This window comes from cyanobacterium endosymbiont of Epithemia clementina EcSB (assembly GCF_029919255.1).
GTDB lineage: Bacteria > Cyanobacteriota > Cyanobacteriia > Cyanobacteriales > Microcystaceae > Rippkaea.
This window is the reverse complement of the sequence record NZ_CP123991.1, coordinates 1,845,490-1,960,832: the sequence shown is the minus strand read 5'-3', so window position 1 is coordinate 1,960,832 and position 115,343 is coordinate 1,845,490. Positions and strand designations below refer to the sequence as shown.

Below are 115,343 nucleotides of genomic sequence, written 5' to 3'. Positions count from 1 at the left end.
TTTTAGCTTTTCTTTTCAAGAAGAACAACTATTTTCTATTACATAAACTCAATAAAAAAAGTATTCCAACTACTAGTCATAAATAGTTTTTTTATCGAGTTTTTATAGGGAATATTAAGTTTTAAACTTTTTTTTAAAAAACTACTAAAACATCGAAAGAAAACTAAATAATTTGTCTAATTACTTTAATTATTTCATGTTTATTCCTTAACTAAGAATAGCCAATAAATTTACGTTAGTTTACTTTACTAAAACAGGTATTAATGGTTATATTATTAATACTTAAAATTTACCGGATAAAGTCAATTTATATTTAACTTGATTCAATAAACAAGTTCATAACTTTCTCTTAGCTAGAAACAGTTCACGCTGTCATGAGACAAATTGTTAAACATCTCGGATAAACGATTAGCAGTAATAATAGACTATCTTTTCATCTTCTCTGAAACGACTAATAAGAAATTGATTAAACAAAGACTTCAAAATATTAATTTACGCTTTAAAGTTAACTAGTAAATTTTAGTTACTAACTTCTAGCTTATTATCATTAAGTCTTTGAATAAGGGAAGAGATTTCTCCCAACTAAAGAATAATAGAGGTTCTTAAAATAATAGGAGTCTAATCAACTAATGATAATGGCAGTAACACCAACAAAAACTGGATTGCTTTTTAACCCAATAGAATATGAGTCTTTTGATAATTCTTATCTAAGTCTACGCTAGTGTATCGGTTGCTAATTTTTATATTTCGGATCAGGATAATCAGTCATTTTAAGATTTAGATTTTATATAAAATGACAGTACTTATAGTATAGTTAAATTTTATTGTGGTTATCAAGGCTGCGACCAAAGTAAAAAGAAAAGATATTGCCATAAGGTTTTGACTTCTTAAACCATCAATGTTCGACTTTGATAACTACGATAGCGATAATAAGCAGCACAAGCTCCTTCTGAGGATACCATCGGTGCGCCTAACGGATGTTCTGGGGCGCATTCTTTCCCAAAGGCAGGACAATGCTGGGGTTTTTTACGGCCTTGCATGATTTCCCCACTAATACAAATCGAAGAGACATAAGAGGGTTTGGTTAAAAGTAACTCCTCTTCTCGGCATTCTAAAGCAAACCGTTTCAAGGCGTCAAAACTAGCGTATTTTTCCCGCAAACCTAAGCCACTTTTATTAATCTCCCCAATACCTCGCCATTGACGGGTAACTACCTCAAATACTTCTTGAATAATTTGTTTTGCTATAGAATTACCTTGTTGCTCCACGGAACGGACATACTGATTTTCACAGTATGCTTGTCCTGACTCTAACTGTTGCAGACATAGATAAATTCCTTGGAGAACATCAACGGGTTCAAACCCTGTTATTACAATAGGAACGCCGTATTTTTGGGCAATGGGATTATATTCTTCATATCCCATTACTGTGCAAACATGACCGGCGGCTAAAAATCCTTGTACTTGGGATTGAGGTGACCCTAAAATAGTTTCCATGGCGGGGGGGACCAGGACATGAGACACTAATAAAGAAAGATTGGTTATTGCGCGTTGTTCAGCTTGATAAACAACCATGGCGGTCGCAGGGGCAGTGGTTTCAAACCCGACAGCAAAAAAGACCACCTGTTTGTTAGGATTTTCCTCGGAAAGTTTAAGACAATCCAAAGGAGAATACACGATGCGAACATCGCCCCCCCTTGCTTTGATGGTAAGCAAATCTTCATCGGTTCCAGGGACTCGTAACATATCCCCAAAGGAACAGAAAATTACATCTTGAAGAGCAGCAATTTTTAAGGCAGAATCAATTAATTGAATAGGGGTTACACATACTGGACAACCTGGTCCATGAATCAAAGTAATTTTTGAGGGTAAAAGTTCATCAATTCCATATTTCACAATAGAATGGGTTTGTCCACCACAGATTTCCATTATCTTCCAATCTTTGGTGGTTATCTGGGCAATTTTCCTGGAAAATTGTTGAGCTAAGTTAGCATCGCGGTATTCGTCAACAAATTTCATAGTTGATTAATTTAATGATGAGTGAGATTTGAATAACATTCTTTAATTTTTTTTAAAGCCATATACATCTCCTATGCTAGTCAAAACTTCTGTAAACGTTGAATAAATTTAGTTTTTCTTTAGAAATTAAGTATTAAAGTTTAGTTGAATAACTAAATTTCATTATTTACAATTCGCCAAAAAATTATGGTAACTTCTGTAGCTATTTATACATCTGATTTAACCTTTTATAACTCAAGAACATCTTGAATTATATTTTTCTTCTTTATGAATTTTTTTAAAAAAAACGAATCTTTTTCTTAAGTACATGGTTAATTTAATTGATTTGATAGGTCAGGTTATCTATACTTTTAATTAAAAATTATTTTCAAATAAACATGAACAGAAAAAAAATAGATGGTAAAATCAATTAACTATAGTGGATAAATAGAAAATATTCTGATAACTTATTATATCCTGAGCTCGTTAATCTTCTGATTAACGAGTTTATGTCTATTGTTAATTAGAGCTTAAATAAGTCTATTTTCCCCAAAAAAGATATAAATATAGTATCTTAGCTATCTTTATAGCTAAGATACTATATTAAACGCAATTTTTAAACCTAATTTAATACTTCAAATATCAAGTAATAAACGATATAAAAATTAACGGCTTACTATCTTATGTGTTTTTAACAAAGCACATATACAAATAAGATCAAATTAATTGAAAAGATCTTAAATAGCGATAGTGGAGTAATTGAATAAGAAATAGAAACAATTTTTAAAGATTTAAATTAAGAATTACACATAAGAATGCCTCAGCTATTGAAACGGCTGGCAATTGATAAAGACTTTCTAATTAAAGAATAAGAAAGTTATTATTTAGTGTTAGTAAAATTAGATAAATAAATAAATTTATAAATGATAGCAATGAGAAAATATAAGAAAATAGTAGAACAACTAGAAGTTTGAGGGAAAGAGGTGTTTACAAAAAGAAAAGAAGTTAGTATAGAGCTTTGGAAATTTTGTAATAATGTTATAAATTCATGCCACAAGCTAAATTAATAATAAATAAATTTTATAGAATGAAAAAAATTAATCTTTGACCATATAGTCAGAAATAAGTTCTTAAACAAGAAGATAGAAAATTTAAAATTGCTAGCTTGAAAAAATAGCAATTTTAAATAAGACAAAATTTGCTATTATCGGGGATATATAAAATATAAGTAGCAAACAAAAATACAAATTAAACTAAGTGTATAAAACTCAGTCAGTATTCTTCAAAATGCTCTAATATAAATAGTAATTTATAACAGGTTTTTAAAAAAAATAGACTAAATTTAAGGACTATTAGAGTTAGTTAATTAGTTTAATAAATCTTATTTATTAGAGCTAGATGCTAAACAATTGTAAATTAGACGTCAGATTGGAAAATCATTGCCTATATGAATTTATCAACAACTCAGGGAACTGTAGAAAGTATTGATAATAAGTTGAGAAAGTCATAAAAACAATAAAATTCATAGAAAAAAACTATATTTGTATTTCCATATTATCTTAATATCAATAAAAACTATCGATCAAAATTAGAACAATATTTGTAAGCCCAATAATTTCCAAATTATAGAACTATGAATAAACCTATTAATTTAGTATATAAATTTAGTAACAGATGAATATAATTATAGCTAGTCTATCCACTCTTATTAGAGTGGATAGACTAGCTATAATTATGAAGATTTATTTTTAATCTTTGATTTGGTTACTTAACTTTGTTATTCAGGTCAATCCGGTCAACTCTCGTATCAAAGATACGTACCATCAATATCCTATTAGAACCAATATTTAGTCTCTTATACTCTTTTACTCTTTCATTTATAAAGTAGTGACGACATCATAGACAAAAGTTTTTTGTGGAAGAAAAAAAGTTACGATAAAACAGTTAGCGGTAATCCTATTTTATATGCGAGTATGTACACATCTTTAGCGTAGGAATTAGTCAGAAAAAGAGATAGATTAAATGGAATTTAAGGTTAACGCCCCTAAGTAATAGTCATTAACTAATTAATTTTAAATGCTTGTTGCGGTCTAAGTTCTTTTCAATTCTTGAAACGTGTAGGAAGAATCCCCTCTGTACTCATCTCCCATGAAACGAGTACAAAATCTTTATGCGCCTAACCCCTAATATTTTGAATTGAGTTGAGGTGTTGAATATGAAAATTTCAGGAAAAACAGTAATAGTCACAGGGGCTTTCCGTAGGATTAGACGAGTGGGCCCTCTTGAATTGGCTTGCCATGATTTCAGACGTCTATTATTGGTAGTCCGCAATGCCAAACTTAAACTTACTACTGTCAATCAAAACTATTAGTCAAGCCTGATAAGAATAAAGTTCTTTTTTGATAACTCGATTATCTCAAATTGACAATGAATTGGCTATCAATTTAATGGAAACCCATGGCATTACTCGGTTTGTAGCCCGATGTATGACCCAATAAAATTTTCGAGCGAGTTTAATAGGAAAAATTGCCGCCCCACCATCGCAACTCATCTGAAAACTAAATTGACTCTTTCGGGCTTTACTTAAGCCTTATGAGAATAACTAGTTCCCTATAATGTCCGAGTGGTTGTTTTGCCTCCTTCTCTCACCTATGCGGATATGGTCGGAAAGTTAAAAGGTTTTGCTCGATCAAACCTATCTTCTTCTATGACATTGTCCAAACTTTAGTTAAAGAACCCCAAAAAGACTAACCCAAAATTCTTGGTGGGTATAGTAAAGTGACTTAGCAGTCTGGTGTCAACGGTTAGCCCTTGGCTAACAGAAAGAAGTACCATCATAGCCGCCCCTGTATCTCGGTCACCGCTAGTACGATTAGTTGAAACCTTTGGAACCGACGAAGTAACAAGAACCGATTGATTTGTAATTACACTTTCTTAATTCCCAAGTAAATCCTGAAAAGGATAGTTTCAATGAAATAGAGGATTAATTTCCTTAAACTACATAAGTTTATGATTTTGTTAAGTGCGTATACAATAAAAATAAGTTGTCTAGTAATTAACTTTTGCCCTAGTCTCTGGCAATGACTCTACATAATTATTAAGGTCATAAAGGTTTTTTTAAGAAAGAGAACTACACCGTTGGTGATATCATCACTACATTGCGAGGTAACCCAAATCCCTGAAAAACTATAAATAACTGTAAAAAAGACTCGATTATTGGAGATAAACTTTGATAGGATCAAAAGATTTTATATTTATTATTTTTAAAATTTTTAAGTCAAGTTAAATAATCGAAGTTCATGAGTAAATTGGACAACTATTGAAGTTATCCAATACTCTTCTAAGCTTTCCGAGAATAATACTCAACTACCAACAATTCATTAATTTGTAAAGCTATCCATTCCCGTTCGATAATTCCATTGACTTTTCCTGTCAAGGTATTTTTATCAAAATCTAAATGACTTGGAAGGTTGGCCAGACCAGGGTATTCCATATTCGCCTCTACTAGGCGACGAGAACGATCCTGATTACGAACTGAGATTACTTCCCCAGGACGGCACTGATAACTAGGGATATCAACAACTTTGCCATTAACGGTAACATGACCGTGAGAGACTAACTGACGGGCTCCTGGAATTGTTCCCGCCATCCCTAAGCGAAACACTGTATTATCAAGGCGCATTTCTAGCAATTCTAGAAGTTTTTGACCGGTAGAACCTGTAGCTTGACGAGCTTTTTTTACATAGCGTACTAGTTGACCTTCTGTTACGCCATAGTTAAAGCGCAGTTTTTGTTTTTCTTCGAGACGAATAGCGTATTCTGAACGCTTTCTACGTCCTTGTCCGTGTTGCCCTGGGGGATAAGCACGACGGGGGGTTTTGCGACTTAAGCCAGGGAGTTCTCCTAGTCGTCGTACAACTCTTAAGCGAGGTCCTCTATAACGAGACATATAACAGATTTTCTCCTAAAATACATAGTTACTCCAAAACTGTCATTATACACGATTTCTAGTGATTTTTGGGAGTTAGGAATTAACATTGAGGTAGTCAAGAGTTTAGTTAACCATAAAGATTAATTTTTTAAAACAACTCTACTTTTTAATCTAAAACTAGTATTCTTGAAATTTAACTAAGTTTATAGTACTAAATTTCATTAGATTTTTAAAGTTTCATTTAACTCCTATTAAAGTGTATTTTTTTGTTGTTATAATTCTAAAATTAGCACTTAAATTAGTCATTGTTTAAAACAATTATTATGTGTCATATTTAAACTAGTTAATAGATTAAGTCTATTAACTAGTCACAGAATTTTAACTATCAAACTGTAACTAAACCTGTTCATTTAGGCTCAGATAAGTGCATATTTTATTATCATAAATAGTTTCTGTTCTATTTTTTTTATAACTATTATGGATAGCAATAATACTATTGACGTACAAAAAACAACAGAAAAAGTTAGTACTATCCTTGTGATTAATGCGCAGACTAAAGACATTTCTTACGATTTCTTTTAAAAGAAAAGTAAAAATATAGTTTCTAATAAAAATGAATATAGCAGAACTATTTTACATTAATTGGGACTCAGTGCATGATATAAATATGGCTATTTTAAAATAGCTATTCCTTGATTTTGCTCACCATAAATAAATGTAATAAACCAATAAAATTAATATTATTTTGGACAATTTTAAAACATTTATAGTTGCTTGATTATAACATTTTAAAAAGCTTGTACTTAATTACCATTAAACAATGTTTAAATATTTTTTTACTTAAAAAGCTGAATATTTACCTTAAATTGGGCTAAAAATGCATACACTATGATAATTATCATAAATTCTGAGCAGAACTGAGATAATCATGTTTACCAATTTATGCGCCGCAATAACGAAAGGTATAATAAGCGGTTGTCACGCGAAAGTAAATATTAGGTATGATAAGGTGAAGAGCAAATTGTTGTCCATCAAAAGTTAAAGTTTTTCTACAAAAGATAGACCAATGCACTTAGTTTCTATCTCATCAATTTGTTCAGATGTAAAGGTCGTGAGATTCAAATTATCTCTTAAATTCCCGTAGTTAACTCTAAAAAGTTGTCTAGTTATCCTCCATTGTGTCGCAAGTCTTGCTATTCCTCTTCTGGCAATGTCAGAGACAATTTGAATCTATTTAGACAGGGGAAACATATCAGAGTAGAGATAATTACCGATTAAAACTGCTGGCTCATTTTTTTACTTCAGCATGGGGTTCTCCATTTTATAAAAAAGTTACTAGGTTATTCAGATTGTGAATTATCGGAAGAACCCAGCCTGATACATAAAAAGTGTAATTATAAATACTCCAAAGTTAAAAACTAAAAATAGTAATTTTATTAAATGAGTAATATCTATATATTTTGGAAATTTTAATCTTGACTAGAACTATTAATTTCTAAAGATAACTCATAAATTTGACGACGGTTAAAAGAGGTTAATTGTGCCAGATGACGACTCGCTTGTGATCGCGTCATTCCTCCGTCTAACAATTGTCTTAATTCTTTCTTTAATTGTTCTTCAGTTAATATTAAGTTGGAGGTTGCCTGACATCCTGCTATAATTAAGGTAAATTCCCCTTTCAGATGTCGTGAATCTTGAAAACGGTTGATTGCTTCCCCTAGGATTCCTCGCCATAATTCTTCATATAATTTCGTTAATTCTCTAGCTACTGTAATTAAACGATTTTCTCCGAAAACTGCCCTTAAATCGGTCAAAGTTTGTAATAGACGATGGGGGGACTCGTAAAAAATTAGGGTACGAGTTTCCGTCTTCAAAGACGTTAAACGATCGCCCCTAATTTTGCTTTTCGTGGAAAGAAACCCTTCAAAAACAAACCGATCCGTAGGTAGACCCGAAACAGATAGGGCTATGATGGCAGCATTCGCCCCGGAAATCGGAATAGTAGCAATATTTTTATCAATACAAGCTTTAATTAATTCATACCCTGGATCAGAAATACCTGGCATTCCTGCGTCAGTGACTAAAGCAATAGTTTTTTCGCGTTGTAGATAGCTAATTAACTCATCTTGACGAGACAATCGATTATGTTGGTGATAACTTATCTGGGGAGTGTTAATTTGGAAATAATGTAGGAGTTTTCCTGTGTGACGGGTATCTTCTGCGGCGATCAAATTCACTGATTTTAGAATACGAATCGCCCTTAAGGTCATATCTTCCAAATTACCAATGGGGGTTCCGACAACATAAAGGGTTCCTGTTTGTAGGATTTCATTGCTCATTTTTACAACTCATGAATGGATTATTTATCGGTTTAACAACCCTAGATTTAATTTATCTTACCGATCACTTTCCCCACAGTAATGAAAAAATTGTAGCCATTGATGAAACAATTTCTGCGGGTGGACCAGCAACGAATGCGGCTATCACTTTTAGATATTTTGGTAATCGAGCCACCTTATTAAGTGTGATTGGAAATCATCCCATTAGTCAATTAATTTATGCTGAATTAAACGAGTATTCAGTCAAGGTTTTTGATCTGAATCCCTATCAACAAAACCCTTTATCTACTTCTTCAATTATTGTTAACCAAACGACAGGAGAACGGGCTGTTGTCTCGATAAATGCTACCAAATCTACAGCCATTATTAATAATGAACTTTTTTTGGAAAAATTACAGGATGTTGATGTTATCTTAGTAGACGGGCATCAAATATCTACGAGTATTATGATTGCCAAAGAAGCGCAACGGTTAAAAATTCCCGTTGTTTTAGATGGAGGAAGCTGGAAATCTGGATTACCAAAAGTTCTTCCTTACGTAAATTATGCGATTTGCTCTGACAATTTTTATCCCCCTAATTGTCTTAGTTCTCTCGATGTATTTAACTATTTAAAATGGTTTAAAATTCCTTATATTGCTATTACTAAAGGAGCAAATCCAGTTCAATATTGGACTAACGAGGAATCAGGAAATATTAAAGTGTCAAAAATCAAAGCGGTTGATACATTAGGAGCTGGAGATATTTTTCATGGAGCTTTTTGTCATTTTATTCTAAAACACAATTTTAAGGATTCTATAGCAGAAGCTTCTCAAGTTGCCTCCATTGCTTGTCAGTATTTCGGAACTCGTCAATGGATGTCTAAAATAGTTAATGATTAATAGTTGTTTAATTGAGATTCAAACTTATCTCTTTAATTTAAATGTTCTTAACAACTATTATTTTTTTTACAGTCGTTGTTTGTTGTCATATCTTGTAGTTATAATCTTATCTTTATGGTGTGAGATAAAAAATCCTTCTAGAGTTGAAGAAAGGGAAACAAAGGGGCGTTTCTCCTACTTAGAGGGAATTACCATGAAGAGAATTTTCAATATATTGATGGGCATGATGGCTCTGGTTTGCGTGACTACCATAGCGAACGCTCAAACTGTTCGCCAATTGAATTTAGAAGAGAGAGCTGCTAACCCAAATTTAGGGTACGATAGTCCCTACCAGTCAGGGACTATTGTTGGAATTATTTCAGGGCCTTATGGTAGTGTTTTATTTGTAAAGCTTGAGGATAATACAAAATTGAGATTTCATCATCCAGGGACATCAATTGATCGAGGTGATCGCATTCTTGTTTTTAAGAAAAATGGTGAGTATTTTCTCCTTGAATCAGCAACTCCAGAATAAACAAGAGATGAGCTAAAATTTTTTGTTAGATGTGTTCTCGCTAAGAATGTAGTCAAAAGGGGACTGAGTTATCACGTACTTTTTTCAGGAATTAAATAACTGTCATTAATGCTTTTTGGAGCATAGCACAGATAAACTATAGCATAGTGCAATGCACTATGTATTGTGCTAAGAACATTGATAAGCTTATCAATGCCTTCTAGGGTAAACATTACCTAGCTTAGGATAATACCTTCATCTTTCTTAAGACTACCCTATTCAAGGGAACAGTCAGTCTATTGTTGCAATCTTGGGTTTATGGTCTCTCAAAGAGATGAAATTTAAAAGATATAAAATAAAAATTTTAAAAAAGTCTAAGGAAGTAGCATTTTAAATAAACAACAGCAAATTTGCCGTACCGGCTACCGACTAAACTTACTACACTAGCTTAAGCTAATGAAACTTGAAAACTAATGAGCTCAATAATGCTAAAAGCGATATTAAATCTGATAGTAAAAACTGTATTTTTTTAAAAGGGTTAAATTTCTTTTTCACTTCTTTATAAATCTTACTAACCATAGAGAGTTTTTTCTGTTGTTTTTTAAGCAATTATTGGTTAAGTTTTTTTTAAAAAAATGACAAAAGAATCATGGCTTATCTAGCCTAACGTATACTAAATTAGTAGCTAATGACTTTCAGAATTCTTATTTTAATTGAATTTTCTAAACTCCAGAAACTCAATTCTTACCAAAATTAAGTTTTCGTAATCTTGGAAACTTTACAAAGCAAAACTTTTAACTTTTGTTTATTACGCTGTTATCACAGCCAGTCTAGAAGAACTAAAATAATTAAAGTTAATTACTACGTAAAGCTCTTAAGAAGGTTGATTTAAATTTCTTTTTGGACCTATTACTCTGAATCTTGCCATCTTCCTTTTCTAGGTATACCTTTCTAAGGATATCAGTAAAATTACTCTATATAGTTAAAAACAAATGTTTGGCTTGATTTCAGGGATTACTTAAATATTAATACTGATTCGTTCATAAAAAATAACACCACACAATCTCATGTTTGGAGAATACTCAAAATTTATTTGAACCCTTCTCGACAGATGACATTGAACCTTATTTTCAATACACTTTATATATAAATAGGCTTTTATCTTTCAATAATACCGCCTCCTAATACAATTTCCCCATCATATAAAACTGCTGCTTGACCTGGAGTAATCCCAAATTGAGGCTCATAAAAGACTAATTTGATACGATGATTATCCAAAGGAACAACATCAACTGGAACTGCAGGAGAACGATAGCGAATTTGAGTTTCTACCTGAATAGGAGAAGAGGGTTCAGGAATTGAAATCCAATTCATTCTATTTACAATACAATCAGAACATCCTGCATTGCCACGATTAGCAACAATAACCCGGTTTGTTACGGGATCGAGTTTTATTACATATAAGGGCTCAGTTGCAGCAATGCCTAAGCCTTTACGTTGTCCAACAGTATAGTGATGAACTCCTTGATGTTTTCCTAATACTTTGCCGTCGAGACTAACAATATCCCCCTCTTTTTGAGTAATACGTTGATCCAAAAAAGTTTTCATAGATCCATAAGCTTCAATTAAACATAAATCTTGACTTTCAGGTTTACTTGCGGTTTTCAAATTGAATTCATTAGCAATTTTTCTGGTTTCTTCCTTGGTTTGATTTCCCAAAGGAAAAATAGTTCCCGCTAACATTTCTTGGGAAAGATCATAGAGGAAGTAAGACTGATCTTTATTACAATCAACTGCTCGTAATAATTGATAGCGCTGATTAACTTCATCGTAGCGAACACGTGCATAATGACCAGTGGCGATGCGATTGCACTCTAATTTTTGTTTAGCATATTCTAACATAGGGCCAAATTTGATCACCTTATTACATTTGGAACAGGGAAGAGGCGTTATCCCTGACTCATAACCTGACACTAAATAATCGACAATATTAGCTTGAAATACATCACGACTATCAACAATATGGTGGGGAATACTCAACTGTTCGCAAATTAAAGCTGCATCTACCATTCCCTCTGAACAACATTGTCCTTTCCCTTTCATTAACCATAGGGTTAACCCAATAACTTCATAACCTTGATGCTGAAGACTAGCAGCCGCAACAGAACTATCAACACCCCCTGACAAACCGACTAGAACTTTTTCCATTACACTTTTGTTTCTCGTAACCTTACTTTATTTAGGATAACTCATCACCTATGACTGTTGGCTTATGAACTTTGATTGTTATTCGATAAATCTAGCTTAAGAGTGAATGTTTAACATTAAGTACTAGAGACGAAGTCTGTATCAGAAGAGTATTAATTATAATGATTATGGCTATTCTAGACTGAGTATAAAAAATAAGTAGAGAATAAACTCCCAAACTCCTATTTTTACGGTGTTCTATAACTCTGAAAACTTAATTAAAAACTCTCCTTTATATAAGAATCAAGTTTTTAGTATCTTGGAAACTTTGCCAAGCAAGACTTCTAGTCTAGAAGAGTCATGACTTTAAGATTATCTTAAAAATTAGAAGTTTTAAAATATTAATAGCATAGAGCACTTTTTTCTTAAAAAAGTTATTGGTTCCCTAGATTAGGTGTAGTTTAATAATAAAAAAATCAATGTAAGTCTAGATTGTTTCTCGTACATTAATACATCAAGTATTCCACTTTATGAATAAAGAAAAAATATTTTTACTATCTAAATTGGTAAAAATAAGCAATATATTTGTACAGCATGACCTCAAAAGTATTAAGCCAGACAGAATTAATATGAAATTATTTATGTACTCGAACAGAACATTAATTAAGTACTTCATTGCTATATATAGCAATGAAGTACTTAATATGGATAAATAAATTTTGATTAAGAATGGTGATAATACTTAGATACAGAAAAAAAAGATATAAAAAATACAGGTATAACTAATGCTAAACTTTTTTTTAAAAAAAACTAAAAAATCTAACAAATAAGATAGATCCAAAATGGAAAAAGATAGATGTATTTATATCAAGATATCGAGCGATAAAATATTCAATAAATATAAGAAATATATATTAAATAATCTTTAATATTGTCTTAAGAGTTATTTAAACAATAATGTAGAGCAATTGATGAGATTGTAGCTTATTTTAAAAATTTACTCTCCCAATGGATACTAGGAAATATAAATCAGAAGATTAAGTTAATTAGAAGACAAGTTTATAGCTAAACTAACTTTGATAATCTTAGAAGAAGAGTTCTATTAATCTGACATTTTCTTCATTAACTATATTACCCTCGATCTAAGAGAGTAAAATTGTAAAATGTTTGATAAAAAATCAGAAATAATAGCGCATCAATTCAAGATTTCCTCAAAAGTGCGATCTCTAAAGGCGCACTGATGAAGGTGAACGCAACCTTAAAGACTAGCCCGAAATTCCCTCTGTCCATTATGATCCAAAGGAATGAAGCCGGAGCAAATAGCCGGATAATTCCTTAAGCTTAACTCTTAGGTGTTTTTTTCTTACCATAACTCTATGGATTTTTCTAGTAACATTGCCAGTCAACTGAATGCCGAAACAATTCTGCCAGAAGGAATTGTTATCATTACTCTCCTCTTTATTTTAGTAGGAGACCTCATTTTTGGTCGTAGTTCGAGAACATGGCTACCATATGCTGCCATGGTTGGGTTATTTGCTTCGCTTGTCGCCCTTTGTTTTGCTTGGGATACTGCTACTCCCATCGGTTTCTTTGGGTCATTCAACGGAGATAACCTCAGTATTGTTTTTCGGGCTATTATTGCCCTGTCTACTTTAGTGACTGTTTTGATGTCAGTTCGTTACGTCGAACAAACAAGGACATCTTTGGCTGAATTTATCGCCATCATGTTAACGGCTACCGTAGGAGGAATGTTCTTATGTGGGGCGAATGAGTTGGTGATGATTTTTATTTCCCTAGAAATGTTAAGTATCTCCTCTTACCTAATGACAGGGTACATGAAACGGGACCCTCGTTCCAATGAAGCAGCTTTGAAATATCTTTTAATTGGGGCTTCTAGTTCAGCTATTTTTCTATATGGGGTTTCTCTTCTCTATGGTTTATCCGGGGGAGAAACTATCCTCAATGCGATCGCTGCTAACATTACCAATGTCGGTGGAGAACAGTCTTTAGGGATAATCATTGCCTTAGTCTTTGTCATTGCCGGAATTGCCTTTAAAATTTCTGCGGTTCCTTTTCATCAATGGACTCCTGATGTTTATGAAGGTTCTCCTACTCCCGTTGTTGCCTTTCTTTCTGTGGGTTCTAAGACCGCAGGATTTGCCCTTGCGATTCGTCTGTTAGTGACTACTTTTACTGTGGTTGAAGAACAATGGCATTTTATCTTTACCGCTTTAGCTATCCTCAGTATGTTATTGGGAAATATGGTAGCTTTAACCCAAACCAGTATGAAGCGGATGTTAGCCTATTCTTCCATTGGCCAAGCCGGTTTTGTCATGATTGGCTTAGTCTCAGGTACTGATAAAGGATACTCTAGCATGGTCTTTTATTTGCTAGTCTATCTATTCATGAACTTGGGGGCATTTACAGGAGTTATCCTCTTTTCCCTACGAACTGGAACTGATAAAATCAGCGAATATGCCGGGCTTTATCAAAAAGATCCCTTACTCACTTTAGGGTTAAGTATTTGTTTACTCTCCTTAGGTGGAATTCCTCCGTTAGCTGGCTTTTTTGGAAAAATTTACATTTTTTGGGCAGGTTGGCAAGCAGAACTTTATGGGTTAGTTATCCTCGCTTTAGTCGCCAGTGTAATTTCCATCTATTACTACATTCGCGTAGTGAAAATGATGGTAGTAAAAGAACCTCAAGAAATGTCCGATGCCGTAAAAAATTATCCCAAAATTTGCTGGAATTTATCGGGGATGCGTCCCCTACAAGTGGGGTTAGTTTTAAGTGTGATTGTCACTTCTTTGGCTGGAATTTTAGCGAATCCTTTGTTAACGTTGGTTGATAATTCGGTAACTAGTACCCCGATTTTACAATCGGCCATTGTCCATAACCAAATCTCTCAACTTGAAACTACACCAAATTTAACTCACCAATAATTGCCTGTAGCAGGTGGGGTGGGCAATGCCCACCTTATCACTATGACCCTCTGGATTATCTCTATTCTGAATAGAAGTCCACAATTTTATTTTTTTTACTATATTTTCTTTACCATATTTAAGTTATTTCCAAAGGTCTTTATCTAATGAAAAGCTTTTTATGGGTAAATTTGACTGGTGTTTTTCAATTCGAAGACTATAGCTAACCTGTTTAGCAAATTATCGCGGATTAGCATTAAAAACCAAGTGATCTGGGATAAATTTTCTCGATAGGAACTTCGAGATAACTATTAGTTAAGGTTTCAATATCTGTTAGTATTCAGGCGTAATTTTTTATAATTTATTGTTATGGATTTTGTTGATTTTTATTTGTTTTAAAACGGTGGTAGCATTGTTAGTTTTAATTGATAAAGATATAGAATTTTTTTTATCTACAACTGGTTTATATAACCTAGTTTCTAGGACTACTGAAGTTGAAAAAAATCAAGAAATTTGAGTATATTTGAAGATATTGGCTGCTTGTCTTTCTATGGTTGACTCAATGATCGAGTTTACCTTTAACGTTTCTGAGCTAAAGTGTAGCGTTTATAACTCTTGTGAGGTAGACTCTAATGTGTTTGTCTACGCCCATTTTCTAAGAATAAAGAGCCATAGTCTTTCATCCATGGCGAAACTGTTATTAAAGTTGGCAACAGGTGATACGCAAAAAAACTACCGTTGATTAAAACTTAAATAAACTGTATTGAGTCAGAATTAAGAGAAATCTTTACACTGAAATACTATAGCAAAAAACGACTAACCAACTACTAATAAGGATAAACAACGAATGAAAAAGCTCTATGAAGGAAAAGCTAAGATTATTTATACTACCAGCGATCCCGAAATTCTTCTTACTCAATTTAAAGATGATGTAACGGCTTTTAATTCCTCGAAACGAGGAATAATACCGGGAAAAGGAGAAATAAACTGTCAAATTTCTTCAGCTTTATTCAAATGGCTAGAATCTAAGAATATTGCTACCCATTTTATTGATCAGCCTGCTCATCGTGAAATGCGCGTCCGTGCGGTCAAAATTGTCCCGATTGAAGTAGTTGTTAGAAATATTGCTGCGGGAAGTCTCTGCCGACAAACAGGCCTAATCGAAGGTAAAATTTTATCCTTTCCTCTGGTGGAATTTTATTTAAAAAACGATGAACTTGGAGATCCATTATTGACCCGCGATCGCCTACTGCTCCTGGAATTAGCTTCCCAAAAACAACTTGAACAACTTCAGTCTATAGCCTTAAAAATCAATCAATATTTGACAGAGTTTTTTGCTAGTTGCCAGATTACCTTAGTAGATTTCAAATTAGAATTTGGGTTAGATTCTCAAGGAAACCTCCTCCTAGCTGATGAAATCAGTCCTGATACCTGTCGATTGTGGGATCAACAAACAAAAAATCTCCGAGATAGAGTTTTGGATAAAGATCGATTTCGGCACGACTTAGGAAAAGTGGAAGCAGCCTATCAGCAAGTTCAACAAAGGGTTTTAGAAAAATTAGGTATCAGATAATGTCCCTGACATTGGAACCTTTGCCAGTAGCTCTGGTCACTAGATTCGATAATTTAGCTCGGTTGCTTAGGCACTCTGTCAGCTATTATGAGTCAATAACAAAAATATAAATACAATAAACAACGCTGTAGCTTGATTGGGTGTGTGGAAGTGTCAAACGAGATTAAAAAATTACGGTTATCTCCTATAGTGGTAGTCCCTTTCGTGACTGCCACTGTGTTAAACTTAGCCCAGTCTATTAGGGGAGAGACTATAGTCCCTTTAACTGAAACAACTATTGGAGAGGAGAATCCAGAGACTATGGTGAACATGATGGACTTACAGTCCATCATGCTGGGGGAAGCTGCACTAGCACCTACGTCGGTTTCTATATTAGAAGACGTGACAGAAACTGATGTAACCTTTCTGACAGATTTAAAGGCTAATTATTTAGCTGTTTCCCAGGAAACTCCGGTATTAATAATACCTGTAACCTCAGAAGATTTAGACTTTCAGATTTCATCAGCCTTAGAACAGGGAACTCCCTTGGTTTCCAAGTTGAAAAAGGTGATTGCGGCAGATTTAACTTCTTCAACGGATACTCAAGGGCAAATTGAAGTATCTGAGATAGAGTTACCAGAAACAGAAAAATTACCAACTTCAGAGGAAATACCAACTCCTATTAAACCGTCCTCGTCAGATAGTCCTTTAATTGAAGAAATATCGGGGGAAGAACCCAGAGTTTTAGTGGTAGAAGTTTTAGTTAGTGGCGTTGATGAGGACCTAGGAAATCTAGTTTATAACACTATTCAAACTACTCCAGGACGAACAGCCACTCGCTCCCAGCTGCAAGAAGATGTTAATGTAATTTATGCCACCGGATTCTTTTCCAATGTTAAAGTTACCCCTGTCGATACACCTTTAGGGGTACGCGTTACCTTCGATTTGCAACCTAACCCAACTCTGAGTGAAGTCGTCGTAGACACAGGCACAGATGAGGAAGCTCGAGCATTACCGCCCGAAATTGCTGAGGATATTTTTAAGCCTCAGTATGGGACAATTCTTAACCTACGAGAATTACAAAACGGCATCCAAAAACTTAATGAATGGTATTCCAAACAGGGCTATGATCTAGCCCAGGTTATTGGTTCTCCTAAAGTTGGGGATGATGGAATTGTAACCCTAGTGGTATCTGAAGGGATAATTCAAGACGTACAAGTGAGATTTTTCGACGCAGAAGATGAACCCATTAATGGTCGAACACGCCCTTTTATTGTGACTCGTGAGATGCAACTTGAACCAGGGAATGTTTTTAACCGCAGAATCGCTCAAACTGATTTGCAAAGAGTCTTTAGTTTAGGGTTGTTTGAAGATGTCAGAATTTCTTTTAGTCCTGGGGAAGATCCACGAGAGGTTATTGTTAATATTGATGTGGTAGAAGGAAATACCGGCTCTCTGGCTGCGGGAGCTGGGATTAGTTCCACTAGCGGACTGTTTGGAACAGTCAGTTATCAAGAGCAAAACCTAGGAGGAAATAACCAAACTATCGGGGGTGAGGTTCAAATTGGAGAACGGGAACTACTCTTCGATGTCAATTTTACCGATCCCTGGATTGCCGGTGATCCTTTTCGTACTGCTTATACGGTTAATGGATTTCGTAGACGGACTATTTCTCTAGTCTTTGATGGAGATGATTCTTCAATTAGAACCCTCAACGACTTTGATAGTCCACGGGTGGTTCGCACTGGGGGTGGGGTAACTTTTGTGCGGCCTTTGGCGGACAACCCCTTCAGTGTACCCGATTGGCGAACCTCCCTAGGTTTCAACTATCAACGGATTCAAGTGGAAAATGGGGATGGTGATATTGCGCCTTGGTCAGCCCCTCTCAATGGTTTTCCCTCTCAACCCTTGGCCTTTAGTGATGAGGGAAAGGATGACCTGTTTACTATCAGTTTTGGAGTTTCTCAAGACTTTCGTAATAATCCTTTACGTCCTACGAGCGGTCATCTTCTGCGCTTGGGAGTTGAACAAACTATACCCGTAGGTTCAGGCAGTATTTTCTTTACAAGATTACGAGGAAGCTATAGTCACTATATCCCTGTAGATTTTATTGATTTAGGTTTTATTGAGGAAGATCAACCAAAACCTCAAGCATTGGCCTTTAATTTCCAAGCAGGAACAGTTTTCGAGGATTTGCCTCCTTATGAAGCCTTTGTCATTGGGGGAAGTAACTCAGTACGTGGTTACGATGAAGGAGAATTAGGAAATGGACGTAGTTATTTCCAAGCAACAGCAGAATACCGCTTTCCTGTCATTCCAGCAGTCGGGGCAGCTCTCTTTATTGACTATGGGACAACGATTAAGTCTCAACGCTCAGTAAGAGGCTTTCCAGGTACAATTCGAGGATTGCCTAGTGATGGTTATGGTTACGGCCTTGGTGTTCGCATTCAATCGCCAGTTGGACCAATTCGAGTTGACTATGGGGTTAATAATGAGGGAGATTCCCGCCTTCACTTTGGTATTGGGGAGAGGTTTTAATGAAAAACTAGATTTTATTCTTTTTCTTATTTGTCCCTCTATTTTTTTGAATTGCTTCCAATTACTTTAATTAGAGGACAAAATCGTCGCCTTTATTCGGTGAAAGTTAAACAACTTGCTTTTCGGATTTATAGAGTTTTTCTTCTTCAGAATGTCTAATAAAACTCTTCCAATTTATTTATGTAAATTCCGATTAAAAACTAACAATTTATTTTATAAACGGTTGATACTTCGTCATTTTTTCACTAAAGTAAATCTAATATAAATAATTATTAGCAAGAGAATATAATCTCTTCTAAAAATCAAATATATAAACACAATTAAACGATATAAGAACTGGTTAAAATCTCGAATAATTACTCGTATCTATTTAAATAGATTAGAATATATAGAGCAACTTTTTTATATTTAGTTAGCTACACTACGATTAATTATAATTCAAAAAAACATGAATTAAGAATGAATGACAGGCTTATTTATTCAAATAGTTCAAGAAAAACTCAAGTAACCTCAACTGCTTTTTCCATTAATAGAAAGATTCTTTTTTAGAAATTACCCTGTTTGACTTGTTAGGAGATAGAGGGTATGCCATTTCTAGTGTGGATGTATTGAAATAAACTCCATGCTTTCAAGATGTCCATGAAGAAGGACTATGAGAAAAAGAATTAGCCGTTAAGACAGCTTCTATTCTCCGTGTTTACTCACATCAGGATTAACGGTCTCACAAGTAGCTGAGGTATTAGAATTAGATATGAACTAAGTGAGAGATTTGAACAAACAAGAATTTTAGGATGGCCTATTTTTAGGATGGCCTGTTCTTTATACCTTGATAGTGGTGAGGGTAATTATGAGTTCTACGGTTAAAGAAGTTATTACAGTATCGGGAGTTGGGTTACATTCTGGAGTGAAAACTCAGGTAAGTATTTTACCTGCACAATCGGGAGAAGGTCGCTATTTTGTGAGGGTAGATTTACCAGAAAATCCTATAATTCGTGCTGAGGTAGCTTCAGTTAGTCAGACGACTTTATCAACAGAATTAGGTCAAGGAAAGGTAGCCATTCGTACGGTTGAACATCTTCTATCCACGTTAATCGCCATTGGGGTCAAAGATGCCCGTATTGAAATTGATGGGCCAGAAGTCCCATTGTTGGATGGCTCTGCTCAAGAATGGTTTAAAGCGATGATTCAAGGAGGTGTTAGTCCTTCTTCATTGTCCGCAGGTTCTCCTTTATTAGAACCGATTTGGATTAGGGATGGAGATGCTTTTGTGGCTGTTTTACCTGCGTCTGAGACTCGTTTCACCTATGGAATTGATTTTCCTTACTCTCCTATTGGCAATCAATGGTATAGTTGGAACCCTAGTATAGAATCTTTTGAAAAGGCAATCGCCCCTGCTAGAACTTTCGGTTTTGCTGATCAAATTGAAAAACTACAAAAGGCAGGTTTAATTCAGGGAGGGAGTTTAGAAAATGCCTTGGTCTGTGATCACGAAAAATGGTTAAATCTCCCTTTGAGATTTGAGAATGAACCTGCCCGTCATAAATTATTAGATTTAATTGGGGATTTAAGTTTATTAGGAACTATTCCTCAAGGACATTTTTTAGCCTACAAAGCAAGTCATAAGCTTCATGTTCAATTGGCTATGGCGATACAAAAAAAGTTGAATTCTTAAGAGTGAACATTGATTAACCTGATAAATAATCAGAGACTCGATTTATATTAATGTTTTAATAACTTAACTATTTACGAGAAAAGCAAAAAAGTCTACCATAGGAGAAGAGTGGGGTTATCGTCAGGTCTAAGTTTGTTTCTAACTGTCACTAGTACTCTGTCTTGTTCGACTATGACCCGTCATCATACAGTTCGCATCAACCATCGTCAAGAAGGAAAAGAATACACCTTAGAAGTTCCCAATAATAACTACATTCTTCATAGCGTCGAAGAACAAGGTAATCAATTACCTTGTTTGTGTAGAAATGGGGCTTATACTACCTGTGCTGTACGTATTCTATCAGGAGAAGTCTATCAACCTGAAGCTGTAGGATTATCTCCAGAATTGAAAGACAAAGGTTATGCTCTGTTGTGTGTTAGTTATGCTCGATCTAGCTTAGAAATAGAAACTCAAAATGAGGATGAAGTTTATGAGATTCAATTTGGACAACATTTTAGGAGGGTGAAAAAGAAATTTAAAATTTTTATGGATGATGATTAAATTAATAGATTATATGTAATCATATCCTCAATTATTGGAGAGAAATCAATATTTTTAAAACCAGCTTTAAGATTTCGTTTTATAACGAGATTTATCCATTATTGAATTATCAATGGTTTATTGTTAACTATCAGTCATGTACAAACCAGTTCAAAACGAATTAGAAATACTCTTAGATGTTGCCACAGAAGCGGTGATGACTGCTGGAATCATTTTACAAGATCTTTGGGGTAAATTAGAAAAAATTGAGGAAAAAAGTCGTCCTGGAGATTTAGTTACCGAAGCTGATAAAACAGCGGAATTAGCTATCTTAAATGTTCTACGTCGTCGAGTTCCTCAACATCAAATTTTAGCTGAAGAATCTGGTCTTTTAGGAGTAGCTAAAAGTAATTATCTTTGGGTAATTGATCCCCTTGATGGAACCACCAATTATGCCCATGGCTATCCTATCTACGCCGTATCTGTCGGATTATTGATAGAGGGAATTCCCCAAGTGGGAGCCATTTATAATCCCTTTAAGAACGAATTATTTAGAGCTGCTAAAGGATTAGGATCTACTCTTAATTATCGTCCTATTCGAGTTTCCAAAACTACAGAATTAAGTAATAGTTTACTAGTCACAGGATTTGCTTATGATCGCCAAGAAACTCAAGATACTAACTATCCTGAATTTTGTTACTTAACTCATATTACTCAAGGAGTGCGCCGTGCAGGATCAGCTGCCCTTGACTTAGCCAATGTAGCTTGTGGCCGCCTCGATGGGTATTGGGAAAAAGGATTAAGTCCTTGGGATATTAGCGCAGGGATTGTCATTTTAGAAGAAGCAGGAGGAAAAATCTCTGCTTATGATGAGAGTGCGTTAATCCTTAAATCAGGGAAATTATTAGCTACTAACGGGCATATCCATCATGTTTTGAGTCAAGCTTTAGATAAAGCATTGCCCTGGCTACAGAATTTTTATCAAGTAAAATCACTATAGTCGAGCGCTAGGTGATCCTAGTTATACAGCTAGAAATTTGGTGTTTGAAGACACAGTAGAGATGATAACGACATAAGAAAAAAGAAAAGTTTCAGTCACTGAAGGGGTGGGCTTAAAATTTGGCGTAAGCCTTCCTATTTAACAAGGACTATTTAAATATGATCTCATCTACCACTATTACTATACAATTCTTGGGCTTCCGATAGATGTGGATATCAAGTAAATTTCCCAACGTTACCTGAAAGTTGCTTTTTGTCTTCATTTTAATACCTGTAAGGGGAAAATAGAAAACAGGAAGAAACTAGAGAATAACTTGTTATAACAATAAGTTAATCCTGCCTAGAAAACCCCCTCAAAAGGCCAGCTTGAATGGTCTGGATTTAGCCGGAGATGCTGAGCTATATTACTTTAGGCGCTAAAACTGCCTACAAATTATTTCAGGTTACAGTGACTCAAAACACTCATTGAATTTATCTAAAAGTTAATTAAATCCTTAATTTATGAACAGTATAAGGACTTGGCTCAAGCATTGGTAAACACTGTAAACTTGATGAATTGAATTTAGTTTATCTAAATAATGAATGCGGCAAGGGAAAAAACTAGAATTAAACCTTCTCCTGAACTGCCTAAACCTAAATTTGATCTAGAAGACCCTAAACAACAGCTATAGATTGAAAAAACTTTTGTTTCCGTTGTTTATTCTGTCATTAGACGGGCGCGTTGACATCTTGAGCGCCAAGAATATAATGTCCCAAGCCATTATAGAATTACGAGAAGCCCTGAAAACTGAACCAAATAATTCAGTATGTCATGAAGCACTCGGATTAGCTTCTTTTGAAGAAAATTGACTCACCATGACTAGGGTTCATATCAATAAAGCTCCGCAAGGAAACTCTAAACACCTGGTGGTTATTTAAGCTAAAAAATCTCTTGATCAACTAATGAGCAATGACAAACACAAATCTTCTGATAAATCAATTGAGGGAAAACTGTTTAGCTCTTTGTTCGGGAAAAAGAAGTAGTTTATACTCCACTGGTAAAAGGCAATCCTAAGCTAGGCTAAAAGACAGAACTTTAACCTCCCCTTTTTGGGGCAAAACAATACAAAGCAATAGGCGAAAGAAAACCATGATTCATCAACCACCTGCAGGAGCAAGAGACTTACTTCCTCTCGAAGTCGTACAAAAGGCTTGGATTAATGATCTTCTTCAACAAGTCTTTGGACAATGGGGATATCAACGTGTTGTCACTTCCACCATTGAATGGTTAGAAACATTGATGGCCGGAGGAGCTATTGATCCTTCAACGGTTATTCAACTACAGGATAGTTCTACAGGGCAATTAGGATTGCGGCCAGAACTAACTGCCTCGATTGCCAGAACTGCTGTTACTCGCATGGCTGATACCACTTATCCTCAACGCCTCTGTTATCGTGCTAATGTTTTTCGGGATCCTCCGGTTGGTCATCACGGAAAACAATTAGAGTTTTATCAAGCAGGGGTAGAATTGCTTTTTTCGGGAGGAGTGTTAGCGGATGCGGAAATTTTATTATTAGTCGCTGATTGTCTCGAACAGTTAGGAATTCCCCATTGGCATCTCATTTTAGGAGAAGCTAGTCTCACGCGATCACTTCTTGAACCCTTTCCAGGTTCCCTCAAAAGTCAAGTGCGTCAATGTTTAGCTCAACTTGACTATGTCACCCTAGAAAATCTTGACTACCCTTCTGTTGACTTACAACAACGAGGAAAATTATTGTTTGATTTACGGGGAACTCCTGCTCAGGTACTCCAAAAAGTTGTCCAATTAGAGTTGGATAAGGCTGGACAAAAAAGTGTTAATAATCTAAGAGCCTTGGTCGAACTAATTGAAACAAGCTGGTCAAAACCCTTTCCATTTACCTTAGATTTAAGTTTAATTCAAACCTTTGATTACTATACAGGAATTGTGTTTAAAGCTATTGGAAAAAACAACAACCAATTACAAATTTTAGGTCAGGGTGGACGCTATGACAAACTTCTTGGGGTTTACCATCCTCAGCAAACATCAGCTCCAGGTATTGGATTTTCTTTCAATCTTGAAGACATATACACTTGTTTATTAACCACTGCTATTTTGCCGCAAACTCCTCCTCTAATTGATTCCCTCGTGATTGCTCAAACTTCTCGGACTCAATCAATGGCCTTGAGTTATGCTCAACAACTTAGACAATCATCAGAAAAGTTAAGGGTAGCCCTAGAATTGGGAGGACGTTCTCCCGAAGAAATTCGTAATTATGCGTTGAAAAATCACATCAAAACTCTCGTTTGGATGACCGAAAAAGGAGAAGTAAACATTGAAACTCTGAACAATTAAACTGAAAATAAACTCTTATTTCTGTGATTACTTTTTAAGTCTAAAATCAGAAATAAACTACTAAATACATCATATTTACCCAAAAAACTCGTCCAAATGTTAGCTAAACGAATTTTACCTTGTCTCGATGTTAGTGCCGGTCGCGTGGTCAAAGGTGTTAATTTTCTTAATCTCCAAGATGCTGGAGATCCTGTGGAATTAGCAAAAGTCTACAATGATGCTGGGGCTGATGAATTAGTCTTTCTCGATATTACTGCCACTCATGAGGGACGAGACACCATTATTGATGTCGTTTATCGTACTGCCGAAGCCATTTTCATCCCTTTAACCGTTGGGGGTGGCATTCAAACCCTAGAAAACATCAAAAATCTGTTAAGGGCCGGAGCTGATAAAATTAGTATTAACTCCGCCGCTGTTCGTAAACCTGATTTTATCAACCGTGCTAGTGATCGCTTTGGTAAACAGTGTATCGTAGTTGCTATTGATGCTAGACGGCGCAAATATCCTGATAATGACGGCTGGGAAGTCTATGTGCGAGGAGGACGGGAAAGTACAGGGATAGATGCCATCGAGTGGGCACAAAACGCGGAAAAACGGGGTGCAGGGGAATTGTTAATAACCAGTATGGATGCGGATGGAACTCAGGCTGGATATGATCTGGAATTAACTCGCACTATCGCTGAACTAGTAGAAATTCCAGTAATTGCCTCTGGAGGAGCGGGAAATTGTAGACATATCTATGAATCCTTCTCTAAAGGTCGTGCTGAAGCAGCTTTATTAGCTTCTTTACTCCATTGCGGTAAGTTGTCCATTGGTGAAGTCAAAGAATACTTACGTGATCGCCAAGTTCCTGTTAGAATTACATAAATACTACTGAACTGAAACAAAATTGTTAGTTAAGATTAGCCGAGTCTTAAAACTTATAAAAATTATGGAAGAATGTTAAAAACTTAGATTCGGATGATAAAAGCAGATGACTATTTTTTTTGTTAAGGAAAATAAAGATATTGTCGCGGCTCAAGGAGCTAACCTCAGAGAAAAGGCTCTACAAAACCAGATTGATCTCTAAAGGGAAAACTCATTAATTGTGGGGGCTATAGTCAATGTGGGACTTGTATCGTAGAAATTGTTGAAGGGGTAGAAAATTGGTCACCACGAACAGATTTTGAAAAGTGTGCACTTAAGAAAAAGCCCGATAATTATCACTTATCCTGTCAAACATTGGTTAATGAACCAGTTTAACTTGAAACTAAACCCTGCATATGTAAAGATTAGAGTTTATCGTTTATTAAAAATTGATAATACTTTTAATTAATAGTCTAAAAAAACAGACGAAATAGGAAAATATTCAGAAAAAACTAACAAATCAGGAAAATATAGTAAACTTGAAAGCAAACAAAAGTTTAAGTTAGATCGTTATTTTTTGCTCAAAAAATAACGATCTAACTTAAATAAAAATAGCCAAATTATAGAATAATAATATTACAGAATAATATATAAGTTGTATGTATAACAAATAAGAAATAACCAGAAAAAACTTACAAATATTAGGAAATTTTAAACTAGAATAATAAGCATTAAGGTGAAAAACTAGAAAATATTTTTGAAAATAGAAGGGTGTATTGAATTAAATATGGCTTTAGCTGTATTTAATTTTTGAAAAAACATCCATATGGTTATACGACTAGAGTAAGAAAATGCTATTATTAAAAATAAAAAAAGAAATAGAGTCAGTTATGTTTTTTGAATGGTAATTTTGATTATCTAAATATTTAGATAAGTTAAAATATAGTTTTATTTAACGCTTAGTGATTTCCAAATTTAATAACTTAATTATGAACAGAAAATTTCATTATTTCGGTATATAAAACCAGGTTTTATATAGGGTAAATTTTTATAAAAATTGTAGAAAAAAGTGGATATTAACTATAGTATCTTTCACTTAAATCTCCAGATTTTAAAACAATTTAGAATTGGCAGTTTATATATAACAACCTAGATAAAATAATACTCTTTAAAAGAAAAAATTCTTTTTAATAATACCTAGGGTTCTGCCTTACTGCTCCAAAATCAAAAATCTTTATCGGTTGCTGTCAATAAAATTTTGATAAATAAAATATGATGATTTTTAACTCAATTAACTAAATTTATCTTGATGGATAAAGTTTAAAAATTGTTGAATATTCTTATTGATCGGCGTAAAAGGGTTACTGATAAATAGACTAGTAAAGGAAATAGTGTCGTTAGTATTTAAAAGCTTAATAGATATTTCACCGTGAACTGCTTTTATCCTACATAACCAACTTCAAGACGTTTTAACATAGCTTTCCTAGCTTGTTCTGCAAGAGAATCATTAAGAGGGTCTAAGGAAATTTCGGCTTGATATTTTTCTTGTAAAGCCGTTTGAATTAACCAGTCAGCAACAAAAGGATTTTTAGGTAACAAAGGCCCGTGGCAATAAGTAGCGATCACATGACGATAAAAAGCTCCTTCATAACCATCTTCTCCGTTATTCCCATACCCTTTAATCACTCTTCCTAATGGTTCAACTTTTCCTAAATAAGTCCGCCCTCCATGATTCTCAAACCCGATGATAATCGGAGGTTTTCCTAATTGTTTTCTTAAAGCTTCTGCTAGGGGACTAGGAGTGATTTCAAAGACAACATCACCAACACAACGAGATACATTTAATCCGGGATGTTTACTAACTAAATCTAGTAACCCTAACCCCTCAATGCGTCGTCCTAAAGCAGGTTCATAGTAATGGCCTAAAAGTTGAGGAGAACCGCAGGTAAACACTCCAGGGGTTCCTTCTTCAATTTTATCTTTAAAAGCCTCAGCTTTAGCCCCTTGCAAATCTCGCATCACAATCTCTTGTTGACGATCTTGGGCCCCACCTCCGACAATGATATCGATTTCTTTAAACATCGAGGCTTCTGTTTGCTGAGTTATAGGGACGATAGTAACATTGAGTCCACGCCATTGACAACGACGTTGAAGACAGATGACATTACCTCGATCACCATAGGTACTCATTAAAGTGGGATATAGCCAACCAATCCGTAATTCTTGAGTTTGAAACATAGTTTAAGCCAGAAGTTATCAGAACATTTTATCTTAGTTCTCTGAGCCTATCCACTTTTGAGTTTATTCCTTGCACTCTCTCTTGATTTTTAATAAGACAAGTTAACTAACCGTGATCAAATTAAACTCAGATCTGTTCTAACCAGTCATAAATTTGATCTAATTCTTTAAGATTTACTAATCTATACTGCCATAGGACCATTGGGGGCTCTTAAGTTTGTTCAACGTTCAGTTGAACAACAGCAATTTAATTCTTAGAAAGAGCTAAGTCTTTATCCAACAAAAGTAATAATTGTTTATAATGTGGTATTTGACATCGTCTTTTCTGATTTTTTATGTAGGTTTCATCTTTGAGTTTTAATTGTTCCTTGATCGTTGAGGATGATTATGTCCTAAGAGTGGTAACGACTGATTAAATTTTCACTTTGTAGTCTACCGTGATCGTTATGTCAACATTGAGGCAAAATATAGTTAATCGTTAGGGAATGTTCTTCCTCAAGAGCAAACTCTTTATATGTTAGGAAGCTAATGAAAATAACTAACATGTAGAAATATGTACGCGTGGCTACGTTTACTCGTTCCTTATTTATCAACTCTAGATGGATAAAAATCCTAAAAGCTTCTTTGAGTTTTTTCGTATTATTCTTACTCACACCATCTATCCACTGAACTTTCCATTACGGGATAGGACTTAATTTTACTTAAGGTAGACTAGTATTTTGGTCGACTTTGTCCTTTATTTGAGGAGATATTACATCTACGAATCGTCGACTTAAGGATTTATTCTTCGAGATAGAAGGAATGAGTAGTAAGACATAAATCAACAACACTATGTTAAGAACTATTAAGGCAGTGGATAAATTGCCAACTCGTACTGAAAGAATGAGAAAATACTCTAGCATGAGAAGCTCAAACAAAGCTCAAAACTAATAGAGACATTAGTTAGCATAAATTTGACACTAATTTTTAACTTTGTTAAACAAGATTAAGACTTTTCTGTTTAGCTTCCCGCAGGGAAAGAAAAATAAGCGCAATATTGCGGTCTCAGGGTGAAAGCTACTCAGTACTTAACGACTAAGCTAGACTAAAACTAGTCTAATAGACACTTGGAAACACGCCAAGAAATTAAAGGGCGAACCTTATTACTCTCGCTGATGGGTACACGCGTACGTAGGTTGTGTCTGGCAATCAACAATGCTAAAAAATTCGAAACAGAAAAAAAGTTTTTCTGATGATTAAAAAGCTATACATTCACAGCCCATGGACAGTCGGTAGTGACGAGTATGGAAATATCTTGACGGAAGTAGATAAATAGCAACATTTTTTTTCTATCTAGAAGAGTTCAGTGAAACAGTAACATCCTATGCTAAGCCAAAAAGGTCTGTGCAGTGTGCTTGCGCGACTCCTAAGGAAGAGTATTTCTAGAGGAATGTCAAAAAGAAGTGAAAAATTCAATATGAATATGATCGCCTGATTCAATACCTAATTGTGCAGCACGTCCCCCCCGTAATTCAATCACCATATCGATATCGGTGTTAAGAATAGGTCCGTAGGTAGAACAGAGGTCTTCTTGACAAGGGGGAACATTAGTTACCACCTGTTTGACTTCTCCATCGAATAGGAAAATCATGTCTAGGGACAGGTTAACATTCTTCATCCAAAATCTTACCGGCCTTGCAGGCTCAAAAACAAAGAGCATTCCTCGATTATCTGCTAAAGACTCCCGATACATCAATCCGATGCTTTGTTGTTCTGGAGTTTGAGCAACTTCTAATTCAATCACTTGTCCATTGATCATTGCCTTTGCTTCCACAGGGAGACTTTGACCTTGGGTTTGGGCAATGATTTCCAATGTCTTCTCAACCTCACTAGACTGGGATTGAGTCCGCTCTGGTAAAGAATATCCAAAAGATGAAATAGCAATAATAACAGTTGAGGTTAAGGAAATCGATAATTTCATTGTAAGTCCCATCTTACGTCAGTGTTTATCAACAATTACAGTTAAAGATTAAGACAAGAAATACAAAGTAGGATTTTTCCCCTTGTCTCCCTTTTTTCTGACTATCCTTCTCGTAGAACATAGCCAACACCGCGAACAGTGTGGATCAATCGTTTTTGATTTTTAATCTCTATTTTTAAGCGTAAATAACGAATATAAACTTCGATTACATTAGATTCGCCTTGAAAATCATATCCCCAAACATTTTCCAAAATTTTATCTCGTGTTAATATTTCTTTAGGATGAGACATGAGGTATTTAAGTAATTCAAATTCCTTCATCGTCAAATCAATGGCTATTTCATTAATAAAAAGTTGGCGGTTATTCAAATTCAATATTAAATTATCAAATTGAAGTCTTTCAGTAACTGTTTCACTAGTAGTTAAATAAAAATGGACTAACCTAAGCAGGTTTTCAGTATGATAAGCTGTTAATATATAGTCGTCGGCTCCTGCCTCTAAACAAGCCACTCTTTCTTCAACGCTTTCTTGATCAAGCACCATAATAATCAATACTCGGTTTTGAACCTTTCTCAACTGACGGCACAAAGTCAATCCAGCTTTTTTTGAGCGGTGACGATCAATAACTATCATAGCCGGTTGTTGCTTTTTGACTTCGAGTAGAGCTTGATGAGCGTCGGATACAATCACTGGAGTGTAACCAATTTCTATTAGATCAGCTTTTGCGCGTTGATTAAAGGATTCGTCAAGTTGTACTAATAAAATGCAAGAATTCATAGTAGTAGAGGTAATTACACTCATAAGTAATACCGTTCTCATGAAAAACAGTTAGTTTAAGTTATTTATTTGGGAAAAATTCCGTTACTACTCGATCTTGAGCATTGCCGCTGACAACAATTTTGTTATCATGTATAGTGCCTACAGCTTTTTCCCCAGTTAAATTAAAGTCAGGATTGGTTTGTTCGTAAATGACATTTCCCAAGGCTTCGATGATCTGAGTGTCAACATTCCAGGTAAGATCGTTTGAATATAGTTTGGCGGCATTAGCGGTGCTATTGCCTTGAACACCACCTCGAAGATAAGCAATACTATTAGTGAGATCGACCTCAGCTTGATTACCAGTGACGATAACTCCCTGTTGATAGTGAATTAATTTGACGGGTCTGCTAGAGGTTACTTGACGCACTTCGTATTTCCAAATAAATTCGTTGGTTGCTACTTGTACCGGAGGTTTAATTGATTTGAATTCAATATTGTCTTTAACAATGATCTGTTTGGTGTTGAGATGAACTTCAGCACGGTTAGCAACTAGTTTGTCGGTGACGATTTTATCTTGGAAACGAACTATGTTAAGTAAACGATCACCAATTACCTTTTGTTCAGGAATCTTCCAGAGTAGATGTTCTGTTTTCAGTTGCATTCGAGGCTTTTTTGAGGTAGCAATAATATTGCCTATAAATTCAAGTTTCTGCTGAGTAGCATAATATTTACCCTCCTTGGCAGAAGCCGTAAATTGAGGATGGGAACCCCGCAAGTTTTTTCGTATCATGAGGACAGATTCCCTGGGTCTCCACTCTACTTCTTCACTCTGTATTACCGCATCGTTGCGAGGATCAACCGCAACAATGTTTTCTTTGAGATAAATTTCTTGCCCATCTCGATCAATTTCTCCCTGGTCAGCTTTAATGCGAAGGACAATTTTCCCGTCTTGGAAAATATTGCCTTTTACGGCAGTTAATTGAGCCTTCTTACGATCAGGACTGTAGACGGCCTCATCTACTTGAATTTTCCAAAGCATTTCTCCTTTTGCATTAGATTGTTCTAAGGTCGCGTTGTTGAGAATTAATTGACTTTCTATATTAGTAGCTTTCTGCTGTGGGTTATCAGAACTGTTCTGAGATTGATCGTTTCCTTGACAGGCAGTGATAGCTGAGAGGAGAAACAGCACTCCGACTGTTAAAACCCAATTGGGTTGGAGATGCTGCTTCTGAAGAAAATTTGAGCTATCCATTTGGTTGAAGTTATTTGAGTCTGACTTACTTACCTTATCTTGGTTTATTGCTATCTAACATCCCAACCCCCGAAAAACTACCATAGGACATGTTCGGTTTGGGAGTTTTTTGAATATCTTCTTTGATTTGGTCGAGATCAATATAACGATCAGCGACATTAATCAAACTATCACTAGTCATTGAACGCAAGCTAACAACTTCGATGCGCGCTCCTCGATAGCTAACGGAATCAGCTGCATAGGCTAAGTCTCCATCGCCACTGACGATTACGGAGGTATCATAGGCTCCAACTAAAGCCATAAGATCAACTGCAATTTCTACGTCTAAGTTAGCTTTTTTTGAGCCGTCGGGTAATTGAACCAGGTCTTTAGCGATTACTCGATAACCATTACGACGCATCCACAATAAAAACCCCTGTTGTTTTTCGTTGGTGCGATCAACTCCGGTATAGAAGAAAGCTCTTAATAACCGAGATCCTCCTGTCAGACGACACAGTAACTTTGTATAGTCAATTTCAATTCCTAATTGAAGAGCAGCATAAAATAAATTAGAGCCATCAATAAAAATCGCAACACGTCCTCTATTTTCTAATACCTGTTCTGGCGTAAATATAGAATCGTCTTCAAATTCTTCAAACATTTGTCTTATTCCTGGTTGATTATGGAGAAGGTATGGTTTATGAAATGGGTTTGTTATTTCTGGCTTATATTTCATGGGATTTGTAAATTGGTAAAAGGTGTAATGGCAACATTGTTTCCCTAGCACCCGGTTTAGCCAGATTTAGGTAGATTCTTCCTCGGGAAGGTTAAGCCTAACAAAAATAGGTTGGGGTTTAGTTAAGGTTTGACTAACTTCAATTTTTCCCCACTGACTATGTTGAGTAAAGGGAGCATTTTGATGGACGTGATTGCCATCATTAAAATCAACAGATAACCCCAATTGTTGGTAGATGTTATTACTTAAATTGGGAATTATTGGGGACAATAAGTAAGCACTCAGGCGGACTGATTCTAACACAGCAGCTAGAATAGTTTCGACTTCCGCCTGTTTTCCTTGTTTGAATAAACTCCAGGGAGCTCGTTCATCAATGAATTTATTACTTGCCCGAATTAGACCAAAAATTTCCTCACAAACCTGATTAAACTTGATGGTTTCATAGGCTTGAGTTACTCTTAGCCCCAAATTTTCACCAGTGACTTTTAAGGGATAGTCTAAAGGAAAATTAGCTACTCGAGGAATTACCCCTTTACAGTATTTTCTGGTCATCCCAAGAGTTCGGTTGAGCAAATTTCCTAAATCATTAGCTAAATCAGCATTAAGAACATTAACAAAACGGGTTTCACTGAAGTCTCCATCTCGTCCACATTCAATTTCTTTGAGAAAATAGTAACGTACAGCATCGGAGCCATAACGGTTTACTAAATCAAAAGGATTAAGTGTATTACCTAAACTTTTACTCATTTTTTGACCATCTTTAGTCAGAAATCCATGACTAAAAATTTTTTTAGGTAAAGGTAATTTAGCTGACATCAACATGGCTGGCCAATATACTGTATGGAAGCGCAAAATATCCTTCCCAATTAAGTGAAGATTAATAGGCCACCATTGAGATAAGGCGTTCTCTAGGGTCGGTTCCTGATCAGAATCAAGTAAAGCAGTCACATATCCTAGAAGGGCATCAAACCAAACATAAATGGTATGATTAACATCGATTGGGACAGGAAAACCCCAGTCAACATTAACACGGGAAATTGAGAAATCTTGCAACCCTTGATTAACAAACTTCAAGATTTCATTTCGGCGAGTTTCTGGTTCAATGAATTCATGATGTTCTTCATAAAAGGTTTCGAGAGCTTCTTGATATTTGGACAAACGAAAGAAATAGTTTTCTTCGTCACGCCATTCAGCTTTTTTATTGGGATGAAGAGGACAACACTCGTCTTCTCGTAATTCCCGTTTTTCTTTGAATTCCTCGCAAGGAACACAATACCATCCCTGTTGTCGAGCTAGATAAATGTCGTCATTATCGTAGACCCGTTGGAAAAATTCCTTGACGATCGCTTCATGACGTTGACTAGTAGTGCGGCTAAAGCAATCATATTGAATGTTCAGCTTTTGCCACAGATCTTTAAAACTTGCCACAACCTCATCGCAATGTTGTTGCGGATCAAGTCTTCTTTCTACTGCAGTGCGCTGGATTTTCTGTCCATGTTCGTCAGTTCCCGTGATGAACAGGACAGAGTAACCTTTAAGTCGTTTAAAGCGTGCTATGACATCAGCCACCATAGTTGTATAGGCGCTCCCCATGTGAGGCACGTTGTTAACGTAATATAAAGGAGTCGTCAAGGAAAATGTTTGTGGCTTTGTCTTGTCTGTGATCATTTAAACTTACACTATAAAAATAAACGGCATTTACTTATACCATTGACATATTTTTCTTACCGTTATGTTTATCCTCACTCGGAATTTAGTTGTTGGTTATTTGTATCACTTTTAGTTCTAACCTAATAGAGGACTCTCTATAAATAAAAATAACCTTAAGCTAAAATTTTATAGACAATTTTTCTGTTTTTTCAGAATCTAGTCTACTTTAAGAGCTACCTTGTTAATCTTTCTCTAAGCTAACGTAATTTATCGTAATAGTTTCTTAGATTTTTCTGAAAATAATTAAGACTTTTTGTTGATATCTTGAGAACTAATAATTTTTATCAAGTCAAATTGGTTGACTCCATTTACCTAAATTATTATTTTTTGCTTTATGTTTGAAAATTTTTTAATAACCAGTCAAATTTAAATAAGTACAAGATTTTAGTAGAAAATAAATAATCCGATAATTTTCATAAAAGTTATATGCTGCTAAACTTAGGAATTAATTAGTTGCTGCTTAGACTGAGAAGGTTACTTTTACAAGATTTAGAGAGATATCTTCGGTTTTAGTCACTGACAATCCATCTCCTGCCATTATCAACAAACCTGGTAGATTTAATGCTAGGTAAGATTCCTTATAAATACTTTGCGGATGACTATAACGCCATCGACGAATTAAACCAGAGAGAAGCTATTCTTAATAGTTTTTCGACCACTGTAGCGTTATCTCTTCCTCAATAAGGAGGACTCAATTTGAGCACAGTGTGTAAGATGATGGCAAACTTTTTTGGAAAAATTCCTTTTTTGTGATTGCAAGCTATCGACGCTAAGGAAAGATAGTTGAGAAGCAACTCTTCCGGTTCAGGAATTGAACTTCTGTCGTCAAGTAACGCTGACACAGTTATGGGAGGGTAATAACTCACCTGGTCAAGACTATACTTTAAGGGGAAGAGAAAAGGAAAGTGATGGCTGAGTTTTCAAGTTAAATTAAGGATTAGAGAATGGTAGTGGTTAAAATTCAACTATTTCCGTAAATATGGGGCTTATTTTCTATAAATAAGCATCTCAAACGATTTTAATTACCCGTGTTTGAGTATGAACTTCTAAGTCTCAGGCTAAATGCTTAGCAATATTAGGATTAATTTCATGACCCCGATAACAAGGTTGTTGAGTAACAGTTAATTGTTTTGAGCATTCCGCGATGACATGGTTTTGCAATTATTGATTAACCAAAAGTTGAAATTGTAGGTGACTGGTTAAAAATTGTGCCCTACTATTGAAAACCTCTTGACAAGAGGGAAAATGAGTAATTTTACAAGTAGCTAAACGTCCTCCAATTCCTCGCCCTTGATCTAAAAAGTAATATCAATTCCCTGGCGTTGTAGGACTGTCCCCATCGTTAACCGTACAATACCAGACTATAAGGCGTAATTGTAGTCGTTTGTTGGTTAACTTTATGAATTAATTCTATCTAGCACTAATCAGGTTGTGCCTTAGAAATATTTTTGAGGATATTTGCTTTTAGGATAAAAAATTCCTGATCGCTATTATCTTCGATCAGGAATTTTTTTTGCAATGAAAAATTTTGCTTAAAATTTAAGAAGTAGCCTGACGTTCTTTGACTTCAGCGATAACTTCTTCAGCCACATTATTAGGACAAGGTGCATAGTGAGAAAACTCCATAGAGAATTGGCCCCGGCCTGAAGTCATTGTACGTAAGTCTCCAATATAGCCAAACATCTCACTTAAGGGGACATTGGACTTGATTCTAGCTCCCATAGGAGTTGAATTTTGAGACTTAATCATTCCTCGACGACGGTTAAGATCACCGATCACATCTCCCATATAATCTTCAGGGGTAAACACATCCACATTCATAATGGGTTCGAGGAGTTGGGGACCTGCTTTAGGAATGGATTGACGATAACCGGCTCGTGCAGCAATTTCAAAAGCGATCGCAGAGGAATCAACAGGATGGAACCCACCATCGGTTAATCTTACTTTAAGATCCACACAGGGGAACCCAGCTAAAACCCCTTTACTAATACTATTTTCAAATCCTTTCTGGACTGCAGGCCAAAATTCTCTGGGAACGTTGCCTCCAGTTACCTTAGACTCGAAAGAAAAACCGCTACCAGGTTCTCCGGGTTCAATAACATAGTCAATCTTCGCGAATTGACCCGAACCCCCAGATTGTTTCTTGTGGATATAGGTATCATTGATAGTTTTAGTAATAGACTCGCGGTAAGCGACTTGGGGTTTACCCACTTCAACTTCAACTCCATGGGTTCGTTTAAGGATGTCCACCTTAATGTCGAGGTGGAGTTCTCCCATCCCTTTCATAATAACTTCGCCGCTTTCTTTATCTGTTTCCACATAGAATGATGGGTCTTCTTGAACCATTTTGCTGAGTGCCATCCCCATTTTTTCGTTCTCTCCTTTCTTTTTGGGAGTGACAGAAACGGAAATGACGGGGTCAGGGAAGACCATAGGTTCCAAAGTAGCTGGAAACTGAGGATCACACAGTGTATGACCTGTTTGGACGTTTTTCATCCCTACAATTGCCACAATATCCCCGGCCTGTGCACTTTCAATTTCTTCACGGGAATTAGCGTGCATTTCCACCAAACGGCTAACCCTTTCGCTTTTTCCCGTGGCGGTGTTGAGTACGGTGTCTCCTTTGGAAAGGGTTCCAGAATATAAACGGGTGAAGGTGAGTGCGCCAAAACGATCATCCATGATCTTAAAGGCTAAAGCCCGTAGAGGTTTATTGGGATCGACAATAGCAAATTTCCCTGTTTCGTTACCTTCGAGATCAACCTCGGGTTGAGGTTTAAGTTCGGTAGGGTTGGGGAGATAGTCGACTACAGCATCAAGAACTAACTGTACCCCTTTATTTTTGAAGGAGGAACCGCAGTAGCTGGGAAAAAAAGCGAGCTCACGGGTTCCTTTACGGATACAGGCCTTAATTTCATCGATAGTCAGTTCTTCCCCTTCGAGATATTTTTCCATGATCTCGTCATCTTGTTCAACGGCCATTTCGATCAACTGTTCGCGGTAAAAGGTGACTTGATCAGCCATATCGGCGGGAACTTCTTTAATTTCATAATTCATCGGATCTCCCGAATTGTCCCAAATCCAAGCCTTTTCAGTTAGTAGATCAACAACTCCACAGAATTCGCTTTCTATCCCAATGGGTAGCACCATAATTAAGGGTTTAGCTACCAGGATATCTTCAACTTGCTTTATAACTGAAAAGAAATCGGCCCCCGTACGATCAAGTTTATTAACGTAAATAATTCGAGCGACTTTGGAGTCGTTAGCATAACGCCAATTGGTTTCTGACTGTGGTTCTACTCCGCCTGAGGCACAGAATACCCCAATTCCCCCATCAAGTACCTTGAGAGAGCGATAGACTTCAATAGTAAAGTCAACGTGACCTGGAGTATCAATAATATTTAGTTGGTGATCTTTCCAAAAACAACTGGTAGCGGCAGATTGAATCGTGATTCCACGCTCCTGCTCCTGTTCCATGAAGTCTGTGGTGGCCGCGCCTTCATGAACCTCACCGATTTTGTGAATTTTTCCGGTTAGTTTGAGAATTCTTTCGGTGGTGGTAGTTTTTCCTGCATCGACGTGAGCGAAGATGCCAATGTTACGGTAACGAGTTAGGTCTTTGTTCATACTAGGTCTACAGGGTTGAGGTCTCACAAATGGTATTTAAGGGAAAATCGGCGTTTCCCTCATAGCCAGCACAGGAGGCTGGAACTAAACCACTCGGAGCGTTACACATTTGAGTGACGTCTATGACGACACCAAATAATTGTTAGGCAATTTTACACTTAAATCACAGTGAAAGTTTGTTTCCTTCTCTAGTTGTTGTGACTATGTTCAAATTCATAGACATAAATGTCGACCCAGCTTTTTGAGTAGGTAATCCACAGTTACTAAAATAACTGCTCCAGCGATCGCCACCTGAAAACTCTAAGGAGGAGTAGTACTGAACACAAAATGGGCTTGGCCAATGGCTTGTTTAGAAACCTTTAGAGCGACTTTACGGGAGTTAAACAGCAATTCTAATAAGGAAACAAGTCTTTGCACTAAATATAAGCGGCAAGAAAGGTGTAATTAATATTTTTTAGTTCATTAAGCACAGAAACTACAGTCCTGGATAGAGCTTTTGTTTATCTAACTCAGGTGGGGGAATTTCAGTATGAGTAGGAGTTTCACATTGACAAAAAAGATAAAGTATTAATATTTTGTAGTAAGTTCTAAAAAGGCAAATTTTTACGAACCAATACGCAAATTTTCTGCCACTAGAGTTAAAATGCAGAGGTTTTATTGTTTATCTGAATAAGGTGGGTATTGCCCACCCGACCATTAGGATAATAATTCCCGGACATCAGCCACTTTTCCGTTAATTGCTGCAGCTACTACCATTGCTGGACTCATTAACAATGTTCGTCCAATAGATGAGCCCTGACGGCCTTTAAAGTTACGGTTAGAGGAGGAGGCACTGATTTGATCTCCTTTTAATTTATCAGGATTCATGGCCAAACACATCGAACATCCAGCCTCGCGCCATTCAAATCCAGCTTCAACAAAGATTTTATCAAGACCTTCAGCTTCTGCCTGGAGTTTCACCCGTTCTGAACCTGGAACTACAAAAGCTTTTACCCCTGGAGAAACCTGGCATCCTTGGGCGAACTTGGCTGCTTCTCTTAAGTCGCTAATACGACCATTAGTGCAACTTCCAATAAAGCAAACATCCACCTTAGTACCTTTGATGGGGGTTCCTGGGGAAAGTTGCATATACTGATAAGCTTCTTGGGCTATCGCGCGATCACTATCGGGTAAACTTTCAAGGGTAGGAATCTCTTCATTAACTCCAATTCCTTGACTAGGGGTAATTCCCCAAGTAATCGTGGGCTCAATCTCCGCAGCGTCAAATACCACAATATCATCATAGACTACATCCTTATCAGATCGGATACTTTCCCACCATTGTACTGCCTTATTCCAATTGTTTCCTGTGGGGGCAAAGTCTCGTCCGTTAAGGTAGTCAAAGGTCACCTGATCTGGGTTTACATAGCCACATCTAGCCCCCCCTTCAATAGACATATTACACACTGTCATTCTTTCTTCCATGGACATTACCTCAAAGGTAGTTCCGGCGTATTCGTAGGCGTAACCCACCCCTCCTTTAACTCCCAATTTACGGATAATATGGAGGATCACATCTTTAGCGTATACTCCAGATTTTAAGGTCCCGTTAACCTCAATTTTGCGGACTTTTAGTTTAGACAGAGCTAGAGTTTGGGAAGCTAAGATATCCCTAACTTGAGAGGTTCCCACTCCAAAGGCAATCGCCCCAAAAGCCCCGTGGGTGGAAGTATGAGAGTCCCCACAGGCAATGGTCATCCCTGGTTGGGTCAACCCTTGTTCCGGTGCGATAACATGGACAATTCCTTGATTTCCTGAGCCAATACCATAGAAGGGAATGCCGTTCTCTTTAGCGTTGGTTTCTAACGCTTGAATCATCTCTTCGGCCAGATAGTCAGCGAAGGGACGAGATTGATTTTCTGTCGGGACAATGTGATCTACGGTGGCGACAGTGCGATCACGATACAATACTTCCAGCCCTCTTTCGCGCAACATAGCGAATGCCTGAGGACTTGTGACTTCATGAATTAGATGGAGTCCAATAAAAAGTTGGGTTTGTCCTGAGGGTAAAATTTTGACGGTGTGGGCATCCCAAACCTTGTCGAATAGGGTTCCTTGACTCATGTAGGTATAGGTATAGGTATACTAATCTTCTGAAAATACATCGTTTACATATTATTCGTGTATAATAGCGTTTTTTTGTCTTTAAAGCTGATCTTTTTTTTCTAGTCAAATATTGAGTTTAACCTTTTTTATAGTAAGGGTTAGTCTCTTTTTCAAAAAATTCTATTTAGAGTCTTTGATATTGGAGTAATATGCTACTTTGTCAAAAAAAGCTGAACACAATTAACTCATAAATATGCTCCTGACTGTAAATAAAGATATTTAGAACCAACTCTTAGTTAAATTTCACTCTAACATCCCCTATATTATTCTGATATATCAGAATAATATAGGGGATGTTAATCTTATTTAGTTAACTTTCGTAACGCTACCCACAGTTTACTTCCTAATCTTTCCAGCCAGGAAATAATCATGTCAAGCCATCCTAAGATATTCTCTAAGGGATGTTTAACATACCCAGTAGACTCAGCTTCGGTTTCAATACAATTTGGGAGTATTTCCTTAAGATTATCTTGAGGTTTTGCTTGTTTTAAGGCGGTATAAGTAGACGAGATTCTACCAATAAAATTCTGTTTTATTTTAACATCAGAGACAGATGTAGCAAAAGGTTTAAGCTTCTTATTTTTCTTGTTTACTTTCTGCTTACTCTGACGTTTAAAAGGTACTTTTATGTCTTCTTTGAAAAATTTGGCTGAGTCAGTTTCTCCTTTGAAAGCTTGCGGTAAAGCCATAGGTAAATTAGTTGACTTTTTGGATGAATTAGAAGTTGTTTTTTTAACATAAAGATCATCCCAAGATAACCAGAGATCATCGGTGTCTTCATTAGTATTGATATTAGTGAATTCAGCTTGATGTAAACAAAAATTGGAAGATGAAAAATGAGAATTAATAGTTTTAATAGATTGCTTTGTCTTTAATTGAAAACTAGAAGTTTTCTGTCCAAGAAGGTAATCAATGGCAACTAAAATCAATCTTCTAATTTGAAAAGGATTGTTTGTCTCTTTTGTTAGAGATCTGTTTATCCATTTCTGTAGTTTCTTTTCATTCTTATTGACTATTTTTGCATTATAGTTAATGGTGTTATTTTGAAATAATTCAGGTTTATTTTGTAGAGACAATGACCTTCTTAACAAACTATTTTCACAGACATTAATCGATTGATTAGTTTCAGGTAATAATTGTTTTGATTGAGAATGTCTGTGAAAATAGTTTGTTGCCCTTTGAATAACGTTTTTCAGGTATTTAACATCTAAATTAGATGATTGTTTCACTACACTGCTGACTGGCTGATGCTCAATTCTAACTTTTAAAAAAGATTCCCCAAATAGATTAAGTCTTGTTGCCATTGGACTTGTTTGCATCCATCGCATTCCTTGCCAAAACCAGCGTACTGGAGGTAGGACATTTTGGGGGTTAGTGGAAAAGCTAGAGATTAAACCAGGAGTTTTGCGAGATTGAGTTAGTTTGAAGCGACGATCATACCAATAGTTAGCAGTTTCTACCTGAATAAGCTTTTGAAGAATTTTTTGTTGACTAGGGGAAAGAAGATCAACAGTCTGATTGTTTGATTTAACTAACACTAGATAACAGCTATCTAAAACACTAGCAATTCCTTGAATTGTGAACTTCCGAGTCAAATTATCGCTGTCAGTTTCTGTCTGTGTGACTTCCTCCCCCAATAGGAATTTAGAAGAGGCTAACCAAGGTTCAATTTCTTGTAAAACTTTATTCAAAGGACGATCACTATTCAAGGGAAGGGAATAAATCTTCTCAGAAGATAAGGAAATTCGTTCGACAGTTTGTCCCAATTGCCGTCGAACTGTTCGGCCTGCTTGCACAAACAAGTACAATGGGTAGACAAGAATTTGCGTTCCCCACTCAGCCGTAACCCTTAAGTGTCGGACAACACGGCTTAGATGGTCGCGTAACTCTAAAGACTGACGATTCACGAAATTGAAAAGTTTACTTTTATATGGACGACTGGGGGAAGAAGGCATAGGCATTTTGAGTCGCTAACCTCAGCTGCTTTTTCATTATGCCTGAAAGTTGCGGCAAAGGAACTCTGTTCAACCAGAATTTGATTAGTATTTATGCACATGAGAGAAAATCTAGAGGCAATTGTTAATTAATTAAGCACTAGTTTTAGGAACTTCTGTCGGTTCAATCAAGGTTACCTCTAGGTTCAACATAATACTTTTGTATAGCCATCCTGCTAATATTGCTCCCACAATAGGTGCGACCTAAAACAACAGTAATTACGAGATCAAGGCAGGGTTGCGGCAAAATAAAGCTACCCGGCGTCCTAGGTTAACGGAGATATTTGTTAAACGAATGTTGATTAGATCGATTAGAACGAGAGCTAACTTATATAGTGGGAGGAGCAAATCTAGCCAAGGCGAGGCGACAAGTTGCACCTAAAATAATGATGACTCTTCTAGACCAGCCGTGGCAAAATCATAACAAACACAAACAGAAAAGAGACTCCCGAAAAATCTTCACTGTGAATTAACTACCAAAGTTAGAGTATTCTTAATACTTTATTAAAAGACAAGGAAGATTGATTGGCAATATTCTTTCTGATTGCTCTGTTACTCAATCGTTAAATTTTTTACAATGCTGCGAGGATTAGCCCACAACATCTTAATATGACTATCTTCTTCGCTCTCAGAAGAACCAATAAAACCATGATTATAGGAGAGATAAAACTTGCCCTACCTCTGCTTCTTAGGCAACCGTATTAATCAATGCCGAGTTATATTTTTGACTTTAATAGCTTTAAATTGAGTACTTTTGATGTATTTAGCTATTTATTTACGTTTGTACGCTTGTTTGTTCTTCGGTGATCATGCCAATCGACGTTTCCGTTACCGTTAACCCATAGGCTTTGGCATAATATTGAAAGGCATAATGGGTAGTAATTAACTTCCGTTTTTTTGCTTAAAATATACTAATTTGCCAATATATTTAACTATATAAAACATCTTAAATTTGCCGTCAATATCGCGATTTTTTGGTGAAAAATTCTTTGATCTTCGGGAGAAGATTCTACTAATTTATCCCGAACTACTTCCACTATTTTTACCGCATTTTTAGCATCTCTTCGCCCATACATGGAGATCAGGTTCTCGCTGTCCTTGATACTCAAAACCTAAGGGAATAATCACCTCCCCAACAGCCACTTGTTTACCTTGAATTCCTGGAATCTTTGCAATTTTAATCAATTTAATTAATCCAGATCCAACATTGTAACCGTTATACAAAATTATATCTACTCTTTGAGTTTTCTTTTTGGAGTAAACTACGATTTTAATTTCAATTCTTCGATTAATTTTTCAAAAAAGTCTCACTAAATTATCCCAGATTTTAATAAATTTTTTGGTCTCTAGTTAAGAGTATGCATAACTTTATTCTGTCGTAATAACTTCAATACTTAAATGTTCCAGTTTAGTTAAACACTCGCTCACTTCTTCAAACGCCCCTCCTAATTCTTATAAACGAAAAATAAATAAGTAGTTTGGTGTTTTTTCTTAGCGATCTTTAATTAAGTTCTGTAATTATTGCGCTGACCTAAGTTTTGATAAATCCGCTCCACTTCTACTCCTAAAATTGACTAATCAGATAAAGATAGATAATGATTTCCATAAAGTAAGAGTAAATTTGTCGTGTTATCTCTGTTTTCCAGAAGTTGGATTTCTATTCAGTGAAGGATTTTTAGGTGAATAAGATGAGGAGCGTGTTGATGAATTTGTATGTAATTGTTGGCGACCATTACGAATTACATTAAGCATACTGTTAAGTTCTTGTTCTAGTTGTGTGAGCACCCCATCAGTATAATTATCAGCATCCTCCTGAAGTTTTTGAGATTCTGCAAAACTTTGCTGACGTAATTTTTGCATTTCCGCCGTTGTTAATTGGCGTAACTGTTCCATTTCTGCTACAGTTTGTTTCTGTATTGTCTCACAGTCTTGCTGAACCTGTTGCCGTAGTTGATTGGCTTCTTGTTGTGCTTGTTGGATGATCCGTGTCTCATCCAAAATTTGCGCTGCTTGTTGCTTAGCTGATTGAATAACCTGTTGTGCGTAAGCTTCTGCTTCTGTTAAGAGTTGCTCTTCTTGATCGAGAACCATTAAAGCTTGGCGAATTGACTCAGGAAGTTTATCTCCAATGAGATCGAGTTGATCGATTAATTTTGCTTCATCAATCATTGTCCATCGTGTTAAAGGAATATGAAAACTTTCGTAAATCATTTCCTGAAGGCGAGCAAGTTCTTGTTGAATATCAAAATCAACTTCTCGGCGATTGGTCATAGCCTTATTTTGATGGTTGACCGTTTCATTACGGGATGATGGATTTCGGCGTAGCATAGAGATTAGGTTAATAGACTCTCAAAAAGTATAAATTATGATTGACTTTCACGATAGTACCGATAAATATCTCTAGCTACATTTCCAGGAACTAAATGGGAGATAGATCCGCCAAATTGTGCAATTTCTTTAAAATTACTACTGCTTAAGAAACTATATTCAGTGGTTGTCGCTAAAAAGACGGTTTCTATTTCTTCGGAAAGTGTTTTATTGATGTGGGGCATTTGGAGTTCTTTCTCAAAGTCTGATAAAACTCTTAACCCTCTTAACAAAACCCCAGCGCTCATTACGAATTACATTCATTACGAATTACATTAAGCATACTGTTAAGTTCTTGTTCTAGCTGTGTGAGCACCCCATCAGTATAACTATCGGCATCCTCCTGAAGTTTTTGAGATTTTGCAAAACTTTGCTGACATAATTTTTGCATTTCCGCCGTTGTTAATTGGCGTAACTGTTCCATTTCTGCTACAGTTTGTTTCTGTATTGTCTCACAGTCTTGCTGAACCTGTTGCCGTAGTTGATTGGCTTCTTGTTGTGCTTGTTGGATGATCCGTGTCTCATCCAAAATTTGCGCTGCTTGTTGCTTAGCTGATTGAATAACCTGTTGTGCGTAAGCTTCTGCTTCTGTTAAGAGTTGCTCTTCTTGATCGAGAACCATTAAAGCTTGGCGAATTGACTCAGGAAGTTTATCTCCAATGAGATCGAGTTGATCGATTAATTTTGCTTCATCAATCATTGTCCATCGTGTTAAAGGAATATGAAAACTTTCGTAAATCATTTCCTGAAGGCGAGCAAGTTCTTGTTGAATATCAAAATCAACTTCTCGGCGATTGGTCATAACCTTATTTTGATGGTTGACCGTTTCATTACGGGATGATGAATTTCGGCGTAGCATAGAGAGTAGCCTAGAGATTAGGTTAATAGACTCTCAAAAACAGTAAATTATGATTGACTTTCACGATAGTACCGATAAATATCTCTAGCTACATTTTCAGGAACTAAATGGGAGATAGATCCGCCAAATTGTGCAATTTCTTTAACATTACTACTACTTAAGAAACTATATTCAGTGGTTGTCGCTAAAAAGACGGTTTCTATTTCTTCGGAAAGTGTTTTATTGGTGTGGGCCATTTGGAGTTCTTTCTCAAAATCTGATAAAACTCTTAACCCTCTTAACAAAACCCCAGCGCTACGTAATCTAGCATAGTCTACTGTGAGTCCAGTAAAACTATCAACTCTAACATTAGTTAAATGTTTGGTGCATTCACGAATTTGTTCAACGCGCTTTTCTACAGAAAATAACGGATGTTTATTCGGGTTGCATAACACAGCAACAATAATTTGCTCAAACAACTTTCCCCCCCGTTCAATAATGTCAAGATGACCAAGGGTAATGGGATCAAAACTGCCAGGATAAATTGCAATCACGAGATTTAGTTAATAAGAGAAATTAGGTCATTTCTTTGCCTAAAACTTCCCTTGATTAAGGTATGTAAGTCTAAGATACAATAAAAACATAATCTGATATGTAAAGCTTTAGAAGCTTAACTGTCTCAGCAACAAGTTGCTGAGACAGTTAAGTAGAGCTCGCTTCAGGTTGAGTGGTGATTAATGTACCAATGGCATTGGTATAGAGGATAACCGTTTAAACAACATTGACGAATAAAACCAGCAACAAAACTATCCCCTACTCTTTTTTACATTTACTCCAAAAGCATCTACTTTATCTATGAGTCTCTCTCAAATAATATTTACAGTTTTTTCTCTCTGCTGTGACCAATATCCCTGAGACTTGAGATAATTGTTGGGCAATTCCCTTGAAATTGTCTGTGCTAAATAGCCATTAAATGTCTTTATCTAAACGTTTAATGATATCAATCGGCCTACTGTAATAAGTTTTTAATCAGAAACATTGCCCTCCCTAAATTGAGCTAGAACACAGGTCACCAGTTGATATTAACAGGATCTTTATTTTTCGAAATATATGAAATATATGTTTTTTCAGCTAGATGAATGGGTCGGTCCTGATGTTCCCACAACCAAAGAAAAAGCACAAGCTACATTCTCCGGTGCGTTCCCAGGATAGAGAATCTAGAATACGACCTTGTCTATGGTTTTATCTATTGACAAGACAGTCAAAGAATATTTCTTCTAAACAAAAGACTTTGTCATACATAATTGGTAATTGAGATAGATAATGGAGGGTTTAAAATTCACCTAAGTTCTAACTTTTTTTCTAGCTTAAAAAAAAACTCCCCTTAACCTTGATGGTTAACGGAAGTTTCTGGTCTAATGAAATTCTTAATTGAGAGATTTTATTACTAAAATAAATAACCCAATTAATTAGTAAGCTCCGTTATTTCTAGGGAAAATAACAACTTCAATGGTTTTAACCATCACCCAAAGATCCATTAACCAATTGCGGTAGTTTACATAGTAGACATCGATTTGAACCCGTTGGGGATAAGGGATATCATTGCGCCCTGAAACTTGCCATAAACCCGTAATTCCAGGACGAATTGTCAGAACCTTATCAATACGATTCCCGTATTTACAGAGTTCTTCAGGAACTAAAGGTCGCGGACCGACGACACTCATATTCCCCTTGAGAACATTCCAGAATTGAGGAAATTCATCTAAGCTAGTTAAACGCAAAAATTTTCCAATCCAAGTAATTCGTGGATCGTCTCTAAGTTTAAAGTTATTTTCAAACTCAGCCCGCATCTGAGGGGAGTTGGCCATCATCGACTCTAGAACCTCATCAGCATTATGAACCATAGTTCGGAATTTAATACAACCGAACTTCTTAAAATTTTTACCAGCCCTCTCCTGGATATAAAAAATGGGGCCAGGAGAACTGACAGCGATTAATAACCCTAAAATCAGATAGAGCGGAGAAAAGAAAATCAAGACAAAGAGAGAAAAACTAATATCAAAGACTCGCTTGGTAACATCTCCATCTAATAAAGTCTGTGACCATGACCTTTGATATCTTCTTTGGGACAACGAGGGAGTTAAACCCCGTCTCATCAAAGCTTGTAAAGCTTTGACAGAGATAAATTGGCTGTTAGCAGTCATCTTACTCCTTCACATCACATCACATCACACCACACATTCCCGATCATAAAGCCAGACGACCTAAATTATGGCAATTCTGCTCATAAAAATCGGGAATTTTTCTCAGAACTTTTTTGGACAAAGTCCTTCTCACAATCTTTTAAAAACGCTAAATAAGACATTTCAAAGATTTTCGGAGTAAATTTAGCTGCCTGTAGACGACAGCTTTCCGATTTAATCAGATGTTGAAACTCTTGAAAAGTTTCAACGGTTTTAACTAAATTTCCTGAAGTCTGGGAAGAAAAAAGGATTCCTGTTCCCTTTTGGGGATCTTGACGAATATCGAGCACTGTTTCTAGCGCACCACCTCCTCCATAAGCAATAACCGGGGTTCCACAAGCTTGGGCTTCGACTAGGGCAATTCCAAAGTCTTCACAAGCAGCATATACAAAGGCTTTTGCCTTAGCCATATATTGCTCAACTACCTGATTAGGTTGATTCCCTAATACCTTAATGTTGGACTTAGCCAATTGGCGAATTAAGGGAAGATCAGGACCGTCACCAATAATAACTAAAGGATAACCCAATTGATTAAATGCCCGCACTATTAATGAAATCTTTTTATAACTTACCAATCGGGAAACGCTCAGATAAAAATCTTCTTTGTGGGGAGTAAAATCAAACCGTTCAAGGTTTACAGGAGGATAAATAACTTTTGCTTGTCGACGATAGCAACGCCAGATTCGACGTGCCGTGTGATGAGAATTAGCAATAAAGTAATCAACTCGATTGGCACTGGCCACATCCCATTGACGCAAACGATGTAAAAGATAGCGGGTCATAAGACCGGCAATTCCTTTACCGGCAGGAGAATTTTGCAAATAATCAAAGGTTAAGTCCCAAGCATAGCGCATTGGAGTATGACAGTAACAAACATGAAGTTGGTTAGGACTGGTTAGAATTCCTTTTGCTACTGCATGGGACGATGACAAAATAACATCATAGTTTCGCAGATCAAACTGTTCTATAGCAATCGGCAACAAGGGTAGATATTTTTGGACTCCATTACGCGCTAGGGGAAAATGTTGTAGAAAAGTAGACCCTATTGAGCGTCCGTAAAGATAGCTTTGGGGATTAGTAGATTCAAAATCAATTAGGGCATACAGATCCGCTTTGATGTGCTGTAAAATTTCTTCAACAACCAACTCTGACCCACCCGTTGCTTTGGGGGTCAACCATTCGTGAACTAGGGCATATTTCATAACTGTTATCCCTTTTCTTGGGTAAGGTCACAAAGGTCGTTAAGAGAAGATAAGACGAGTTTCAGGTTGTTCCATCAGTGAAAAGACGGAAGATCCCTTGGAGCGATCGCAAGTTACTGAGTCGATCGCTATCGTTTCTAAAAAGAAGGAACGGTTAACTCAATCTGCTAGAATTCATCAGCTTCTTGATAGCTATTAATTGATTCTGAATCATTATCCCGCTTGGACCCTAATAGTTCTAGTCGATCTACTACAATTACTGGACTAGAACGATTCGCTCCAGTATTGCGATCAGTCCAGGTTTCAATGATTAATTCTCCTTGAATGCCAATTAATGCTCCTTTTCTTACGTAGTTGGCTGCTATTTCGGCTGGTTTATTCCAAATTTTGAGTCTAAACCAGTCTGGCACATCAGTCCTACCACTACGACGACTAACTGCCAAAGAAAGTTCACATAAAACTTTTCCTGAGTCAAAATACTTGACCTGTGGATCAGCACCTGCACGACCCACTAAATTAACGACGTTTAACCCCATTTATCTGTTAACTTTAACCAGTAATTTAGTGTAAAAATACCTTTATTGTAGAGGAAAATTGTCTTGATGACTTTAATTGACCTAAATTCAAACTGATGATCATTACCATTATGGAAAAAGTTTAGAGTCAAACTATGATTTATAAACAATCAACAATTAAGAAACGAATTCATAAGATCAATAATAAGCAAGGGGAAAGACAGATAAATTATGCTTACAATTTGAGTGTTTATCACTATAAATTCGTTAATTCAGCTAGACTTACCATTGAGAAAGGTAATTGCGATTCCATTGATATTCTTAACTCTGGGGTCATTTTAAATTAGTCAGTCGGTCATTTAATATAAGAGGTGTAACTCAAAATGCGAAAACTTGGTTTTTTTAGTCGTTTTTCTCTATCAAGAGATATGGGGATAGATTTAGGGACGGCCAATACCCTTATCTATGTTTCTGGTAAAGGGGTGGTACTTGAAGAACCATCAGTAGTTGCTATTGATCAAGAGCGCAAAATTCCTTTAGCAGTTGGGGAAGAAGCCAAAAAGATGCTAGGTCGTACTCCAGGAAATGTAATAGCTGTGCGTCCCCTGCGCGACGGTGTTATCGCCGACTTTTTAAGTGCTATGATCATGCTCAAAGAATTTATTAATCGCGCCCATGAGGGGAGTCCCTTAGGAAATCCAAGAATGGTGATTGGAATTCCCAGTGGTATTACCGACGTGGAGCGTCGCGCAGTAATCGATGCCGCTAGAGAGGCTGGAGCTAGAGATGTGGGTTTAATAGAAGAACCGGTTGCAGCTGCCCTTGGTGCTGGTTTACCTGTTACCGAAGCTACGGGCAATATGATTGTTGACATTGGAGGGGGAACTACAGAAGTAGCGGTTTTAAGTTTACAAGGACGGGTGCTTAGCGAATCTGTTCGGGTGGCAGGAGATGAACTTACCGAGTCTATCATTAACTATATGAAAAAAGTTCATAATCTCGTGATAGGGGAACGTACTGCCGAAGAAATTAAAATTCGTTTAGCATCAGCCTATCCACTACAACATGAAGATGAACCCATTATGGAAGTTCGTGGGTTACATCTAATGTCTGGCCTACCAAGAACCATAACAGTTAAAGGTGAAGAAATTAGAGAAAGTATGGCTGAACCTTTAGCAGTTATTGTCGATGCAGTGAAAAGGACTTTAGAAAGGACTCCCCCAGAATTAGCAGCGGACATTATTGATCGAGGAATTATGTTAGCTGGTGGAGGAGCTTTACTCAGAGGTCTTGATACTCTTCTAAGCCATGAAACTGGTATTGTTACTCATGTAGCTGAAGATGCTCTACGCTGTGTTGTGAAGGGAACTGGAGAAGTTCTCAAAAACCCCAAAATCTTAGATCGAGTTTTGAGTGAAAGCTCTCGTCTAATTTAATAAACAACTTCTTCTTATAATAAACAACTTCTTCTTAGGTAATTGCAAGCAATAATATGCTAATAGTGAGGCGTTGGTATGCTCGATATGGCTCAAAATTGACATGGGCAGTGATAGCCTTAGGAATCGGTTGGTTTTTTCGACAAACACAGGGTGCACCTATACTAGAACTATATTATTGGCTTAGTCGTCCTTTTGAGCCAGCCCCCCCTGTGTTATTACAAGAGCGACTCACTAACGCCCGGATCCAAGAGTTGGAAATGCGTTTGGCTGAACTAGAACGACAAAATCAACAGCTACAAAAACTCCTGGGATACTTTGAGACACAATCTCAATCAGTAATCACTGCTCCTATTATTGGGCGTAGCACAGACGATTGGTGGAAACAAGTGATTTTAGGTCGAGGAAGTCGAGATGGAATTGAAGTTGGTTTTATTGTTACCGGTATTGGAGGTATCATTGGTCGGGTGGTGGATGTTACTCTCCATACCAGCCGAGTTTTATTGATCAGCGATCCCACGAGTCGGGTGGGAGCTACGGTGAGTCGTAGTCGCACCATGGGGTTAGTGGAAGGGAAAGGCTCTCGAATAGTAGTGATGCGATTTTTTGAGAAAGTTCCCAAGGTCCATCCTGGTGACACTATTACTACTTCTCCAGTGAGTCGTCTTTTTCCAGGAGGTTTACCTATTGGACGGGTTGAGTCAGTGAATCTCGAAAGTAGTCCAGCTCCTCAGGCAACAATTAAATTAACGGCTCCAATTAATGATTTAGAATGGGCAATTGTCTATCCTTTTGACAGCAAATGATGTCTTGGTTTCGCTATTATTTTATAAATATTTTGGTGATTGGCGGGTCTATGACCCTATGTTTATTACTGTCTCCTACTCGTTTGCCTGGGACAGAGTTGTTGGGCATTGGTACTAATTGGGTGCTAATTTGGGTGGTAATTTGGAGTATCAATCGGACTGTTTTTCAAGGGGTAATGGCAGGACTGTTATTAGGATTGATTCAAGATGGATTGACAGGAGCTTATCCTTCCCATGTTTTTGGTCTAGTCTTAGTAGGATTTTTGACAGCTCGTTTACAAAAACAACGCTATCTTCAAGAAGACTTTATTTCGATTGCATTGATTGTTTTTGTTATGGTTATTGTAGTAGAAACTGTTACAGCAATTCAATATTTTGTGGGTAAAATACGTACTTTAGAAGAAATTAGTAGAGACTATCAACAGTTAGTTTTGTCCTCAGCAATTTTGAGTAGTTTATGGGCTCCTGTGTTCTATTATCCTCTGAATTCCTGGTGGGAAAAAGCTCCTCATAAAACTCAATATAAAGTAAACAGCAAAAAATAAAAATTAAAGCTTTTCTAGACTAAGAGAAAAAAATTAATAGCTAATAACTCTTATGATTTTAACTACAAGACTAATCGTGATAACTCCAATAACTCGATAGTTATACGATTGGTCTTTTATATGATTAGCTTTTTTAAACTTTAGGAATTTATTTTATAAAGCAAAGCTTTCAACTTTTATTTATTAAGATTTTGTCGCAGCACAACAATATTAGGACAGTTTTTAAATCAGAAGATAACTAATCAAATATTCCAGTGAGCGTTATCAGTTATGCTAGACCTTGTAGTTATAATTTACGTCAAAAAGCAGCTAGAAAAGTACAAAAAAACACAACTATGAAGGCTATAGTTTATTTCAATTTAGTTATAAAACTGTTAACTTATGCTTAAAAAGCAGTAAAATAAGCATAATCTAATACAGAAGTTACTCATAAATAAATAAAGAAGATATTTTAAAATAAAAGATTCATAAAAGTTAAAGTTATTTTTTTATAAAAATGATGTTATAAATCGAATAAAAATGACTAACCTATGGAGGAATAATATTACTAAATAGAATCTAAGTTAGACGCACTAAAAATAGAGAATAGTCAGAAACAAAACTTATAGGTGTCAAGAAATAAACAAGCTAAAATGAGAAACATAAAAAAACGGAAGTATTTTTGTAGATAAAGTTCCATTACCATACAAAGAAAATCATCCATATGGATATAATCCTATAGTAAAAAAATACTGTTTTCAAATGAAAACAGGTGAAGTTATGACCATTGTAATCGGTTCTTCTTGGTCAGGATATAGAACCTTTAAAGAATTTAATACATTACAGGTCCCGATTGCAAATAAGTATTTTGTAATCTAGTAGGCTATAAATCATCTTGTGGAACTTATGCCCTGAATAATGATTGTTATGGACTATTTTTTTACATACATGTAAAGGATAAATTAGAGAAACTAGTTTCAGCTAAACTACTCTAATAGAAGTTTTTCATCAAGCTCACAGTGGTGCATACAAAATTTTTGAAGGCTTAGTTAAATGAGTCCAAGATTCTGTGGAGTAGCTATTAGTAGTTTAAACCACATTAAATCATAAACGAATACGATAAATTATTAGTTTTTTAGTTAACTCAAGGCAATACAGTCCATTTGAAAAAGTTTCATCGGCAAGGACAAGGACTTAAAGTAGTTCCTCCTCATCGACAGAAGATGAAGTAAAATTCAGTGAAACTGATTGGTAAAATTTTACTTTTTAGGCTTTCTTGAATTGAAACGGTTAACGACCAACTTAAAAATATATCTCTATCTCGCATTGAATATTTGAGACATCGAAATTTTGGGAAGCATTTAAAATTGTTTTCTTTAACTTTTTGCTTGATTCTGGCAAAAAGGTAGTTTGGCCTTGTCTTCTGCTATTTTTTAAAACCCATTGTAGTCTTGATTATTGGCAGTTACTATTTTAGATAATCGTTAACCTAGTTTTATTTTGACTTAGATATTGAGAATAGCAACCGTGTTTTTAAATCTTGTTTAACTCAAGTTTTGTAGGGGATCTTAGACAAATTACAGTTTTTTGAGTAATTTATCTCTTATTTTTTTCTGTAATGCATTAAGATGTTTGTTTTGTGTATTATACTACGCTGATGTATTATACAAGTCTCTTACAATTGACTTGACAAACACTCTTTTAAAACTTATTTTTTAAAAGTTATTCGTCTACAATAACCAATCAACTCCTAGAAAAATATCCTTACATGACAGGACTACTTAGTTTTTTAGTCCTATAAGTTGGATCTGATAGTTGTTGTTTAAATTATATTAAATCTCTAACAAAATAACTATAGTTGACTTTAAGGATCTGATTGAATCAATCTAACTGTTATTTATTTTAAAATAAAATTATTTGGTTAATTTAATTTATAGAAATTCAAAAACTACGTTTATAAATTAAATTTGATATATAAACATAGTTTAACAGATCTACAACAAAAAAAATAAAAATTGGAACAGTAGATTAGTTAGTTACGTATTTTTTATACTAAAAAAATAAGAGTTGTTTCAGACGATATTCTACTCTATCTTTAAGAACTCTTAATTTAATAAACAGTCTAAGAGATTTGTAATCTTGTTATATTAGTTATGATTAATAGATAATTTATATCTTTCTTCAAAATGACAACTTAGCAGAATCGTTAATTATTTTATTGGATGATCTATCACATGACTAAGTTGATAGATGATTATGTCGCTGATATAATCATCTATCAACTTAATTAAATAGACATTAATGATTGTTCTCTAATGTAGATTCAAATCAAACTATTCAAAACAAACGAATTTTCGTTATTTTTGATCTTATTTTTTAGTTTAAAATTGAAAATTACTCAACGGTTACACTTTTAGCTAAATTACGAGGTTGGTCTACATCTAGCCCCCGTCTAGCAGCAATATGATAGGCTAGTAATTGTAAGGGAATAACTGTAATTATCGGAGATAATAATTCATCAACATGGGGAACAAATAGCAAATCATCAAATGTTGATCGCACTTCATCATTATCAATAGGTGTTACCCCAATTAACCTTGCATCTCTTGCCTTTGCCTCTTGTGCATTGGATATGATTTTATCATAAACTAGCCCTGGCATTGCGATCGCCACGACTGGAACCTTAGAATCTAATAAGGCAATAGGGCCATGTTTCATCTCTCCTGCAGGATATCCTGCAGCATGAATATAACTGATTTCTTTTAATTTCAAAGACCCTTCTAAGGCAATAGGAAAATTAATGCTACGTCCTAAAAATATAAAGTCTTTAGTGTCAGCAAATTCGTGAGCTAATTCTTCAATTTTCTTCTCTTGTTTTTCTAAAATAATCTCAATTTGAGACGGCAATTCTCGTAAGCCCTCAATTAAGGTATTAATCTTATCTACTGTTAAATAATGTTTATGATGGGCTAAGTGAATAGCTAAGAAATAAAATCCCATTAATTGAGCCGTAAAACTTTTAGTGGCCGCTACTCCAATTTCAATACCCGCTTGGGTATTTATGATACGATCTACCATATGGGCTAGGGTACTTTCAGGACGGTTTGTAATCCCTAGAATTCGCGCTTCATAGGGATAAACTAACCCAATGCGTCGTTGTTTTTCCATTTCTAATGCGGCTAAAGTATCAGCCGTTTCCCCTGACTGGGTAACACCAATAGTTAAGGTATTTGCCATCATCGGCGCAGGAGAATAACGGAATTCTGAGGCATACTGTACCATCGTCGGAATTCCCGCAATTTGTTCGAGTAGATACTTTCCAACTAAACTAGCATTCCAACTAGTTCCACAAGCAACAATTTGAATATAATCGACGTTATCGCACAATTCAGATGCTAATCCTAAATCAATGGGACTTAAATCGTCACCATTTTGGGCATACCAATCATTGTGTAAATAGGTTTCTAAACAACTTCTAACCACCGAGGGTTGTTCATAAATTTCCTTTAACATAAAGTGGCGAAACCCTTGTTTTTCCACCGTGGTTGCTGTCCAGTCAAGGGTTCTAGGAAGTTTTTTTAGGCGTTGTAAGGTGGAATCGTAGACTTCTACGCCAAGAGGAGTTAAACGGGCAATTTCCCCATTTTCCATCGACAAAACCGCATGAGTATGAGGAACTAGGGCAGTGACATCAGAAGCACAGAAAAATTCCCCTTGACCAAAGCCAATAATGAGGGGAGCTTGATTTCGCGCCACAATCAATTCATCGGGATAGTCTGCACAAATAACCGCAATTGCAAAAGACCCTTTGAGACGATGAATCGTTTTTTGAACAGCAATAAGTAAATTATCATAGTCCGAAGTTTGAGGGAGAAATTGAGCAATTAAATGAGGGATAACTTCTGTGTCAGTTTCGGAGAGAAATTCATAACCCTGAGCGATCAATTCTTCACGTAAATCTCGATAATTTTCAATAATGCCATTTTGCACTACAGCTATCTGCTTGGTTGCATCCATGTGAGGATGGGCATTATATTCTTCAGGTTTACCATGAGTCGCCCAACGGGTGTGGCCAATGCCAACTTGGGAGGGGTTAACATCCCGTTCTAATTTTTCACGTAGATTGTACAATTTTCCCTTAGCTCGTACACAGTGAATGTTGCCTTCTAGAAGAGTAGCTATTCCTGCTGAGTCATAACCTCGATATTCTAATCTTTCTAAACCGCCCATTAAAATATCCGTTGCGGTTTGAGTTCCGATATAGCCAACGATTCCACACATAAGTTTAAACTAGAAATTGATTAATCCTATCAATTATCAGTGATTAAGTTGATTATGACTATTGATTTTTTAGAGGTTGTTAGAGGTTAATAAACCTTAACTTTTACGTTCACTCACAAATTAGAAGTCATTCGACTAAATTATTAATGTTTTAATAAACGCACCGAACTAAGGTCGTGTTTGCTGTATATCTAGTTTGATGACATTTTAAGGGAAAAAATAACTAAAATCCTAATATCTAACTAAGATTTATCTAGATATTGTCATTAATTGAATTTTCTTCTTTTCGCTTAAAAGAATTTCTTTCGGAATACCGCGCTCAGATTATCATTGAACCAAATATTCCTTTAGGCTAGATTATGATGGGCATTAGTGTTTAAAAATTTTAAAAATTATCGGTTTCTGAACGGGGGGGGGTTACCGAGCCTGCGGGGTTCAAAAAGAGATTTCCCGCAGCATCATTGGGATAAATACAATTAATTTCTGGTTTGGTCTCAAGAGAACCTGTAAACCCAAAAGTATTCATCCGATTTTTACAGTCTCTTACCTGTTCCCCTGTAATCAACTTTTGTTGTTCAAGTAAACTCATATTAGCGCGACGCAATACACATCCTGGTTGCATTGCTGGTTGAGTGACAAAGACACTGAAAGGGTTAAGGGTAATAAAAACCCGCATATCAGTGACAATAGCACTAGCTCCAAATTGAACGCAAAGTTCAGCGTCAGGCACACTTTTGTCAATGACCTCCCGTGAGGCAACATTTTGGGGGTCAAAACTTGCGGTGGAACTAACTCCAATACCAACGCCAATTCCTAAGATAAAAATTCCTCCTAATAAGGCGATATTAGCGTAATTAAATTTGGAATTAGAAGGTTCTGGAGAAGAATAACGAGGCGGTCTAGAACGGGGATTATAATCGCGAGGTCTACGTGTCATAGAAATTATGATAATTTCTTGTTCAGAAAAACTAACTAAAAGAGACATCATGAAATCAGACACAGGCTTTGATCACTTGATCGTATTCCAACATGAACGGACATGATGATTTTAAAATGACTTAAACTAGAGCTAGATTAAAGATAAATGTTCTCTAGTTAAAGATCGCTCATTGTTTATGATAACTAAAAAGAACCTCTTGTTTTTACTATTGTTATTTATCCCCTTCTCTTTTGCAGCTAATTATTTTCATTGGGGCTCTAAAGTAGTTTTTATCACTGCTGCTTTAGCCATTGTTCCGTTAGCTGCTTTTATGGGGGAAGTAACTGAGGCGATCGCAGTAGTTACTGGTCCAAATTTAGGAGGATTACTCAACGCCACTTTTGGCAATGCCACTGAGCTTATTCTAGCATTAATTGCCCTAAAAGAGGGATTAATTAGTGTGGTTAAAGCCACCATTACAGGCTCAATTATTGGTAATTTATTGCTAGTCGTAGGCTTTGCCATGTTATTCGGGGGACTTCGCTACAAAGAACAGGAATTTCAACCTGTGGCTGCCCGATTAAATGCGTCTTCAATGAATTTAGCAATAGTTGCTATTCTCTTACCGACAGCAGTTCAATATACTTCCACAGGAATTGAAGAACAAACCCTACAAAATCTTTCAGTTGCTGTAGCTATCGTTTTAATTATTGTTTATATTTTAACTCTAATTTTCTCCATGAAAACCCATGTCTATCTTTATAATGTGGGAATGCTGGAAATGGAAGATAGAGACTTATCAAAATCTAGTGATAAAGACTTCAAAAAAGTTAATGTAGGACGGTGGTGGTTTCTCTTATTGTTAATAACTCTTGGGGTTGCTATTGAATCGGAATTATTAGTTAATTCCCTAGAAGAAGCTACAGAATCTTTAGGACTGACCCCTTTATTTACTGGGGTTATACTACTTCCTATTGTGGGGAACGCGGCAGAACATGCTACGGCAGTGACGGTTGCAATTAGAAATAAGATGGATTTATCTATGGCTGTTGCAGTAGGTTCAAGCTTACAAATTGCCCTATTTGTTGCTCCAGTGTTGGTAATTTCAGGATGGATTTCAGGGCAACCGATGGATCTTGGTTTTAATCCTTTTGAATTGGTAGCTGTTGCTGTTGCCGTTTTAATTACTAATTCTATTAGTTCTGATGGTCGCTCTAATTGGTTAGAAGGTACCCTGTTATTAGCCACTTATATAGTAATTGGATTAGCGTTTTATTTCTATCCTGTGATTGATGGATTTTAAACTTGGAAGAACACGAACTAATTAAGAACGAACAACATTGTCTGGGACTCCTACTATAGCGCCGAAAGGAACAAAAATCTAAGTAGAAGTTTGATATCTCAATAAAGTTACCAACGCCACTACATGTGATTGGGGCTAGTAGCGACTCAAAAAAAGTTGGTCTTGATAGGAGGCTTGGTAATAGGGAAACTCTTGCAGAAGCGATCACTCGCACTGTTTCAAGAATTTCCTTCTAGAAAAGCTCGATTCCCTAAACTCCGACGTAGTTAAGTAAGCTAGCTAATAAAGGGGTGGCTATCATAAAAGATAAAAAATGGATAAAAATGACTATAAAAACCGTAAGTTACCCTAAAGCTCCGGCTACTTTATACCTAACAAATGATGTGATTATGACAAAAAAATCAGGAAAAAATTGAGAGATAGCCAATCCATTAATAGACTTAATGGAAGTTAACTAACGAAATTGATTCACCACATTCAGTTTTAGAGCTTGTAGAACTTACAAATGACGCTTACAACGACTAACCCCGTTTCAACTTTGCTCCTAATTCCCACTTAATTCGATTTAAAATAGAGGACTGATCTAAAGATGATAGGATGCTTTTAACCACTGTTTTTGGACCTTCAGGCCCCCAGGAAGCTCCATTGGCTAAATAACGTTTTGTTACTTGTCCAATAGCATAACACGACACTCCTGCAACACCCCCTTGAGTAATAGCCACAGAAACATAGGGAAGCAAAGAAATACCTCCCGTGATCGGTGTAGCCAGTCCTAATAAACTCTTAAGAGAACTCAAGCCAAAAGAAGCTACAAATTCACTTCCCGTAATACCCCCCATACTTACTCCAATTTTTTGCAGCAAAGCGATTGCTCCTTGTTGAGTCATATCTACTCCATACAATCGAGACAAGGCCAAAATCATTGCTACATCCACCACTGCCCCCGTCAATAAATCGACCACCGTCACAGGGTTAAGAGCAATCGCCACAGCTTTAGCCATAACTGCCTTCTGAATTAATTGATTAGCCGCCTCTTCCCGAATTATCAGCTTTCGTTCCACAATTTGTTCATTGACTTCTGAGGCATACAGCATTGTATTTAGGGCTACCAGAGACTTTCCCTCTCGATATAAAATTTCAAGAATTTTCAATTTAAGGGCTTCAACTTGCGGTTTTCCTCGCCTCCGTTGCTGTTTTAAGCTCCCTTCTTGATTCCTTATCATTTCTGTCACTAAAGGAGAAGCAGCCACCATCACAATTTCATCGGGAGATAACAACTCTTTCACCCTATCATCCCGAATTTTTTGATAAATTGCCAGGCGATCAGCTTCAGGGTACTGATCAATTTTGTTAAAGGCTAAAATCATCGGTTTTCCCACTTCCCGTAATTGACACAGGGTCTCATATTCCACATTAGTCATATCTCCGGCAATAATAAATAAGATTAAATCTACCTGCCTAGCTATCTCATGGGCTAATGCTTCACGGGTTTGACCGCCTACTTCATCAATTCCAGGAGTATCAATTAACTGTATTCGGGAATTTCCCCACCCTGACAATTCCAGTCTTTGAACTCCCTCATGGGTGTCATCGGAGTTTAATTGCCAGTTAGCATTATTAACAGTTTTTGTCACCCCATGTAAGGGACCTGTTTCAAAAATCTCTTGACCTAGGAGGGAGTTTAAAACGGAAGACTTTCCCCGTCCCACCATACCAAAAGCAGCTATTTGTACCACAGACTGCTCTAATCTTTCTAACATTGCCATTAGATGATTTAATTCAGTTTCTAATCCCACTTGTTCAGATATGGTTAAGTCGAGATGATTAACTAGTCCTCTCATTGTATTTTGAGCTTTTTTGTAGTTAATTTCCTCCTGAATCGCTTTAAAACCAAGAATTGTTTGATCTAAGTCATCAGAATTCCAATAATTGTCAAAGTTGGGTTGAGACATTGTGGTTAGAACAGTTGGAGTCAAGAATTTACCATTTCCTTATTCCATTATGATTGACTAAATTTCCGATTGAGGTAAATTATTTAAGTTTGCTAGATTCAGTCCCATTGCTTAAACCTAAGAGGGATTTCTGTTTCTATTACAGGATAGATTAACAACTTGTCCTGAAGAACCCACCAGTCAAATCAGCTAAAGTGAATGGCACAATCAGCCAGACAATCACCCCTGGGGTCCTATTTTCTTGTAGGGTGGGCAAAAGTGTGGTCCATACATAATTAACCAAAATAGCTATTGTATTTATCTATCTCAGGGTCTATTAATTCGTTATATTTGTCTTTTTAGGAATTTGATTTAATCTTAAAATATCATCTACAGTTGTACAATAATTTTCTAATCCAAAGGTTGCTGGAGTTACAGGAGCCTTATAAACAAAATGGCGATAGTTAATTGAGAAGTGATCCCAATCCTCCATCCGTAATCGAAAAATAGTAATAAAGAAATTTATTAGGGCGATATTTAAAGGAATGCGAAAATAAATTCTCTTATTAAGGTAAGTACAAATTTGAGTAATGGCTTCATCAACTGTAATTACTTTATTTCCTAATACTAACTGTTTAATCCTAGACCCGCTAGGGGGATGATTAACTAAATATTTAATAACTTGAGCGATGTCTTTAGCATGAATATAATGAAAACTTCCATCTGCTTTAAACCAACGAATTAAGTCAATCCATTTGACGACATCAGAAAATCCCCCAGATAAATGGGAAAAGGGTTTATTTTCTTCGCCTCCAAACACCAAAGTAGGGAATACAGTAGTAATTTTATCAGCAATAGGTAAGTCAATAAGTTTAGTATAACAGATGTATTTAGTGCTAATATAGTTAGTACCCAATTTCCCTGCTTCGGCGAGAGGCTGGTTATTGTGATCTAAAATACTCGCGGTAGAAAAATAAATAATTTGTTCACATATTTCGAGATCAAATGAGTTAATTAATTCCAACATTTTAACAACATTAATCTCATAAGATTCTTTAATGCCTCCCCAACTGGTTGCAGCTAAAATAGCAACATTAATAGTTTTTAGTAATTCCTTGAATTGACCAACACTTTCTAAATCTCCTATTAAAAGATGAATATTGGGACGAGCTTTGTAATCAATTTGTAGTTTTTCAGGGTTTCTGACTAACAAAAAAAGCTCATGAGCCGTTTCTTGGATCAAAGCTTCTGTCATATAATGACCAATACAACCACTCGCACCTGTCAAAAAAATTCGTTTCATTTGTATCATTTTATGATCGACCGTTAATCTCGAGGGAAAAGAAATCTACAATCTCCCTCACCCGTGTCGATTGATTTCGACACTCCCACAAATAAGACTGAGTGACATCTCCGCTAGACCGAATCGACAAACATTAAACATTTTAGTTTAAAATCAACCGACTGCCCTACAGCAAACTGTACTCTTTTTTCAGAGTGTTTAATAGCCAGAATTAGCGTGCTAACCAGACCAGCCATTACTGTTGCCCTATTCAAACGGGTATACCAGCCCCAGGGGACTATCTATCTTGGAAAACGTCTAAGAACAAACCCGCCAGCTATCTATAATTACAGAACCTTATGAATTTTCGGGTAAGAAACACTGATAAACACCTTGAGTGCACAACCGTATTTCGATGGTAGCACAGTTTTTACTCCGCCTAAAGACAGTCAAACTAAACCCCGTGACTAGAGTATGTAGACTTTGTTTATGGAAACTTTAATAGAGGATAAACAAATTTACTAATTAGACTGGAACAGCTGATAACTGATCGACTTGCTTAGCGGTTTCAAAGAAGTAACGCACATTATCTTCAGGGGTTCCCACCAAAACGCCATGGCCTAAATTCAGAATATGGCCAACTTTTCCGGCTTTACGAACTGTATCAAGGATACGACTATGGATAAATTCCTTAGAGCCAAATAAAACCCCAGGATCAATATTGCCCTGTACCTTCATATTAGACCCTAAGCGTTGTCTGGCTTCAGCCATATCCACAGTCCAATCTATACTGACCATATCTACCCTCGACTTTACCATTCGTTCGAGAACTCCTGCACTGCCGCTAACGTAAAGAATGAGAGGCGTATTAGGATGGGTTTGTTTTACTTGACGTACTATTTGCTGTTGATAGGGGAGGGCGAACACTTCATAATCTTGGGGGGTTAATTGTCCTGCCCAAGAATCAAACATTTGTACTATTTGCGCTCCACAGTCGATTTGATAACGAATATAGATAGCGATCACATCAGCTATTTTACTCAAGAATTGATGGAGGATAGACGGTTCAGAAAAAGCCATAGCCTTGATGATGGTATAACTTTTAGAACTTTTTCCTTCAATGGCATAAGCGGCTAAAGTCCAAGGCCCACCTACAAATCCCAAAACCGTTGATTGATTACCCACTTCTTGCCGTAGGGCCTGCAAAATAGTTTTAATAAAGGGGAGAGAGGTTTCAGGATCAAAAGGATGGAGGTTATCAATCTGTTGTTGAGTCCGAATTGGAGAATTAATCATCGGTCCCTTACTTTCAGGAATCTCGAAGAGAATACCCAATCCAGGAAGAGGGGTTAAAATATCAGAGAACATGATGACCCCATCAGGTTGAAATGCTCGCCAGGGTTGTAGAGAAATTTCAATCGCTAACTCAGCATTTTCTGATCTATCACGAAAACTAGGATATTTATCCCGTAAATCTCGATAAACTTTCATATAACGTCCTGCCTGCCGCATCATCCAGACAGGGGGACGTTCCAACACCTCGCCCCGCACTGCACGGAGCAAATACGGGATTTCTGTTGCTTGAGTCATCGTAGCTTCTCTAATAATTTTGGTGCACCTGTCAGCTTATCATCCAAGGGTGAAGTCTCTGTAGTGACGATTCACGAATATTTATTTTTAAATTGATTGGCTCTCCTGGATTAGCTGTGATAGGATCACGGTGATAGATAACTGATAACAATAAAAGACCAAAAGTCTCTTATTCTAAATCTTCCAAAATTATAACGACTTAACTTTTATATAAAGTTAAGTTTAAGTTTTCGAAGTAACAGTGTGCACTCAGGATAATTAAGTTAAGAAATGATTAGCTGCTGATTTGTGATGCACAGTATAGAAGAACTAACTTGTCCTTGGTTTGTGTATACTTTTTACCTCTAACATTTTCTGTCAATTGTCTTACGAAGTTAGTTGTTGTAACTATTGATTATTTTTACTCACAAAAATATCTTACTTTATTAGTAACTACATAATTGATATGCATCTAAATAAAATAAGAAAGTTTGCAATACTAGCAAAAAATATCTTACGAAAAAAGTCTGTTAATGTATTTTTAGGTATTCTTCTTATTTGTCTGATTACATTACCTGTTAAAGCTCAAGCTTTTGTTTTTCCTGATTTGATCAATACCAATAATTGGTTGCCTCAGTCCGAAAAGAATGCTGAGGTATCTGTTTGTATTAGACTGGATGGAATTTGTCTGTTTCAAGTAACTTCACAACTAGAGAATGTTTCTGAACGAGTTAGTCTTATTCAAGACCGCTTAAAAGAAATTAGTCATCTTTACTTTTCCCAAGAGGATCCCGAGGCGATAATTGAAAGGAAAACGATAAACAATCTTCCTAATATTAATGTAACTATTGATGGACAAGAAATTCGCCTGATGACTGTTACAACTTTAGATGTGAAGAATGAAGGCGTTGACATAGCAACGAAAGCTAACTTTATAATTGAGCAATTAGAACAGGGATTGAAACGTGGTAAGAAAGAGAGAGAAAGCATTTACTTGATTAAAAGAGGGCTTATCTCGGCGGCTATTGTGGGATTATTACTGATTATTAATTCTCTTCTATCTCGCCTAATAAAACAGTTAAGTTCTTCTAAAGATAGAGTTTCCAAATATAGAAGTAGTCAGCCAATTTCTACTCTTTTAATCCGGCGAGAACAATGGAATATTAAAGAAGTTCAATACCGACTTTTGCAGATTACTCAAGGGGGAATATGGTTAGCCGGAATTTTAATAATGATCGGACTATTCCCCTATACACGTATTGGAAAGATATGGCTGATTGCTTTTTTGAGAATCCCAATTAGAATAGGAATAGTCAGTTTAGTTACTTATTTAGTAATTCGTATAAGTTATGCTTTCATTGATAAATTCAGTTCTATTTTATTCAATCAAGATTTATTAGCTAAAGTCGAATCGGATCAAAGATTACACTTACGATTGACAACAATTTCTCTTGTTGCTCGCAGTATTATTACTATTATTTTAATGGTAATAGGAATTATTGTTGCTTTGTCAGCAATTGGAATTAATATTGCTCCCTTATTAGCAGGGGTTGGTATTTTGGGGGTAGGTGTTTCTTTAGCATCTCAAAACTTAATTAGAGATGCAATTAATGGTTTTTTTATTATTATTGAAGATCAATATGCAATAGGGGATGTTATTGAAGTTGGAGCTTTTTCTGGGTTGGTAGAAAATATTAATTTAAGAATTACTCAACTTCGTGATCCAGCAGGAAGATTGGTTACTGTTCCTAATAGTGAAGTTAGAATTGTTGCTAATCTTTCTAGTAAGTGGTCTAGGGCTGATTTAATGATACCAGTTGCTTATGAAACGGATATAGATCAAGCATTGAAGGTAGTTTGTGAAGTTGCTCAAGAGATGACTCAAGATAAATTTTGGAAAACCGATATTTTAGATAATCCTGAGATTTTAGGAGTAGATAATTTTGAAGAATGGGGATTGATTATTCGGGTTTGGATTAAAACCAGACCCCTTAAACAATGGAATGTTTCGCGGGAGTTTCGCCGTCGTTTAAAAGTAGCTTTTGATAGCCAAGGTCTACCCCTTCCTATACGTCAACAAAAACTTTGGTTGACTCATGATTCTTCTGATAAAAATAGTCGTCCACCTGCTTAGTTAAAGTTCAACCAATGATCTTATTTTTACATGAAGTTTTATGTATTAACTTAGACTACGCTGGACTAAACGTTTTCACTGCTCTTAAATGTACGCCTTTTAGTATTTTTTCTAAAGCTAACAATAACTTCTAATTGCCCTTCAACCACTCCAGTAATTCTCAATTTTTTAGTAAAAAGATTTAATACTTTCTTTTAAAATTAGCGTTTTTTGATAAAAATCTGAATAGAACTACCAGAAACTGGATATGAAATGCCACATGCCAAATGTTAAAGAAATTATATTAACAATAATTTAAGAATAAATTGTCAATATTCGCTATTTTTAATGTTTTCTGCTACACTTTAACTTCGTTGTTCCCTACAATAACAAATCAAAGAAATGTAATCAGTTTCTTGGTAAGGTGAATTTAACCTATCAAAAATTAGATTTTTTAAAGTAAAAGCACAAGGAATACTTATCTCAGAACATAGGTGAGCAATATTAACCTAAACAGTCGAATTTATTTGACAGGATATTATAGTGATCGATTTATCCATTCTAGAAAATTAACACTTGGCGTAATTTCTTAATACATAACTATTAAAGTAAACCAATCAGCAGAAACGCTTGAACAGAGTCCAATCATCTATCATTAATAATTACCGTTATCGTTAATTTTTTAGGTCCTAATGGTAATACTTATGTACAGTAGATTTCGAATTAATCAGACTATCATTAACCTCTTGACCATCAAAGTTGTTGGAAAACATTATTAGCTATCAGTCAAAGCCCAGCTTAAAAAAATTCACCTTAACAAAAAGTGATTATCTCTAAGCTATTACACACAACACTAAGTGACTAACCCAGAAACGGTTTTTGCAACAGGGATTGAATTTAGCCCCGCCACAAAAACTATTCGCCTCAAAAGGCGAGATTTTAAAAGCGACCAATACAACTTTTAAAATTGAATTAAAGGAATTCGTCGTGTCGGACGTTCCACATCTCCTAAATGGGAATCATGTTCTTCTAAGGTGACATCGAGAGCTTCTGTTTTAGCTTCATAGACAGTTTGATCAAATTGATATCGAGTCAGTTCTCCACGGGGTTCCTCAGTAGCTGCATATTGCCCGCCAACACCCCCTAACCATTCTTCGTGGGTTTTTGACTCAGTCCCGTCTAAATCTTGAATGGTTCCAGTATGAATTTCGAGGGGTTTAGGGTCGGTAATAATCTCCTCTTGAGCAAATGCAGATATGGAACTTGATATTGTCCCCATTCCTAAAACAAGTATCCCCATGCAAATTTTGATTGAGTGAGTTAAACTCTTACAAAGATTCATATTTTTTACCTAATGTCTATAAAAAACTCCTCAGCGACTTTACTCGCCTAACTCCTCAAGATATTTCTTGTAAACACCACACCTAAATAAGATTCCTAAGTTTAACAGCCTCTGTATCTCTCAACTTTAGAATAAAAAGCAATCAAGGAGGCTGCTATCAAAGTCCTTCAAACACCTTCATTGTCCTCGACAATAAATTGCAGATCTATTAAGAGAAACAAAAACTTTCCATTTTTTTTCTTAGGGGTTATGCAATAGGGACAAAGACAAATCCGAGGGGAATTTTGTGTACCAAGTGTCCTTACCCCCATGTTTTTACAGATTCTGTTAACCTCCTTAAGGAGATTAACTAGTAGCTTCTGGGGGCTTTTAATTGGCTGGTTTAATGCTTCCGCTTGAAGATGAGTGAGTGTTTTGTGCTGCTTCCATAGGGGTAAACTCAATATGATCGAGCAAAGTAGTCAAAAATACAAGAAGTAAAAATGGTAAGGATAATACTAAAATAAGTCCCGCCATGGCTAAAGCATAAATTTGACGAGTGTTACTCCACAAGCCTAGAGTACCAACTAAGGTGAGGACAATAACAATTAACCAAACAATAATCTGACCGTAAATGTCCTCAAGGGTACACACCACACGATAATTTTGAAATTCTTTATCCATTATTGAAGTCCGGTGCAAATCTTTTCCTGATGTTCTACTCCACGTTAGTGCGAGGATTTGGATTGAGCTTACTATTTAAAGATTTTTATAAAATCTTGCAATATCCCTTTACAATTTTCAATTTATATGTTCAGAGAACATGACTTATATTGCTAATGCTTTCAAGTTAAAAACAAAAGTTAATTTTGATAGTTGTCTAAGATCAATTCTGATGAAATTCAGGATTTTTAGAGAAAATCCTCAAATGTCATAATAGGCTATAAAGCGAAAGCTAATGATAAATGCTGGGAGGTTGTTTTTTTTATGCCAGGAGACTCAATTATCGAAAATCGGGACTATACTCTGATTATCGACAGAAGTGCCAGTATGGCCACCTCTGATGACCCCAATGGCAAGACCCGTTGGGAAATTGCCCAGGGGCCTACTTACGCCTTGGCTAAGAAATGTGAAGAAGTCGATCCTGATGGGATTACGGTTTATGTTTTCTCCGGTCGTTTCAGAAGATACGACAACGTGACCTCAGATAAGGTTACTAAAATTTATGCAGAAAACGAACCGATGGGACAAACGAACTTGGCTACAGTGCTCCAAAATGGACTTGATAACTATTTTGAGCGTAAAGCGGCAGGTAAAACCCAACCTAATGGGGAAACTTTTTTTGTCATCACCGATGGGGAACCTACTGATCGCAAAGCGGTTATTCGAGTCATTATCGAGGCATCCAAGAAAATTGATCGTGGGGAAGAATTAGCGATCTCTCTAATTCAAGTTGGTCGTGATAAGAAAGTAACCACATTTTTCAAGGCGTTAGATGATGAACTAGAAAAAGCAGGGGCTAAGTTTGATATTGTCAATACAGTAACGTTGGATGATATGAAAGATATGTCCTTAAATGATGTGCTACTTAATGCCATCATCAATTAGACTATTTGAGTTTAAAATAAAGAGTTCATCATTAGTATAGAAATTTTATAAATAATGATGAACTCTTTTCGCGAGGGAAATAAAAAAAATAAGGAGTTTCTAAACTAAAATTATTAAATTAATAGCTAATAACTTCCAAACTGTGTTTTATAACTAAAAAAAATTTACTTTTATCAAAATAAAGTTTCTTCAATTTTGGGTACTTTGTAGACAAATACTTTCAGCTTTTTTATTATTACTTTGCCACAGTTAGGCTAGAAGAACAAAAATTAATTTTGTAGCAATTGAACTTTTCATCAATAACTGAAAAAGAGACGCGATTACTCGAGTCTCCTATTTTATTTTTAAAGTTGCTTGAAACTGATTACAGTTGAGGGACAAACTTTTCCTTTTCAGGAATTTCAGTATATTCAGCCACAATTTGTCTAAACTCTTCACCATCAATGGTTTCTTTTTCGATTAACAATTCTACCAAGCGATCAATCACTTCGCGGTTATCTCGAATGATTTGCCTTGCTAATTGATGTCCCTCCTTAGCAAGAGTCCGAATTTGATGATCAATCCGCATGGCCACCTCCTCAGAATATTCTGAACGGTTCATCAACCCACCTCCGAGGAATACCTCCCCAGAAGAACTCTCCAAGGAGATAGGTCCTAAGTCACTCATTCCAAAACGAGTCACCATTTGCCGTGCCATCTCGGAAACCTGCTGTAAATCGCCACCAGCACCAGTGGTTGTTTCATCATAGCCAAAAACCTCTTCTTCGGCTGCACGACCTCCTAAGGCTCCTGCAATACGCGCCATGAGCTGTGCTTTGCTGGTTAACCCTTGTTCTTCCCCAGGGGTAAACCAGGTCAACCCTTGCGCTTGACCACGGGGGATCAAAGTAACTTTCTGAACGGGATCATGGTCTTTAACTAAAGTTCCGACAATCGCATGACCCACTTCATGGTAGGCAATGAGTCGTTTACTCTTACTATCGACGAGGGGGGTTCCCTCCATCCCAGCTACGACGCGATCAACTGCATCGTCAATTTCTAACAAGGTAATTGCTTCCTTACGACGACGGGCAGTTAAAATGGCAGCTTCATTGAGTAAGTTGGCTAAATCTGCCCCACTAAACCCAGGGGTACGACGGGCAATCGCCTCAATAGACACATCGGGATCGAGTTTCTTATTGCGGGCGTGAACTTCTAGGATTTCAATTCGCCCTTTGAAGTCAGGGGCATCTACAATGACCTGACGGTCAAAACGACCTGGACGCATCAAGGCAGAGTCAAGGACATCAGGACGGTTGGTGGCTGCAATGATAATAATCCCTGTATTGCCTTCAAACCCGTCCATTTCCGTTAGCAATTGGTTTAGAGTTTGTTCCCGTTCATCGTTACCACCACCGATACCTGCACCCCGTTGACGACCAACAGCATCAATTTCATCAATAAAGATTAAACAAGGGGCATTTTCTTTCGCTTTTTTGAATAAATCACGGACGCGAGAAGCACCTACTCCTACGAACATTTCCACAAATTCTGAACCAGAAATGCTGAAGAAAGGAACTCCTGCTTCACCTGCGATCGCTTTTGCCAACAGAGTTTTACCAGTTCCAGGAGGTCCAATTAGGAGAACTCCTTTTGGAATTCGTGCGCCGACTGCGGTAAACCGTTCAGGTTGTTTAAGGAAAGTAACAACCTCTTGTAATTCTTCTTTAGCTTCGTCGATACCGGCTACATCATCGAACATTATGTCGGTTTTAGCTTCCATTTGGAAACGAGCACGGGATTTTCCAAAGCTCATCGCCTGACCTGGGCCTCCTGGCAAATTATTAGACCTACGGAAGAGAAAGAATAATGCTCCAATCAAGAGAATGGGAAACAGTAAGTTTCCTAAAAATCCCCATAAAGCCCCTTCATTACGAACTGGATGGGATTCGATGTCAACCTCTGCTTTCCTTAATTTGGCTATCAAATCAGGAGCATTAACGGGCAAATCCACCCGTGATCGCTGTACTTGATTTTCTAATTCAGGATCAACCGCTTGAACAATTGCAGTTCTCCCTCCTTCATAAAGGTCAACTCCAAGAATACGATCCGAATCTAGATATTCTAAGAATCTTCCGTAGGTCATCCGAGCATTAGCGGTATTGCTCCCCATAATGGTCCCGAAGGGAAAAAATGCCCCTTGCCAAAGAAAAAATCCTACTACTAAAAGGGGTAGACTCCAGAGCAATAGGGTTCTCCAAGAAATTTTCATAGGTTAATGTTTCTCTTAATGGTTAATCAAAAAAATTGCGTCAGTCACCAGTGTAATATTCCACTTTTATCAAGTTGTCTGACATAAATAATGTTAATGTTTGTAAAATGTTAATTAATTTTAACTAAATTTAACGTAATTCTCAGATTTTTGACAACTGTAGTTGGAACAAAGGAAGAAAGTAGAAGTTAAAAGTTAGAGTTTTTTCTTCTCACTCCCTCTCCTACTTTCCCCCTCTCCTCTCACTTAATTTTTCTTATCCTTATCTGCTTGAGCTTTTGAGGCAGTTAAAATGTCCCAGGCAGCTCTAGCAGCTTCGTTAAGGCGATCACCAAAACTGGTGACTTCTGTGACAATCGAATCCCAGTCTTTTTCAATTTCTGTCTGAATTTGCTTTATGGCATCTTCAATTTGTTCGGGTTCAAATAGTTGCCGACGCTCAATATCTTGGCGGGCTTTACGAACTGCTTCTAAATAGTTATCGATGGCAAATTCTCCTGCTTTTTGCACTTCAGCAAAGGCTTTAGTTTTAATAGCTTGAATTAACGCTTCTGTTTCATCTTTTATTGGTCGGTTAGGGGATTTATTTGAGGTTGTCTGGTCAGCTTTAATGATTTCAACATCTACCTGTTCAATAGCATTTTCTCGGGAAACATTGGGTTGGGTTGTCATTATAATTTCCCCTCCTATGGGTTAGAGTAAAAAAATTGAGTAAGTTACCCAAAATATAGGTTAACTTTGTCACCATTACCATTCTACGTAAATTTTAGATCCTAATAAGGATGGGTTAAAAATCAATTAGTGAAGAATTGACTCGAAAACGAACTAATTTACTAACAATGACTCACAAGCCTGGTTGCTGTCCATTGGTAATTCCCGATCTTAAGTTTTCTAACCGTTGTTAGGCACAGGCTAAAGTCTTAGGACTTTTAGTTAATCACACTAAACCTACATCAACTTCAAATTCTCTACTGTGCAAAACTAAAATTCAAATCACACCCAATACTATGTACAGAGCAGGAATTTCGTTATAACTAATAGGTTACGCCTAATGAGCAGCCAAGTTCATGCAATCACTGCAATCGTTTTTGAAGAATTTTATTCTTATCTAACTTAGGGATTTGGAGTTAGAAGTTGGTAATTAATAAAATTAGATCTAACTTATTTAAAGTATTCTACCATCAACTCATCATTTGTGAGCAACTTTTTATCTTAAGTAGATTTAAATAAATATAAGAAAAAAATATATCTCTAAAATTGAATAATCAGAGTTTAACTAAAATTGCTTTAGCTGTTTATGGGTAAACTTAACTAAAGGGAAAATAGTTTAATGAATTTACTTTTTTTAAATAAAAAACTTATTTACGTACGTTGAATGGACTTTTATATAAAATTATTTGCTTTTTATTAAATCTGTATTTAGGCTATAAATTAGCATGGCAAATAAATATATTTTGCATTGTGTTAGCCTAGTTTTACTTGAAAAACTTAACATATGCCTATTGATTTTTATATTTTTTTTGTTAGAAGTATTTTTTGACTTTATCTATTTATTGATCTAGAAATCACGAAATTAACCTTTTTAAGTTTGATTTTATTTTATTTTGTAATATTACTTTAATATTCTGATTTATATATATCTATCAATCACTCTAATTTATAGACCAAACCATATTTTTATAAAAAAAATAACTTTATCTTGTTATCGTATTTTGAATAAAATAGTCTTTCCTGATCTGCAGGGAAGACTATTTTACTTTTATCTCTTTTTTAAAAGTTTTAGATAATTGTTATCTGTTATATTTTTTTTCTTTTCTGAAAGCTATTCAAGATATTTTATATTTTATTCAGTTTAAGTTCTCTTTTTTTAACTTTTTAAAAACTCCTATAATCATTTTCTTCCTCAAATAATCTATCTAGAAATTGCTTTTCTTCTTGTATTCTTGTATTTTCCAAAAGTTTAACCGAGTCTGCAATTTCTTTAATTTTCGCGTCTCTTATATTTAAATATAATACTTATGTTCTTGCCCTTGTTTGTATCACGATGACTTACTCTAGTGAGATCTTGTTTAAGAATTAACTCTTCACTTAAATCGGTGGTCACATAACGGGCAGTTACCCCAATAATCTCTACTCCTATTTCATAAGAACCATGTTAAGGGTTAGCCCTCGCAATTACAGATAAATTAATTAACACTAATAATTCTTGGAAATTCAGTAATAAACCATAGGAGTTTCATTTGTATATTTTTGTCCAAAAAATAAGTTAATATGCTATTTTTAGCGTAGTTGTAATTGTCTTAGTTCTCATTTTATTTTATTTATTTATTTTTTTGAATAAAATAAATAAATAAACGCTAAATTATAAGCTATTACCGAATATTTTAGTATTATTGCTAATAATCAAAGAAAGATCAGCACTAATTTCTTTAACATGCTATCTCCATAATCAATCAAGTAAACAAACATCTTAGCGGCTGACCTAAAGAGTAAGGCGAGAAATAGTATAAAAAAATGAATTTGCAGAACAACATCTTACACTAATTTAGTAATAGAAGTAAACGCAAAATAAATTTATAATATCATAGGCAAAATTAAATCTGTCAAGTTGCCATATCTAGTAAAGTAAGAAATAAGCCAGCTTAAAAATCTGTATGTTGTCTGCGTAAATAACATTACCAGCATTTCTATAAATAGAATTGGCAAATGTAGAAACTAATCTTTATTGATTATGAGAATAAATCAGTAGAGTTATTGTAATCAAACAAAACTAAAAGATTGAGAATGACTTGCCCGAATAGAAAACTGATTAAGATAAACTAGAGGTTGACTCGGATCAAAAGGTCGCCCATCTATAAAAGCGGTAGTCGGTTCAGATTTCATTGATTCACTAGGAATTTTAATATTTAAGACTTTAGCTACTTCTTTGTAGAGAGAAATAGGATAAATTCGATCTAAGATTCTATCAGCATCTTTTGGATAACTAGTGGTTTCTAGTTGATTCCAACGAATCATTTGGGTTAGCAACCATACAGCATGAGAACGCCAAGGATAATTAGCATGATCGGGAATTTTAAGATATGGGGTATCTTGATAGTGAAAAATAGTAAAGTCGGGGATCTCTATTAATTTACTGTTAGGGGCGTTGTTGGTGTAAGCATACTGTCCATTTAAAGTTGGTTCAATTAAAGTCTTATCCAAGTTTAAATATTGACTTTGAGCTAATATTTCAGTCATTTCTCTGTGATGACGCTGATGATCGCAATATTGACAGGATTCTAATAACGCAGCCATTAAAGATCGTGCAGTAGCAGGATATTTTCTCACCCAACCATCCATAGCGGCTAAAATCTTATTAGGATGTCCTCGCCAAATTTCTCGACTAATGTTGAGAATGAATCCTGTGTTTTCAGTAATTGCAGAGCGCGTCCATGGCGCTGAAATACTATAGCCTTCTATCATTTGCGCTTGTAATTTATAGTTCAGTTGGTTGGCCTGGAATTCTAACAATCTTACCTCACGGTCAGGATCAACTCCCATAGCTGCTAACCAATAACGCAATAAATAGGCATCCATCGAAATTGGAGAGTCTATAGCGAAACGAGTATGGCCACTACCTCGAATATATCGGCGAAAACTTCTTTCAAAATCCCCAAAATCATTATAATCTAGGGAAGGACGTAAGCCTTGTTCCCAAGCTTTCTTAGTAAGGGTAATGGCACTACCGTTTAGATTAAGATTCATCAGGGAAATCAGGGAAGCTTTTTGTTTCCCTAACTGTGCAGACATTGGTAAGGCAAAGGGAGCTTGTGCGGCATCTAATTGCCAGCTTAATAAGCCTTTTTCGATTGCTTCCCAGGAGGCTTGACGTTTGAGGGTAACTTTTAAGCCATAACGCTCAAAATAACCCTTTTCTTGGGCAATAATCAAGGGAGCAGCATCGGTAGTCGGAACAAACCCTAGAATTAGCTTAGTTTTTTCCAATGAGCCAAATTTATTGTTGGGATTCAATGAAGTTTCTGACGAACGAAGGAAATCTAGATTACCTTGAGCGCAAGCAGTTATTCCTAAACTAGCCGTTCCTAGGCTGCTATATTTAATGAATTGACGACGCTTCATAATGAAGGTTAATCGGAGTAATCTAAAGTTTTCAGTGAATATTAAGGTAACATCTCTTTAGTTATTTTTCATCTGCTCTACAATTCTTCTATGTATCCTTACAATACTACAATCGGGTTATTTAGATAATCACCAAAATCAGTCTAATTATTCTAGAAATATTTCCCTGATTTATAAATTGATTTTTGATCAAAATCTTCTCTATTTTACTTACTTTCATTATAATAAGTCTCTATTTATTTAATAATCACAAACTCTAATGAGTAGAAGATAATGATTAGAAGCCATTTTTCTTGAAAATCGTCCTAAAATACCATAATTGTTAGTAAAATTAGGACATAACCATCAACAGTGCTTTATTTAAAACTAATGGTTAATAGAGCGATAGAAAACTTAATAATTGTTAGCTCAGGTCCAGCCGGTTACACCACATTAATTTACGCTGGACGGGCTAAATTAAGACCTATTCTTTTTGAATGTTTGAAAGTGGGAGGCAGTCGTGATAGACAACTAATGACCACCACAAAAGTAGAGAAATTTACAGGGTTTTCTGAAAGCATTACCTTTCCTGAATTAATGGAACAGATGAGGGCAAAACAAAACGTTTGAGAACTCAATGTTATACCGAAGATGTAGTAGAAATCTATTTAAGTCAGCGTCTCTTCAAGGTGCGTTCGACCGAACGAAAAATATTAACTCATACTCTAATCGTTATGACAGGGAAAATCGTTAAACGCTTAGAAATTAGTGATGAAGATAAGTTTTGAGGTCGGGCAATTTATGCCTGTGCTATCTGTAATAGAGCAACCCCGATGTTTAGAAATCAAGAACTAACAATTGTGGGAGGTAGAGATACCGCAGCAGAAGAAACTCTTTATTTAACTAAGTACAGCTCATTGATTCATATCCTAGTCCGTCGAAAGGAAATGCAGGCTAGTGAAACTCTGCAAAATCAAGTTTTCAACCATTCAAATATTATCATTCTCTGGAATAGAGAAGTAGTGGGCGTCATCCCTAGTGATTCTAAACTCGAAGGGCTAATAATTCGTAACAATCAGACGGTAGAAACAGAAAAATAAAAGATTAGAGGGTTATTTTATACTATCTGTCATACCTCCAATACAGACTTACTTAAAGGACAGTTAGAGTTCAATGATGCTGGTTTTTTGTTAAAACAGGAATAGTGCAAACCAATATTAAAAGGGTTTATGGGACCGGAGACGTACAAGATCATGAATATCGTCAAGCAGTTACCGCCGCCAAAACATATTGTATGACGGCATTAATTACACAACGATGGCTATCAGCGTATAACCTAATTCAAGAAGATGAGATAACCCCCAAAACGCAAGAAGAACAATATCCAAAAGAATCAGCTTTTGTTACTCATACAGCAGAGACTTTTAATATTAACGATACTCGTCATATGGGAGTATATACCATACGAAAATTATTCCATAAAAGCGAATACTTAATTGTGGTTAAATATATTTCTCCTAACTGAAGGAGATGTCATAGTCATATTTATAAAAACAATTTTAAATAAGTTTTTTTATGAATATGAAAAAACAATACATTCTATTGGAATTGATATTGCGGTCAATCCTAAAATTGCTCAAAGCGCTCAGACAATCGGGACTACTAATGTTCATTTTTTAAAATTTTAAGAATTCCTTGAACACATCGATAAAATCAGACAAAAAGGCAGTATTTAAAAGTTGTTATTTATTAACAACAACTTTTAAATAACTTTAATATTAAAGATATTTTTTTTAGATAAAATACTGATATGCCAATAATTATAACTTTTCTTAGTGGAATATTGATGGGATTATCAACTGCTCCTATGTCGGCTTTTTACTTAGCATGGTTTGCATTAATTCCTTTATGGGTTTTTACCATAAAAACTCATAAAGGAATTAATATTTTTGAGAAAAAATTAACTATAAAATCTTTTCTTTTTGATAAGAAAACTTGGATTGCTTTATTTTGGGGACTGGGTTATCATGGATTAAGTTTATTTTGGATTATGGGAATTCATCCTATGACTTGGATGAAATTTTCATGGGTTGCTAGTTTTTTAATTGCTATTATTTGTTGGCTATTTATTACCCTTTGGGGAGCTATATTGGTTGCTACTTGGTCATTAACTATTAGGTTTTTTGATTGTCTAGAATATAGAAATATTTATTTTAAAAAAACTTTAATTAGTTCTTGTTTAAGAGTTATTTTTGGTGTCGCAATCTGGTGTTTATTGGAGTCAATATGGAGTCAAGGACCTTTATGGTGGACTTCTCTCTCCTACACCCAAAGTCCCGACAATTTAGCTATTCTACAACTTAGTCAATTTTCAGGATTTTCAACTGTAACTGCTACTATTGTTGCTGTTAATGGATTAATCGCAGAAGGAATTATTTTACGGGCAAATCAATCTCAATTCAGAAAAGTTACATCACAAAAAAAATCTATTTGGCTTAGGTTAAATCAATATAATAATCATTCTTTTACTCTTTTTTTAATGTCAACTATAGTTTTATTTATTTTGCATTTTACAGGATTAGTTTTATATAATTTGCCAGTTTTAAAATCAGAAAAAGATGCTATAAAAATAGGTATTATTCAAGGTAATATTCCCAACACAATAAAACTTTATCCTGAGGGGTTACAAAAAGCTACTGATCGTTATACAAATGGTTATAAACTATTAGCTTATAAGGGAGCTGATTTAATCATTACGCCAGAAACTGCCTTACCATTTAACTGGAATGATATTGTAATTAATAGTCCTTTATATTCAGAAATATTGACACATAAAGTCCCTGTTTTACTGGGAGCATTTGGCAGGCGAAACAACAGCTATACTAATAGCCTATTTTCGGTGACAGGAGAAGGAAAAATATTAAGCCGTTTTGATAAAGTAAAATTGGTTCCATTGGGAGAATATATCCCTTTTGAATCTATTTTAGGTAAAGTTATTGATCGACTTTCTCCTTTAGACAGTCATTTAAAAGCAGGAAATAACAATCAAATTTTTAAGACTCCTTTTGGTCAAGCAATTGTAGGGATTTGCTATGAATCAGCTTTTAGTGAACATTTTCGTCGTCAAGCAAAAATAGGTGGAGAATTTATAATTACAGCCTCTAATAATGCCCATTATAGTGAAGCAATGCCTGCGCAACATCATGCTCAAGATATAATTAGAGCCATTGAAACAGGTAAATGGATGGCAAGAGTAACTAATACTGGATATTCTGGCATTGTTAATCCTCGTGGTCAAACTTTATGGATATCTGATATTAATACTTATCAATTACATCAGGAAAAAATTTATCGTAGTAACAGCTGCACTCTATATGTCCAATGGGGAGACTGGTTAACTAAAGTACTATTATTACTGGGGATAATATTGTTGTATTTTAAGATTAAATAATGATAATTAAACTTAAAGGATAATCGGTACAAATAAACACTAATTTTTATACATAATTACAACAATTTTTGAGTTTATTGATGATCTAGAGCAAAGCTTACATTAATAGTGTTGCTAAATAAGGTGGATATTTTTGTTTGGGCAAAGTTTTATCATTTAATATAGATGGCTTAAATTGATTTTTGAATTCTAACTACCATTTACCACTTTGTAGTAGGAAGCATGACTTAATATTTTAAATTAAATAATCAACTAATACTCGACCTTTCAGCAAAAAACTAAAAAAATATGTAAACGATGTGTTAAGGATAACCAATAAGGTTAAATACTCAGACAATGTCTGTTTCAATTCAAGATCAAAATAGTAAAGATGTTGTATTTTTTTTTAATCTATACGGATATTTTATTAGATTGACTTGATATTAGAATTAGCAGTTAATTCATTTGTTATAACCTTCGATACTAATTTCCTAAAAGTTATTAATTTTGTAAAAAAAGGTAATTCTATGAGTATATTTTAATTTTTAAAATGGTAATTAATACTTAGCTCAGGAGAACATAAGAACAATTAATCGCTAATATTATAGCCATAGAAGTTAGTTTATTTATGTTAAGTGATTCTCAATAGAAGATTTGAAGTTTTTTTAAAATTATTACTAGTGCTAAACCGCACTTTTTCTAGAAAAAGAGTAAATTTACTTAAAAAGAAAAGTTATATTTATTGTAACGTACCTAAATTAATCTAGATTTAGATGCTTTTCAGAGTATTATTGATGATGAAATGATGATTAAAGTGGGAAATTAAAGAGTAAGAAGTTAACCCATCATAAATTTTTTGATAAAGCTATTATGTTTTCACGGAAAAAGTATACACTTTGACAAAAAGATATTATAGGATCCTAAGTAAGATAAGTTAGTAGACTTAGGAATGTAAAAGGGACAAAAGTAAAGACTTTAAAATTATTAGACAAATCTCACGGGATGAACAATTGATGATCATCCTGAATCAGTTGCTAATTTAATTAATAAAGTTTACATAACTACTACTTTTAATTCAACTAAATATAGCAAAAATTATTTACCTATTTTTACTGTAGAAAATCTAGAAAGTAGTAGTCCTTTTAAGACAATTATTTTCTGTTAAAAAAATGCTATTTTTGACAGTACTATATTTCTCTACTTTTACAAACAAAATACATCCTATAATCCAGAAATTTTATTAATTCTAAAATTTTTTGCTTTGTTAAACAATCAAAGCTTTAATTGTTTAACAAAGCAAAAAATTCTCAATAGCTCAATAAGAAGAAGGAATCAGAGAGAATAGTGAAATACATAATTTGGAATAAAAAATATTGATATAGTTAATAAATATTGTTCTGGGTTGACAGTTAAATTATCTTTTTTAGATATAGGATATAGTTAAGTATTTGAATACTCATCAAGTTATATAAAATATAATTATGATCGTTGTCACTCTTACATAAAGGTCATAATCTTAAATGAATTTGCAGGTTTCGGCTATCTGGATGACCCTGGTGTTGAACGTTGTTACAATGACGGGATGTAGTAACCCATCAGGGACTCAAAGCAAGACTAAAGAAATTTTAGATATTACGGTAAGTATTGTTCCCCAGAAATATTTTGTCAGGAAAATTGGAGGTGAGCGCGTCAAGATTAATGTTATGGTAAAATCTGGGGCCGATTTCCATAACTATGAACCAAAACCAGAACAATTACAAGCTTTGAGTCATGCTGAAGCTTACATTACTATCGGTATCCCGTTTGAAAGAGCGTGGATAGATAAGATTTCAGGGGCAAATACTCAATTGCGAATTATCGACTCAGCTAAAGGAATAAAACGCCTCCCGATGATAGACCATGATCACCATGAACATCACCATGATAAATCAAAATCAGAAAACGCGACAGAAACCTTAGATCCCCATATTTGGCTATCTCCAACATTAGCCAAGATTCAGGCTAAGAATATTTATCAAGGATTAACCAGACTTGATCCTAGTTATCAGGTAAAGTATTTAGAGAATCTAGAAATATTTCTACAAGAAATTGAGCAGTTAAGTAGTCAAATAAAAGAAAATCTCAGCCAAATAAAAAATAGAAAGTTTATTGTATTTCATCCGGCTTGGGGTTACTTTGCGAATGAGTATAACTTGACTCAAATACCTGTAGAAGTCGGAGGTCAAGGACCAAGCCCAGCTGAGTTAGGTAAATTAGTTAAGGAAGCTAAAAAAGAAAAAATAAAGGTTATTTTTGCTCAGCCAGAATTAAATACTAATCCTGCTACAATTATTGCAAAAGAAATTAATGGAGAAGTTTTATTAATTAGTCCCTTGGAACCTAATTGGTCAGAAAATTTACTGAAAGTTTCTGAAACTCTTTCTAATGTTTTAGATTAAATTTATCAAAAACTACCACCAATTTGACTTTATGTCTACTGAAGTTATTAGTCTGAATCATGTCTGGGTAAAATATAATCAAACTCCTGTCTTAGAGGATATTAATTTTACAGTTTATGAAGGGGATTTTATCGGGTTAATTGGTCCAAATGGAGGGGGAAAGACAACCTTATTAAAACTAATATTAGGATTGATTTCTCCTTACCAAGGGAATGTTAGAATTATGGGAAAGCGAGTCTGCTCTGGACGACAATATATAGGTTATGTTCCTCAAGTCTTAGAATTTGATCGAGAGTTTCCCGTCAGGGTTGCTGATGTTGTCAGGATGGGACGGTTAGGAAAACGTCGTCTATTACACAGATACAATGCTAAAGACGAAGCCATTGTCAATCATAGTTTAGAAAAAGTAGGAATAGTCGAATTGCGCAATCGTCCCATTGGTCAACTATCGGGAGGTCAACGTCAACGGGTTTATATTGCCCGCGCTTTAGCTTCAGAACCTCGCATTTTGCTGTTGGATGAACCTACTGCAAGTGTTGATTACAAAATAAAGGGCAGTATTTATGAGTTACTCAAAGATATTAATCAATACATTACAATTTTGTTGATATCTCATGATATAGGGGAAGTTTCTACCTATGTTAAAACTATAGGTTCTCTCAACCGTCGTCTGCTTTATCACGGTGAGAACCAGCTTACCAATGATCTTATTGAACGGACTTATCAATGTCCTATTGACTTAATTGCCCATAGAGTCCCCAATCAGATTCTTCCTCAACATTCTTGCTCCCTTTACAGTAATGATTGAAAATATTTTTGAGTTATTTCAATTTGAATTCATGCGTAATGCTCTTTTAGTAGGGGTATTAGTTAGTATTGCTTGTGGTATCGTCGGTACACTTGTGGTTGTTAACCGTATTGTATTTATCAGTGGAGGAATTGCCCACGCAGCCTATGGCGGTATTGGGTTAGGTTATTTTTATGGCTTTAATCCTATTGTCGGGGCGATTATTTTTGCGTTGATGGCAGCTTTAGGAATGGGATGGATAGCCCGAAAAACTGAGCAAAGGGCGGATACTTTGATTGGTGTCATGTGGGCGGTTGGTATGGCAATTGGGATTATTTTAGTGGATTTAACCCCAGGTTACAAAGCAGATGTAATGAGTTACTTATTTGGGAGTATCCTAACAGTATCCAAAGCAAATCTACTAATAATAGCAGGTCTAAATACTATTATTATTTTAATAGTAACTATGTTTTATAAGGAATTATTAGCCATTTCTTTTGACCGTGTTTTTGCATTAACTCGTGATCTTCCTGCGGATACTCTTTATCTAATATTAGTTGCCATGATCGCTTTAACGGTGGTAATGGTAATGCAGATTGTTGGATTGATTATGGTAATTGCATTATTAACAATTCCGGCAGCAATTGCAGAGCAATTTCTGCAAGATCTTAAACAAATAATGATAGTTGCAATTATCCTAGGAGGAATTTTTACTACCCTGGGACTGGGTCTATCTTATAGTTTTAATTTAACCTCTGGGGCAACTATTATTCTAATATCTGGAATTACTTATTTACTCAGTTTAGTCATTAAACAATATAATAAAATCAAGTTAACTTAAAATACAGATAAGAAATGATTATTCTTTATTTTAATTTTAATTAAGTTAAGGTTTTACCAGAATAAAAACTAATTATTACAGGTATTTATTAACAAACATTCGATGATATTTTCAAAGAATTGAGAGAACATCTCGGTTCTCATATCTACTTACAGCACAGGATTTCAGAAGTTATGACTCCATTACCAGAACATGAAGTGGGCAAGGTGATTCTGAGTGATATGGTTAAGATTATTTTCGAAGAATTAAATACGAACTGTGAGATCTTTGTTTCAACGACATCTTATTAAGAGTTAGAAAATATTAAAAATGAGCAGTTGTCAAATTGCTATCTACGTATTAGATACATCAAAAAGTCTAATATATTCAGTATACTACTAGTCCAGTTTTTGTTAATTTATCTATCCATAAAAAGTATTTTTTTGGTACTAAATACTACTTTTTTAAAAAATTAAAATAGGTAGAACAATAAATTAAATTAAAAGCATCAACTGATATATCTGCGAATAAGAGTGATTTATTATAAAATCTATAAAGATAAAATTATTTGGACATTTTTTAGATGAGATTTTCTTACATTTTCTTTGTTCCTTGGTTATTGAGTATATTTAGCACAGTAACTTTTACCCTTGCAGCTTCTGTTCACGGAGCCGAGACGATATATTTATTATATAATGCCATTAATCTCTCAGTGAGGGTTAAATCCTTAGAGAAATTTGCTCAAGAAGGAAAAATAGATAAGAACTTGGCATTCTATTTAGATATTGTCGGGGCGACAGAAGAAGAAAAAGTCTTATTTCGGGAAGCATTAATGACTCCCGTAGAAGTTGATCCCGTATTATTATCTCGCTTTCTTCGCACTGATGAAGGGGAACGTCTCATGGATTATTTTGGAGACATTATTAACATTCAAGGAGGGCGTAATGGCAAATATCCCCTGAGAGGTTCATTAGTCCAAGCAGCCTTTGAACCTGAAGGCTTAAGCTTAATTAATGTTCTCAAAAAACTCCCCGTCAATATGCAAATTGATATCAAAAAAACCTTACGTTTATCTCGACAGATTGAGGTAATTGTTAAGGGTACTTATTTGTTTAGTGAAGCGGTAGTTAACTTGTCAGAAATTGAAGCCCAAAACGCTGCGCCCATCAATTTTTTTCAATTGAATGATATACGAGAACCAGGCCCTTTCGAAGTGGAAAAACCTAAACGTTGGATTTTGCGAAATAAAAAGCGCAATATAAAATGGGGAGGACAAAAATTTTATGTTGATGTCTATCGACCCCAAACAGAACGTGAGGGTAAAACCCCAGTAGTGATTATTTCTCATGGGTTAAGTTCTAGCCCCGAAGATTTTGCTAAACGAGCTGAACATTTGGCTTCTTATGGTTATGTGGTCGCCCTTCCCCAACATCCAGGGAGTGATATTCAACATCTTCAAGACTTATTAGAAGGTTATGCTGGGGAAATATTTTATCTTGATGAATTTTTAAATCGTCCCCTAGATATTAGTCAGACTTTAGATGAATTAGAACGGCGTAATATTACTGAGTTTGGTGGAAAACTGAACTTAGAAAATGTAGGAGTTTTTGGTCATTCTTTTGGAGGTTATACAGCTTTAGCTTTAGCAGGAGCGACCCTGGATTTTAAAGGACTTGAAAAAGATTGTAATATAGAATTGGGTAAGTTAAATACAGCGTTATTACTTCAATGTCGAGCTTTAAAATTAGAGCGAAAAGATTATAATTTTCGAGATAAACGAATACAAGCAGTTTATGCAATTAATCCCGTTAACGCTAGTATTTTTGGAGAACAAGGATTAAGTAACATTATAATTCCAACTTTTATTGGTGCTGGAAATTATGACCCAGCCACGCCTTTTGTCTTTGAACAGGCTCGATCTTTTCCCTGGTTAACAACTGAAAACCGCTATCTTTTATTGCAAGAAGGTCAAGCTCATGTTGATTTTTCTCAACTTGATGCAGGGTTAACAGATATGATTAAAACTCTTCCTAATTTAACCTTACCAAGTCCAGTTTTACTTGATAATTATACGAATGCAACGATGTTAGCCTTTTTTGAAATTTATATTGTCAATAATCAAAATTACAAACCTTATCTTCAATCCTCTTATGTTAACCATATCAGTCAAAAACAAAACTTTCCTGCTCATTTAATCTCGGGAGATTCTACAGAAGGATTACGTAAGTTTATTAAACAGTATAGATTAGATGACTTAGATATCAATTGAAATTAGTTGAGTAAAGTCAAAAAATTTATCCATTTTCCCAAGCTGTGGAACAACTAGGTATTAGATTGAAGAAATTATCGCCTATTTATTTTCTTCAAAGAAGAATAAAAAGAATATTAGAAGGTATCAATAATAAATTGAAATGGATTAAAAGGAAAGCTTATGGCTCATGGATTCAGAAATTTTGTTGATTTTCAACTCTGAAATTTCTTGATTTGACATTTCACTAGTTAATTTTATATTATAAGTCTCTTCTCAGTTAACCCATTGTTGTTTTTTAAAAGAGTCTTCTAACTAATTGATATAGAGAGCGTCCATAACTATAGAAAAAATATTGAGGTGACAAGTTATCCCCCGCTTTTGATAAGTATAAATCCTCATTAATATCCATTAATTTTCTTAAAATTGTTTCTTAACTGAGATAACCCCTCCTCCTCAGCTAGGGATAAATAAAATATATAAACCTTTGACCAGGTAAATATATCCATCGATCTCGAAGTGAATAATCATGTTCTTCTAACTACATTGCAGCCTCTGTCCCTCCACAGACTGCAATGTAGTTACATAGGTTATCAATTGGTAGTTGAAGATGAAGCGATCTTTTTCGGATTAATTGATGGGCTCTTTCTTTGATAAGATTGATTGAGTAGCGAACATTGGGTTTAATTATTTTCAACATAACTTACTTCCTTTCCTATATAATGTTCGGGCAGATCGACTGGTTAAAGCAATGGGGAGTAGATACCAAGATGGAAGGAATTTGTAAGGAAGAAAGCCATTCAATTCCAATGTATATTCATCGACAAGTACATAGGGCTATTGAAAAAATTTTAATGATAAAAGGATTTAATTTTAGATAGAATCAAATAAGGGCGGAGAAAAATTCAAATTCTCATATTAGTTTCCAATCGGGTTATACATTTCTTTAAATCCATAACTTTTTATTTTAATTCGATTACCAAAATAGAAAGACATTTAAATATAGGATCACTCTATCTGATAATCTCCCCTTCCACGACTTGGGGACTAGTTTTAGGAAATAATTCGGGTACAGACGGATTAGGAAGTTTTGTTCTTGAGACAGGCAAAAGACTTCCATAGTAACCGATACGGGTTCCAATATTAGTGATATCTATTCTTAACGATCTCTGGGAATTGGCAACAATCTCTGGTAATATTTGTGACTAATAAATTAATCATCTATCCTCTTACAAGGAGTATACAGACTTTAGTAAGACAATGATTGAATGTGCAATCAAAACTCGTAAACTTACCTAAAATTTAGCCTAAGAGACTGTTCGTAAAATTATTCTAGCGACCAAACTGTAACGCATCAGGATCCACGACTAGTGGATCCTGATGCGTTACAGTTTGATGAAAATCCTATTTTTGTTTATTTTCCAAATTCTTTAGTCAGACCATTAAAGGGAAGAGAAATACAGTTTTCCATCTGTTCATACAATATTTGGCTGTCAATATTTTGACCAATTAATACGATTTGATTTTTGGGCTCTCCTTTCCATTCATCATCTTCTAGGGTAAATCGTTTACCACTAAGGTGGAATATGTGACGTTTAGGACTTTCATCAAACCACAAAATACCTTTAGCACGAAAGACATTCTCAGGTAGTTGATTGTCTAGAAAGTACTGAAATTTACGAACTGAAAAAGGTTTATCACTTTCGAAAGAAATAGATATAAATCCATCGTTGTCTAAATGGTTAGAATGATCATGGTGGTGATGTTCGTCTTCGTGTTCGTGATTTTTTTTTCCTTCTTTAGAATCAAAATATTTACTAGAATCAAATAACCCCACACTTAGAATTAAAGGTAAGGGGACTTCAGACCTTTGAGTGCGTATAATTCTAGCCGCTTCTTTCATATCTCGAATCCGAATTTCTAGAGCATCTACATCTGATTTATCTACCAAATCTGTCTTATTGAGAAGAATAATATCTCCGTAAGCAATTTGACTGTAGGCAGCTTGAGAATTGAATAAATCTAGACTAAAATTAGAACAATCTACTGTTGTAATAATAGAGTCTAAGAGGGTCATATCCCTTAACTCTGTTCCTAAAAATGTTAGAGCAACTGGTAAAGGATCAGCTACTCCGGTAGTTTCAACGATTAAGTAATCAACCTTTTCAGGACGTTCTAAAACTTTATAAACTGCTTGAACTAGATCTTCATTGATAGTACAACAAACACAACCATTACTCAGTTCTACCATATTATCTTCAGTAGTAACAATGAGTTCATTGTCAATGCCAATTTCGCCAAATTCATTTACAAGAACTGCAGTTTTTAACCCTTCTTGATTGGTCAGAATATAGTTAAGAAGAGTTGTTTTTCCACTACCGAGGAATCCTGTAATAATAGTAACCGGTAAGCCATGTTTGGTTATATTCATGACTTCGGGAGTTCCTGACTGTTTATCAATTATCTGCATAATCTTCTCCGTTTGCGAAACTTTAGGGCAAAGATAGCTACGCTAAAGGTATTCATGCTAAAGGTATAAAGTCAACTATAATAAGATTTGCTGCTTTCACCAATGCTCTATCTTCGTGAGTAGTTCTATGGCTTTTTTGATCAATTTTTTTATTAGTGAGACTAGTCACTTATATCAGTCTAACTCCCCCTGCAACTCCTGAGCAATTCCCTATAGCTAAAACGGGTTAGTTCCATTTTGGGTAGGAGTCATATTATGTTGATTTCTCAATCGATTTATCCAAGTTATCATTTGTTCCTTGTTCTTGGTTGCTTATAACAAAAATACTGTGAAAATTCTATTCACTGAATATTTCTTACAACTGCTTTGATATCTTCCACTTCGACAGCGATCACCCTATTATGTTTAATACAACGCCAAGTAGTTATTTGTTAGGGACTATAAAGTTGTTAAGAACATTATCTAAAAGAGACAATATTATTGAATCCGAATTTAACCTTGGGCACGACCAAATTCTCCCTATCAATTACCAGACAAGTCGATATTATAAACGGATGCTCCATAATCCATGACCCTATCGCAACACACATTTTTAAACTCTCAATCCAAAATGCCCCTTATTGAGGCATTAAGAACATTAATATCTCAAAAAAATGTAGCTTTTCATGCACCTGGTCATAAACAGGGGCATGGAATACCACAATCTTTAGAAAAGTTACTAGGAAAAACTGTATTTACTGCTGACTTACCAGAATTGCCCGAATTAGATAATTTGTTTGCCCCATCAGGAGTGATCAAAAAAGCGCAGGAATTAGCAGCAGAGGCATTTGGGGCAGAAAATACTTGGTTTTTAGTAAATGGTTCAACTTGTGGTATTATTGCAGCAATTTTAGCTACTTGTAACCCAGGAGATAAGATTATTTTACCCCGTAATATTCACCAATCAGCAATAACGGGGTTAATTATATCGGGGGCAGTTCCGGTTTTTCTTAATCCTTATTATGATCCCCTTTGGGATCTTTCTTATAGCATTACTCCAAATGCCTTAAAACAGGTGTTAGAAGAAAATTCTGATGTTAAGGCAGTTATGATAGTTTACCCCACCTACCATGGTATTTGTGGCGATATAAAAGTGATCGCAGATATAACCCATCGTCAGGGAATTCCTTTGCTGGTCGATGAGGCTCATGGGGGTCATTTTACCTTTCATCAAGACTTGCCGCCTTGTGCTTTATCCATGGGAGCAGATTTAACCGTACAATCGACCCATAAGGTATTAGGAGCGATGACTCAGGCTTCTATGTTACATCTTCAAGGTACACGCATTGATCCCCAAAGAATTAGTCGTGCGTTACAGTTAATTGAGTCTACAAGTCCGAGTTATTTATTGTTAGCATCTTTGGATGCAGCCAGACAACAAATGGCATTATATGGAAAAGAATTATTGGATAAAACTATTGAATTTGCTAACAAAGCTAGGCAGCAATTAAGTCATATTCAAGGCTTATCTATTCTAGATTTAAAAGAACCTTTTTGCAGTTTTTATTACTTGGATACTACGCGATTAACAGTGAATATTACAGCTTTGGGATTAAGTGGCTTTGAAGTCGATAAAATTCTCCATCAACAATTAGGAATAACGGCAGAATTACCGATGTTACGTCATTTAGCATTTATTATTTCTATGGGGAATACAACAGATGATATCACTAAACTAATAGCAGCTTTCCAAATCCTAAGTAACTCGTATTTTTCTCCCCATTCTCCCATCTCCTCATTCCCCCATCTCCCCATTCCCCCATCTCCCCATTCCCCCATCTCCCCTCGTGAAACTTTTTTCGCTGCGACAAAAATGGTTGATTTTAACTATAGTCTTGGCAGAATTAGTGGAGATTTAATTTGTACTTATCCTCCAGGAATTCCTATTTTAATGCCAGGGGAAAAAATTACCGATCAGACCTTAGAATATTTAAAAACAGTGTTAGCTCTAGGAGCTAGTGTTACTGGCTGTAGCGATTCGAGCTTACAAAAATTAAAAGTATTGGTTTAATGGAAAACATCAATTAAAGATGTTACAATCAGAGACTCGGTAAAATAATCTTGGCTTTTCTAAACTAGCTATGAAGACATTACAATCAAGTCAAAAACTGAAAGTCTTATTCTACAAGGGCTCTAAGATCTCAGAAACTTGATTTTTAGAAAAATCAAGTTTCTGGAGTTAAAGAACACACTCAAAATTAAGACTTCAGAAAATCATTGACTACTATTATACTTCATTCTAGAAAATCCATAGTTTTATCTTTTCTATTGAACAATTAAAAACCGCTTATGATTTGGCCGTTTAAACCTAGACCAACTAAACAAATTGCCCGTATTGAAGTTAATGGTGCTATTGCCTCAGAAACCCGTAAAAATGTTTTGAAAGCTTTAAAAATCGTTAAAGAAAAAAAATTCCCTGCTTTACTTCTACGAATTGATTCCCCAGGGGGGACAGTAGCAGATTCTCAAGAGATTTACGAAGCGCTCAAAAAATTAAGAGAAAAAGTCAAAGTAGTAGCAAGTTTTGGTAATATTTCTGCTTCTGGGGGCGTTTATATTGGAGTAGGCGCAGAGTATATTGTTGCTAACCCAGGAACTATTACTGGGAGCATTGGAGTTATTTTGCGAGGAAATAACCTTGAACGGTTCCTCGATAAAGTTGGGGTTTCTTTTAAAGTAATTAAATCTGGTCCTTATAAAGACATTCTTTCTTTTGATCGGGAATTAACTGCAGAAGAACAGACCATTCTTCAAGAAATGATTGATGTGAGTTATCAACAATTTGTCAATACCGTTGCTCAAGGTCGTAATTTAGATGTAGAGAAAGTTAAAAGTTTTGCTGATGGACGCATTTTTACCGGACAACAGGCCTTAGAATTAGGAGTGGTTGATCGCCTAGGAACTGAAGAAGATGCCCGTCGCTGGGCGGCTGAATTGGCGGGACTCAATCCCGATCAAGCCCAATGTTATACCATTGAAGAACCTAAATCTCTATGGAATCGAGTTTTATCTCAGAATAAAAGCAAATCTGGGTTAAAAGTAGCAATAGATTGGGTTAAGTTTGAGTTAATGACCAATGGCCAACCATTATGGTTATATCGACCTTAAACTCTAATGTTAAGCAAAAGTTGTTGGAGGGATTTGATTGTGAATTGCAAAGTGCGGGGCATTCGAGGAGCAACCACAGTATCAGACAATACCAAGGAAGCGATAAAGGATGCTGTAACCGAATTGCTTGAGGAGATTGAAATCCGCAACCAACTTGATCCCGAAGACATAGTTAGTGCGACCTTTACCACTACCAAAGACCTTGATGCCATTTTTCCCGCAGCGATCGCCCGTCAACGTCCGCATTGGGATAATGTTCCTTTATTAGATCTGCAACAAATGCACGTGGAAGGAAGCTTACAAAGATGTATTCGGGTGTTAATTCACTTCAATACCCCAAAGCCTCAAGTAGAAATCTATCATTCTTATTTACGAGATGCTCGTAACCTTCGCCCCGACTGGCATTTTATGAAATTGGGATAATGTTCCTTGTTCGTCACGTAACGGCTACTTTTAACTTTTCCAATTGAAAGGTAACGGTTTAAGCTATTAACATCAATGGGTATGAGCCTCATGTTGTCCTAGAGCAGTATAGGTTGGACGTTTTGTGTTTTTTTTTGAAAAACTCTAAGGTCCGGTTAAACCTCTTGTTAAAGAAATCACGAAAGAGCAGCCAGTGGTATTTTTTTGTAGTGCAGGCTATTCGCCTATTTGAATAGAAAATTGCTATTGCAAGTCGAAGATAAAAAGATAAGAGTTATCATTTGTTTAGATACACAGTAAAGACAGTTATACCATCCGTTTAAGAAGCTCTCATCCCTTAAAATTAGCTCATAAAACAGAATTTAATGGGGGAATTCCAAAATTTTGAGGTCGCAAACAGGATTAGCATTAATATCAAACTGGTCAACTTATTTTAAGTTCATGATGAGGTAAAATCAAGGTAATAGACATGAGACAAACAACAGTTACACAACAACAGGAGCAAATTGCCTATCCTAATTTACCTCTAGCAGTATATCGAGAATTAGCGGCTCATTTGCAACAAATCGAGGGAGTAACCACTGAGTTAATTCCTCAACAGTCAGAACAGTTTGATTATGCTCAGAGTCAAGTGGAAACCTTACTAATTCAGTATCCAAGTTCCCTTGATATCCTAGAAAAACACCAGATACAAATAATTTTAGACTATTATGCTAAAATTCATGGAGCCTATGAGCGGAGGTAGTTAAATCGTTAGTTTTAAACATTTTTTACTCCTTATTGAATTAAAAACATTAAACTAAATTAGTCAAATATTAACTAATAGCTTTTAGTTGATAACTAAAGTCTTTTTTGGGTACTATAATTAGCAACAGATTCCACCAAACCTAGAGCAATAAAATTAGTTAGTAGGGCGGATCTACCATAACTTAACCAGGGCAGAGGAATCCCCGTAATAGGAGCTAAACCTACCGTCATGCAGATATTAACGACAACTTGAAATGCGATCATTGATAACATTCCAACAGCCAATAAAGAACCGAAGTTTTCTTTAGCCTGACAGGCAATAATTACTAAGCGAAAACAAATTAACCAAAAGGCAAATAAAACACAAATACTGCCAATAAAACCAAACTCTTCTCCGACTGCCGCGAAAATAAAATCCGTATGTTGTTCAGGAATAAAATTTAGTTGAGTTTGAGTTCCCTGATGCAGTCCCCGTCCCCATAATTCTCCCGAACCAATAGCAATGCGGGACTGAATTAACTGATAACCCCCACCGAGGGGATTTTTTTCTGGTTCTAAAAAAAGAGTTAGGCGATCTTTTTGGTAGTCTTGAAGTAATCTCCATAACACACCACTTAATTGCCCTGCTACTATATTAATAGCGACCGCTCCCATGGCAAAGGCAAAACGCAAGGGTAAAGTAAACCAAGCAATTGAACCCATGATCACTGTCCAAATAATCCAACCTAGGGGCAAGACGTTGACTAACATCGCAGAAACCAGGGGAGATAGAATTAAAATGAGCCATCCTGGGTGCATATTTGCCCAATATAACATTCCCAAAGTAATTGCTGTAAAAACTAATCCTGTCCCTAAATCTGGTTGTAACATTATCAGCACCCAAGGAACTGCCATTACCGCAAAAATTCTTAAGACGGCTGGGATTGTTGTGGCTTGTTTTTCATGTAACAGGGCCCCTAAGGTAATAATCAGACCGACTTTAGCAAATTCTGAAGGTTGAATATTAAAGCTACCAATACTAATCCAACTTTGCGCCCCATTAGCCGCTACTCCAATGATAATCACCGCAATAAGAGAAATATTGGTGATAGCGTAGGTTACCCAATGCAACTGTATAAGAGGTTCATATCTCCAGCGAGCTAAAGTAAAAGTGATCACTAACCCTATTATCCCAAAAATCCAATGTTGCCACCAATCTACCGATCCTTCTAGAAGTTCGGTACTGCGGATCATCAACCCTCCTAAACTGGTTAAACCCACAATTAAAAACATCAATAGCCAATCAACTTGGGCTAGGTTATACAACCACAAAGGTAAACGTCGTCTTTTAGCAAGTCTAGGCATCATTCAGGACAACTCCTCATTTAAAATAGTTTCTTAACTTAGGTTAAAGTAGCTACCGATACCTTAGCAGCAATTTGTTTAGCGGTTGCGGTTAATGCTTTAGCAGAAACCGATTCAGGGGCAGCTACAACAATGGGAATTCCTTGATCTCCTCCTTCACGTAAAGCAATTTCGAAGGGGATACAACCAAGTAAGGGAACATTTAATTCTATGGAAGCCTTTTGACCCCCACCCGAACCAAAGAGATCGTAAGTGCGATCAGGTAAGTCAGGGGGAATAAAATAGCTCATGTTTTCCACCAGTCCCAACACATTAACCCCTAATTGTTGGAACATTTTTAGCCCACGACGAGCATCTGCCAGGGATACGGTTTGAGGAGTGGTAACAATGACAACACCCGCCATAGGAACTGCTTGAGCGAGAGTTAATTGAACGTCTCCAGTTCCTGGGGGCATATCTACCACTAAATAATCTAAGGCTCCCCAATTGAATTGATAGAGAAATTGACGAATAATGCCATTTAGCATTGGACCACGCCAGATAACTGGTTGATCAGGGTCAATTAAAAAGCCCATGGACACTATTTTTATCCCATAATTAAGGACAGGCTCTAGGACTTCCCTGTGGTCCCCCTGTTCTACCTTAAACCGTGCGTTGGCTAATCCTAACATAATCGGAGTATTGGGACCGTAAATGTCAGCATCGAGTAAGCCGACTTTAGCTCCCGTTTGGGCCAAAGCAACAGCTATATTTACTGCAACAGTGCTTTTCCCCACACCTCCTTTACCACTCGAAATAGCGATGATATTTTTGGTTCCAGCGACAGATTGTTGACTGGGTAACACTTTTTGTTGAGGGGTTTCGGCGGTTACTTTTACTTCAACAGTTTTCACCCCTGGTAATTGTTTAACGGCTTTTTGACAATCTTCAACGATAAATTCTCTTAAAGGACAAGCAGGAGTAGTCAAGACTAGGGTAAAACTGACTTGGGAGCCATCAATGACTACATTACGAATCATATTTAAGTCTACTAAGCTCTTTTGGAGTTCAGGGTCTTGAACTGGACGTAAGACTTCTAAAACCGATTGAGTATCGAACATTGTAATTTTTAAGTTCTCCTTGTAAGCTAATGTTAAGGATTTTTTATACTGCACCTGCACCTATGAAAATGTTAACGGTTTTGGGGACACAGATGTTTGATGGTAAGTAGGTGAGCTTAAATAAGTAGAGCTTGAAAGCACTAGTCAAAAAGAAAAAATCTTGCCAGGGTTAAAATAAGAGCAAATATGTTTGACTTAAAAAACAAGAATATTCAAGTAAAGAATGAGAAACAAATAAACAAGGTGTGTAAAATTTTACCAGTCTTCTCAAAAATGCACCAATTAGATAAAGTGGCAATTGATAATAGTTTTTTTGAACACTCATGGGGTACAACGATTATAAAAATTAGTTGATTGATGTAAAAAAGTTATCGAAGCACCTAGGCTAGATATTCGATTAGAAGAAATTATTACCTATTTTAACCAAGTAACAGTATAAGGTATCAATAGTAAATTGAAGTTGATTGAAACGAGAGCTTATGAATTTATAAATTACGTCAATTTTTATCTCTAAAGTTTCCTAATTTGGCTTACTAGTTAGTTTTATATCACAAGTTTCGCATAGTCAGATTAGCTAAATATCATCTCTTCGTTTAAGGGTCTTTCTAAGAAGAGGAGTAAAGAAGAACTTTTAGTTAAATAAAGAAGATGCATATGAATTAGCCATAGCAGTCATAGGAGCAATCGAATCACATTCAGGACAAAAGAGTTTTGGAAGTTATTAACTAGTAATTTACTCTACTCTGACTATGAAGAGCTCGTATTTCTTCCGCAATCAGTGTTAAAATATCAGTAATTGATCGAAAAAAGACATGACATTGGCTCAATTATTCTAAAAATTTAGTTAAATTCCCTTTTCTTTAGATAGAACAAATACATTTCCTTCATTCCCTCTCCCTACTCGAAGATCATCATCTAAATAAGTAATTTCTAACCATCCCTTTTGTTCTTGACTTTCGATACTAAAGTCTAAAGGAAAAAACTTTTTTCCTGCTTCAATGTCTTTAATTAATTGGGTAGGTGATCGATATCCTAATAACCTTTGGGGACCAATAATATAACGTTCAAACTTAACATTAATTCGCCTGTCAGAGACGACTTCAAACTTAGCTATAACACTCACTAATCCTTCTAAAAAAGGTACTCCAATAATTTCAGCAATATTGTAAAGTTTCCCATCAGCCATGCGAAGACATTGATAAATTTGTCCTAATTGCAATATGGGAAGGCGGTCAAGTCCTAAAATTCCTTTACTTGTGGTATAGAGTAACCTCCAATTCCCATCGAGGAATTCTTTTGCTTCTAGCGTTTGAGGGATGGGGTTATGATCTTCAAGTTGTTCTAAGGCCGAGAGAACTCTTACCCGATCCATTTCCGTTGCTAATAACCCTCGATTTTTGCCGGCGATCGTTTCTAACAGTCTTGCTTTCTCATTCATTCTTAAATGTTTCCTCTAATTAATTCTTGGTAGGAAGTCATATATTTTTAACTAAAAACTTCTTTCACTGTCTTTTTAGAGTTACTTTTCAAGAGTTTATTTATCCTGGGGAGGTAAGTCAAACAACACTTGAGTCATATATTTATTAGCCCATTTTTCACCAAAAGCTTTTTCTAGAAGCCGACGGGTTTTATCATTTTGTTGTTGCTTTGTGCAATAGTAATGCTGTCCGGCTAAATTAGACATTTGCTGTTTATTAGAAACAGTTTTAGAATCCATCGCAGTTTGACAGTGAATTTTCAAAAATTCAGTCACACGAGACAAGAATTGAGTTTCTTCTTCTAGGTCAGTTGGACGGATAAATAAACAATAGTCAGAGAAAATATCGCCCCATTCGGGTAATCCACGAGATTCAGAAAACTCCAAAACTGGTGATTGGGATAGGGCTTGGTGGTATTCTGAAGAAAGAGTCAGTTCTTGGTTAGCAGGAGATAAATCTGCGATTGCCGCAATTACTCTTCTAGGACTTGCTACGATATCACAACCGAACATAGGTAGGGAATAAATCGGATGAGGAAACATCACACAATGAAGAATATCCAATTCCTGTCCTACTTTTGCCAATTCTAAATGGAGTTTACGGAACTGAGGAGTTTGATAGCATTGATTTTCAATCACCACTTTTTTACCTCCGAGTTTTCCTTCCACATGTCCTAACCCATCAGGTAATTCATAGGAGACTAGGGGTAGATACTGTTCCCAATGAAATTGGATGATATCAGCGAGTAGTCGTATCAAGGGGTTGAGTTGAGAGCGAACAGAAACAGGTGAAGTGTCTAACATACCGCTTACTAGCTACAATTTTCGGATCATTGGCGAGGAGTGCTACACAAGATAAAATTTGTCCAAGCAATTCTCCACTAGCATCAAACTCAATTGTTGCAGTCTAGGCTATTCTAGCATTATGTTAAGAAATTAATTCAGTGTTATCCTTTAAACTTCGGTGTTTTTCTAGCATAGAATATTACTAGTAATTTATTGATCAAACCGAATTAATTGTTGTAGTATCTGGAGTTGATATGTTTGGATTAGGATGGACGGAAGTAGTGGTTATTGTCGGTGTTGCTTTATTAATTTTTGGTCCTAAAAAAATTCCCGAAATTGGATCTAATTTGGGAAAAACTCTACGGGAATTTAAAGATGAAATCAATTCTTCCGAGGATGAGTATTTTGATGATAAAAATTAAGTGTTACTGTCAACAAATAAATATTAGCTACCGCAGTTATGGGCTAATCTTAAGAAGTTAACTAAAATAAATCTCCTAATACTAGATTAATCTTAATAAGAGATAGCTCCTCTAGATTTAAGAATGATATATAAATCATCAAAATTTATATATCATTCTTAAATCTAGAGGAGTAAAAAACATTGATAAATTAGTCTTTATCGTCATTTAGACAAACTAGTGTGACCCTGCTTGCATTAACATCCGTTAAGAACGATTACGGCGTTACTTACTAAAGTGCAACAGTTAACTTCCCCACGCCCCATCAAAATAGATAGCACAGTCGATGGAAGTTAACCAAGAGAAATTAGAAGAGAAAGTTGTCAATTTAACCACCTCCTTAAGTCAAGAAAATACAAAGAAGCGAAATCAAGAAAGTGACTAGCTATATCCTGTCCATTGAACTCACTGCCGACAAAACTGAAGAAGTTGGCAGTGAGTTCAATTGATATCAATGGACAAGTTAAAAAACAATTAGGTTTTCGTATGGTCTCCACCATCAATACAGACTTGGTGGTGATTGAAACGGAATTTGAAAGCTAGATCAATAAATTTATTCTCACCTTTAACAAAAATTTGTTAAGAGAAACTATCGGAGTAGATTTTCCCAATACTGAAGTCATTGAAGATCTTACTCAAATTATTATCAATCATAGTGGCTGCCGACGACTTTATTTGTGTCGGGAGGTACTTGAGTTCTACTCTGAAAACTGAGATTCTCCCTAACAGATTTCAAACCGATTAGCAACAAATTCAGAAGGTAAATTGTTTGTTTGAACGCATTGTTAAGACAGAGGTGCGATCAGAGTCGAGTCTTGATAAGGTAAATGTGGTGATTGTGGAAACACAATTCCAGAAAGCGACTAAAGGATTTTTTTTCATTTTTGATGAAAATAGCTGTATTGTCGGGATACATCTCACTAAATAATCAGATTTCTCTATTATTGGACAGACCTAACCCATGCTAAACAAACCTGAAGTTCTCATTGAAGCCATCACCGCTAGAGAGATTTTAGACTCCCGTGGTCGCCCTACCATTGAAGCAGAAGTGTTTCTCGAAACAGGTGCATTTGGTATCGCACAAGTCCCTAGTGGGGCATCAACAGGGAGTTTTGAAGCCCACGAATTACGGGATGATGACCCTAACCGCTATGGCGGTAAAGGGGTACTCAACGCTGTTCGCAATGTTAAAGAAAAAATTGCGCCCCAATTGTTGAATACTAATGCCTTCGATCAAACTTCTGTTGACCAGAAAATGATTGATCGTGATGGGTCTTCTAATAAAAAAGAATTGGGAGCTAATGCTATTCTCTCAGTTTCTTTAGCGACGGCTAAAGCAGCAGCGGCTGAATTACAGATACCTCTTTATCGCTATTTAGGAGGTCCTTTAGCCAATGTTATCCCCATCCCCATGATGAATGTCCTTAACGGGGGCTCCCATGCAGATAATAATGTTGACTTCCAAGAATTTATGGTGATGCCCATTGGGGCCGACTCCTTTAAGGAAGGGTTGCGTTGGGGGGCTGAAGTCTTCGCGACCCTGAGAAAAGTTCTCAAAGAGCGTAACTTGTTGTCTGGCGTGGGGGATGAAGGGGGCTATGCTCCCGACCTTCAGTCTAATCAAGAAGCCTTAGATTTGCTAATTGAAGCCATTGAACGGGCAGGGTATAAACCTGGAGAACAAATGGCTTTGGCCATGGATGTGGCTTCAAATGAGTTCTACAAAGATGGACAATATATCTATGATGGGTCAGCCCATTCTTCCCAGGAATTCATTAAGTATTTGGCTAAATTAGTGGATCAATATCCTATTATCTCCATTGAAGATGGCTTACAAGAAGAAGACTGGGATAATTGGAAACTTTATACTGAGTCTTTGGGTTCTCGCATTCAATTAGTGGGGGATGATTTGTTTGTTACTAACCCAACTCGTTTACAGAAGGGAATTGATATGGGAGTTGCTAATTCTATTTTGATTAAACTCAATCAAATTGGAACGCTGACTGAAACCTTAGAAACTATTGCCTTAGCTACTCGTAAACAGTATAGTTCAGTGATTAGTCACCGTTCAGGAGAAACCTCAGACACTACTATTGCTGACTTAGCTGTAGCCACTCGCGCTGGACAGATTAAGACCGGTTCTTTGTGTCGCAGTGAACGGGTTGCTAAGTATAACCGATTATTACGCATTGAAGAAGAGTTAGGTGATCGCGCCCTTTATGCGCCTAAGGTTGGTTTAGGACCTCAATAAGGACTTAAATTACTTAGGGTTTGATTGATTTATTTTGCCCACCTTGAAAGGTGGGTTTGTTCTTTTTATAAGTTTTTATATTCAAAAGACATACACAAAAAATAGATCTAACGTAGAACCACGAACTTATAAAAACTCATAAAACTATTTAGGTGCGTTACGGCATCAAAAAAAGGAAAGAAATTCCCCAAAAAAACTGCATTTAGCTGAACTTACCCTACTTAATGTTTTGCTTAGGTTAGGTCTGCTGATTCCTCACCCAGGTAGTTAATTAGCTTTACGTGACGCAGGAGGAGCCGGAGGCGCAAATTCAGCCTTAGGAGTGGGACTGGGCCTTCTAGTAGCACTAGGGGCAGCAAGAGGGTTAGAAACAGGGGGTTTAGTTTGGGACGTAGCTGCTGTCTGTGGAAGAGGAGTTGATAGAGTAACTGAGCTTTTTTTTGTTTGAGATGGAACTGCTTGTTGAGAACGAGTGTCGACGCGCTGACGGCGAATTACGGTTTGTTTTCTGCGACGGGTACTGGGCATAGACCTTGAACGCGATGATCCAGACTGTGTAGCCACTGTATATGATTTCTTTTCCGGGCTAATGGGTTCGGCTTTAATGGTTGGTTTACGTCCTTTTATATTGGGAACAAAAGGAAAAGACTCAATGGGGGTACTTTTGACGGCTTCCTCCATAAATTCTTTCCAAATAACCGCAGCCGTGGTGCTTGATCCCCTGGTGGGACGGTTATTATCGTTCCCTAACCACACTCCCGCTGTTAATTGGGGAATATAGCCAATAAACCATAAATCTCTGGCTTTATCAGAGGTTCCAGTTTTTCCTGCTACTGGTCGCTTTCCTAATTGAGCAGAGGTTCCAGTTCCCCCAGTTACTACCCCTTGTAGCATAGAAGTCATAATGGCAGTGGTATCGGAGTCGATCACTTCTTTGGGAGGAAATTTAGCTTGATATAGAATCTGCCCGTGGCGATCAAGAACGCGATCAATGCCGTAGGCGCGTTGATGGATACCAAGGTTGGCTAACGTTCCATAAGCACTAGTTAATTCAAGTAAATTAACTTCCCAGGCTCCCAATGCCAGGGAATAGGTTGGTTTTAACTCCGATTCAATACCCATTTTTTTTGCAACTTCAATGATAGGGTTCCATCCCACTTTCACCAATGCTTGAACCGCTACCACGTTTAATGAAGAGGCGAGAGCTTTGCGGATGGAAACGGGAACACCGCTATAGCGATAACCATAATTCTCTGGTCGATAACCATCCACCACGTAGGGAGAGTTTTGGAAGGTTTGGTCAGGCGAAAGTCCGGCAGCGATCGCGGTAGCATAAACAAAAGTTTTAAAGGTAGACCCTGGTTGACGTTGAGCTTGAGTAACTCGATTATATTGATGATTTTTATAGTCTTTTCCCCCAACCATCGCTTTAATTTGTCCGTTACGAGGATCAACTGCTGTCAATGCTGCTTGTTTAAACCCTTGCCATCGACCATATTCTGTTACGGCCTTTTCAATAGCGGCTTCTGCAGCTTCTTGCCATTGATGATTGAGGGTGGTTTCTACCACAATCCCCCCCTGTTGCAGCACCTCTTTAGAGATATATTTCGGCAGTTGAAGTTGAATATAATCGGTAAAATAAGGAGCTTTTCGTTGTAGCCGTTTGGGTTTACTGGGTTTTAAGACAATGGGCTCAGCAATTGCTTCTTTTACTTGGGAAGCACTAATAAAGCCTTTATTTTCCATTCTTTGTAGTACGAGATTTCGACGTTCTATAGTGGCTGTCTTGTTCTGAATAGGAGAATAAACACTGGGGGCAGGGACAATTCCTGCTAGGGTAGCCGCTTCAGCTACAGTTAGTTGGTCGATAGGTTTACTAAAATAGACCCAAGCTGCATCGGCAACCCCATAAGCTCCCGATCCTAAATAAACCAAATTGAGATAACGTTCTAAGATTTGGTCTTTAGTCACTTTTCTTTCTATTTTCTGAGCCAAGCGCATTTCCTTAATTTTTCGGATTATGCTGATTTCCTGGTTCAAGAAAACAATCCGTGCTAGTTGTTGAGTTATTGTGCTTCCTCCTTCCACTACTTCTCCCGCCAGTAAGTTAGAAAAAGCTGCACGAACAACCCCATGTATATCAACCCCTCGATGGTTCTTAAAGCGATGATCTTCACTAGCAATAAATGCTTGAATAACGAAGTCAGGAATCTCCCAAATTTTTAGGTTTTCATGAGTAACTGGCCCTACTTCTTTAAGAACAATCCCATCAGATGATTTAATGATTAAGGTTTTAGGAGGAGCATAGGTAAGGACTTCTTCAACTGGTTCCGTGATGCTACTTTCAAGTTGATAGATGCCATATCCTAGGGCAATCACACCACTACTGGCTCCGAGTCCTATCCCAAACAACAGATAAAATTTTGGATTATGGCTTATGGAGACAATTCGTTTAACAGAATTAATAGAGGTTTGGGACACCTCTTGACATAAGTTAACCAGTCGAGGCAAGGTCTTAGAGATTTTTATTGAGAAACTGATTTTAGGTTGTTTTTTATCTTGACAAGACTCGATGTCATCAGAGTCATTACCTAGATTTTGATTTATCTTTTCAAGGTTTTTTGATTTTGAGTGCAGAATTTGATCTATTTTCTCTCTAAACTTTGACCCTAACTGATTAAACACGCCTACTCCTCACCAAATCTTAATAACGGTGTGATATATCTAGATGATACATAATTTTTTGTTTAATGGATAAGTTATTGTAATTCGTTTCAATCTATTGAGTTTAATTATAATTTTATTTCCTATCTATTAAATTTATATGCATCTATTTTATAGATGATTGTTTTAACTTTTTTAGGCTAGCTGTAAAAAAATCATAGTAAATAAAAGCTAAAAATCTTGGTTTTTCAAACTTTTAATAATACGAGAATTACTTTTCTAAAAGTAAAGTTTTTGGAGTCATTGAATATAGTTATAATAGAAATTACTAGAAATATTGCCTGCTAATTTAGTTAATTTAGTTTAAAAGGGCTATTATGGCTATTGTCTTTATAGCTCTATCAAAAAAATAAACATTATTAACGAGAGTTTTAAAATTGTTTTTAATTTAGTTTAAAGTTAATATTTTTAGACTCATAGAGTTACTTTATCAAAATTTTGGCGGTACCAATCAATAGTATTTTTTAACCCTTGTTTAAATTTAACTTGTGCTTTAAATCCAAATTTTTCTTGTGCACGAGCAGTATCTAAACAACGACGAGGTTGCCCATTTGGTTTATCTATTTGCCAAACGATGTTTCCTTTAAATTCCATTAATTCACAGATTAATTTAACTAAATTATAAATAGATATTTCGTGATTTGTTCCTAAGTTAACAGGGTCTGGATCACTGTATAATTGAGTTCCCATCACAATTCCTCTGGCCGCATCTGTTGAGTATAGAAATTCTCTTGTAGGAGAACCATCACCCCAAACAGGAAGGGTTTTATCTCCTCGTCGTTGGGCTTCATATACCTTACGGATCAAAGCAGGGATAACATGGGAACTATGAGGATCAAAATTATCTTCAGGTCCATATAAATTAACTGGAAGCAAATAAATTCCATTAAATGCATATTGCAAGCGATAGGATTGAAGTTGAACTAATAAGGCCTTTTTAGCAAAACCATAGGGAGCGTTAGTTTCTTCGGGGTATCCATTCCAAAGATCATCTTCTTTGAAAGGAACAGGTGTGAACTTTGGGTAAGCACAAATTGTTCCGACACAGATAAACTTTTCTATTCCTGCTTCATAAGCAGCGTGAATTAATTGGGTTCCCATCATCAAATTATCGTAATATAATTCGGCTGGTTTTTCTCTATTTAAGCCAATTCCTCCCACATGGGCAGCCAAATGAATAATAATATCGTGTTGATTAGCTACACGTCGACAATTTTTCAAAATCCGTAAGTCACAGTCTTGAGAACGGGGAATAGCAATTCTCTGAGCATTAGCCCCTGCTTGGACTAATTGCTTGACGACTTGTTTGCCCAAAAATCCAGCACCGCCTGTAACTAAGATTCGCTTATTTGTTAAATCTAACATTAGTCAATATTACCTAATATTTTACTTATTCAATTATTAACAATTTAAGGTTTAAAATCGAGGGTAGGGAGATATTGGTTGTTATCTAAATAGGATGACAGATAAATAGTGTGGCCAACATTTTGTTTTTTTATTCAGGATTTATAATTAAGGCTCAAGATTTATCATAGAAGCTATAAAGCGCTTACCATGAGTTTATAGCAGTATAAACATTACTATGAGATGGATAGCGCATAAGCATACAAAATTTGGAGCGAATTCAGTTACCACGAATATATCATTAGTCCACGGTTAAGCTTGTGGCTCGGCGAATATAAGCATTATCTTTAACTAGCAATGTTCCGTTTTTGGGGGTTTCATTGGGGCGACGAAGTCCCAAAACCGCTAAGTCTGCCTCTACCATCAAATGGACTAATTCTTCGAAGGTGACAGACGGTTCCCACTCCAATTTTGTTTTGGCTTTAGTTGGATCCCCGAGAAGTATATCGACTTCGGCCGGACGAAGATAACGTTCATCGAAAGCAACGTAATCTTCCCAGTTGAGGTGGACGTAACTAAAGGCAAGATCGAGGAATTCTCGAATAGAATGAGTTTTTCCTGTGGCTATAACATAATCATCTGGTTGTTCTTGTTGGAGCATTAACCACATGGCTTTAACATAGTCTTTAGCGTAGCCCCAATCCCGCTTAGAGTAGAGATTTCCCAAAAAGAGTTCTTTCTGAGTTCCGGCGATAATACGGGCGATCGCTCTGGTAATCTTTCGGGTAACGAAGGTTTCTCCGCGACGGGGGGATTCATGGTTGAATAAAATTCCATTACAGGCAAATAAGTTGTAAGATTCTCGATAATTTACCGTTTGCCAATGAGCGTAAACTTTGGCACATGCGTAGGGACTACAAGGATAAAATGGGGTAGTTTCTTTTTGGGGAATCTCTTGAACCTTTCCAAACATTTCTGATGAGCCTGCTTGGTAAAAACGTACTTCAATTCCTGTGCGGTGTTGGTAGTCTCGAATCGCTTCTAGAAGTCGCAAAGTCCCCATTCCCACTGAGTCTACAGTATATTCTGGAGAATCAAAACTGACCCGGACGTGAGATTGTGCTCCTAAATTATAGATCTCAATAGGTTTTACTTCTTCTAAAATTCGACGCAGGGTGGTACCATCAGTTAAATCTCCATAATGGAGGAATAATTTTGCCTGAGGATTATGAAGATCAATGTACATATGATCGATGCGATCAGTATTAAAAGTTGAAGTTCGTCGAATAATCCCGTGAACTTCGTATCCTTGTTTTAATAAAAACTCACTTAGATAAGAACCATCTTGTCCAGTGATGCCTGTGATTAGGGCGCGTTTAGGTTGAGTCATAGGTAGATGATTATATATTTTTTAAGTTCAAAATTAAGTTATCATCAATTATACGCATCGCTTTAATTTTTGTCTTTTTTATAAGAAAAAACTACGAACTATAGATTTCTTAGCTTTTCAGGTTCTAAAGTTTCCATGAAATAAGAGCCAGTCAATCTTTTCAAAAAGAGATTTAAATATACCCACTTACTTTGATTCAGAAATATTCTTTTATTTCATAGCTTTTTCAATAAAAACTAGATTCAGTAAGATTCTTTGAGAAGTCCATTACGAGAGATTCAGTTTTGATTTGACAACAAGAAGGACAGAAAATTATGGAGTGTTATATGATACATAGTCATAGTACTTTATGAAAAGATGTATGCGAACTGAAACCGACAGTATAGGAGCTATTGATGTCCCAGATGATTGTTACTGGGGAGCGCAAACTCAGCGCTCACTCCATTATTTTGCTATTGGTAATGATATTATGCCTCCAGAAATGATTAGGGCTTTTGGTATTTTGAAAAAGGCGGCGGCTAAAGTTAATTGTGATTTAGGAAAATTGCCCTTTGAGAAATTTGTATTAATTACACAAGCCGCAGATGAAGTCATTGCAGGAGATCTTTATTCTCACTTTCCTTTGAGTATTTGGCAGACAGGAAGTGGCACCCAAACTAACATGAATACAAATGAAGTGATTGCAAACCGAGGGATTGAATTAGCGGGAGGTATTTTGGGGAGTAAAGACCCTATTCATCCCAATGATCATGTTAATATGTCCCAGTCTTCTAATGATACTTTTCCAACAGCGATGCACATTGCTGCGGTGGAGAAAATTAAGTATAATTTGTTGCCAATGGTTATCAAATTAAGGGATGCTTTAACAACAAAAAAAAAGGAATTTGATGACATTATAAAAATTGGTCGAACCCATCTTATGGATGCAGTTCCTTTAAGCTTAGGACAGGAATTTTCAGGCTACATTTCCCAACTTGATAAAAATCTTGATCGTCTTCAACGAATTTTACCTGATCTCTATGAATTAGCCATCGGGGGAACGGCAGTTGGGACTGGGTTAAATACTCACCCAGATTTTGCTCAACGGGTGGCGGATGAAATCGCTCAATTAACCAATTTACCTTTTGTTTCTTCTCCCAATAAATTTGCAGCTTTAGCCGCCCATGATGCTATTGTGATGACTAGTGGAGCCATTAAAACTTTAGCAGGTTCTTTGATGAAAATTGCTAATGATATTCGCTGGTTAGCATCGGGTCCTCGTTGTGGTTTAGGAGAATTAATATTACCGACAAATGAACCGGGGTCTTCAATTATGCCAGGGAAAGTTAACCCCACGCAATGTGAGGCAATGACAATGGTTTGTGTACAAGTAATAGGTAATGATTCAGCTATAGGAATAGCAGGAAGTCAGGGAAATTTTGAACTAAATGTTTTTAAACCTATATTGATTTTTAATCTTCTCAATTCTATTCGGTTATTAGCCGATGTTTGTTCCTCTTTTACAGACCATTTAGTTTTGGGTATTAAACCTAACAGGGAACAAATTGAGGTTTATTTAAACAATTCTTTAATGTTAGTAACTTCTCTAAATCCTCATATTGGCTATGATAATGCAGCAAAAGTCGCCAAGAAAGCTTATCTTGATCAGATGACTTTAAAGGAAGCCTGTATTAGTTTAGGGTTTCTCTCTGCTGAAGAATTTGATTTTTTAGTTAGTCCTGAAGACATGGTTTATCCTGTAGAGGATAAACCATAAACTATTATGTCTATGTCTAAATCTGACAGTCTAAATAAAGTCCAAGAACTGATCGCTAATATCTGCAAACAAAAATGGTAAAATCAGGCAACGAGTTTTACTGTTAGAAAAAGAAAAATTACATCAAACTAATCCCTGTATTAATACTGGTATTCTTATAATTATTAATACAGGAATTCAAGAAAACTCATGTAAATTAAGCTGTATAAGCTTCTACAAAGTAGTCAAATTTAGAATAAACTGCACTATGTTGATAACTATTAAGCAAGTAGGTAAACTGTCAACTCGTACTCATAGAATTAAAGAATGCGCTAGCATAAGAAGCTTAAATAAAGTTCAAAATTAATAGATACATTAGTTAACGTAAATTTGACACTAATTTTAACCGGTTAAATAAAGTTTAGACTATTTTGTTCAGTGTTTAGTTAGTTAATTTCTTTAGATTTTCGAGGCTAATTTATATTTATTTTTTAACATCCTACTGGCTCATTTTTTTCTTATTACTTGCCAATTGTTAACCTTGAAAAGTCTCTAAATATAGTCCATATTAAAACCATTTATTTATAAGAAGCAACTTATTTTTCATCTTGACCATTTTCTTTCGGTCTGTTCTATTACTTTTTATTTTTTCTTTAGATCAACTAACTGATGGATTCCCGTAGATTAAAATCTGATTTATTTAAATATTTTCAACAGATTTCTCCCAAGGATTCGCAGAGTATCGAATAATTCTATTCATCCAAGTCTGTTCCATAGCTCAATAATTATTCGTATACACTGAGTAATTATCAAGAACAACTCCCTTACCTATTTCTTTGTGCAGTATTTTTTAGCTTCATCTATTTTTCTATCTATAATTTTTGTGCTTTTTTGTTTTTTTATAGGACATTGATCAATTCCTATTATCACTTTTATTCTTTCCCATTTCTAGCTTTTTTTTGATAATTTTACCGATTCTTCCAGAATTTAATTTTACTTCTATCTTTTTAAGAAAAAATTTAGATAATTGTTTGCTATCATGAGCTATTTCATCATTTTATTGAATTTCCTCAAAATACTTAGTATCTTCTTGCTTTCGAGTTCTTTATTTTTCACTTATCAGAAAACATTAAAATCCTTCTCTGCCTAGACTAATCCATCTATAAATTGCACTTTGTGATAATTTTACCTAGTGTGCAATTTCTTTAACTTTTTATCTTCTTGAGTCTAAACATAATATTTCTGCTATTGTTCTTGTTCTGGAAGAAATTTTCGGATTGCGAGTCAACTTTGATAGTTTTTACTCTTTTAATTCTATTAGCTGAATTTTTAGGCAGGCTGGGATTTAGCAATCATTTTTTTATCACTTTTTTATTTTTTACTTATTTAAATTAACTTACTTGACTTAAATCAAATCTTTTCCTACCCCTACTTTAAACACACTAGTTAATCAGATACGATATTTTTCTTGGAGAAATTAAATTAATTCGAGATAAAAAGTCCATTATTATTTCTATGGAAAATCTGATTGTATTAGTGGAATATTAGATTGTCAGGTAAGTACGGCATATTTCTGCTCAAGGTAATACTTGAATCGGTTCAATTGGAGTATTTTAAATTTTATTGGATATTTGAGAGTTTACTAAAAAAATGGTCTTATTCAGAAGACGGTTAAAACTGCACAGTTTGCCGATTTAGAAAAAGTAACTGGTCCAAAAGCTAAGCAACAATTAAGAATTTATCAGCGATCTGTCAAGTGAGTTTATGGTTTTTCTCGGAAAAGCTGCGGGACAAGCTGATCTGGGAGTAGAATAGGACTGTGAACTCACGTAAATCCCCAAAAAAGAGACTTAAAAGCCTTACTATTGAATAGTACCTTGGATGATAGTTCGATTAAATCAGCAACTTTCCTTGATTTATCAAGGGCAGAATTGGTAAGATTTGAATGAAGATCTAGCCATCCTCAGTAGCATCAATAACTTTAAAAGTATTTATTATCGTACTCTCTTTATAATTGGGAATTACGTTGGAAGCAGAAGAGAAGAGTTACAATACATTCTACTTATCCCTTAATATCTATCCTCTTCTTTTGCCTCTGCCTAAAAAATGTATCTCAAAACCCTACATTTACATAATTTTCGGAATTATTTTGAGCAATCGGTTAAATTTGATCAACAAAAAACTATTTTGTTAGGAAATAATGCCCAAGGAAAGTCCAATATCCTTGAAGCAGTGGAATTATTAGCCACTCTCAAAAGTCATCGAACAAACCGCGACAGCGATTTAATTTTTGAAGGAAAGAATATGGGGCAAATTTTGGGAAATGTTGAACGGACCTACGGTAAATCGGACCTCGGCATTATCCTGCGTTCTCCAGGAAGACGAACTTTAACTCTGAATCAGGAAAATCTACGCCGCCATCTGGAATTTTTGGGAAGTATTAACGCGGTAGGGTTTTCGTCCTTAGACTTAGACTTAGTTAGAGGTTCACCTGATACTCGTCGAAGTTGGCTAGATACTCTATTAGTTCAACTAGAACCGGTCTATACTTACATATTACACGAATACTATCAAGTTTTACGTCAACGCAATGCCCTACTAAAAAAATTACGAAAAAAAGTCGCCAAACAGGAAACATCCGCTGATTTAGAGTTCGAGATATCTCAATTGCACCTTTGGGATCGGCAGTTAGTAGAGACGGGTTCACGGGTAACAAGGCGAAGGGCTAGAGTAATAGAAAGATTAACCTCTTTAGCTCAAACTTGGCATAAAAATATTAGTGGAGGACAAGAAACCTTAGAAATAACCTATTTACCTAATATTTTCTGTGATTCAGATGATTCAATTCAAGTGAAACAAGCATTCCTTGATAGAATGGAACAGCGTCGCATTGCAGAACAACAATTAGGGACAAGCTTAGTAGGACCTCATCGAGATGATGTGAGATTTACAATTAACCAAACTCCTGCTAAATCTTCTGGTTCCCAAGGACAACAACGGACTCTTGTTTTATCTTTAAAATTGTCCGAACTTCAATTGATTGAAGAGGTGATAGGAGAACCGCCATTATTATTACTCGATGATGTATTAGCTGAACTTGATCCGAATCGACAAAACCAACTATTAGAAGTCATTCAAGGGCGATTTCAAACCCTGATTACGACTACTTATTTACATTCTTTTAATGCTCAGTGGTTACAATCTTCCCAAATTCTTAAGGTAAAAGCTGGCAAAATTAATCTTTGTTAAAGACTAATTTAGTAAATATTTTAAGATAGTTAAATTATCAATGGATGCTCTCAAATTTCTTAAATTATGTTAAGAATAACCCTCTTGCATATCTTACAGTTTTCACCCTCTCCGACTTCTCTCCCCTCTTCTTCTATTAAGATTTGTAAGATTTAATCTATTTACCCCGTTTCTAGTATGACAGCCTGATATATATAGTAAGAATATAGATAGGTCACATCAACTTGACTGAAGAATACGCTCTACATCAACAGTTAGCCTGCGGCTGCTTTTATTTAGGAGAAGTAATATGACGAATCAAATAGTTTATGAGATTGCCGCATTGATGCTTGTTTTAGGAGCTTCTTGGGTGAACTATTCGCAACTTCGTCGTAATAGCATGAAACGGGAATTAGAACTCGTTGACAAACAGAAAGAGATCAACCAAGAGAAAGAAACTCTACATGAACAGCTAACTTGTGCTGTCATGTCCAATAAAACGTTAACTCATGATCAAGAGCAAATTCAGCATCAACTTGATGAAGTCTCTTGTCAACTTACTAATTTGAAAGAGACTGTTAGTCAAATAGAATTCGACAAGAGTAATTTAACTAGTAATTTAAAGAAAAAACAGCAAGAAATTACCGCTTTAACAAAAGATTTAGATAAACATAAAGAAAAACTTATATCTTTGGAAAAGGATCTTAAAGAATCAGAAAGATTAAAACACAAGTTACAAATTGAGCAACAAGAGCAAGTTTCTTCTCTTCAACAGCAACTTGAGAGTTTGCGTCGAGAAAAGAATCATACATTCAATACATTACAAAAAGAATTAGAGAAAATTGCTACTTTACAACAACAAGTAGATAGTTTTACTCAAGAAAAGAAAAAACTTGAAGAGATTCTCGATAAAGGAAATCAACGAACAGTTTCTTTAGAAAGGCAACTTCAGGGATTAGCCCGAGAAAAAGATACTATACAAGCTGATTTACAACAAAGGATAGATAGTTTAACTCAAGAGAAAAGAATTTTTGAAGAAACTATAATCAAAGAACGTGAACAACTCGCTACTTTGCAAAAGCAAGTTAAAGAAAAAGAAGTTTTAGAAGTTACCCTGCAACAAAGGATAGATAGTCTAACTCAAGAGAAAGAAATTTTTGAAGAAACTATAACCAAAGAACGTGAACAACTCGCTACTTTACAAAAGCAAGCTAAAGAAAAAGAAGCTTTAGAAGCTACCTTGCAACAAAGAATAGATAGTCTAACTCAAGAGAAAGAAACTTTTGAAGAAACTATAACCAAAGAACGTGAACAACTCACTACTTTACAAAAGCAAGCTAAAGAAAAAGAAGCTTTAGAAGCTACCTTGCAACAAAGAATAGATAGTCTAACTCAAGAGAAAGAAACTTTTGAAGAAACTATAACTAAAGAACGTGAACAGGTGTCTTCTTTAGAAGAAAAAATCAAAGGGTTAAAAACGCAACAATCGAGTATTAAAGATAGTGTTGCTAAACCTTATAATATTCCATCTCAATCACAATCGATATCAGAAGAAACCCAATTAGAAGAAACCCAATTAGAAGAAACCCAATTAGAAGAGACTCAATTAGAAGAGACCCAGGAAGTTAAAGGGAAATTAACTAGAGGAAATACACAAGAAAAAAAAGAAACCCAAGAAAACCAAAAAAGTTTAAACCAAGAGAATTTGTTTGAGGGTAAAAAAGTAGTTGTATTAGGAAATTTATCCCAAATGAATCGAGATGAGGCTAAGTCGTATATTCAAAAAGCAGGAGGAACTTTAAGCAGCTCCCCTAGTTTCAAAACTCACTACGTTGTTGTGGGAAAAACTCCTGGTGAGAAACTAAAAAAAGCTCAAAAGTTTGGTATTTCTCAACTTTCAGAAACTGAATTTATCGAAATACTTGAATCAGCCGGAGTTTCTGTTGATGTCGACTCTAAATAGTTAAGCCTATCTGGAGGAGATTATTGTCTATGTTAATTAAATCCCTAGATGGAATATCCATATCTCAAGTAGCAATTTTCGCAAGTAGTACTTTTATAGTAGTAAATTACCTATGGTGTAATCACCTATGGGCTATCCTTGATAAGGATGACAAAAAAGTAGGCAAATTATCTTGTATCTCTAATATTTAAGCAGTTATAGTTAAATTTATATTGTCTTAATTATGGCAACTTCTTTGATAAAGACTTTGTCGAATCGCTTTCTTCCGGTAATATCATGGGCTTTTGTTTAATGTCATCTCCGTTTTTTTAGCATTTTTTTAGTCTGACCTTAACTAAACTACTTGTATATACTAAGTAATTCTTTTTAAAGATTACCGTATCTATTCCCTTATTTTTATAGTATATAATTTAACCTCATCTGCAATTTCTTTGATTTTCTACTTTCTTATAAAGAGAAAACTTCAGCTCTCGTTCTGGAGAAAATTTCTGGGTTACGAGCTAACTTTAACAATTTTTATTTTTTAATTCTATTAACTGAACTTTTAGGCAAGCTGGCATTTAGTTATTGCCTTTTCAAACTACTTTTCTATTTTAGACTTTTTTATTTTCATAGGAAAAATAATAGCTTACTTTTTTTCAAAAGCTTTTTTTAAAAAAAAGTTTATAACCAAGAAAAGGCAAACTTTTAGAGTTTGGTGAATCCCAATCAATTCAACCATTTATATGATGTTGATTTTAAAATCAAGTTTGCAAGTGAATAAGTATTTACAGATTAAAAGATAATGTTGTAATTCTTAGTATTGAAAATACTCAACATCCATGGTTTTTTCAAAAAAAACCCTTAAGCGGTCGCCTTTTTTCTTCTTTTGTTAGTCCTTTACTTTGTAACAATACTCCAAACCCTCCTAACCCCATGGGATCAATTAATTGGTGAAGGGTATCCCGACGTTTAATCACGTCAAGAAAAGTATAGTTACCTGTGGACAATTCTAACAGGCGACTGCCCACTCCTAATCCCATTAAAAATAATCCTTGTTGAGTTAATTTTACAGTTTCTAAATTTAATAGTTTCCCTTGTTTTTCTAGAGCAGTAAAGTTGACATGAGATGTCATATCTTGCTGTCCAATATTAACATAAGGATTATTATGATGACGGTGCTTATAATAACATTTTAACGTTCCTTGATGGCGTTGAGGATGATAATATTTACTAGCTGTATGCCCATAGTCTATTGTTAGTAGATAACCACGTTTTAACTTACTACATATTTTTTTTAACCAATCTAAAGCCTTCAAATTAACTTCTGTTCGGTAGTTTTCAGGATATTCATTAGAATTCAAATTAATATCAACTAACTTAAAATAATCAATAATTTTTTTTGTTGACAATTCTGAGATTACTTCTTTTATTTTTCCTTCCGATTGCGTTATATATATTTCTGTTATTTTTTTATTTTTAATAGTTATCAGATGAACTGGAAAAGCATCAATTAATTCATTGCTAAAAATACAACCAGTTAGAGACGAGTCTTCAATTTTATCCCACGATTTCCAAATAACTTTACTCTCCTTACCAGTCAGGCTAAGAATACTTTCCTGCTTTTCAATTAATCCTTGTGCTTCTTCAACAATAATATACTGGGTTACTTCATAAAAATCTGGATAATTATCCTGTAAATACTTCAAAATGTCAGCAGCACACCAACCACTTCCCGCACCTACTTCCACTAAATTAAAAGCTTTGGGAGAGCCTAATAATTTCCACATTTCCAAAAACTGTTCAGCTAGCAATTCTCCAAAATCTGAGCCCAAAGAAGAAGCTGTAAAAAAATCTCCCTGAGTTCCAATTTTTGCTCGTCCAGAAGAATAATATCCTCCTTGGGGGTGATAAAGGGCTAGACTCATATAGTCAGCAAAAGTGATTTTTTGCTGGGGGGATTTTTCAATAGCTTCAATAATAAATTGCATAATTTCCAGAAAAATACAGTAAGATTGTTAGGCAATTAAAGTATATTAGGCTACTCTAACACACTCAAAACATTAACTATTGAATGCCTATAAATTTACTAAACATGCTGACGATTAACTCCTAAATAAGTTCTCCAGAACGAGAAGCTAATCGCACATCAATCACCCTTTTAAGTTTATTAACAAAAAATTCTATATCATCAATGAACCCCATCTAACAACTAGTGAATTAAGCGTAGAGATAACCATCAGCTTCTTTGATAATTTGAGTGCACTCTTAATTTTTAGTCATATCTTTAAGAGTGGCGATTGCTGACGATGTTCTACACTGACGAGTGATAGAATAAATGTAAAGTTCGGAGTCAAAACTTTGAGAACTGATACAGTTGGGACTACTTGGATAAGCTGTCAGTCTTTGCTCGCTTACACCCAAATTCTCAGGTTGTGTCTCTCAAAATAGTTGTAGTATCAGAGGCAACTATTCAAACAGTGATCTAAATAAACACGAGCCCAACGGAACAACAATCATCAGTAGAACTGGATTTATCCTTCTTGACAATTCAGCCATTGTAGACTTAACCAAATTACTCCGTAAGTTTATCCCATTTACTTGGATTAACTTAACCTTTAACAAGGGGATAATTGAAGAAAATAATTTTTCAAAACCCCTAGTTATTAATTTCATCAAACACAAGGAGATTTGTGATGTTTATAGACGAATTACAGCCTATTTTTCGGGAATTTTTACAACACCCCTTAGTATTTACTGGGGGGCTTATATCTGGAAGTCTAAAACTAAAATTATCCGAAGATCCCTTAAAAAGCTGGTTAGAAAAACAAGGACTTACTAATTTTACTTATACAGACAGCACTTCCGATAACGGAAGTGGTCCCCAATCAATTTCCATCGATTGACTTCTAACTTCTATAGCATCAGCAAGGCTACATTGAGAGACTTGCTGATACTCTATCTAAAGAAAAATAGCCAACTTAGACAATTTTGATTATGTTCCTCAGAGAATATTGAAATTGGACTATCCTAATTAATTGGTATTGACCTTTTTTTGAATCCAATTAGTCAAAGCCAAAAAATATGACGTCGGTGAGGTGTCATGAGCTACTATATTAAAATTCGTCAATAGAACTCCACTTCAATTAAAAAACGGGTGTTGACCTCTAAGAACTTATTTTAGACAAAGAGATTTTTAGGGTAACCTTTGGGTCTGCCGATTTATCTGTTTCAGGAACTCCTATTTGTGTAGTCAAGCAATTGCGTCCCGCTACAGGCAATACAAACATTTTCAAAATGCCTAAGCAATTATTTGAGCAAAAAGCCCAAACATTAAGTAAAGTGGACGTACATCAACGGACAGATAACCGCAGCTAGTTTTGGAAAAAGTGTTATGAAGCAACCCAAACCCAAAGAACTTTAAAGTCTTAACTATGGTTTAGAAACATCGACAGAAATTAACTCCACTAAGAAAAAGCAGAGTTGTCTCGCGTAGATTTTTGGAAAACCAATTTAAGTCAGGTAAATCTTAGGAAATGCGAAGCTTAGCGAAACCAATTTTAGTTATGTTAATTTAACAAGAGCTGATTTAGGTGGAGCAAATCTCTATGGCACTTGTTCTAAGTGTACTAACCTCGCGGAGGCTAATGTATGCGGTTCCAATATCACGTTTACTTGAATTACTCAAGCTAGACTCGAAACTACTAAGAACTAACTTACAAACTGTGATGTCTAATGGTGAATGTGGATTTTGGTAAGGACCAGAGCCCATAGGTATCAAAAACTTCAGATTAAACATTTAATAACTACTATAAGTCAAAGTTATTTTCCATATTTGTTAAGCATAATATTTTGGTGAAATTGGGAGATATTTAAGAGTAACAAGTTATAATGAAATTTCGTTTAGGTTCCTGTTTCTAGGTAATCCCAAACAGAAGTTTTTCTTCGTAGTTTTATACTATCTTAATTATCAATTACAATGTCTTCCAATCAGCCTCCAAAAGAATCCAAATCCGCCTCCACTTTAGAAGAAATTCGCGCAACACGTCTTGAGAAAGTTGAGCAGTTAAAACGATTGAATTTAATTCCCTACGCTTATAAATGGAAATCTACCAATACTGCGGCTGACTTACAGGATAAATACATTGATCTTAAAGATGGGGAAGAAATTGACCTAGAAGTGGCTATCGCGGGGAGGATTATTGCCCGTAGGGTGTTTGGAAAACTAGCCTTTTTTAACCTGCAAGATGAAACAGGAACCATTCAATTATACTTAGACAAGAAACGGATTCAATCCTCTATGGATAATTTTCCTGATGCGTTTAATAATCTCAAAAAGTTAACAGATACTGGTGATATTTTAGGGGTAACAGGAAACATAAAAAGAACTGAAAAGGGAGAATTATCTGTTAATGTTAATACTTATACTATTTTGACCAAGTCTCTGTTACCTTTACCTGATAAATGGCATGGATTAACAGATACGGAAAAACGCTATCGTCAACGCTATGTTGATTTGATTATTAATCCCCAGGCAAGACAGACTTTTCGCCGTCGTGCTCAGATTACCGCTTCGATTCGTCGCTATTTAGATGAAAAAGGATTTATTGAAATAGAAACTCCTGTTTTACAGGGAGAAGCAGGAGGAGCGGAAGCTCGTCCTTTTGCCACCTATCATAATACCTTGGAGATGGATTTATACCTGAGAATTGCTACTGAATTACACCTTAAAAGGCTAATTGTAGGAGGATTTGAAAAGGTTTTCGAATTAGGACGAATTTTCCGTAATGAAGGGGTTTCAACCAAACATAATCCTGAAT

84 protein-coding genes and 5 pseudogenes (1 of these 89 running past the window's edge) are annotated in these 115,343 nt (G+C 35.7%); 43 read left to right on the top strand and 46 right to left on the bottom strand.

The genetic code is table 11. The features are described 5' to 3' along the window. Positions 1-887: 887 nt before the first annotated feature. Positions 888-2,018 carry a hydrogenase formation protein HypD gene (hypD, locus tag P3F56_RS06460; RefSeq protein WP_281152094.1) on the bottom strand — a complete coding sequence of 377 codons (1,131 nt, stop codon included), beginning with the start codon at positions 2,016-2,018 and terminating at the stop codon, positions 888-890. Positions 2,019-4,212: 2,194 nt separating this feature from the next. Here hypD and P3F56_RS06455 point away from each other — a divergent pair. Continuing rightward, positions 4,213-4,368, top strand: a complete 156-nt coding sequence (locus P3F56_RS06455; RefSeq protein WP_281152093.1) for a hypothetical protein — start codon at positions 4,213-4,215, stop codon at positions 4,366-4,368. A 423-nt stretch (positions 4,369-4,791) separates the two neighbouring features. After that, positions 4,792-4,914: a hypothetical protein gene (locus tag P3F56_RS06450; protein ID WP_281152092.1), complete on the top strand. Its 123-nt coding sequence runs from the start codon at positions 4,792-4,794 to the stop codon at positions 4,912-4,914. Between the two features lie 423 nt (positions 4,915-5,337). On the opposite strand, the gene rpsD is transcribed toward P3F56_RS06450, so the two are convergent. The 3 genes from rpsD to rsmI all read right to left on the bottom strand — a co-directional run bounded on the left by rpsD (position 5,338) and on the right by rsmI (position 8,267). After that, complete coding sequence (gene rpsD, locus P3F56_RS06445; protein ID WP_281152091.1) at positions 5,338-5,946, bottom strand: 30S ribosomal protein S4; 609 nt, start codon at positions 5,944-5,946, stop codon at positions 5,338-5,340. Between the two features lie 922 nt (positions 5,947-6,868). Then, positions 6,869-7,000 (bottom strand): DUF1993 family protein, encoded by a 132-nt coding sequence (locus tag P3F56_RS06440; protein ID WP_281152090.1) that lies wholly within the window; start codon positions 6,998-7,000, stop codon positions 6,869-6,871. A 397-nt stretch (positions 7,001-7,397) separates the two neighbouring features. Beyond that, positions 7,398-8,267 (bottom strand): 16S rRNA (cytidine(1402)-2'-O)-methyltransferase, encoded by an 870-nt coding sequence (rsmI, locus tag P3F56_RS06435; protein WP_281152089.1) that lies wholly within the window; start codon positions 8,265-8,267, stop codon positions 7,398-7,400. A gap of 11 nt (positions 8,268-8,278) precedes the next feature. Here rsmI and P3F56_RS06430 point away from each other — a divergent pair, with 11 nt between their 5' ends. Both P3F56_RS06430 and P3F56_RS06425 read left to right on the top strand, forming a co-directional pair. Beyond that, a complete protein-coding gene (locus P3F56_RS06430; RefSeq protein ID WP_281152088.1) occupies positions 8,279-9,145 on the top strand; it encodes a sugar kinase in 867 nt (288 codons plus the stop codon). A gap of 193 nt (positions 9,146-9,338) precedes the next feature. Continuing rightward, entirely contained in the window at positions 9,339-9,659 is a 321-nt protein-coding gene (locus P3F56_RS06425) for a hypothetical protein (RefSeq protein ID WP_281152087.1), read from the top strand. Positions 9,660-10,796: 1,137 nt separating this feature from the next. On the opposite strand, the gene mnmA is transcribed toward P3F56_RS06425, so the two are convergent. Next, complete coding sequence (gene mnmA / locus P3F56_RS06420; RefSeq protein ID WP_281152086.1) at positions 10,797-11,846, bottom strand: tRNA 2-thiouridine(34) synthase MnmA; 1,050 nt, start codon at positions 11,844-11,846, stop codon at positions 10,797-10,799. A gap of 1,355 nt (positions 11,847-13,201) precedes the next feature. On the opposite strand from mnmA, the gene P3F56_RS06415 reads away from it, so the two are divergent. From P3F56_RS06415 to P3F56_RS06375, 9 genes and pseudogenes are all read left to right on the top strand, one after another. Further along, complete coding sequence (locus P3F56_RS06415; RefSeq protein WP_281152085.1) at positions 13,202-14,767, top strand: NAD(P)H-quinone oxidoreductase subunit N; 1,566 nt, start codon at positions 13,202-13,204, stop codon at positions 14,765-14,767. Between the two features lie 826 nt (positions 14,768-15,593). After that, on the top strand, positions 15,594-16,319 hold the full coding sequence (gene purC / locus P3F56_RS06410; RefSeq protein ID WP_281152084.1) for a phosphoribosylaminoimidazolesuccinocarboxamide synthase: 726 nt from the start codon (positions 15,594-15,596) through the stop codon (positions 16,317-16,319). Positions 16,320-16,463: 144 nt separating this feature from the next. Then, positions 16,464-18,836: a BamA/TamA family outer membrane protein gene (locus P3F56_RS06405; RefSeq protein ID WP_281152083.1), complete on the top strand. Its 2,373-nt coding sequence runs from the start codon at positions 16,464-16,466 to the stop codon at positions 18,834-18,836. 847 nt (positions 18,837-19,683) lie between these two features. Further along, the gene (lpxC, locus tag P3F56_RS06400) at positions 19,684-20,508 is read left to right on the top strand and encodes a UDP-3-O-acyl-N-acetylglucosamine deacetylase (protein WP_281152082.1); all 825 of its coding nucleotides are present in this window, start codon (positions 19,684-19,686) and stop codon (positions 20,506-20,508) included. A gap of 171 nt (positions 20,509-20,679) precedes the next feature. Then, positions 20,680-21,048, top strand: a complete 369-nt coding sequence (locus tag P3F56_RS06395) for a 2Fe-2S iron-sulfur cluster-binding protein (RefSeq protein WP_281153744.1) — start codon at positions 20,680-20,682, stop codon at positions 21,046-21,048. A 136-nt stretch (positions 21,049-21,184) separates the two neighbouring features. Then, positions 21,185-22,027 (top strand): inositol monophosphatase family protein, encoded by an 843-nt coding sequence (locus tag P3F56_RS06390; protein WP_281152081.1) that lies wholly within the window; start codon positions 21,185-21,187, stop codon positions 22,025-22,027. Between the two features lie 1,128 nt (positions 22,028-23,155). Then, complete coding sequence (locus P3F56_RS06385) at positions 23,156-24,379, top strand: ATP phosphoribosyltransferase regulatory subunit (protein ID WP_281152080.1); 1,224 nt, start codon at positions 23,156-23,158, stop codon at positions 24,377-24,379. Between the two features lie 96 nt (positions 24,380-24,475). After that, complete coding sequence (hisF, locus tag P3F56_RS06380) at positions 24,476-25,246, top strand: imidazole glycerol phosphate synthase subunit HisF (RefSeq protein WP_281152079.1); 771 nt, start codon at positions 24,476-24,478, stop codon at positions 25,244-25,246. A gap of 106 nt (positions 25,247-25,352) precedes the next feature. After that, positions 25,353-25,621: pseudogene (locus P3F56_RS06375) on the top strand (2Fe-2S iron-sulfur cluster-binding protein). 1,044 nt (positions 25,622-26,665) lie between these two features. On the opposite strand, the gene P3F56_RS06370 reads toward P3F56_RS06375, so the two are convergent. From P3F56_RS06370 to metG, 7 genes are all read right to left on the bottom strand, one after another. Beyond that, positions 26,666-27,463 carry a type 1 glutamine amidotransferase gene (locus P3F56_RS06370; protein ID WP_281152078.1) on the bottom strand — a complete coding sequence of 266 codons (798 nt, stop codon included), beginning with the start codon at positions 27,461-27,463 and terminating at the stop codon, positions 26,666-26,668. A 127-nt stretch (positions 27,464-27,590) separates the two neighbouring features. Beyond that, the gene (locus P3F56_RS10300) at positions 27,591-27,665 is read right to left on the bottom strand and encodes a DUF2949 domain-containing protein (RefSeq protein WP_342637182.1); all 75 of its coding nucleotides are present in this window, start codon (positions 27,663-27,665) and stop codon (positions 27,591-27,593) included. A gap of 1,230 nt (positions 27,666-28,895) precedes the next feature. After that, positions 28,896-29,423, bottom strand: a complete 528-nt coding sequence (locus P3F56_RS06360) for a DUF192 domain-containing protein (protein ID WP_281152077.1) — start codon at positions 29,421-29,423, stop codon at positions 28,896-28,898. Between the two features lie 101 nt (positions 29,424-29,524). Further along, positions 29,525-30,223: a response regulator transcription factor NblR gene (nblR, locus tag P3F56_RS06355; RefSeq protein ID WP_281152076.1), complete on the bottom strand. Its 699-nt coding sequence runs from the start codon at positions 30,221-30,223 to the stop codon at positions 29,525-29,527. A 37-nt stretch (positions 30,224-30,260) separates the two neighbouring features. Then, the gene (gene lptC, locus P3F56_RS06350) at positions 30,261-31,433 is read right to left on the bottom strand and encodes an LPS export ABC transporter periplasmic protein LptC (protein WP_281152075.1); all 1,173 of its coding nucleotides are present in this window, start codon (positions 31,431-31,433) and stop codon (positions 30,261-30,263) included. Between the two features lie 34 nt (positions 31,434-31,467). After that, positions 31,468-32,073: a LabA-like NYN domain-containing protein gene (locus P3F56_RS06345; protein WP_119260717.1), complete on the bottom strand. Its 606-nt coding sequence runs from the start codon at positions 32,071-32,073 to the stop codon at positions 31,468-31,470. A 141-nt stretch (positions 32,074-32,214) separates the two neighbouring features. Next, positions 32,215-33,816 (bottom strand): methionine--tRNA ligase, encoded by a 1,602-nt coding sequence (gene metG / locus P3F56_RS06340; RefSeq protein WP_281152074.1) that lies wholly within the window; start codon positions 33,814-33,816, stop codon positions 32,215-32,217. Between the two features lie 603 nt (positions 33,817-34,419). Between metG and P3F56_RS06335 the strand changes: the two genes are divergently transcribed. Next, complete coding sequence (locus tag P3F56_RS06335; RefSeq protein WP_281152073.1) at positions 34,420-34,542, top strand: hypothetical protein; 123 nt, start codon at positions 34,420-34,422, stop codon at positions 34,540-34,542. On the opposite strand, the gene P3F56_RS06330 is transcribed toward P3F56_RS06335, so the two are convergent. From P3F56_RS06330 to P3F56_RS06270, 13 genes and pseudogenes are all read right to left on the bottom strand, one after another. Beyond that, positions 34,536-34,700 carry a hypothetical protein gene (locus tag P3F56_RS06330; protein ID WP_281152072.1) on the bottom strand — a complete coding sequence of 55 codons (165 nt, stop codon included), beginning with the start codon at positions 34,698-34,700 and terminating at the stop codon, positions 34,536-34,538. The genes P3F56_RS06335 and P3F56_RS06330 overlap by 7 nt on opposite strands. A 697-nt stretch (positions 34,701-35,397) precedes the next feature. Next, complete coding sequence (gene fusA, locus P3F56_RS06325) at positions 35,398-37,485, bottom strand: elongation factor G (RefSeq protein ID WP_281152071.1); 2,088 nt, start codon at positions 37,483-37,485, stop codon at positions 35,398-35,400. A gap of 696 nt (positions 37,486-38,181) precedes the next feature. Further along, a complete protein-coding gene (leuC, locus tag P3F56_RS06320; protein ID WP_281152070.1) occupies positions 38,182-39,588 on the bottom strand; it encodes a 3-isopropylmalate dehydratase large subunit in 1,407 nt (468 codons plus the stop codon). 344 nt (positions 39,589-39,932) lie between these two features. After that, on the bottom strand, positions 39,933-41,591 hold the full coding sequence (locus P3F56_RS06315; RefSeq protein WP_281152069.1) for a hypothetical protein: 1,659 nt from the start codon (positions 41,589-41,591) through the stop codon (positions 39,933-39,935). Between the two features lie 808 nt (positions 41,592-42,399). Next, positions 42,400-42,510 (bottom strand): annotated as a pseudogene (locus P3F56_RS06310) (metal ABC transporter substrate-binding protein); the annotation flags it as partial. 167 nt (positions 42,511-42,677) lie between these two features. Next, entirely contained in the window at positions 42,678-42,809 is a 132-nt protein-coding gene (locus tag P3F56_RS06305; protein WP_281152068.1) for a hypothetical protein, read from the bottom strand. 444 nt (positions 42,810-43,253) lie between these two features. Next, the gene (locus tag P3F56_RS06300) at positions 43,254-43,952 is read right to left on the bottom strand and encodes a hypothetical protein (RefSeq protein WP_281152067.1); all 699 of its coding nucleotides are present in this window, start codon (positions 43,950-43,952) and stop codon (positions 43,254-43,256) included. A gap of 35 nt (positions 43,953-43,987) precedes the next feature. Continuing rightward, positions 43,988-44,233 (bottom strand): annotated as a pseudogene (locus tag P3F56_RS06295) (pantetheine-phosphate adenylyltransferase); the annotation flags it as partial. Positions 44,234-44,238: 5 nt separating this feature from the next. Continuing rightward, positions 44,239-44,850 carry a hypothetical protein gene (locus P3F56_RS06290; RefSeq protein WP_281152066.1) on the bottom strand — a complete coding sequence of 204 codons (612 nt, stop codon included), beginning with the start codon at positions 44,848-44,850 and terminating at the stop codon, positions 44,239-44,241. A gap of 47 nt (positions 44,851-44,897) precedes the next feature. Further along, positions 44,898-45,383 carry a pantetheine-phosphate adenylyltransferase gene (gene coaD, locus P3F56_RS06285; RefSeq protein WP_281152065.1) on the bottom strand — a complete coding sequence of 162 codons (486 nt, stop codon included), beginning with the start codon at positions 45,381-45,383 and terminating at the stop codon, positions 44,898-44,900. 915 nt (positions 45,384-46,298) lie between these two features. Beyond that, complete coding sequence (locus P3F56_RS06280; RefSeq protein WP_281152064.1) at positions 46,299-47,033, bottom strand: sugar transferase; 735 nt, start codon at positions 47,031-47,033, stop codon at positions 46,299-46,301. A gap of 80 nt (positions 47,034-47,113) precedes the next feature. Further along, positions 47,114-48,274, bottom strand: coding sequence for a glycosyltransferase (locus tag P3F56_RS06275; protein ID WP_281152063.1), 1,161 nt, complete (start codon positions 48,272-48,274; stop codon positions 47,114-47,116). 167 nt (positions 48,275-48,441) lie between these two features. Further along, complete coding sequence (locus tag P3F56_RS06270; protein WP_281152062.1) at positions 48,442-48,810, bottom strand: single-stranded DNA-binding protein; 369 nt, start codon at positions 48,808-48,810, stop codon at positions 48,442-48,444. Positions 48,811-49,172: 362 nt separating this feature from the next. On the opposite strand from P3F56_RS06270, the gene P3F56_RS06265 reads away from it, so the two are divergent. From P3F56_RS06265 to mreD, 3 genes are read left to right on the top strand one after another with little or no spacing between them, the layout of a single operon-like run. Continuing rightward, entirely contained in the window at positions 49,173-50,225 is a 1,053-nt protein-coding gene (locus tag P3F56_RS06265) for a rod shape-determining protein (RefSeq protein WP_281152061.1), read from the top strand. Between the two features lie 56 nt (positions 50,226-50,281). Beyond that, the gene (gene mreC / locus P3F56_RS06260; RefSeq protein WP_281152060.1) at positions 50,282-51,031 is read left to right on the top strand and encodes a rod shape-determining protein MreC; all 750 of its coding nucleotides are present in this window, start codon (positions 50,282-50,284) and stop codon (positions 51,029-51,031) included. After that, positions 51,028-51,576 (top strand): rod shape-determining protein MreD, encoded by a 549-nt coding sequence (gene mreD, locus P3F56_RS06255; protein ID WP_281152059.1) that lies wholly within the window; start codon positions 51,028-51,030, stop codon positions 51,574-51,576. The genes mreC and mreD overlap by 4 nt, the downstream gene beginning before the upstream one ends. A 2,373-nt stretch (positions 51,577-53,949) precedes the next feature. On the opposite strand, the gene glmS is transcribed toward mreD, so the two are convergent. Together glmS and P3F56_RS06245 are read right to left on the bottom strand one after the other, a co-directional pair. Next, positions 53,950-55,836: a glutamine--fructose-6-phosphate transaminase (isomerizing) gene (glmS, locus tag P3F56_RS06250; RefSeq protein ID WP_281152058.1), complete on the bottom strand. Its 1,887-nt coding sequence runs from the start codon at positions 55,834-55,836 to the stop codon at positions 53,950-53,952. A gap of 385 nt (positions 55,837-56,221) precedes the next feature. Further along, positions 56,222-56,773, bottom strand: a complete 552-nt coding sequence (locus P3F56_RS06245) for a DUF3172 domain-containing protein (RefSeq protein ID WP_281152057.1) — start codon at positions 56,771-56,773, stop codon at positions 56,222-56,224. A 178-nt stretch (positions 56,774-56,951) separates the two neighbouring features. On the opposite strand from P3F56_RS06245, the gene cax reads away from it, so the two are divergent. Further along, positions 56,952-58,058, top strand: a complete 1,107-nt coding sequence (cax, locus tag P3F56_RS06240) for a calcium/proton exchanger (RefSeq protein WP_281152056.1) — start codon at positions 56,952-56,954, stop codon at positions 58,056-58,058. Between the two features lie 521 nt (positions 58,059-58,579). On the opposite strand, the gene P3F56_RS06235 is transcribed toward cax, so the two are convergent. The 3 genes from P3F56_RS06235 to hemE all read right to left on the bottom strand — a co-directional run bounded on the left by P3F56_RS06235 (position 58,580) and on the right by hemE (position 62,861). Then, on the bottom strand, positions 58,580-60,010 hold the full coding sequence (locus tag P3F56_RS06235) for a GTP-binding protein (protein ID WP_281152055.1): 1,431 nt from the start codon (positions 60,008-60,010) through the stop codon (positions 58,580-58,582). 316 nt (positions 60,011-60,326) lie between these two features. Next, complete coding sequence (locus P3F56_RS06230; RefSeq protein ID WP_281153743.1) at positions 60,327-61,292, bottom strand: NAD-dependent epimerase/dehydratase family protein; 966 nt, start codon at positions 61,290-61,292, stop codon at positions 60,327-60,329. A gap of 504 nt (positions 61,293-61,796) precedes the next feature. Further along, positions 61,797-62,861, bottom strand: a complete 1,065-nt coding sequence (hemE, locus tag P3F56_RS06225) for a uroporphyrinogen decarboxylase (RefSeq protein ID WP_281152054.1) — start codon at positions 62,859-62,861, stop codon at positions 61,797-61,799. 445 nt (positions 62,862-63,306) lie between these two features. Between hemE and P3F56_RS06220 the strand changes: the two genes are divergently transcribed. Then, on the top strand, positions 63,307-64,974 hold the full coding sequence (locus P3F56_RS06220; RefSeq protein WP_281152053.1) for a mechanosensitive ion channel family protein: 1,668 nt from the start codon (positions 63,307-63,309) through the stop codon (positions 64,972-64,974). Positions 64,975-65,914: 940 nt separating this feature from the next. Here P3F56_RS06220 and P3F56_RS06215 read toward each other — a convergent pair. Both P3F56_RS06215 and P3F56_RS06210 read right to left on the bottom strand, forming a co-directional pair. Continuing rightward, a complete protein-coding gene (locus P3F56_RS06215) occupies positions 65,915-66,253 on the bottom strand; it encodes a hypothetical protein (protein ID WP_281152052.1) in 339 nt (112 codons plus the stop codon). 411 nt (positions 66,254-66,664) lie between these two features. Then, on the bottom strand, positions 66,665-66,958 hold the full coding sequence (locus tag P3F56_RS06210) for a hypothetical protein (protein WP_281152051.1): 294 nt from the start codon (positions 66,956-66,958) through the stop codon (positions 66,665-66,667). A gap of 303 nt (positions 66,959-67,261) precedes the next feature. On the opposite strand from P3F56_RS06210, the gene P3F56_RS06205 reads away from it, so the two are divergent. Further along, positions 67,262-67,882, top strand: coding sequence for a vWA domain-containing protein (locus P3F56_RS06205; RefSeq protein WP_281152050.1), 621 nt, complete (start codon positions 67,262-67,264; stop codon positions 67,880-67,882). Between the two features lie 364 nt (positions 67,883-68,246). Here P3F56_RS06205 and ftsH2 read toward each other — a convergent pair whose 3' ends face one another. The 3 genes from ftsH2 to P3F56_RS06190 all read right to left on the bottom strand — a co-directional run bounded on the left by ftsH2 (position 68,247) and on the right by P3F56_RS06190 (position 74,252). Beyond that, positions 68,247-70,133, bottom strand: coding sequence for an ATP-dependent zinc metalloprotease FtsH2 (ftsH2, locus tag P3F56_RS06200; RefSeq protein ID WP_281152049.1), 1,887 nt, complete (start codon positions 70,131-70,133; stop codon positions 68,247-68,249). Positions 70,134-70,379: 246 nt separating this feature from the next. Next, the gene (locus tag P3F56_RS06195; RefSeq protein WP_281152048.1) at positions 70,380-70,805 is read right to left on the bottom strand and encodes a hypothetical protein; all 426 of its coding nucleotides are present in this window, start codon (positions 70,803-70,805) and stop codon (positions 70,380-70,382) included. A 2,088-nt stretch (positions 70,806-72,893) separates the two neighbouring features. Then, a complete protein-coding gene (locus P3F56_RS06190; protein ID WP_281152047.1) occupies positions 72,894-74,252 on the bottom strand; it encodes a CmpA/NrtA family ABC transporter substrate-binding protein in 1,359 nt (452 codons plus the stop codon). A gap of 369 nt (positions 74,253-74,621) precedes the next feature. Between P3F56_RS06190 and P3F56_RS06185 the strand changes: the two genes are divergently transcribed. The 9 genes from P3F56_RS06185 to P3F56_RS06145 all read left to right on the top strand — a co-directional run bounded on the left by P3F56_RS06185 (position 74,622) and on the right by P3F56_RS06145 (position 83,975). Beyond that, a complete protein-coding gene (locus tag P3F56_RS06185) occupies positions 74,622-74,861 on the top strand; it encodes a hypothetical protein (RefSeq protein ID WP_281152046.1) in 240 nt (79 codons plus the stop codon). Continuing rightward, entirely contained in the window at positions 74,858-75,019 is a 162-nt protein-coding gene (locus tag P3F56_RS06180; RefSeq protein ID WP_281152045.1) for a hypothetical protein, read from the top strand. Before P3F56_RS06185 ends, P3F56_RS06180 begins: the two co-directional genes overlap by 4 nt. A 45-nt stretch (positions 75,020-75,064) precedes the next feature. Next, positions 75,065-75,331, top strand: coding sequence for an NAD(P)/FAD-dependent oxidoreductase (locus tag P3F56_RS06175; RefSeq protein ID WP_281152044.1), 267 nt, complete (start codon positions 75,065-75,067; stop codon positions 75,329-75,331). Positions 75,332-75,435: 104 nt separating this feature from the next. Beyond that, positions 75,436-75,756: a thioredoxin domain-containing protein gene (locus tag P3F56_RS06170; protein ID WP_281152043.1), complete on the top strand. Its 321-nt coding sequence runs from the start codon at positions 75,436-75,438 to the stop codon at positions 75,754-75,756. 321 nt (positions 75,757-76,077) lie between these two features. Further along, positions 76,078-77,682: an apolipoprotein N-acyltransferase gene (lnt, locus tag P3F56_RS06165; protein WP_281152042.1), complete on the top strand. Its 1,605-nt coding sequence runs from the start codon at positions 76,078-76,080 to the stop codon at positions 77,680-77,682. A 1,499-nt stretch (positions 77,683-79,181) separates the two neighbouring features. Next, positions 79,182-80,099 (top strand): metal ABC transporter solute-binding protein, Zn/Mn family, encoded by a 918-nt coding sequence (locus P3F56_RS06160; RefSeq protein ID WP_281152041.1) that lies wholly within the window; start codon positions 79,182-79,184, stop codon positions 80,097-80,099. A 31-nt stretch (positions 80,100-80,130) separates the two neighbouring features. Further along, positions 80,131-80,907: a metal ABC transporter ATP-binding protein gene (locus P3F56_RS06155; RefSeq protein WP_281152040.1), complete on the top strand. Its 777-nt coding sequence runs from the start codon at positions 80,131-80,133 to the stop codon at positions 80,905-80,907. Positions 80,908-80,911: 4 nt separating this feature from the next. Continuing rightward, complete coding sequence (locus tag P3F56_RS06150) at positions 80,912-81,727, top strand: metal ABC transporter permease (protein WP_281153742.1); 816 nt, start codon at positions 80,912-80,914, stop codon at positions 81,725-81,727. Positions 81,728-82,289: 562 nt separating this feature from the next. Further along, positions 82,290-83,975, top strand: a complete 1,686-nt coding sequence (locus tag P3F56_RS06145; protein WP_281152039.1) for an alpha/beta hydrolase — start codon at positions 82,290-82,292, stop codon at positions 83,973-83,975. Positions 83,976-84,495: 520 nt separating this feature from the next. On the opposite strand, the gene P3F56_RS06140 is transcribed toward P3F56_RS06145, so the two are convergent. Beyond that, positions 84,496-84,654, bottom strand: a complete 159-nt coding sequence (locus P3F56_RS06140) for a hypothetical protein (protein WP_281152038.1) — start codon at positions 84,652-84,654, stop codon at positions 84,496-84,498. Positions 84,655-85,368: 714 nt separating this feature from the next. Then, positions 85,369-86,424 (bottom strand): CobW family GTP-binding protein, encoded by a 1,056-nt coding sequence (locus tag P3F56_RS06135; protein ID WP_281152037.1) that lies wholly within the window; start codon positions 86,422-86,424, stop codon positions 85,369-85,371. 568 nt (positions 86,425-86,992) lie between these two features. Here P3F56_RS06135 and P3F56_RS06130 point away from each other — a divergent pair. The 4 genes from P3F56_RS06130 (at position 86,993) to P3F56_RS06115 (ending at position 90,739) form a co-directional block, all read left to right on the top strand. Next, positions 86,993-88,474, top strand: coding sequence for an aminotransferase class I/II-fold pyridoxal phosphate-dependent enzyme (locus P3F56_RS06130; RefSeq protein WP_281152036.1), 1,482 nt, complete (start codon positions 86,993-86,995; stop codon positions 88,472-88,474). Positions 88,475-88,752: 278 nt separating this feature from the next. Next, positions 88,753-89,571, top strand: a complete 819-nt coding sequence (gene sppA, locus P3F56_RS06125) for a signal peptide peptidase SppA (RefSeq protein WP_281152035.1) — start codon at positions 88,753-88,755, stop codon at positions 89,569-89,571. A 6-nt stretch (positions 89,572-89,577) separates the two neighbouring features. After that, the gene (gene aroH / locus P3F56_RS06120; RefSeq protein ID WP_405054742.1) at positions 89,578-89,994 is read left to right on the top strand and encodes a chorismate mutase; all 417 of its coding nucleotides are present in this window, start codon (positions 89,578-89,580) and stop codon (positions 89,992-89,994) included. Between the two features lie 469 nt (positions 89,995-90,463). Continuing rightward, a complete protein-coding gene (locus P3F56_RS06115) occupies positions 90,464-90,739 on the top strand; it encodes a hypothetical protein (protein WP_281152033.1) in 276 nt (91 codons plus the stop codon). A 95-nt stretch (positions 90,740-90,834) separates the two neighbouring features. Here the strand turns inward: P3F56_RS06115 and rodA are convergent, their stop codons facing one another. From rodA to P3F56_RS06095, 4 genes are all read right to left on the bottom strand, one after another. Then, complete coding sequence (rodA, locus tag P3F56_RS06110) at positions 90,835-92,088, bottom strand: rod shape-determining protein RodA (protein WP_281152032.1); 1,254 nt, start codon at positions 92,086-92,088, stop codon at positions 90,835-90,837. A gap of 35 nt (positions 92,089-92,123) precedes the next feature. Further along, on the bottom strand, positions 92,124-93,185 hold the full coding sequence (locus P3F56_RS06105) for an Mrp/NBP35 family ATP-binding protein (protein ID WP_281152031.1): 1,062 nt from the start codon (positions 93,183-93,185) through the stop codon (positions 92,124-92,126). Between the two features lie 844 nt (positions 93,186-94,029). Beyond that, entirely contained in the window at positions 94,030-94,623 is a 594-nt protein-coding gene (locus tag P3F56_RS06100) for a PAP/fibrillin family protein (RefSeq protein WP_281152030.1), read from the bottom strand. Between the two features lie 96 nt (positions 94,624-94,719). Then, positions 94,720-95,466 (bottom strand): phycocyanobilin:ferredoxin oxidoreductase, encoded by a 747-nt coding sequence (locus tag P3F56_RS06095; protein WP_281152029.1) that lies wholly within the window; start codon positions 95,464-95,466, stop codon positions 94,720-94,722. A gap of 236 nt (positions 95,467-95,702) precedes the next feature. On the opposite strand from P3F56_RS06095, the gene tatA reads away from it, so the two are divergent. The 3 genes from tatA to eno all read left to right on the top strand — a co-directional run bounded on the left by tatA (position 95,703) and on the right by eno (position 98,160). Next, entirely contained in the window at positions 95,703-95,870 is a 168-nt protein-coding gene (tatA, locus tag P3F56_RS06090) for a twin-arginine translocase TatA/TatE family subunit (protein ID WP_281152028.1), read from the top strand. Positions 95,871-96,678: 808 nt separating this feature from the next. Continuing rightward, positions 96,679-96,837 carry a hypothetical protein gene (locus P3F56_RS06085; RefSeq protein ID WP_281152027.1) on the top strand — a complete coding sequence of 53 codons (159 nt, stop codon included), beginning with the start codon at positions 96,679-96,681 and terminating at the stop codon, positions 96,835-96,837. Positions 96,838-96,870: 33 nt separating this feature from the next. After that, positions 96,871-98,160, top strand: coding sequence for a phosphopyruvate hydratase (gene eno / locus P3F56_RS06080; RefSeq protein WP_281152026.1), 1,290 nt, complete (start codon positions 96,871-96,873; stop codon positions 98,158-98,160). Between the two features lie 267 nt (positions 98,161-98,427). Here the strand turns inward: eno and P3F56_RS06075 are convergent, their stop codons facing one another. From P3F56_RS06075 to gmd, 3 genes are all read right to left on the bottom strand, one after another. Beyond that, positions 98,428-100,845, bottom strand: a complete 2,418-nt coding sequence (locus tag P3F56_RS06075) for a transglycosylase domain-containing protein (RefSeq protein ID WP_405054741.1) — start codon at positions 100,843-100,845, stop codon at positions 98,428-98,430. Positions 100,846-101,298: 453 nt separating this feature from the next. Next, positions 101,299-102,249, bottom strand: a complete 951-nt coding sequence (locus P3F56_RS06070; protein ID WP_281152025.1) for a GDP-L-fucose synthase family protein — start codon at positions 102,247-102,249, stop codon at positions 101,299-101,301. 280 nt (positions 102,250-102,529) lie between these two features. Further along, complete coding sequence (gene gmd, locus P3F56_RS06065; protein ID WP_281152024.1) at positions 102,530-103,618, bottom strand: GDP-mannose 4,6-dehydratase; 1,089 nt, start codon at positions 103,616-103,618, stop codon at positions 102,530-102,532. Between the two features lie 361 nt (positions 103,619-103,979). Here gmd and fumC point away from each other — a divergent pair, with 361 nt between their 5' ends. From fumC to P3F56_RS06050, 3 genes are all read left to right on the top strand, one after another. Further along, positions 103,980-105,374: a class II fumarate hydratase gene (gene fumC, locus P3F56_RS06060; protein ID WP_281152023.1), complete on the top strand. Its 1,395-nt coding sequence runs from the start codon at positions 103,980-103,982 to the stop codon at positions 105,372-105,374. 2,085 nt (positions 105,375-107,459) lie between these two features. Beyond that, the gene (gene recF, locus P3F56_RS06055; protein WP_281152022.1) at positions 107,460-108,602 is read left to right on the top strand and encodes a DNA replication/repair protein RecF; all 1,143 of its coding nucleotides are present in this window, start codon (positions 107,460-107,462) and stop codon (positions 108,600-108,602) included. A gap of 289 nt (positions 108,603-108,891) precedes the next feature. After that, a complete protein-coding gene (locus P3F56_RS06050; RefSeq protein WP_281152021.1) occupies positions 108,892-110,544 on the top strand; it encodes a BRCT domain-containing protein in 1,653 nt (550 codons plus the stop codon). 830 nt (positions 110,545-111,374) lie between these two features. On the opposite strand, the gene P3F56_RS06045 is transcribed toward P3F56_RS06050, so the two are convergent. Together P3F56_RS06045 and P3F56_RS06040 are read right to left on the bottom strand one after the other, a co-directional pair. After that, positions 111,375-112,514, bottom strand: coding sequence for a class I SAM-dependent methyltransferase (locus P3F56_RS06045; RefSeq protein WP_281152020.1), 1,140 nt, complete (start codon positions 112,512-112,514; stop codon positions 111,375-111,377). A gap of 121 nt (positions 112,515-112,635) precedes the next feature. Next, positions 112,636-112,728: a DUF1499 domain-containing protein gene (locus P3F56_RS06040; RefSeq protein ID WP_281152019.1), complete on the bottom strand. Its 93-nt coding sequence runs from the start codon at positions 112,726-112,728 to the stop codon at positions 112,636-112,638. A 491-nt stretch (positions 112,729-113,219) separates the two neighbouring features. On the opposite strand from P3F56_RS06040, the gene P3F56_RS06035 reads away from it, so the two are divergent. From P3F56_RS06035 to lysS, 4 genes and pseudogenes are all read left to right on the top strand, one after another. Continuing rightward, the gene (locus tag P3F56_RS06035) at positions 113,220-113,429 is read left to right on the top strand and encodes a hypothetical protein (RefSeq protein WP_281152018.1); all 210 of its coding nucleotides are present in this window, start codon (positions 113,220-113,222) and stop codon (positions 113,427-113,429) included. Between the two features lie 574 nt (positions 113,430-114,003). Then, a pseudogene (locus P3F56_RS10515) lies at positions 114,004-114,072 on the top strand (hypothetical protein); the annotation flags it as partial. Beyond that, positions 114,050-114,202 carry a pentapeptide repeat-containing protein gene (locus P3F56_RS10510; RefSeq protein ID WP_405054784.1) on the top strand — a complete coding sequence of 51 codons (153 nt, stop codon included), beginning with the start codon at positions 114,050-114,052 and terminating at the stop codon, positions 114,200-114,202. The pseudogene P3F56_RS10515 and the gene P3F56_RS10510, both read left to right, overlap by 23 nt. Positions 114,203-114,502: 300 nt before the next feature. Continuing rightward, positions 114,503-115,343, top strand: a pseudogene (lysS, locus tag P3F56_RS06030) (lysine--tRNA ligase) (its annotated part continues 768 nt past the right edge of the window); the annotation flags it as partial.

Bases quoted from the DNA above. Each gene is read 5' to 3' on its own strand.
- rodA (WP_281152032.1), bottom strand. From the start codon at position 92,088: ATGATGCCTAGACTTGCTAAAAGACGACGTTTACCTTTGTGGTTGTAT.
- P3F56_RS06095 (WP_281152029.1), bottom strand. From the start codon at position 95,466: ATGTTAGACACTTCACCTGTTTCTGTTCGCTCTCAACTCAACCCCTTG.
- P3F56_RS06265 (WP_281152061.1), top strand. From the start codon at position 49,173: ATGCGAAAACTTGGTTTTTTTAGTCGTTTTTCTCTATCAAGAGATATG.
- P3F56_RS06040 (WP_281152019.1), bottom strand. From the start codon at position 112,728: ATGGGGTTCATTGATGATATAGAATTTTTTGTTAATAAACTTAAAAGG.
- mreD (WP_281152059.1), top strand. From the start codon at position 51,028: ATGATGTCTTGGTTTCGCTATTATTTTATAAATATTTTGGTGATTGGC.
- cax (WP_281152056.1), top strand. From the start codon at position 56,952: ATGATAACTAAAAAGAACCTCTTGTTTTTACTATTGTTATTTATCCCC.
- P3F56_RS06235 (WP_281152055.1), bottom strand. From the start codon at position 60,010: ATGTCTCAACCCAACTTTGACAATTATTGGAATTCTGATGACTTAGAT.
- P3F56_RS06100 (WP_281152030.1), bottom strand. From the start codon at position 94,623: ATGAATGAGAAAGCAAGACTGTTAGAAACGATCGCCGGCAAAAATCGA.
- P3F56_RS06140 (WP_281152038.1), bottom strand. From the start codon at position 84,654: ATGTTGAAAATAATTAAACCCAATGTTCGCTACTCAATCAATCTTATC.
- hisF (WP_281152079.1), top strand. From the start codon at position 24,476: ATGTTAGCTAAACGAATTTTACCTTGTCTCGATGTTAGTGCCGGTCGC.
- lptC (WP_281152075.1), bottom strand. From the start codon at position 31,433: ATGGATAGCTCAAATTTTCTTCAGAAGCAGCATCTCCAACCCAATTGG.
- P3F56_RS06230 (WP_281153743.1), bottom strand. From the start codon at position 61,292: ATGAAACGAATTTTTTTGACAGGTGCGAGTGGTTGTATTGGTCATTAT.
- P3F56_RS06345 (WP_119260717.1), bottom strand. From the start codon at position 32,073: ATGTTTGAAGAATTTGAAGACGATTCTATATTTACGCCAGAACAGGTA.
- P3F56_RS06315 (WP_281152069.1), bottom strand. From the start codon at position 41,591: ATGCCTATGCCTTCTTCCCCCAGTCGTCCATATAAAAGTAAACTTTTC.
- P3F56_RS06115 (WP_281152033.1), top strand. From the start codon at position 90,464: ATGAGACAAACAACAGTTACACAACAACAGGAGCAAATTGCCTATCCT.
- ftsH2 (WP_281152049.1), bottom strand. From the start codon at position 70,133: ATGAAAATTTCTTGGAGAACCCTATTGCTCTGGAGTCTACCCCTTTTA.
- lnt (WP_281152042.1), top strand. From the start codon at position 76,078: ATGGGATTATCAACTGCTCCTATGTCGGCTTTTTACTTAGCATGGTTT.
- nblR (WP_281152076.1), bottom strand. From the start codon at position 30,223: ATGAGTGTAATTACCTCTACTACTATGAATTCTTGCATTTTATTAGTA.
- rsmI (WP_281152089.1), bottom strand. From the start codon at position 8,267: ATGAGCAATGAAATCCTACAAACAGGAACCCTTTATGTTGTCGGAACC.
- P3F56_RS06135 (WP_281152037.1), bottom strand. From the start codon at position 86,424: ATGCAGATAATTGATAAACAGTCAGGAACTCCCGAAGTCATGAATATA.
- P3F56_RS06415 (WP_281152085.1), top strand. From the start codon at position 13,202: ATGGATTTTTCTAGTAACATTGCCAGTCAACTGAATGCCGAAACAATT.
- mreC (WP_281152060.1), top strand. From the start codon at position 50,282: ATGCTAATAGTGAGGCGTTGGTATGCTCGATATGGCTCAAAATTGACA.
- P3F56_RS06035 (WP_281152018.1), top strand. From the start codon at position 113,220: ATGTTTATAGACGAATTACAGCCTATTTTTCGGGAATTTTTACAACAC.
- P3F56_RS06370 (WP_281152078.1), bottom strand. From the start codon at position 27,463: ATGTTTCAAACTCAAGAATTACGGATTGGTTGGCTATATCCCACTTTA.
- fumC (WP_281152023.1), top strand. From the start codon at position 103,980: ATGCGAACTGAAACCGACAGTATAGGAGCTATTGATGTCCCAGATGAT.
- gmd (WP_281152024.1), bottom strand. From the start codon at position 103,618: ATGACTCAACCTAAACGCGCCCTAATCACAGGCATCACTGGACAAGAT.
- P3F56_RS06045 (WP_281152020.1), bottom strand. From the start codon at position 112,514: ATGCAATTTATTATTGAAGCTATTGAAAAATCCCCCCAGCAAAAAATC.
- fusA (WP_281152071.1), bottom strand. From the start codon at position 37,485: ATGAACAAAGACCTAACTCGTTACCGTAACATTGGCATCTTCGCTCAC.
- P3F56_RS06205 (WP_281152050.1), top strand. From the start codon at position 67,262: ATGCCAGGAGACTCAATTATCGAAAATCGGGACTATACTCTGATTATC.
- P3F56_RS06210 (WP_281152051.1), bottom strand. From the start codon at position 66,958: ATGGATAAAGAATTTCAAAATTATCGTGTGGTGTGTACCCTTGAGGAC.
- P3F56_RS06300 (WP_281152067.1), bottom strand. From the start codon at position 43,952: ATGCTACGCCGAAATCCATCATCCCGTAATGAAACGGTCAACCATCAA.
- P3F56_RS06360 (WP_281152077.1), bottom strand. From the start codon at position 29,423: ATGAAATTATCGATTTCCTTAACCTCAACTGTTATTATTGCTATTTCA.
- rpsD (WP_281152091.1), bottom strand. From the start codon at position 5,946: ATGTCTCGTTATAGAGGACCTCGCTTAAGAGTTGTACGACGACTAGGA.
- P3F56_RS06190 (WP_281152047.1), bottom strand. From the start codon at position 74,252: ATGAAGCGTCGTCAATTCATTAAATATAGCAGCCTAGGAACGGCTAGT.
- P3F56_RS06070 (WP_281152025.1), bottom strand. From the start codon at position 102,249: ATGTTAGATTTAACAAATAAGCGAATCTTAGTTACAGGCGGTGCTGGA.
- P3F56_RS06050 (WP_281152021.1), top strand. From the start codon at position 108,892: ATGACGAATCAAATAGTTTATGAGATTGCCGCATTGATGCTTGTTTTA.
- leuC (WP_281152070.1), bottom strand. From the start codon at position 39,588: ATGAGTCAAGGAACCCTATTCGACAAGGTTTGGGATGCCCACACCGTC.
- P3F56_RS06185 (WP_281152046.1), top strand. From the start codon at position 74,622: ATGGTTAATAGAGCGATAGAAAACTTAATAATTGTTAGCTCAGGTCCA.
- P3F56_RS06275 (WP_281152063.1), bottom strand. From the start codon at position 48,274: ATGAAATATGCCCTAGTTCACGAATGGTTGACCCCCAAAGCAACGGGT.
- P3F56_RS06175 (WP_281152044.1), top strand. From the start codon at position 75,065: ATGTTTAGAAATCAAGAACTAACAATTGTGGGAGGTAGAGATACCGCA.
- P3F56_RS06390 (WP_281152081.1), top strand. From the start codon at position 21,185: ATGTACAAACCAGTTCAAAACGAATTAGAAATACTCTTAGATGTTGCC.
- P3F56_RS06270 (WP_281152062.1), bottom strand. From the start codon at position 48,810: ATGGGGTTAAACGTCGTTAATTTAGTGGGTCGTGCAGGTGCTGATCCA.
- P3F56_RS06290 (WP_281152066.1), bottom strand. From the start codon at position 44,850: ATGCTACGCCGAAATTCATCATCCCGTAATGAAACGGTCAACCATCAA.
- aroH (WP_405054742.1), top strand. From the start codon at position 89,578: ATGTTAAGCAAAAGTTGTTGGAGGGATTTGATTGTGAATTGCAAAGTG.
- P3F56_RS06155 (WP_281152040.1), top strand. From the start codon at position 80,131: ATGTCTACTGAAGTTATTAGTCTGAATCATGTCTGGGTAAAATATAAT.
- P3F56_RS06425 (WP_281152087.1), top strand. From the start codon at position 9,339: ATGAAGAGAATTTTCAATATATTGATGGGCATGATGGCTCTGGTTTGC.
- P3F56_RS06280 (WP_281152064.1), bottom strand. From the start codon at position 47,033: ATGACTGCTAACAGCCAATTTATCTCTGTCAAAGCTTTACAAGCTTTG.
- P3F56_RS06215 (WP_281152052.1), bottom strand. From the start codon at position 66,253: ATGGGGATACTTGTTTTAGGAATGGGGACAATATCAAGTTCCATATCT.
- P3F56_RS06195 (WP_281152048.1), bottom strand. From the start codon at position 70,805: ATGACAACCCAACCCAATGTTTCCCGAGAAAATGCTATTGAACAGGTA.
- sppA (WP_281152035.1), top strand. From the start codon at position 88,753: ATGATTTGGCCGTTTAAACCTAGACCAACTAAACAAATTGCCCGTATT.
- eno (WP_281152026.1), top strand. From the start codon at position 96,871: ATGCTAAACAAACCTGAAGTTCTCATTGAAGCCATCACCGCTAGAGAG.
- glmS (WP_281152058.1), bottom strand. From the start codon at position 55,836: ATGTGTGGAATCGTTGGCTATATCGGAACTCAAACCGCAACGGATATT.
- mnmA (WP_281152086.1), bottom strand. From the start codon at position 11,846: ATGGAAAAAGTTCTAGTCGGTTTGTCAGGGGGTGTTGATAGTTCTGTT.
- P3F56_RS06395 (WP_281153744.1), top strand. From the start codon at position 20,680: ATGACCCGTCATCATACAGTTCGCATCAACCATCGTCAAGAAGGAAAA.
- tatA (WP_281152028.1), top strand. From the start codon at position 95,703: ATGTTTGGATTAGGATGGACGGAAGTAGTGGTTATTGTCGGTGTTGCT.
- hypD (WP_281152094.1), bottom strand. From the start codon at position 2,018: ATGAAATTTGTTGACGAATACCGCGATGCTAACTTAGCTCAACAATTT.
- P3F56_RS06430 (WP_281152088.1), top strand. From the start codon at position 8,279: ATGAATGGATTATTTATCGGTTTAACAACCCTAGATTTAATTTATCTT.
- lpxC (WP_281152082.1), top strand. From the start codon at position 19,684: ATGAGTTCTACGGTTAAAGAAGTTATTACAGTATCGGGAGTTGGGTTA.
- recF (WP_281152022.1), top strand. From the start codon at position 107,460: ATGTATCTCAAAACCCTACATTTACATAATTTTCGGAATTATTTTGAG.
- P3F56_RS06385 (WP_281152080.1), top strand. From the start codon at position 23,156: ATGATTCATCAACCACCTGCAGGAGCAAGAGACTTACTTCCTCTCGAA.
- P3F56_RS06245 (WP_281152057.1), bottom strand. From the start codon at position 56,773: ATGACACGTAGACCTCGCGATTATAATCCCCGTTCTAGACCGCCTCGT.
- P3F56_RS06455 (WP_281152093.1), top strand. From the start codon at position 4,213: ATGAAAATTTCAGGAAAAACAGTAATAGTCACAGGGGCTTTCCGTAGG.
- P3F56_RS06160 (WP_281152041.1), top strand. From the start codon at position 79,182: ATGAATTTGCAGGTTTCGGCTATCTGGATGACCCTGGTGTTGAACGTT.
- P3F56_RS06130 (WP_281152036.1), top strand. From the start codon at position 86,993: ATGACCCTATCGCAACACACATTTTTAAACTCTCAATCCAAAATGCCC.
- purC (WP_281152084.1), top strand. From the start codon at position 15,594: ATGAAAAAGCTCTATGAAGGAAAAGCTAAGATTATTTATACTACCAGC.
- P3F56_RS06335 (WP_281152073.1), top strand. From the start codon at position 34,420: ATGCTAGGTAAGATTCCTTATAAATACTTTGCGGATGACTATAACGCC.
- P3F56_RS06145 (WP_281152039.1), top strand. From the start codon at position 82,290: ATGAGATTTTCTTACATTTTCTTTGTTCCTTGGTTATTGAGTATATTT.
- hemE (WP_281152054.1), bottom strand. From the start codon at position 62,861: ATGACTCAAGCAACAGAAATCCCGTATTTGCTCCGTGCAGTGCGGGGC.
- P3F56_RS06220 (WP_281152053.1), top strand. From the start codon at position 63,307: ATGCATCTAAATAAAATAAGAAAGTTTGCAATACTAGCAAAAAATATC.
- P3F56_RS06105 (WP_281152031.1), bottom strand. From the start codon at position 93,185: ATGTTCGATACTCAATCGGTTTTAGAAGTCTTACGTCCAGTTCAAGAC.
- metG (WP_281152074.1), bottom strand. From the start codon at position 33,816: ATGATCACAGACAAGACAAAGCCACAAACATTTTCCTTGACGACTCCT.